The sequence below is a fragment of the Polaribacter cellanae genome (assembly GCF_017569185.1).
Taxonomy (GTDB): domain Bacteria; phylum Bacteroidota; class Bacteroidia; order Flavobacteriales; family Flavobacteriaceae; genus Polaribacter; species Polaribacter cellanae.
Genome location: NZ_CP071869.1, coordinates 403,700 through 519,042, shown reverse-complemented (window position 1 = coordinate 519,042; position 115,343 = coordinate 403,700). Strand labels below are relative to the sequence as shown.

Below are 115,343 nucleotides of genomic sequence, written 5' to 3'. Positions count from 1 at the left end.
TAAGCTACAATAAAGGTGGTGCTATTTTACACATGTTGCGAAATTATGTTGGAGACGAAGCTTTTTTCGCAAGTCTAAAAGCATATTTAACGAAGTATAAATACCAAACTGCAGAAGCACATCAATTACGTTTAATTTTTGAAGAAGTTACAGGAAAAGATTTAAACTGGTTTTTTAATCAGTGGTTTTTTGGAAAAGGACACCCGAATATCGAAATTTCTTACGATTACAATATGATAAGAAAAACCGTAACTGTAAATATTCTGCAACAACAAGCAGAAACCTTTCAATTTCCTTTTGCTATCGATATTTTCGAAGGAACCAAAAGAACCAGGCATCATGTTTTTGTGAATGGAAATGATGCTTCGTTTACATTTTCATTTAACAAGCAACCTACATTTATTCAAGTAAATGCAGATGGTGTTTTGTTATGTGAAATTAACGAAAATAAGGTATTGAATGATTATATTTTTCAATTGAAAAATGCACAGTTTTTTGCACATAGAAGAGAAGCTTTACTAGAAGTTGCAAAAAAACAAGAAGAGAAAAAAGCTTTTAATGCAATTGTAGAAGCAATGGATGACCCTGCTTACAAAATAAGAATTTTAGCGTTAGAAAACATAGACTTAATTAACAAATCTGCGAAGAGAAATGCGATTGAAAAAATTAAACAATTAGCAACTAAAGACCCAAAAACATTAGTTCGAGCAAGTGCAATAGAAACTTTAGGAAAATTAATAGATCCTGAAGTAAAACCAATTTTTATAAATGCATTGGAAAGCAAATCGTATGCAGTTTTAGGAAAAGCCTTGGTGGCTATGTATTATATAGATAAACCATTGGCGTTTAAAAAATCGAAAGAATTACCAGATGAAGTTCGTAAAATTTTAGCAACACCTTTAACACGAATATTTATTCAGTCTAATGACGATACAGAATTACCTTTTATCGCAAAAAGTGTAGTTTCTGGAATGTTTTTATTTGGAGATGATACTACAAAAGCACTATATCAAACAGCATTTAAAAAGATTTCTAAAAGTAATGATACTGAGGCAATTCAGAATTTAGTTTCGGATATGGTTGTAAAAGGAAATCAATACAAAAGTTTTAATTTCGATAAAGTTGTCATCAATTTAATGCGAACGATGGTACAAGAACAAGAGAAATCTAAAAATTCTAACAAAATAAAACACGTTGCCATTATTAAAGAAGCAATGGCTAAGTTGTTGGAATAGTAATATTTTTTTTCTTAATTTAAGGTAAGTTCGATATATTACCACCTGATTATTGGTTTCTAATTGTTTTTTCTTAAAAAAATCAATATTATTTAGATGAAGCAGGAAGAAAGATTTTATAAAGGCGCTTTCATAAAACAACGCATCCCTTGTTTTTACGAGGGATTTGTTGTATTTTGTAGCTATAATAAACCCCGAAAATGGCCAATATAGGCAAAAAACGGGGTTTTAATTTCGATAATTATGAAAGTACGAAGAATTTCTGAAATGCAACACCGCATTTCAATTTTTTCCCCTCAGCGAGAATTATGATGCTCATTATGCGCGATTTTTAGAGGGAGATTTAGGTAAAATCTACTCTGCAATTCCTTGGAATGATTTAGTTAGCTCTTTTGGTATTTCTGAACAATCAAAAGGGAGAAACTATCTTTTTAGTCCTAAAGGAAGACTAGGTTTAATGTTTTTAAAACATTATGCTAATTGTTCAGATAGAAAATTGATTGAGCAACTAAACTCGAATTTAGACTATCAATTTTTCTGTGATATAGAACTAGGTTTTGAACGCTTAACAAACTATAAAATAGTGAGCCAAATACGTTGTGAATTAGCAGAGAAACTCGATATTAATTCCATAGAAAAAATTCTATTCAACTCTTGGAAAAACGAAATTGAAAACCCCAATCAAATTGTAATGGATGCTACTTGTTATGAAAGTGAAGTTCGTTACCCTAGCATCCAAAAATTACTTTGGGAGTCGGTTCATTGGTTGTACAATCAATTACGTAAAACCTGCTCTATATTAGGGGTTAAAATGATTAGAAGTAAATATATCAAGTGGAAAAAACGTTATCAAGGATTTAGTAAAATGCGAAGAAAAACCAAGTCGAAACGTATTTCATTAACCCGAGGTTTACTCAATCTGTTAAGTAAATTTATCAACTTTGAAAAAGAGTTGTCAGAAAATCACAATATTGAGTTTATAGCTTTGTATTATAAGCGAATAAATACAATTCAAAGGATTTACAAACAACAAAAAGATCATTTTGATACAGGAGAAAAAATCAAAGATAGAATTGTAAGCATTCAAAAGGATTATATTCGTCCTATTGTTCGAGGAAAGGAAGTAAAACCTGTTGAATTTGGAGCAAAAGTTAACAAAGTTCAAATTGATGGAATTAGCTTTATCGAACATATTAACTTTAATGCATTTCATGAAGGAAATCGTTTTATTCAAACAGTCCAAAAAGCACAAGGATTAACTCGAAAAAAAGTAAAAATAGCTGGAGCAGATAAAATTTATGCCACCAATAAAAATAGAAAACACTGTAGTTCTAAGAACATAGAAACAGACTTTATCCCCAAGGGAAAAAAGCCGAAAAATCATAAAGAAAAAAAGCAACTTAGAGCTATTATCGCAAAAGAAAGAGCTACAAGATTAGAAGGTTCTTTTGGAAAGGATAAAGAATATTATCACTTACGAAAAATAAAAGCCAAAACTAAAAAGAATGAAATTCTATGGATATTCTTTGGAATACACACAGGGAATGCTCTTGAAATTGGCCGAAGAAAAATAGCTAAAACAGCACAACAAGTAGCCTAAATTTGAAGCATTGAATATAGTTTTATGGGAGAGGTATGTCTTGTTGGGAAATTTTTAAGAAACTGAACCCTTAAAACAGCTTTAAAACAAAAATTGAGGGTAGAATTTAAATAATTATGCCCGCAATTTTAGCTGCATTTTTAAAAATAACCTATTTTCTGAATGTGCCTATAAATTGTAATTATAAATTAAGAAATTTCCCCCTATCGTAGAAATACAAAAAAACATAAAATACTGGTTGTTAGTATATAAAACACAATTATACATTATTTCTTAAATAAAACTCACGTTAATTTATATAGTTTTAAATTAGGAGAATGAGTAATATAGTAAGCGAACATACTCCCTTGACAAATTTCATAAATACTTCTTACTTTTTATACTCATCAAAAGTACCATCGTTATAAAAAACCACAATTCTTTGAATCCTTTTTCCTGATACAGGATTAGTGTCGTCAAATAAAGAAGGAGATGGAGTAGTACTCGAGTTTTCTATTTTAGGATAGTTTCCTTTTCCATTTAATAACCAATGAATATCTACATCCAAAAATTCGGAAGTTACTTTTAAAATAAAATCTAGACTCGGTTTATTTCTTCCTGACAAAATGTGCGAAATACTGGAACGTTGCACACCTACTTTATCTGCAAAAGTAGAAGCAGATAATTGGTGGTATTCCATTACTTTTTTTAGTCTTTCAGTAAATTCAACATTGTTTATCATTGTAACTTATTAACGTATTACAAATGTAAAAAAAACTATATTTAATTACAATGTTAAAGTTTGTTTTCTTTATGGAAGTTATAATATATATTAATTAATAACTTTAAGTAACAATTGTAATATACTAAAAAACAATTATTTAATTTTAATAAATAGATAATATCGATTATATCAATTATGCTGATTGTGTTTTGTAACGAATGAAAATTCGTTAGTTTACAAAAGTAACAAATTGTTACAAAACTGTAATTTACATTTGTAACAATCTTGCAATTTACAATTGTAACATTTTAGTTTGATTACAATTGTGAATGCAGTACTTTTACGTTATAATTTTGTTCTTATACAATGAAGATATTAGCCAACGAATTTTTAGAATCTATTTATCAAAATGAAAAAGAAAGTACTCTTTCTGGAAAATGGATTACTTATAAAGACATCGAAAATCTTTTTAAAAAATACCAACCAACTTTCGAAGTAACACAAATTGGAACTTCTGAAGAAGAAAAACCAATTCAGCAATTAAAAATCGGAACAGGTTCTAAAAAAATTCTTTTGTGGTCGCAAATGCATGGAAACGAAAGCACAGGAACCAAAGCATTATTCGATTTATTCAATTGTTTTTTAAATAATAGAGAAGAGCTTTCGACAATTTTAAAAGCATGTACATTGGTTTTTATACCTATGTTAAACCCAGATGGAGCCCAAGTGTACACAAGAATAAATGCGAATGGTATAGACTTAAACAGAGACGCAGTAGATAAAAAAGCAAAGGAAAGTAAATTGTTGCGTAAAATTTTAGAAGAATTCAATCCACAATTTTGCTTTAATTTACACGATCAAAGAACTATTTTTAATGTCGAAGGCACTAAAAATCCTGCAACTATTTCTTTTTTAGCGCCTTCAGAAGAAGTAACCAGGTCTTTAACAAAAGGAAGAACAGAAACCATGAATGTAATTGTAGCGATGAATAAAATGCTACAAAATGTAATTCCTAATTATGTGGGTAGATATACAGACGAATTTTACCCGACAGCAACTGGAGATAATTTTCAAAAATTAGGTTTTAACACCATTTTAATTGAATCTGGGCATTTTCCAAACGATTATATAAGAGAAGAGAGTAGAAAATATACATTTTTTTCAATTTTACAAGGAATTTATCATATTGCAACTGCCATTAATTTTAATCTTTATAAAGAATACTTTTCAATACCTAATAATAATAAAATTTTCTACGACGTAATTCATAGGTATCCAAATTCTAAAGATGATGTTGCTTATCAATATCAAGACATAATTATGAACAACAAATTAGTTTCAAAATTGGTAAAAGTAGACGAAAAAGTGTTAAAGTCGAAAATAGGACACTCCGAAATCGTTTTCGAAAGCGAAAAATTTTAGATATTTCTCATTATTCTTATTGTTCAATTAAATTTTATTCATAAATTTGCACTATTAATTGAATAATACATAATATATGAAAAAGTTTATCTTAGACGAAATCGACCATCAAATTTTAGATATTTTAATTGAAAATGCAAGAACACCTTTTACAGACATCGCAAAACAGCTATTAGTTTCTGCAGGAACCATTCATGTTCGTGTTAAAAAAATGGAAGACGAAGGTATTATTCAAGGCTCTACACTAACATTAAACTACGAAAAAATGGGCTATTCTTTTATCGCTCATGTTGGTGTGTATTTAGAAAAAACATCTATGACACAGAGTGTTATCGAAAATTTAAGATCAATTCCAAACGTAACTGTAGCTTATGTAACTGCAGGAAAATATAATATTTTCTGTAAAGTAAGAGCTAAAGGAACAAACGATGCAAAAGACATTATTTATCAAATAGATGATGTTCCTGGAGTAAACAGAACAGAAACAATGATTGCTTTAGAAGAAAGTATTAATGATAAAAAGAGAATGATGCACGCTATTTTTAAAGAATTATAGTCGCATTTCAACAAATAAAACGTCGTAAAAATCTCTATCTATAAAATGATAGAGATTTTTTTATGGATTATACTTCTTTATCAGTAAGTTTGTTTTGATTATGAAATCTATATTTTATGACTGATAAAATTATCTATACTACAAATTCTATCAATAAAAAGAAGTTATTAGAATTGTATAAAAATATGCTAAAACCTCGTTTAATTGAGGAAAAAATGTTAATTCTTTTACGTCAAGGTAAAATTTCGAAATGGTTTTCTGGAATAGGGCAAGAAGCAATTTCTGTAGGAGTAACTTCTGCTTTGTATAAAGAAGAATATATTTTACCAATGCACAGAAATTTAGGCGTTTTTACCACAAGAGAAATTCCTCTACATCGTTTATTTTCTCAATGGCAAGGAAAAATGAGCGGTTTTACCAAAGGTAGAGATCGAAGTTTTCATTTTGGAACACAAGAATACAATATTGTAGGCATGATTTCGCATTTAGGACCTCAATTGGGTATTGCAGATGGAATTGCACTCGCCAACATACTAAAAAACAACAGCAAACTTTGCGCCGTTTTTTCAGGTGAAGGTGGTACAAGTGAAGGCGATTTTCACGAAGCTTTAAATGTAGCCTCAGTTTGGAATTTACCCGTTTTATTTTGTGTGGAAAATAATGGTTATGGCTTGTCTACACCAACTTCCGAGCAATTTAATTGCGAACATATTGCAGATAAAGGAATTGGTTATGGAATAGAAAGTTATATAATCGATGGTAATAATATTCTAGAAGTATTTTCGAAAGTAAGCGAAATTGCAAAAAGTGTTCGAAAGAAACCACGACCTATTTTGTTGGAATTTAAAACATTTCGAATGCGAGGTCATGAAGAAGCGAGTGGAACAAAATACGTTCCACAAGATTTGTTAGATTTATGGGCGGCAAAAGATCCATTAGAAAATTATCAAGCATTTTTAAAACAAGAAAATATTTTAACCGAAAAATTAGAAATTTCCTATAAAGAAGAAATTATTCAAGAAATAAATGAGGGTTTAAAAACAGCATATGCAGAAAAAGCTATTGTTTCAAACCAAAAAATAGAGCTGAGTGATGTTTATAAAAAATACGATTACAAAGCAATTTCTCCATCTTTAGAAAAAAAGAATGTTCGTTTTATTGATGCTGTTTCTGAAGGTTTGTATCAATCTATGGAAAAATACGACGATTTGGTAATTATGGGGCAAGACATTGCTGAATATGGGGGTGTTTTTAAAATTACAGATGGTTTTGTAGAAAAATTTGGAAAAAAACGTGTTAGAAATACACCAATTTGCGAATCTGCCATTGTTTCTGCTGCTTATGGCTTATCTGTAAATGGAATGAAAGCAGTTGTAGAAATGCAGTTTGCAGATTTTGTTTCCTCAGGTTTTAACCCGATTGTAAATTTATTGGCAAAATCTAATTATAGATGGAACGAAAATGCAGATGTTGTTGTAAGAATGCCTTGTGGAGCAGGAGTTGGAGCTGGACCATTTCATAGCCAAACCAACGAAGCTTGGTTTACAAAGACACCTGGCTTAAAAGTGGTATATCCTGCATTTCCTCAAGATGCAAAAGGATTATTAATTGAAGCGATTAACGACCCAAACCCTGTTTTGTTTTTCGAGCACAAAGCCCTGTATAGGTCTGTTTATCAAGAAGTTTCCGAAAATTATTTTACAACAGAAATTGGTAAAGCAGCGCTTTTACAAGAAGGAAATAAAATTACAATTATTAGTTATGGAGCTGGAATTCATTGGGTTCTAGAAGCTTTAGAAAAAAAACCTGATATTTCTGCGGATATTATCGATTTACGTACATTGCAACCTTTAGATGTAGATACTATTTACAAATCTGTAAAGAAAACAGGAAAAGCAATCATTGTTCAAGAAGATTCTCTTTTTGGGGGAATTTCAAGCGATATTTCTGCGCTAATTAACGAAAATTGTTTTGAGTTTTTAGATGCACCTGTAAAAAGAGTTGCAAGTTTAGAAACTCCCATTCCTTTTCAGCCAGATTTAGAAAAAGAATATTTAGGTAAGAGCCGATTGGAAAAATCTATTGAAGAATTATTAGTTTATTAAGTTCTACTTATGGAGTAGAAAATTTAGAGAAGATTTTTTTATTAGGACTTCTAAAATTTTAAAAAAATAGACAATAGGTAAATTGTGTTCTGGCAAAAAATAATATTAGTTTTAAAAGAAATAGAGTAGTGGAGCAGCAACATTTTTTTCAATGTCCTTACTGTTGGGAAGAAATTTCTATGATTTTAGATGCGAGTATTCACAGTCAAACCTATATAGAAGATTGCGAGGTTTGTTGTAACCCTATAGAAGTTTCGCCAACTTTTAAACAAGGAAAGTTAATCGATTTTCGTTTTTTGTCTATTGAGCAATAGCATTTTTTACAAATTTTTTCTCTTAAAAAATCTCTTTACTTGTTTACTGTAGTGGATTTTTCCAAGAAAACTCTTTAAATAAAGAAATCCAGTCTTTTGGAAAATTCGCCTTTAAAATTAATTTTTCGGAAGAAAACGGATGTGTAAACTCCAATTTTCCAGCATGCAAAAACATTTTTTTACAATTAAAATTTTCCTCAAACATTACATTATGGTTTTTATCGCCATATTTGGGGTCGCCAATTAATGGATAACTAATTTTATTCGCATGGACTCTTAACTGGTGCATTCTTCCTGTTTTTGGTTTTAATTCCACCAAACTATATCTTGAAGAATTGTAAGGTTTTACAGGAATATTTAAAGTTATTTTTTCTAACGTTTGTAAATAAGTTAAAGCTTCTTTATGTGTGTTGGCGTCTCCTCCTTTTACTGGAGAATCGATTGTTTTTTCATCAGGAGAAAAACCACGTACAATTCCATAATATGTTTTTTCAATTTTGTTATTGGTAAACAGTTTTTGAAACTTAGAAACAAACTCTTTTTCTTTTGCTAACAAAATAATTCCAGATGTTTTTCTATCTAATCTATGAATGGGATATACTTTCAGTCCTTTTTCGTCTTTAATTAATTGTAAAAGTGAAGTTTCTTCAGCAATATTTCTAGAATGGTGTGCATGATGTACCAACATATTATTGGGTTTACTCACGCATAAGATGTGTTCATCTTCAAAAATGATTGTTACACTCATTGGTTGTTTTTGGTTGTCAAAAATAACGTTTAATTTGTTGAAACAAAATATTAAAAAATTGAAAAAAAATATTTTAAATTTATATTTTTTTTTATGAGTTTTTAAAAGCAGATTTTGTAAATTAGAGTATTAAAAGTTTATAAATTAGAATATTATGAGAATAGCAATATTAAGTGTTTTAGTAATTTTTATGAATTGTGGAAGTACTAAAAACACAGCAACTCCACACGAAATAAACGAATTAAAAGAAACCCTAAACAATAAAGAAATTGAAATAACTTTTAATTGGGCAAGACCTTTAGGATTAAATAATAATGTAAGGGGTATAGAAAATTTATTACCTCCAGGAAGCACTGCAAGTAATATTAATCTTGTCGGAAATTCTAATTTTTTCCGAATTAAAAGAGATAGTTTGCATATAGATTTACCTTATTATGGACAACAGCAAATGGCTAGAGGATACAATTCTGAAAGTGGTATTAAATTTGAAGGAGTTCCAGACAAGAATAATAAGGTTTTTGATGTTAAGAAACGTGCCTATATTTTAAAATATTCTTTTAATGACAAAAATGATAACTACAATGCAATACTTACGTTATTTGTTAATAAAAGAAGCGATTTAAGAATAAATAGTAGTAATAGAACTGCGATTTCTTATAGTGGAAATTGGCAAGAACGTATTTTAGAAAAGAAGTAAAAAAAAGGCTGTTTTAAAAAAAAAATTAGAATTTGTAATTTCGACTGCAATGGAGAAATCTTATTTATTGAATTTAAATATTTTAGATTTTTCGACCTCGCTAAAAATAACGGTTAAATTTACTTTTAAGACAGCCTAAGATTAGTTTATTCTTTACCTATTTCAGAAATCTCAAAACCAGATTTTTCAAATTCAATATCTAAACCTCCAGATTTTTTTAATATAAAATTAAGTATCATACATCCAATCCAACCGAAAAGAAATCCTACTACAAAATATAAAACTGGACCAAGAATTACCATAAATATTCCTCCTCCTAACATCATCCCTAATCCAGTACTATCTACACCACTTCCAAATCCTATTAAACTTGTAAATAAAAAACCTAAAGATAGGATTATAAATGTTAACAATGCCATAACACTTCCTACGATAATTCCGTACTTTGTTGCATCTACTTTTTTTAATTTCAATTTTAAATTACTCATTTTTTAATTATTTAGTTAATATTAGTTGTTTTTATAAAATTAGAAAAGCCTTCTAGCCTTCAATTCTAAATACTTGTTAATAGTATCTCCTGTTAAGTTTTTTGGAGATGTTAATACAGATTGAATCCCGTATTTTTTTAGTTCGTTTACAATTCTTACTTTTTCGTACATAAACTTTTCTGCAATAATACTGTCATACACATCTTGTATATTGTTTGCCTTTGTATTTATTAAAGTCTGTAAATCAGTGTTTTTAAAGAAAACTACCAAAACTAAATGATTTTTTGCCAAAGCACGTAAATAGGTAAGCTGTCGATTTAAACCATCCATCGTTTCGAAGTTTGTATAAATAATTAGTAAACTTCTATGCGTTATTTTTCTTTTTATTACGGAATATAATGTGCTAAAATCGGATTCCGAAAAGTCTGTTTTAATATTGTGCAGCCTTTCTGAAATCAAAGACATTTGTGAGCTTCGTTTTTCTGCGACAACCCAATCTTCTAATTTTTTAGAAAACGTAAGCATACCAGCTTTGTCTTGCTTTTTTAAGATTACATTACTAATTGCCAAGGTTGCATTAATGGCATAATCTAACAAACTTAATTCGTTAAAGTGCATTTGCATTGCACGTCCTTTATCGATAATCGAATATACAGGTTGCGATTTTTCTTCTACATATTGGTTGACCATTAATTGGTTACTTTTCGCAGTTGCTTTCCAATTTAGGGTTCTAATATCGTCTCCAGAAACATATTCTTTAATTTGCTCGAATTCTAAAGAATTCCCAATTCTTCTTATTTTTTTTGTTCCGTAAGAAATAGATTGATTCGTAAAAGAAGTAATATCGAAATCTCTTAGTTTTAAGAAAGAAGGGTAGCATTTTAATACTTTTTCTTCTCCAAGAATGTATTTTTTAGTTACTAATTGTAAAGGTGAATTCACATACGCATTGATATGACCGAAATTGTAAACTCCTCTTTCTGTTGGTTTTAAATTATAATGAAGTTTTTTTTCTTCTTTTGGAGTTAAGGTCAATCGAAAAATAAAATCTCTTTTTTGAAACTGAAAAGGCAACTCTTCAATAATAGAAATGTGAGTTTTAAAAGAATAATAATTATTAGTTTTTAGTGTTATTTTATTTTCATCGCCATTAGACAATCTTTCAGGTAAAAAACGTGTGATTGTAACTCCTTTTTTGATTTTGTAAAGTAGAAATAAATCCACAAAAACTAAAAAACTAAGCACAAACAGTAATACTTTAGAAATTTCAAAAAATACAGGTATAAAAAAACCGAACACAAAGAGTACAGCAATACCTCCTAAATAATAGAAGAATTTATTGTGAAGAAATAAAGTTTTGTAAAAATACTTCAAAATATTGTGTAAATATTAATTGTTTAATTTTAAACTGGGACTGAGACTGCCAACTGCAGACTGAATACTGTCCTCTAAAAAACTAACGTGGAATCTCCACAGTTTCAATAATTTGTTCTATAATTTGTTTACTGGTTAAACCTTCCATTTCTCTTTCTGGTGTTACAATTACCCTGTGTTGTAAAACCGGAATTGTGGCTCTTTTAATATCTTCTGGTGTTACAAAATCTCTTCCTTCAATTGCTGCAAAAGCTTTTGATGCGCCTAATATAGCAATACTTGCTCTTGGTGAAGCTCCTAAATATAAAAAGGAATTAGAACGTGTGTTCACCACAATATTTGCAATGTATTTTAATAGATTTTCTTCAATGGTAATTTGATTGATCAAACCTCTAAACTCGATAATTTTCGAAGCAGAAATAACTGTTTCTATTTTACTAATTTTAGTGGTGTTTAATAAAGCTTGCTCTTTTAATATAATCTCAAATTCTTCTGCTGCATTCGGATAACCTACATTAATTTTAAACAAAAAACGATCTAATTGCGCTTCTGGCAAACGATAGGTTCCTTCTTGTTCTATTGGGTTTTGTGTCGCCAAAACTACAAAAGGTTCTTCCATTGTATAGGTTGTACCATCGATTGTTACTTGTTTTTCTTCCATTACTTCAAACAAAGCTGCTTGTGTCTTGGCTGGAGCACGATTAATTTCATCAATTAAAATCATGTTCGAGAAAATAGGCCCTTTTTTAAACTCAAACTCTGTGGTTTGTAGATTGTAAACAGAAGTTCCTAAAATATCTGATGGCATTAAATCTGGCGTAAACTGAATTCGACTAAAATCTACAGCAATGGTCTTAGAAAGTAGTTTTGCAGTAATGGTTTTAGCAACTCCTGGAACTCCTTCAATTAAAATATGGCCGTCTGAAAGTAACGCCACCAAAAGCAAGTCTAACATGTCTTTTTGCCCCACAATTACTTTTTTTAACTGTTGTTTTATTAGAAAAACATTTTCTTGTAATTCCTTTAAATCGATTCTGTTTTCAAACTCAATTTTATCGGGAGTTTGTTCGTTGTTTTGTGCTTCCATATATTATTTATTAAAGAAATTTTTTATCATTTTATGTAATCCTATTAACTCTTCTTCAGAACATTCGGCTCTTTTATTTAAAGTAATAATAGTATTGATTAAGTATTTTGTTTTCTGTAGTTCGTTTCCAGATTTTGCCGCTAATTTATGTATAAAATCTTCATTTAAATTGTTGGTGTTTATCAAATATTTAGAACGGACTTTCTCCAAGAAATAGCCAATTTTCTTATCTACTAAATTCTTATGATTGTCTTCATTCAAATACAAATTGGCAATGGTTTGAGTAAATGCTACTGTGGTATTTTTTAAGGGTTCAATCTCTGGAATTACACGCTGTTTTCTTCTCGCGTTAAAAAGCATAAATAGTAACAAACCAATTAAAGAAACCACTAAAAACCATGTAAGTGTTGGGTGTTGTAAAAAGAATTTAAAAACCGAAGGCTGACTTTTGTGATTACTAGAGTATTTGCTCGATTTTATGTGAGCATCCCATAAAACTTCCTGATTTGGTAAGTAAGAAAGTAGGTTTGCTGCATACTGTTCTTTACCATTCAACATATAATAATTTGTAAACACAATAGGGTTTGTGTGCAAATAAAAAGCGCCTTTTCCATGATAAACCTTTATAAAATTGGGTACTTTTTCTCCACCAACTACTGTGGTTCCTAAGACTTCTGTTTTAGTATCGCTATATTGAAGAAAATAATTTCTACGTATATTTCTATCAAATTTAAAGGGTTCTTTGCCAAAAGCAGGGTTTTTTAAGTAAAACTCGCCTTTTAATTCTTTTAAAGCACTAATATTCCAAACATTTTTATCTAAATTATTAGTAGTAAACTCGAGTTCTTCTTTAAACCTTTCATCAAAAAAGTTCAACGCTATAAATGCTGAATTTCCTTGTGATACAAAGTTTAACAACTCGTCTATTCCTTCTTTTGTTTGATGATAAGCACTGTGCTTTATCAATATATAATTTCTTGTTGTTGTAGAATCTTCAGGGTTATCAAATAATAAATAATCGTAAAAATTCTCCTCTAAAAAAGTAATTCTTTCTCTTGGAAATAGGTTGGTGGCTTCTTCTGAAATAATGTAGTTTCCAAACGGACTTTTTTCTTTCTCTCGAAAGTTTTCTTGCCAATTTGTTTTTTTACAGCTTGCAAATAATACAAACAAAACTAAAATGGAGCTATATTTTAGGTACGTGAATTTTATCATTTACCAACCGAGTTTTTAAATGATTTATATTTCTGCTGTACATTCTCGAAATTCGCTTTATCTATCGTAAACTCTCCATACCAAACATAGGTGTAAACATAAGATAGGTAAGAGAATTGTTCTCTTAATTCTTTGTTTACTAGCTCAAAAGTGTATTCAGTATTTGTTTTTTCTTTGTGATAATCGATTAGTTTTTTATTTGATAATACTTTTAAAACAGATAAATAATAATAACGAATGGCAAGCCTGTAATTACTATTTGCAATTGCTTTATTTAACAAAGATTCTAAATCTATGTTATGAATATCTTCATCTTGGTACACCAATTTCTCTGCAGTTTTCTTTTTTCCTTTTTTAAAGTTCCAAAAGCCAATTTCTGTTCCTAAAGCTATTTTAAGAATTACAAAGATGATAAAGCCAGCTAATAAAAAAGGAAATACTATTTTTAGAAAAGAAACAAATGCTCTTAAAAAAACTAAATTTATAGGAGGGGAGTCGTTTTTTTCTGGAGCTTCTTCTGTGTAAATAAAATCTTTATCAGCATATTTTGTCTTTAAATTCTCTGTAAATTTTCTTTTTTCTGAATAGGCAATCGATTTTATATATATTGTGGAGTCTTTTACAACAGGTTTCGAGTCTTTTATAGAATCTCGTACAACTTCTATGGAATCTTTTTCAGTTTCCTGAGAAATTGAAATTCCAGAAACCAGCAAACAAAAAAGAAGTAAAGCTATTTTTTTCATTAACGCAATTGGTGTTTTCTTGCCACTTTAAAAGGCAGTATTAAATAATAATAACCAATGGTTCCTAAGCTAAAAAAGATAATTGCAAAACAAAAAATCGTAGGCATTGTATTGGAATATCTTGTTACATAGCCTTCTAAAAATGCGGCTGCTAACGTAAATGGAATGGTACTTATAAAAATGTAAAAGGCATTTCGAACGCCTTTTTTAAAGGACTCAAAACGTTTTAAAGTTCCTGGAAATAAAATACTTGCCCCAATAATATAACCTGTTGCTGCTTCTATAATAATTCCGAATATTTCGTAGGTTCCATGAATCCAAATTCCTTTTAAACTATCGAATAAACTGTTATATTGATAGAAAAAAGCTTGAAAAACAGCCACCATAATTGCGTTTACCACAATATAATAGCCTGTTCCCAACCCTAAAAATAAGCCAGATAAAAACATATTTAAGCCAATTCGTTGATTATGGTTGTAAATTCCTATAAATGTACCCCAATTGCTACCACCTTTATAAACAGCCATGGCATCGCCACTTTCTATATTTTCGATAGTTTGGTCTACATATTCGTTTCCTAAAATTTGTCTTGCAAAACTTTCATCATTAAAAGTGGAAAGCAATCCAATAAAAAAACAGATAAAAAAGAAGGCAAAAGACAAATAAATGTACTTTCTGTATTGATAGGCGAGTAGTGGTACTTTGTCAAAAAAGAAGTATAAAAACACGTTTTGGTCTCTTCTTTTAGAATAATAAACTTTATCGAAACTACTCTTAGCTAGTTTGTTAAGGTAAGAGGTAACCTTGCTTTTTGGATAATAGGTTTGTGCATATACCAAATCGTTCATAATTTTTATATGCAGGTTGGCTATATCGTCTGGACCTTTTTTCTTTTTATTTGAAATTACTTGTTCAAATTCAAGCCATTTTTCTTTATTTTGCTTTATAAAAGCGACCTCTCTCATTAAGAGCGAATTTAACCATTGCATGAAAACACTCCAAATAAAAACTGCACAAAATGTAAACATTAAATTTACGCTTGCCAATGTTGGTTTACGCTTGTTGGCATTTGCAGTAGATAATGTATTAAAGTTTGTGTATTTGTATATTGTGTACAAAATTTTTGACTTTACAGCCATTGAAAAAATGTTTAATGGTGATAATTGGACAGTGCAAGCGATTAGTGTGTTGGTTTTAGCTCCAATTACATTTTATTCTTTGTATACCGAAATTTTGTTGGACGGACAAACCATTGGAAAAAAGTTGCTAAAAATAAAAGTAATTAACGAAGATGGATTTAAACCCAGTATTTCCGATTACATAATGCGTTGGTTTCTTAGAATTGTAGATTTTAACTTGTTTGTTTTAATTGCGATTTATATTTTTTCTGTTGGAATGCCTAACGAAGATCTTATTGTTGGTTTGCTGTTTGTATTCGGAAAATTGGTGGGCTTATTGCTAATTATCTTTACCAATAAGAATCAGCGATTTGGAGATATTATTGCAAATACAGTAGTTATTTATTTAAAAGATGAAGCGAAATTTTCTGATACCATTTTGGTTAATCTAGAAAATGAATATAAACCAACATACCCAAATGTTATTCAATTGTCTGACAATGATGTTCGTATTATAAAAGACACGTTTAAAAGCGCGAAGAAATTAAACGATTTTAAAATACAAACAAAACTTCGTTCTAAAATACAAGAAGTTACAGGAATTGTTTCTAAACATAAAAATGACACCGAGTTTATAGAAACTGTATTAAAAGATTATAATTATTATACCCAAAGAATGTAGGGATGGGGTTTTGAAATTTTCTATTTAACATAATATAAATTATAGTACAAAAATAATATTGATATTTAGGTATTGTATTTCTGGTGGTTATTGTGGTTATTGTGGATTATTGTTCTTGTATATTTATTTTTTTATGAAAATGTTTTACTGTTTAAATGTAATTGCTATTTAATTCTGTTTTACTTTATTTTATAAAGTTATTTATTTTTAAATTGTTTAAGATTTATTAGACGTGACGTTGATATGACGTTGATATGACGTTGATATGACGTTGACATGACACCAGTGTCTCTTTTACTTTTTCTTTATTTTCTTTTTTGGATATAGTTTTTTAGGTTTTTGTTACTTGCAACCATTTAAGTACAACTGTATTAACAATTCCAACTAAATTTTTACTTCCTGCAAAAAAAATGAAAAATATTTGCGTAGTTAAATAACTTCACATATGTTTGTAGTCAAATAACTTCATAATGAAATTAAGAAGAGACATTTTTCAAGCAATTTCCGACCCAACAAGACGAGCGATTTTGGTATTGCTAACATCACAAACAATGACAGCAGGAGCAATCGCCGAAAATTTTGATGCAGCACGACCTACCATTTCCAAACACATTCAGATTTTGAACGAATGTGAACTCGTAGAAGCAAACCAACAAGGTCGAGAAATCTACTACGAGTTGAAAATCGATAAGATGAAAGAAATCGATAAATGGTTGGAACAGTTTAGAAAAATTTGGGAAAACCGTTTTGGACAATTAGACAATTTATTATCAACACTTAAAAACAAAAAAGATGAAAAATGAGATTAAGGTGTCTGCAACCATAGAGGCAGACGTGAAAAAAGTTTGGGATTACTACACTAACCCAAAACACATTGTCAATTGGAATTTTGCAGACCCATCTTGGCATTGCCCAAATGCTACTAATGATTTAAAGGTTGGAGGTGAATATAAAGCAAGAATGGAAGCAATAGATGGTAGTTTTGGGTTTGACTTTGAAGCTATATATACCAAAGTTACTGAGGGTAAAGAATTTACTTATGAATTTGGTGGTAGAACTGCTAATGTAAAATTTAATAAACTGAATAACCAAACTGAAATAATAGTAGTCTTTGAGCCTGAAAGCGAAAACCCAGTTGAAATGCAAAAAGAGGGATGGCAAGCTATTCTTGATAATTTTAAGACATATACCGAAAAGACTTAAAACAAGAAGATATGGAACGTAAAACGTATTGTGCTTTTCTGCGGGGGGTAAATGTCAAGGGAACTAATATGAAAATGGCAGAAGCTTGCGCTGTATTTGAGAAGGCAGGAATGGAAAATGTATTATCGGTATTGGCTTCGGGCAATATCTTGTTCACTTCCGCCAAAGGTAAAAATGAGTTAAAAGCTTTATTGGAAAATGCAATGTCCGCTTACTTTAGTTATGAAGCCTTTTTGTTCTTAAAAAACAAAATGGAGATTGAGACAATTTTTCACAAAAACCCTTTTGAAAAGCATCCCGATTTTCACATTTACAGCTTTGTAGGCGTAAAAGAAATTGAAAATACTTTAATGGAAACATATGAAAATGTCGAAAAAATTGATGGAGAAAATGCTCTTATTATAGCAAGCAATTTTTATTGGAAAGTCCCAAAAGGAAATACATTGGGTTCTGAATTTGGAAAAATTTTGGGTCGTAAAAATTTAAAGGACAAATTCACTTCCCGCAACTTGAACACTTTTGAAAAAATTCTGAAAAAGATATAACATCTTAAAATTACAAAATGAATAATAAAGATAATTCAGGTCGACTTAATAAAACTGGAACATTAAAAAGTAAGGTGCAATCCTTTACAGTACATCGTCCATTCCAACAAACTTACTTTCATGGCACAAAAGCCGATTTAAAGTTGGGGGATTTAATTAAAGTTGGATACAATTCTAATTATGGGCAACAAAAGGAAGCAAAGTACATTTTTTTGTCTGCAACTGTAGATGCTGCTATTTGGGCAGCTGAATTAGCATTAGGTAATGGTTATGAGAGAATATATTTAGTTGAACCGACGGGTATGATTGAAAATGACCCAGATTTAACTGATAAAAAATTTGAAGGAAATCCTACAATGTCTTATCGTTCTGAAGAACCATTTTTAGTAGTAGGTGAAATTACTAAATGGCAAGGGCATCCAAAAGAACAAATACAGGCAATGAAGGAGCATTTGATTTCCTTAAAAGAAAAGGGAATAAACTCTCTTAACGATGAATAAATTAGTAATATTTTAAAAACAAGAAAAATGAAAAATAATCTGTTATTCGACTTTACTGTCGACAAAAAAACGAGTACCGTTTTTGTAAACCGAGAATTTGATGCAGACCAACCCATGGTTTGGGATGCTTTTACAAAACAGGAAATCCTTGACCAATGGTGGGCACCGCATCCTTGGAAATCAAGAACAAAGTATATGAACTTTGAAGAAGGCGGACGAAGATTTTACGCAATGGTCGGCCCAGAAGGCGAGGAACATTGGTCCATTCAAGACTTTACGTCAATTTCACCCAAGGACAATTTCCAATTCAAGGACGCTTTTGCGGATAAGGACGAAAACATTAATGAGCAAATGCCTTCTGCCAATTGGAACTTGGACTTTAGCGAAGCTGATGGTATTACAATGGTAAAGATTTCTATCAAACACGCAAAACTTGCTGACCTTGAGATGCACATACAAATGGGCTTCAAAGAAGGGTTTACAGCCACATTAAACCATTTAGCAAAACTTTTAAAATCATAAAGACAATGAAAAAAGCTAAAATCATTTTTTGGACGGCTACCATTATTATAGCACTTTGGGAAGCCGTTATGCCTATGAGTACTTGGGTTTTTGCACCAGAGTATATGACAATCGGAACAAAAGCTTTGGGCTATCCCGATTATTTCGCATACGCTTTAGCGATAGCAAAAGTCCTTGGAGTTATTGCGATTGTTTACCCAAAAACACCTGAAAAGCTTAAAGAATGGGCATATTCAGGACTTTCATTTACACTTATTTTTGCGTTCATCAGCCACGCTTGTGTAGATAAAAACATCGGTTATATGATGATGCCTTTGGCCTTCTTGGGCATACTTGCACTATCTTACTATTATAAAAACAAAATTCAAACAATAAACTAAAAATCGAAATAAAATGGCAAAACAAATTTTTATCAATTTAGCGGTAAAAGACGTGAACAAATCAATGGCGTTTTATACTGCATTGGGATTTACGAACAATCCTCAATTTTCAGACGATACCACAAAATGTATGGTATGGAGCGATACTATTTACGTAATGCTAATGGCACACGAAAAGTTTTCAACTTTTGCAACCAAACCTATTGCAGACACAAAAGCGAATATTGCCGGACTTTATTCTTTATCTGCTGATAGTATAGATGAAATGAATGAAATCTTGGAAAACGGATTAAAAGCAGGTGGCATAGAACCCAACGAATTAAGGGATTATGGGTTTATGCAACAACGAACAATCGAAGATTTAGATGGACACACTTGGGAAATGTTCTATATGGATATGTCAAAAATGCCAACGGAATAAAAACAGCCCACAATAACGCTATAAGCAATCCCTCATAGACCCTACGTTGGCTAACGTAAACTTCGTAATTTTATGCTTATTAACTTTAGCTCTTTGCAAGACCGTTTTTCAAAGTGTTGCTTTTATGTAAGCACGAGCGCAACCCTGGTTAGAATGTTTGCCATCAGTACATTGGCGATACACTTGGTGTAATCCCGTTCAGAATAATTTCTACGGCCTAAAGCACATTCTCTTAGAGCTTTTTAAATCTATAATAGTATGGAAGAACAAATTAGTTTAGATGTAGTCAATAAAAATGCCGCTGGCATTGATATCGGTAGCCGTAGTCATTGGGTAGCTGTTGGGCAAACTGATGATTTGATTCAAAAATTAGAAAACAAATTAATAAATTTGGATTGACTAATGATAATTTTCAAATAACTGTAAATCAGTGATATAATTTTACGTTAGTCAGAATACGAAAAAAACTGCTGAATGAAAAAAATTGCGTTTGAAATTGCCAAACAAGTTACCGAGCCTGAAAAACTAAAACGAATTTTACCTAAAATCCGTCAATTATGAAAATTGGTGAAAACTGAAAACTTTCTTTAAGATGAATTAGTAAGATTATCGCACGAAAAGTGTTGACAAGTTCTAAAAAACCTCACTAAATTTAGTGAGGTTTTTTTTTATTATTTTTTTGTGTAATTTTTAATAAGTAATCATTTTTTTATTCCATTTATATTCAGGAGAATTGGTGGGGCTTTTTAAATAATTATACGTACACCAACCACCTCCTTTACTGGAACTTTGATAATATTTACCCCATCCCCAGTTCATATGTATATATTGCGAGGTTGAAAAAACACGATTCACATAACTAATACCACCTTTATTTCCTCTATCAACTTTTACTTTTTCCATTTGTTTAATTATTTTATAACCATCTCCTACCCAAGCATGACCAGTATAACTCCACCCCCATCTAATTATAAAATAAACACCTTTTCTTTTATTAGAAGCACTAATATATATGGGCTTATTATTATCAATAAATTTTTTGAAAATATTATAATCATAATTATACCATCTTTGAGAATAACCTGCTTTTCCAAAATAAGATAAAGCTTTCCCAAAATCTGAAGATGATTCTGTTGTTCCATATGTCATACGAACCCCTTCTGCCACATCACGCAAAAAATTAGGTAAATCATCTGTTTTAAGTTTTCCATCTTCAGCATTTACATTTATTTTATCCCAATTATAATTTTTTAGATTGTTTTTTCTATTATAATTCATAATTTGCCCTACAGCAATAGCAACACAACCTACTTTAGTATCTTTTCCTTCAAATTTTTCAATAGTTTTACTATATGGAAGACTTTGATGCCAATAGGTAGATAATAAAGGTCCTTTTTCTATAGTTTCTGCCCATGTGTTTAGTACGGTTTCCTTGTTATAATAAGGGCTGTCTCTCGGATCACCTGAACCTCCTGTATCTCTTCCATCATCCCATGATCCATCTCCATTTCCATCTTCATTATCATCAGGAGCACGAGAATCTTTGGAATGAGTTAATATAAATTCTTGCACATACGATACCAAGGCAGGGCTAACAGACCCCTTATCAAATTTTTCTTGGGAATAAAATAAAACAGGTGGGTTTGGCACGTTTTTTAAATTACTTATTAAAGCATATCCACTTGGTTTAAAACAAATTAATTTTAGAAAAGGATTTCCGTCTTCATCATTTAATTCATGAATAATCTCTATTTTCTTGTTAGAATATTTATCTAAACTCTCTTTTTTACTGAAGCCTTTTGCTTTTGAAATAGATTGAGAAACAAAATTAGTATTCAAAAAAGAAATAGCTTCTTTTATTTTATCTTTCGTATTATCTATGTTTTTAGTATCTTTGATTTCAGAAGAAGAAGATTTCAGAAGAAGAATCTAAATCTTCTTTTTCACAAGAAAAAAATATAAATAAGTAAAAAATGGAAAAAATTAGTAGTTATTTATGTTTCATAATTTTAGCTTTTTTAATGATTAGTTGTAATAAAGGAATATCAAACTCTTACCCTCCTTATGAAATTGCAATTACAAATATATCTAAAAAAGAAAGAAATATATCTGTAAAAGTATATAAAAAAATAAATAATAATAAGGAAAGTATAATATTTTATACCATTTCAACTATATCTACAAACGGAGAACCTATAAAATTGAAAATTAATGCAAATAATAAGTTTTATATAAGATTTTCTCCCTACGAAGATAATATTGAAGACATAGGTAAAGAAAAGGTTTTTTACTATGAAATTTATGAGGATAATAAATTAATTATTAATAAAAAGATAACCATAAAATCTAGTTACTTAGACTTAGAAGAGAAAGATCCATGGGGGCTTAATGCAGACCTATTTAAAATCGAAAATAAAGATTATGTAAAAGGCATAAGTAAAACTGGTCCGTCTATAGAACTAGAATTTTAACTCTTACAAAAATGGTTTAACAATCATTAGAACTGAAAGAGAAGTTAAACTAAATTTATAATTCCACTTTTAAATCGACTTGCATATTCTGAAAATAATAAATATGACGAAATATATTTTAAGACTTATAATGGTTTTCGACCTACGATTTTAGAAACGGACTGTTTTCTTTTTTCGTCTTAATAATAATTTGTTAGATACTCAAGTTTTACTAGTTGTCGAGACAAAACGTAAAAATAGATTAGTAAAATAAGTGGAACTTGAAAAAACACAAAAACAAACTAAAAGCTATGCAATTTGGTTGAGTTGCCATTTCAGACTTGTTTTAGATGAACGAAAATTACAAGTACTCGACCTATTTCAAAATATTGCTGGAATGAATGTTCTTTTCAAGTGTAATATTCAGAATTAAAAGAATTGAGGTCAGTAGTTAAGAACATATAATTTTGTTTTGATACATTTTATCAGATTTGACCATTCTTTGAATTAAATTATCAAAGATATTTAAGTTGTTATTGTTGCATTTTCATCAATATGTTTGGTAAATATTTTCTCTAATTCTTTGGCTGAAAAATTATCTATTTTCAAGGCATACATTCTTTTTATTTTTCCTTTATCAGTTAATTCTACCGCAGTTACGACCTTTTTCTTTTTACTATTATAACTTCTTTCAGGTTTTCCTTTTTCATAAACACCACTTGGATAATGTCAAACAAAAGGATATTTTTGAAACGGTAAAAAAACTCAATAATAGACCAAGAAAAAAGTTAGGATACAGAACCCCTAAAGAGGTTTTTTATCAATTTATTAAACAAAATCAAAAACTTGCACTTGGTACTTGAATCTACACTCTTAGTTTATGATTCTTTCTATCAACAAAAAACCAATTATTCTCTATATTTGCACATGCTTAAATTTTTTACATTCTTAATTACGCTTCTACTCTCCTTCTCTACTTTGCTGGCACAAGAAAAGAAACCCAAAGTAGCATTGGTTTTAAGTGGTGGTGGTGCAAAAGGTGTTGCACACATTCCTTTATTGCAAAAATTAGATTCTCTTGGTATTGTACCAGATTTAATTGTAGGCAATAGTATGGGAAGTATTGTGGGTGGCTTGTACGCTATGGGATATTCTGGTAATGAAATTGCAGATTTGGCTAAAAACATAGAATGGAACAATCTTATTGGTGGTAGTCTCTCTTTAGATAATGTAAGTAACGAAGAAAAGAGTGAGTTTAATCAATATTTAATAAGTGCAGCAATTGTTAAGGGAAAAGTTAAAATAAATCCGTTTATCTTAAGCGACCAAAATCTAAGAAACTTTTTAACTTCTATTACTTTTCCTGTTTATCATATTTCTAATTTTGATGAGCTTCCTATTCCTTTTCGTGCAATTGCAACAGATATTGTGGATGGAAAAGAGGTGGTTTTAAGTAGTGGTTCTTTGGCTTTAGCAATGCGTTCTAGCATGTCTATTCCTGGCGTTTTTTCTGCTGTTCCTTATAAAAACACCTTGTTAATTGATGGTGGAATTCTTAATAATTTTCCAGTAGATGTTGCTAAAAGAATGGGAGCAGATTTTATTATTGGAAGCGATGTTGGTAATGGAATGTTACCTAAAGAACGTTTAGATAATTTGCAATCTTTATTGTTTCAATCGGGTATGATTGCCAGTAATATTAAAAACCCTGCAAATAGAGCATTGTGTGATATTTTGTTGAGTCATAGATCTAATATTACTTATGGAACAGCCGATTTTGGACAGACTTTAAACATTTATGAGCAGGGAAAAATCGCTTTAACAGCAAAACTTTCTCAACTGATTAAAATTTCTAAACAACTTAAAAAGTTTAAACAAAGAACAATAAGTGTACCCATCGCAAAAGACTCTATTTCTTTAGATACTATTGTGTACAATGGTATTTATAAAGACCATTTAAACTTAATTAAAGCGCGTACAAACCTTACAAAAGGTAAGAAATATTCGAAAACAGACATCGCCAAGGGTATTAATACTGCCATGGGTACTGCTTTGTTTCAGCAAATAAAATATAGGCTTTTTGATAAAGATAATAAAACAACTCTTTATTTGAATGGATTAGAAAATGCAAATCATCAAATTAAAGGTGCTATACATTATAATAATGAATTGGGTGCAGGACTAATTTTAAATTATACAGGACGAAATTTAATAGGTAAATCTTCGAGATCTTTAATTACCATAGATTTAGCGAAGAATCCGAAAATTAGATTGCAACATCAAAATATAATAGGAAAGAATAAGAATTGGTGGACGCGAACTGAATTGTATGCGAATAATTATAGACAAGGTTTGTACACAGCTGGTTTTAAAACCGAAGATTATAAATATCGATTCCAGCAAGTAAAAAGCCAATTGAACCGAAACTTGAGTTCTTTAAAAAGTTATATAGGTTTAGGTATTGAATACGAAAACACAACTTTAAGGCCTCAAGTGCCTATTGAGGTATCTTCTGTTAAAGAAAATAGTATTAGTAGGTATCGTTATCAAAATTATTTGGCAACTTTAAGGTTTAATTTTAATACCATAAATAAACAATATTTTGCAACCAAAGGTTCTTTTGTTGCCATAAATTATAAACGATCTTTAGATAATATTTTAAATGTTGATATTTTTTCGTTTGATAACCAAGAATATATTAAACTAAAAGGATCTCTTGCTAATTATCATAAATTATCTTTTTTAACATCTAACAGGTTTTCGTTTTCACCAAAATCTACACTTATTGCAGGTGTTACTGGCGGTTTTATTTTTGAAGATATTGTAAAAGAAGATAAACTTTCTTTTACAGATTATAATGTTGGTCCCTCTTATTTTTTGGGAGGAAATGCCTCGATAGCAAGAGGTGGTAGTTTTATTGTTCCTGGACTAAAAGATGGCGAAGCTTTAGCGAGCCAGTTTTTAAAAGTAGATATTTCTTTTCAATATGCGTTTCAAAAGAAATTATTTATAACTCCACATTTAGATTTGGTTCTTTTTGGAAATAATACTTTTTCTAATTATTTAAAGAACTTTACAAACATAACATCTAACTGGAATGATATAGAGCAACAAACTGGTCTTATTTTTTCAACAGGACTTACGGCTTCTTACAATTCGGTTTTAGGTCCTATAATTATAGATGCTTCTTTTGTAAACGACATTAACCAAATGCGATTTTTTGTTGGTTTGGGCTATAGTTTTGTTGCTTTTTAAAAGTATTGTACTATTTCTTCACTAAAATTATCGTAATAAAATATGCTTTTTTCTTCTTTACTTCAAAATAAAAAAATACCATAATTTAATAACATTGAGCTAAGGCTATGCTCTGTTTTTCTTTTTTGTAGATAGAACAAAATTATTTTTTTCTTTTACAGTAATTTCAAAACAAAATGGTATTAGTAATATATAATTATTTAATTTATTTCCAGCAACTTTACTTTTATCTAAAAACTTTATTTCTCTGCTAAAGCATTCAATTTTTCTTTAGCGTCTTTAAGCATTTGCTCTAAATTATTTGGTTTTTCTGTAATATTAAATTTAGCCACTAAATCGTTTAATTCTTTTAATTCTTCTTGCATTTCTTTTTGTTGAAATTCCTCTCTTAAAATTCTAATTTTCTCTGCATCTTCGATACCTTCTCGTAAAGTTTCGAAACGTATAGAACTTCTATTTCCAGGATATACTTGGTAGGTGTCTCCTGCTGGCCATGCTCTAAATCTTGAATCTAATAATGGTTTTTCTACCCAACTATTGTAAGCCCATCTTAAAAAACCATCGAAATTTGCAGCCATTGTGTACCAGCCAATAAACACACCTTCTGCTGGTGGAGAAAAGGTAAATGTATTTGGAAACCCGTCTGAACAACATACATAATGTGTGCTAACATAGTTTTTTTTACGTCTTAATATTAAATCTTCTGGATCGACAGGACTTCCAAAAGCCAAAGACATGTCTTTTAATTCGTTTGGATATAATTTATAACTCTTATGGTTGTCTGCAAAAGAGACACCAAATTCAGGTGCATATTTATTTAGTAATTTTAACATCTCTTTCATTTCTTTTGGACCTCTTTCATCCATTGCAATTCGAGTAATGTTGTTCCAGCCCTTTTTTACTAAATGTGCTTTAAATTTTGTTAAGAATGGAATCCATAAATTTTCATATTCTTTGGTTCCAGGAGCCGCTTTTATTTTAATTTCTTTGTTTTGAGTTTCATCTAAGTAATAAAACTCATTTCCCCAAGGCACCATTGAGTAACAACTAATTTGTTTTTTTACGCCTAAATCCATCATAAATTGCACCCAGTTATCAAAAACAGTAAAATCGTATTCCCAAGAACCGTTTGTTTTCTTTTTCCAAATAATCATTGTTTCAAATGGGTCGTAGGTTTGCCCTCCCCAAGGACGTTTATTTAATGAAACCGTAATTACTTTTTGGCCAGCATTGGCAAGTCTTTTCATTAAAGGTTTTAGTAAATTCCAATGCTCTTTAGACCAAGGTTTTACATTATAATACCTCGCAACTGCGTAGGGATTTTGCCATAAATCGAGGTGAAATTTCCAATCTGTTCCTTTTGGTAACGTTTTATCGATAACTTTTAAGTTAATCGTAAATGTTTGGTTTTTTTGACCTTGAATATTTAATGTAATTTTACTTTTATATGTACTTGCTTTAGCATTTTTAGGTACATCTATGGTTACCCAAATAGGTCTTGTTGCTTGTGCTTCTACAGCATAAGAGTTTATATTTTCAAAAGCATCTGCAGCTAAAGAAGATGCAAAGTCTTCTGGTTTTCTATAGCCACAACCGCCTGCAAATTCATCTGTAATTACATATTTTACGAAGTGTGTTTTTGCAATTTTAGCAGGTAATAAAGCACCTGAATTCGATTTAAAATCGGAAACATTTGTTTGTACTTTATTTAGAGAATCGTTGCTCCAAAGTACTAATTGAACAGAAATTCTTTCTCCTTTCCAAGCTGTACCACTCCAAGACGTTTTTGTTTTAACTTTTGGAATTACACTTTTTACAAAACGAATGTCTGTAGAAACAATTGAGGCATGCAGTCCTTTTTTTACAGAAGACCAATCTTCTGTTTTTACTGGAGATGGGTCTTTGGCTTCTTTATAGGTTTTACTTACAATAATTTCTTTTTTTTCTTGACAATTAATTATTCCTACTAAAAAAATAAGTATTGCTATAACGATTTTGAATTTCTTCATTTCTATATTATTCAAATTAAAACTTCTGAAGCAAATTTAACAGTATAAAATAAAATTCTTCTATAATTTTCTTTTTATTTAGCTATAATTTATAATTGAATCTATAAATCTTAAAAGTAGAAACTTCAATTTAATTGTATCTTTGCAGGAATTGTTCAAGTAAATAATCAGTTCTATTTTTATGCCTTTTAGAAAATTACATCCTCATCTTAAAGAAAAGTTAGCAACGTTCGAAATAACAGCTCCTACTCCATTTCAAAAAGCGAGTATTTCTACCATTAAAAGTGGTACGAATGTTTTTTGTACTGCATTAGAAAATAGTGGAAAAACAACTACTTTAATACTTACAACTTTAAATAAATTAAAGTGTGAAGAAGTTGGTACAGCACCAAGAGCCATTGTTTTGGTAGAAAATAATGATAAAGCGTTGGAATTATATTATGTGTTTTTAAAATACACAAGGTCTTCTTCTTTACGTGTTTATGTGGCAAATGAAAGAGAACATATCGATTTGTTAAAGTCGGAGATTTTCGAAGGTGTAGATGTTTTAATTGCTACACCAAAAATAATGCATAAATTATTGTTATTAGAAGGGGTAAATACAACACAGACTAAAATTTTTAGTATAGATGATGCGGATTTTTTAGCTCAAAAAAACTATTCTGCAGAAGTTTTATCTATTACCCAGAGTATTTCTAAATGTCAGTTTGTAATGTACTCACAGAAAATGAGTCCGGCTTTAAGACGTTTTGAAGATTATTTTATGCAGTTTGCTAAAGTTGTTTCTACCTAATTATTTTATTTTTCTTTATTTTATTCAAAAAATTATTCATGACCATTCCAAAATTACATTTTATTGTTGAAGGAAAAACTTCTAGAGAGATTTTAGAAAAAATTCAAAAAGCTTGTACTTCTGGTGCTGAATTGGTACAATTGAACTTGGAAAATGTTTTTAAAAAGCAACTTTTAGAAGTGGCAAAAGAAGCTCGCAAGATAACGGCTCATTTTCAAACGCGTTTCATTATAAAAGAACATTATAAAATAGCCAAAGAAGTAAAAGCAGATGGTGTACATTTCGAAAATACAAACTCCTACTCGACTTCTGTGAGAATTTACTTATACACTTGGCAAATTGTTGGAGGAACTGCCAATAGTTTACAAGAATGCCAAAAATTAATTAAAAACGAGTTCGATTATGTTATTTTAAGTCCTTTTAGGAATTCATCTTTAGAAAATAAACAAACCAAAGTTTTAGGTTTGGCTGGTTTTTATACAATTATTGATGTTTTAAAAACGGAAACTCCTATTCTTGGTTTTGGAGACATTGCCACAAAAGATGTGCCCGAAATTTTAGAAACGGGTATTTCTGGAGTTGCAGTTTCTAAAGCAATTGCCAATAATTTTGATAGTATTAAAGAATTTAATTTGTTATTAAAAGCTTCTGTTGTAGATGAGAAGCGACATACTTTTTAAATTTTACATATTTTTTAAGCAAACTAAAATTAGAAGTAAAAAGATTTTTCTAACGTGATATAGTTATCTATTATTTCTTAAATCGAACTCACGTTTCTAAGCTTGTTAGAAAATGGTATTAAGATGTGCCTGTCGAAGTCTTTTCCTTCACAAATTTTATAGAAAAAAAACGCCTCAAAAAACAACACAAAAAACTATCTTCGCGCGCATTATGTGGATGTATTTAGGCTTATTAGCCGCACTTTTCTTAGGATTACACAATTTGTGTAAAAAACATGCTGTGCAAGGAAATGAAGTATTTCCAGTACTTTTGGGAACTTTACTTTCTGGTTTCTTGCTATTTATTCCGTTTTTTATTGGCTCTAAATACAATTCTGAATATTTTAAAGAAATAGGGTTTTATATTACCAATCTTCCATGGCAAACGCATGGTTTTATTTTTATAAAATCGATAATAATGGCTGCTTCTTGGATTTTAGCCTATGCAGCTTTAAAACATTTGCCATTAACAATTGTCACTCCAATTCGTTCTGCTGGACCTTTTTTTACATTTATTGGTGCGATTTTAATTTATAACGAACAGCCGAATTCTTTTCAATGGATTGGTTTTTTCTTGATAATTTTTTCAGTATTACTTTACTCTAAAATCGGAAAAAAAGAAGGCATTATCTTTAAAAAAAATAAATGGATTTTAGCCATTATTGGGGCTACTTTTTTAGGAGCTTCTAGTGGTTTGTATGACAAGTTTTTAATTCAGAATTTAGTATTAAACCCACAAACTTTACAGTTTTGGTTTTGTTTTTATACGATTTTAATTCTATTGATAATTTTATTAATCACGTGGTTTCCTTATGCTGAAAAGCGAAAAGCATTTAAATTTAGGTGGACAATTATTGCTGTTGGCGTTTTATTACAAACTGCGGATTATTTCTATTTTAAGGCCTTACAAGACCCAGAAGCATTAATTATGTTATTATCTGCGATAAAGAGAAGTCAAATTTTAATCGCAGTTGTTGTTGGAGGTTTGATTTTTAAAGAACAAAATAAGCGTAAAAAATTAGTACCACTATTTGGGATTTTATTAGGTGTGTTTTTGATTTTGTATTCGTAATTAATTTTTGAAATTAGTAGATATTTGAAAATGTAAAATGTCTTTCTGAGCCTGTCGAAGAATATCATTAAGTATAATTTACCTAATATGGATTTCTGTCTTCACAGGAATGATAAAATAATTTTCTTTTAAACTAAAAAAAACAATATTAAACAATATACATTCTAACTTTCTTTTTCTTTAAACGAGAATTGTTTAATTTTTCAACCAAACCTTCTGCTAAAGTTAATGGAACTGCTACAAAAGCACAATCTTGTTTTAAATCGATTGCTCCTAATTGCTCTCTTTTTAATTTCCCTTGTTTAATAAATAAGCCAGCAATATCTCCTTTTGAAATCTTATCTTTTCTTCCACCAGAAATAAATACAGTTTCCCAATAAGGTGCTTTTCTTTCTGCTTGTTTCGAAATATCTACAATTTCTGCATCTTTAATAAATTCTGGTAGTAATTGGTCTTTCCATTTAATTACATAGGCAATACCTTCTGCTGAAACCCTTGCTGTACGCCCATTTCTGTGCGTAAACTCTTCTAAAGCTTGTGGTAATTCGTAATGAATAATGTAATTCATTTCAGGAACATCTATTCCTCTTGCTGCCAAATCTGTCGCAATTAAAATTTGGTTGGTTCCATTACTGAATTTTATTAAAGAACGTTCTCTGTCTTTTTGCTCCATTCCTCCACTAAAACAACCATGTTTAATATTTTTGTTCTCTAAAAAAATACTCACATTATTAATACTATCTTTTAAATTACAAAAGATAATTCCTTGCTGATTTCCCAAATGATTTAATAAATGTAAAAGTGTATTTAGTTTGTTTTTTGCTGGAGAAATAACCGTTTTTATTTCTAATTTAGAAACCTTTTTTCCTTTTAAATAATTAATGGTTCTTGGCTCTTTTAAACCAACAAAATCTGGTATGGTAACTCCCTGTGTTGCAGAGGTTAAAACGCGTTTACTTACAGCAGGTAAATTTCTTATAATTTGTCTCATTTCATATTCGAAACCAACTTCTAAAGACTTATCAAACTCATCTAAAACCAAGGTTTTTATACTTTCTCTTGTAAAACGTTGGTTGGCAAAATGATCGGAAATTCTTCCTGGAGTTCCAATTAAAATTGCAGGTACGTGTTTTAATTCTATTTTATCTTTAGACATGGGTCTTCCACCATAAACTGCATTTACTTTGTAACCAGAACCCATTCCACGAACCACTTGTTCTATTTGAATTGCCAATTCTCTTGAGGGAACTAAAATAAGTACTTGAATATCTGTATTTTCAGGATCTAAATTTTTAATAATTGGTAATAAAAAAGCCAATGTTTTTCCTGTTCCTGTTGGAGAAAGTAGAATGATATTATTTGTCTTTTGAATAACAGCAGTCGCTTCTATTTGCATAGGATTTAGCTGTTTTATATTCAATTTATCTAAAATATCTTGTTGATCTTTTTTATGATTTGCCATACTTATTTTTATTTTGTAGATGCTTTTACTTAATGGTAATAAGCACTTTAAAACGCTTCCAATAAATAGAAAAATAGTTTTTTAAATTAGTCAGCATTCTACTTATTATTAATTTTTTTCAATTCTATTTTTTTGAAATATTCCAAAAGTTCAGTATATTATAAAGCTATAAGGATAATTTTATTATTCAAAACTCATATTTGGAGTATGTGCCACTTCTAAAATTTGACCATCAGGGTCAAAAAAATCCACTGTATAGTATTCTTTAGAATATCCCATAAACATAGGCTTTCGAATAATTTTAGATTGTTCTTTTGATAAATATTCATAAACCAAGTCAACTTGTTCTTTTTTTACAGCTTGAAAACATAAATGCCTTATACCAAGACTTTTTGTTTTTTTTATCTTTTTCACTTCATTTAAATAGATTTCTATATTACCATTTGTAAAAGATTTTTCATTAGTCTGCTTCCAGCCAATTATTTTAAGAAATCCATTATAGAATTTTACAGATTCTTCTAGGTCAGAAACCCAAAATTCAATGTGGTTAATTCCTGGTTTAAATTTCATTTTTTCCGTTTATTAAGATTGTACGTTTTAATTACACACAACATGTAACATTATTTTGTGTAAAGATAACGACACTTTTTGTTAATATTTATTTTCTTTTTTGTTTGTACTTAAAGAAAATGTATAAAAAAAAGCTCATCAATTGATGAACTTTCTTTTTAAACTTGAAAGTATGTATGTTATTAGATAACTTTAACGTTTACTGCGTTTAAACCTTTGTTACCTTCTTGCAAATCAAATTCAACTGCATCTCCTTCACGAATCTCGTCTACTAAACCAGAAACATGTACGAAATGATCTTTTTCAACTCCTTCTTCAGTGATAAATCCAAAACCTTTAGTTTCGTTGAAAAACTTTACTGTACCTTTACTCATAATATTGTTATTATATTTATTAAGTCGCAAAGATGACTTGATATTTTTAACAAACAATACATTAATTGATTTATTTTAAAATTATTAGCTAGTTTTGTTGAATTCCATACAATTCTATTTTAACCATTTCTAACTTCTAAAAACATTGCTTAAAATAATGGTTCTCTGTAGTTCTTATAGTATGTTACTCTTTATTTAAAAAAGGTTTCAATTTTTTTAATTTTCAAATCCATAATCATTATCCTATTTTGGGTTAAAAAATGGATAATGATTATACATTAAATCGCCATTATTCGTAAGTGTAATATCTTACAAAACTTTATTCGTTGTAGTAAGAACGTTGTTATTTTTAATTTGTGACTGTATTGTATTTATTAAAATATTTTTTTCATTTAATCTATTTTCATTTTTTTATTGATAAAAAATTAAAACAAGATTACTGGTTTACCTATCGATTTTCTAGATTCATTTAATTTCTCTCTAAAACTAAAATATTTTAAAAATCTACAATTAAATTTTTTTAGAAGTTAAAGCAAAATGCATAGTTTTAATTATTTTTGTAATAAAATAAGACGATTCAAAAAAAAAATGAAAAAGATAACCACAGTAAACCCTGCCACAGAAGAAGAAATAAAAAGTTACGATAGAATTTCTTCGACAGAAGCGAAAGAAAAAATAGCCAAAGCGAATGAAACTTATAAAACTTGGAAAAAAACAAGTTTTAAAGAACGTTCGAAATTAATGAATAAATTAGCCAGTATTTTTGAAGAAAATATTGAAGAATATGCACAATTAGCAACTCAAGAAATGGGTAAAATAATTAAGCAATCTCGTGCAGAAATAGAAAAATGTGCAAAAATTTGTAGGTATTATGCAGATAATATTGAAGAATTATTAGCAGATATAACTGTAAAAACAGAAGCGAAAAAAAGTTATGTTACTTTTAAACCTTTGGGAGTTATCTTGGCTGTAATGCCTTGGAATTTTCCTTTTTATCAAGTAATACGTTTTGCTATACCAGTTGTTACGACAGGGAATACTGGGATTTTAAAACATGCTTCGAATGTGCAAGGTTGTGCTTTTGCTTTGGAAAATGCATTTAAAAAAGCAGGTTTTCCAGAAGGAGTTTTTACCAACTTAAATTTAGATTCTAAAGACATTAAAGAAATTATTGAAGATAAGAATATTGTTGCAGTAACGTTAACAGGAAGCGAACCTGCAGGACGTTCTGTTGCAAAAATTGCCGGAGAAAATTTAAAGAAAACCGTTTTAGAATTAGGTGGAAGTGATGCATACATCATTCTGGAAGATGCAGATTTAGAAAAAGCGACAGATTTAGCAACTTACGGACGTTTACAAAATAACGGGCAAACTTGTATTGCTGCAAAGCGTTTTATTGTTTTGGAAGAGATTTATGATGATTTCCTAAAGCTCTTCACACAAAAAATGAAAGATGCAAAAATGGGAGAACCTACCAATGAAGATGTTTATTATGGACCCATGGCTAGAGTAGATTTAAGAGATGAATTGCACGAACAAGTAGAAAAAACAATAAAAGAAGGAGGTAAATTGGTTTTAGGAGGTAAAATTCCTGACAGAAAGGGCGCTTATTATCCTGCAACAATTTTGGCAGACCTAAAAGCTGGAATGACAGGTTTTGATGAAGAACTTTTTGGTCCAGTGGCTTCTGTAATTAAAGTGAAAACCGAAGAAGAAGCAATAGAATTGGCAAATAATTCCACATTTGGTTTAGGTTCTGGTGTAATTACAGGCAATTCTAAAAGAGGAGAAAATGTGGCTTTACAATTAGAAGCTGGAAATAGTTTTGTAAACAAATTAGTGGTTTCTGACCCAAGATTGCCTTTTGGTGGAATTAAAAATTCGGGTTATGGAAGAGAACTTTCTGGGTATGGAATTCGTGAATTTGTAAATATAAAATCAATTTGGATTGATTAAAAAAAACTCTGTTCACCCTTTATAAACATTTGTTTTTCAAACATTTAAGACTTTAAAAACCTAACAGGTCTCTATTTGAATAAAATTATTAGAATATAAAAAAAAATCAATAGTAAAATATATGTAAGCATCTTGACTTTAGCCAATTAATAACTTAACAGACAACATTCAACTAAAGCTGGATGCAATTTATAGGATTCAATTCTAGTTAATTTCTTAAATTTTAAGTTTTGTAATTCATAAAGTTGTGAATACAACATCAATTTGGATTGATTAAAAACTAACAAATAACACATCAACATTTAAAAATAGACTTTTGTGAGTGGTTTTATAGTACTAATTTTGTTCTATGAAAAAATCCATTTCAGAAAAAGTATATTTCTTTTTTAATACTGATGATAAAAATGTTGATGAGCATTTGCCAAGAAATTACTTTTTACTTTTAATAAGTAGTATTTTTACGAAATTAGGAGACACTTTAAGCAACCCAAAAACAGTATTGGCTTGGATTATGAATTATATAAACGCACCAGTTTATATGATTAGTTTTATTGTGCCAATTAGAGAATCTGGCTCTATGTTGCCCCAAATATTTTTAGCAAGTTACATAAAAACCAAGGCAAAAAGAAAGTGGGTTTTTGTTTTTGGTTCTATTTTACAATTTGTTTCCATTTTTGCAATTGGTTTAACCGCGTATTTTTTTGAAGGTGTTCTTGCAGGAGGTTTAATCATTTTATTTCTGATAATTTTTAGCCTGTCAAGAAGTTTATGTTCTGTTAGTTCTAAAGATGTTTTAGGGAAAACAATTCCAAAAGACAAACGTGGAAAATTAAAGGGATATACAGTTTCTGTTTCAGGAGTTTTAGTTTTGTTGGCTGGGTTGTTTTTAATGTATAAATCTAAAAACGATGCTTCTCTCCTATTTTATAGCGGAATTTTGGTTTTTGCGAGTTCTATGTGGTTGATTTCAGCATTTATTTATTCAAAAATAAAAGAATGTAAAAGCGACATTGAAGAAAATAAAGATACTTGGAAAGAAGTTTTACAGAGAATTAAAATTGTAAAAAAAGATGCTCATTTTAGGAACTTTATTATTGCACGTTCTCTTTTATTATGTTCGGCTTTAACGGCTCCTTTTTATGTTTTATTGGCACAAGAAAATATTGGTAAAGAAAGTTATTTGTTAGGCTTGTTTATTATCGCAAACGGAGTTGCGTCTATTTTAAGTGCGCCAGTTTGGGGAAAAATGGCAGATATTTCAAGTAAAAATGTGATGACTTTTGCAACGGTAATAGCGTCTATTTTAGGTGTTGGAATGTTTGTGATTATTGAAGTATTTACAGACTTTTCGAAAGTTTTTTGGTTGTATCCTGTGGCTTTTTTCTTTTTAGGAATTGCACATAGTGGTATTCGATTGGGAAGAAAAACCTATGTTATAAATATGGCTGAAGGAAACAAAAGAACAGATTATGTAGCTGTTAGCAATACTATAATCGGTTTAATTTTGTTAGTTACTGGAGGAATTAGTGCTTTAGCTTCAATATTGTCTGTAGAATTGGTGTTATTAGTTTTATCCTTATTTGGACTTTTAGGTGCTTTTATGAGTTATAAATTACCAAATGTAGAAGCTGCATAATATTATATAGTTAAAATTTCTTCATCTTTGTTATTCAAAATACATATCTGCATACACTTTTGTAAAATGTGCTCCAAAAAAGAGAATTAAACTCGAATACGAAACCCACAACATAATTAAAATTACAGAACCTGCTGCTCCATAAGTAGATGCTGGCTCCATTTCACTAAAATACCAAGCCAACAAATATTTACCAATTGCAAATAAAAAGGCTGTTAAAGCTGCTCCTACTTTTACGGCTCGCCAACGTACTTTTTTACTTGGTAAATATTTAAACATTGCTGCGAATAACATATAAATAAATAAGATGGACATTAAGAAATCTACAACATAGATATATTCAAACAAATTATCTGGCACAAACTTTTCTATTCGTCTGCTAAATGCACTAATTAAAGCGGTTAAGACAAAACTAATTAGCAATAAAAAACCAATAATTAAAATGAAACCAAAGCTTTTTAGTCGATCGAAAATTATTTTTAAGAATCCGTTTGTATTTGTATTTTCTTTTACTTTCCATATTTTATCGAACGCAGCTTGTAGTTGATAAAAAACACCTGTTGCACCATAAATAAGTGTTCCAACACCAATAATTGTGGTAAAAATAGAGACAGATTCATCTCCTCTATCTAACATCATTACTCTTATAGATTCTGCTGTTTGAATTCCGACAGCACTTGTAATTTCGTCTAACAATTCTCCTTGCACAATTTCTTTTCCCCAAATGTTTCCTACTAAATTTAAAATAATTACGATTAAAGCAGGCAAAGATAAAATAGCATAATAGGCAACAATGGCACTTAATTCGAAAGGACCACTATCTATCCAATTGCTTCCTGTTTTCTTTAATAATTTAGGAAAATCTTTTAGTATTGTTTTTGCTTGCACAGTTTTATTTTAGAGTTGTAAAGTTAAAGGTTTACAGATTTAATAATTTGCGTAGATATGTTTTTGTTGAACTCATTCCAAAAATTATAATTTAAAAACCAACAACAGTAAAAAAAATTAAGTTTTAGCAGTTCCTGTTACATTTTTTACTTTTCTTTTTCTGGAGGTAATAAAATAAACACCTGTTAATAAAATTGCAGAAGCAATTATAGATTGTAGGGAGATTTTTTCATCTAAAAAATACCATCCCATAAATAAAGCAATTACAGGGTTTACATAAGCAGAAGTTGCTACTTTTTCGGTTGAAACTACTTTTAATAAATAATTAAATGCTGTAAAAGCGACAATTCCGCCCAAAATAATTAATAGTAACATCGATATTTGAACGTTAGCACTCCAGTTGAAAGGAGAAGTCCAATTTTCTTGAAAAAAAAGACTTAAAATTCCTAAAACAGCACCAGCAATTACCATTTGTATTCCTGTACTTACAAAGAAGTTTTTTGGTAAACTTGCTTTCGAAACAAAAACACCTCCATAACTCCAACCTAAAACACAGCCCAACATTACCAAGATTCCTAAAATGGTTTCTTCTGAAGTAACTAATTCTTTTTGACTTACCAATAAAATCATTCCTGTAATTCCTAAACAAACTCCAATAATCGATTTTTTTTGCATTGGTTTTCTGTCCATAAAACGCAAAATTAACAATACAAATAAAGGTTGTGTAGAGGCAATTAACGCAGCAAAGCCACTATCTACAAACTGTAAAGCCCAAACAAAAACGCTATTTCCTAAAATTAAAAAAAATAAAGATGCAATGGCTGAATTTAAGATTTGCTTTTTATTGATTTTAAAACTAAAGCCAAAGATTTTGGCAATTAACAGCATTAAAACTCCTGCTGTGGAAAAACGAATACAAGCTAAAAAAAATGGTGGTAATTCGGTTACTGCAACCTTGTTAAATAAATAGGTAGAACCCCAAATAACATAAATGGATATAAATGCTATAATAATTAAAATTTGAGATTTATTCGCTTTCATTACTTTACGTATTAGAAGTTGCGAAATTACCATTTATAATTAAGTCCTTTTCAATTTTAATTGAGAATAAAAAAACCTTCACAGATTTGTGAAGGCTTTATCGTTAACTAACCAAATAATTTATTTATTTTCTTTTTGTTCTACAATTGTTTCGTTTATTATCTCAAATTTTTTATTTTCTTTTAAATCACGATGTATGCTTGTTGGGTTATCTTGATTTTTTGTTCTTTTAAATTTCTTATTATCTTTTATAATTCCCATAATATTTATTTTTTTTCGTTCACCTCTAAATTACTAAAAATGAATGTATTGTTACGTTAAAGGGTTGTTAAGATGCGTTTTAAATTGTTAAAGGGTCATTAAAATCTTTTGAATTTTTATTTACCAAATCTTTAATTGGAGTGACAGTTATAAACACATTTTCCAAAACAGAAATATCGTCTTTAATGTAAATTAATGCATCTATTAAATTCTTTTTTGAAGTAGTTATACCAATAGAAAATAATCTCTTTTATGAAGTTTGATTGAAATCTATTATAAAAACCCAGAAATTAGTATCAGTAAAGATTTTAAAGACAAAGTAGAAACTTCTTTTAACTAGACTCGAAAAGAGAAAGAAGCTATTTTTATGATGAGTTTCTTTGCTTGGTTAAAAGCAAAAATAACCAAACAAGATATGTATTTGGTGACTTTAAATTTTATGAAAAACTAATTTCATTTTTGTCTTTTCATCAATTCTGCTTCGATATCTTTTAAGGTAAAACCTTTTGCCTGCAACAACATTAAATAATGAAACAGTAAATCTGCAGATTCGTATAAAAACAATTCGTCGTTAGTATCCATTGCTTCTATAACGGTTTCCACAGCTTCCTCTCCTACTTTTTGCGCGACTTTATTAATGCCTTTTGCAAATAAACTTGCCACATAAGATTTTTTAGTGTTTTTATTCGCAATTCTTGCTGCGATTACATTTTCTAAAGTTGAAAAAAAGCCATAATTAGCATTATTTTTTTCGTTCCAACAAGTATCTGAACCTTTATGGCACGTTGGTCCTTTTGGATTTACAGAGATTAATAAAGTATCGTTATCGCAATCTAATTTCATGTCGACTAAATGTAACACATTTCCACTTTCTTCACCTTTGGTCCAAAGTCTATCTTTAGTTCTGCTGAAAAATGTTACTATTTTGGTTTCTTGTGTTTTAGTAAAAGCTTCTTCGTTCATATACCCCAACATTAACACATTTTTTGTGGTGGCATCTTGAATGATTGCTGGTACTAATCCGTCGTTATTTTTATTGAAATCTATGTTCATAAGTTATAGTTGTTGGTTTTTGGTTGATAGTTTTTGGTTTTAACCGATAATACTAATAATCAGTAACCATTAACTAAAAACCAATATTTATATTCTTACAGGAATATTATTCTCTTTTAATTTTTGTTTTAATTCTAAAATAGGAATTTCGCCAAAATGAAAAACACTCGCTGCTAAAGCTGCGTCCGATTTTCCTTCTACAAAAGTATCTATAAAATGTTGCACAGTTCCTGCACCACCAGAAGCAATTATTGGTATATTTAATTCAGTTGATAATTTTGCCAAAGCTTCATTTGCAAAACCAGCTTTGGTTCCATCGTTATTCATAGAAGTAAATAGTATTTCTCCTGCTCCACGTTTTTCGACTTCTTTTGCCCAATCAAATAAATTAATATCTGTAGGAATGGTTCCTCCAGCCAAATGCACAAACCATTTTCCTTTAATTTGCTTCGCATCAATGGCAACCACCACACATTGGCTACCAAATTTATCTACCAATTCGTTTATTAATTCTGGTCTTTTTATTGCTGATGAGTTTATAGAGACCTTATCTGCACCACATTGTAGCAATACATCTACATCTTCTACAGTAGAAATTCCACCACCTACTGTAAATGGAATATTTACCTGTTCTGCAACTTTTAAAACCATTTCTCTCATGGTTTTTCTACCCTCTAAAGTGGCAGAAATATCGAGAAATACTAATTCATCTGCACCTAAATCAGCATATTGTTTTGCTAAAGCTACAGGATCTCCAGCATCAATTAAATTAACGAAATTTACACCTTTTACAGTTCTTCCGTTTTTAATATCTAAACAAGGTATTATTCTTTTTGTTAACATTTGCTCTTTGGTTGTTGGTTGTTGGTTGTTGGTTTGTGGTTTTGAAAGTAGAGACCATCAACTACAAACTATAAACCATCAACTATAAATTTTTCTAACTGTTTTAAGCTAATTTTATTTTCGTAAATCGCTTTTCCAATAATTACACCTTCGCAACCATTTTCTGCTAGTTTTGGGATTTCATCAAAAGTTGAAATTCCTCCAGATGCTATTAGTTTTAATGGACCTGTCTCCTTTAACGCAGTTGAAAGGTCATTATTAGTTCTCGACTGCGCTCTAACTGACAATATTTCCTTATAAATTTCAAAACTCGGACCTTGTAACATGCCGTCTTTAGAAATATCTGTACAAATTACATATTGAATTCCTTTTTTCTGATAATTTGCAATAAAAGGAATCAATGCCAAAGAACTTTCTTCTTGCCAACCATTGGTTGCTATTTTTCCACCAGAATTATCTGGATAAAAATCGGCACCTAAAATAATTTTTTCGGAGCCATATCTAGAAATCCAACTTTCGAAAATTGTAGGATTTTTTACAGCTATACTACCTCCTGTAATTTGATTTGCACCAGAATTAAAAGCAATTTCTAAATCTTTATCAGACTTTAAACCACCACCAAAATCAATTTTTAAGTTGGTTTTTGATGCAATTTGTTCTAAAACTTTATGATTGATAATCTCGCTCGCTTTTGCACCATCTAAATCTACAACATGTAAATACTCGATTCCTGAAGCTTCAAATTCTTTGGCTACTTCTAACGGATTTTCGTTATAAATCTTCTTTGTATTGTAATCGCCTTTTGTGAGTCGAACACATTTTCCTTCAATGATGTCTATTGCTGGTATTATTCTCATATTTTATATATTAAATATAAAAAGTTGAATATTAGATATTAAAAGTTAAAAAAGTAACAAACATTTAAACTTTAATATTTTAAATCTAACTTCTAATATTATTTTTCTTTTGATTTCTTTTGGCTGTATTTATAGATGCTACAATAATAGCTAATAATTCAGTACCTTCTTTTTTCAATTTTATTACTTCTTCTTCGTATTGAGGTGAAACTTCTTCGAAAATTTCTAACCAATACACACTTTCATCAGCTTCTTCTTCAACAATTTTTAATTTATTAATAAAATCTGCTGTTGATTTTGCTCTTTGCGATGCTCTATAGTTTGCACCTACTGAACTTGAACTTCTAATTAATTGATTTACAAAAGCATTGTATTCTCTTGACTTTGGAACTTTAAAACAAAACTTCCAACAATCTAGAGCAAAGTTTTTTGTTCTTAATATTATTTGATTTTTCATAGCTGAATTCTAATATTTAATATTAAACTTTTAACTTTAAGAAATTTTCAAGAATCTTACTTCCTTCTACTCCACTTTTCTCTGGATGAAACTGAACTCCGTAAAAATTATCCTTTTTTAAAGCGGATGCATATTCAATTTCATAATCTGTTGTTGCAATCGATTCTACACAGTTTTCTACATAAAAACTATGTACCAAATACATAAATTCTTTGTCTTTAATTTCTTTGAATAAATCTGACTTTAAATCATAAATAACATTCCAGCCCATTTGTGGAACTTTTACTGCATTTGAAAACCTTTTTACATCTACATTAAAAATACCCAATCCTTTTGTGTTTCCTTCTTCAGATGAATTACACATTAATTGCATTCCTAAACAAATGCCTAAAACAGGTTGTTTTAAAGTCGGAATAATTTTGTCTAATCCGCTTTTTTTTAGCATTTTCATTGCAGAACTTGCTTCTCCAACTCCTGGAAAAATTACTCTATCAGCCTTTCTAATTTCATCGATATTATTTGATAGAATAGCCTCCACTCCTAATCTTTTAAAAGCAAACTGAATGCTTTTTATATTTCCTGCTCCGTAATTTATAATTATGAGTTTCATAATTAGTTTTTAATTTTTAGTGTTTAGTTTTAAGCATAACTCACTTAAAACTAAAAATTTAGAATTCAACACTCTTTTAAAGCATTCCTTTTGTAGATGGTAAAAACATCTTATTTGAATCTCTTTTTACAGCCATTTTCATTGCTTTTGCAAAAGCTTTAAAAATTCCTTCAATTTTATGATGTTCGTTAACGCCTTCAGCTTTAATATTTAAATTACATTTTGCACCATCCGTAAACGATTTAAACAAGTGAAAAAACATTTCTGTTGGCATATCTCCTATTTTTTCTCTTTTAAATTCTGCATTCCATTCTAACCAATTTCTTCCACCAAAATCTACTGCAACTTGCGCTAAACAATCGTCCATTGGCAAACAAAAACCATATCTTTCAATTCCTAATTTATTGCCTAATGCTTTGTTAAACAATTCTCCAAAAGCAATCATGGTATCTTCGATGGTGTGGTGTTCATCTACTTCTAAATCGCCATCTACTTTAATGGTTAAATCCATAGCACCATGTCTCCCAATTTGGTCTAACATATGGTCGAAAAAGTGTAAACCTGTAGAAATATTGTTTTTTCCAGAACCATCTAAATTTAGTTTGATGTAAATTTTCGTTTCATTCGTGTTTCTGGTAATTTCTGCAACCCTATCTTCTAACTTTAAAAACTCATAAATTGCTTGCCAATCTGTACTTGTTAATGCAATACAGTTTAAAATTTCTTGTTTAGATGTTTCTATTTCATCTGCTCCTAATTCTGGATCTTCAGATAAATAAATACCTTTTGCCCCTAAATTCTTCGCCAACTCCATGTCTGTAATTCTGTCTCCTAAAACAAACGAATTTTCTAAATCATACTCTTTAGAAAAATACTTTTTTAGTAAACCTGTTCTTGGTTTTCGTGTTGGAGCATTTTCATGTGGAAAGGTTTTATCTATCAATATTTCAGAAAAAACAACGCCTTCTTTTTCGAAAGCAGTTATAATTTTATTTTGAGCAGGCCAAAAAGTATCTTCAGGAAAAGAAGCTGTTCCTAAACCATCTTGGTTGGTAACCATTACCAATTCGTAGTTTAATTCTTTGGCAATTTTTGCCATATATTGAAATACTTTGGGGTAATATTCTAACTTTTCTAAACTATCTAATTGATAATCTACTGGTGGTTCTAACACCAAAGTGCCATCTCTGTCTATAAATAATACTTTCTTCATATAACTTTGTTATATAATCCTAAACTTATTTTAAGATTATTCTATTTTACTGAATCGCCTTTAAAGCACGAATCAATTTTAAATTTTCTTCTAAAATACCAACACTAATTCTCAAACAATTTTTACACAGTGGTTGTGTGCTTCTATTACGAACAACAACTCCATATTCTAATAATTGATTGTAGCGTTTATTGGCATCATCTACCTTAATTAATAAAAAATTACCTTCAGAAGGATACACTTTTTCAATATAACTAACACAACATTCTAATTCGTATTTTAATCTTTTTCTTTCGCTAATTAGTTGTGAAATTTCATTTCTAACATCTTCATAATTATGTAAACGTTCTACTGCTTTTTGCTGCGTTAGCTCGTTTACATTGTATGGTGGTTTTATGTTATTTAGAATTTTAATAATTTCTTTTGATGCATAACAAACTCCTAATCGAATACCTGCCAAACCATAAGCTTTTGACAGTGTTTGAGTGATGATTAAATTCGGGAATTTTTTAATCTTTTTTAACCAACCTTCTTGTTCAGAAAAATCGATATACGCTTCATCTATAACCACCAAACCGTTAAATTTCTTTAGCAATTTAATTACTTTATCTTCTGAAAAACAATTTCCTGTTGGATTATTTGGTGAACATAAAAATAAAATTTTTGTATGAGTATCAATCGCACTTAGAATTTTTTCAATTTTAGGTTGAAACTCTTCATCTAATAAAATTTTTCTATTTTCTATATTGTTGATATTTGCCAAAACCGAGTACATTCCATAAGTTGGTGGCAATGTTATTACATTATCTTCTTTTGGCTCACAGAAAGCTCTAAAAATTAAGTCTAAAACTTCGTCACTTCCATTTCCTAAAAGGATGTTTTTTTCATCTATATTTTTACATTTAGAAATGTTTTTCTTTACGCTAATTTGTTGCGGATCAGGATACCTATTTACACCATTTTCAAAAGGGTTTTCATTGGCATCTAAAAAGATCATTTGATCAGTAGAAATGTCTTTATATTCATCTCTAGCTGACGAATAAGGTGTAATATTCTTAATATTTTGCCTTACTAAATTGTTTATATTAAAGGTTGATTTCATACTTAAAAGACTAGTTTTTGCGAAAAATGTTACACTAATTTTATAACTCTTTTAAACGAATTGAAACTGCATTTTTATGAGCCTGTAAACCTTCTGCTTCTGCCATTAACTCTATAGAATTTCCAATATTTAAAATTCCTTCTTTTGTTATTTTTTGAAAAGTAATACTTTTTGTAAAACTATCTAAATTTACGCCAGAATACGCTTTACTAAACCCATTTGTTGGTAATGTATGGTTGGTTCCTGATGCATAATCTCCTGCACTTTCTGGTGTATAATTTCCAATAAATACAGAACCTGCATTTTCGATATGATTTATATAAAAATTGTTATTATTTGTACAAACAATAAAGTGTTCTGGGCCATATTTATTAATCAACTCTAAAGCAATTGCATCATTTTTAACAAAAATAGATTTAGAATTTGCAATGGCTTTTGTAGCAATTGCTATTCTTGGCAAATTTAAGAGTTGTTTTTGTATCTCATTCGAAACTTTATTTATTAGCTTTTTTGAAGTAGAAACTAAAATAACCTGACTGTCTGCTCCATGTTCTGCCTGACTCAATAAATCGGAAGCCACATAACTTGCATTTGCAGTATCGTCTGCAACTACTAATAATTCACTTGGACCTGCTGGCATATCTATGGCCACTCCGTATTTTGTTGCTAATTGTTTTGCAACAGTTACAAATTGATTTCCTGGCCCGAAAATTTTATATACTTGTGGTATTGTTTCTGTTCCGAAAGTAAGTCCTGCAACAGCTTGAATTCCGCCAACTTTAATAATTTTAGTAACGCCACATAAATTAGCTGTAAATAAGATTGCTGGGTGAATTTTCCCTTCTTTATTTGGTGGAGAACATAATACAACTTCCTTACAACCAGCAATTTGAGCAGGAATCGCCAACATTAAAACTGTTGAAAAAAGCGGTGCAGTTCCTCCAGGGATATACAAACCTACTTTTTGAATGGGTCTTTTTTCTTGCCAACAAGAAACTCCATTTGTAGTTTCTACAGAAACTTTTTCGGTTTTTTGAGCTTTGTGAAAAACAGTAATATTTTTGTAGGCAACTTTAATTGCTTCTTTTAATTCATTTGAAACTTCTAAAATAGCTGTTTTAATTTCATTTTCAGAAACTATATTATTTTCTAAAGAAACATCGTCAAACTTTTGCGTGTATTTAGAAATGGCTTTGTCACCCTCTTTTTGAACTTCAATAAAAACCTCATTTACAATTCCTTCGATATCCTCGACAGTTTTTGTAGGTCTTTCTAAGATTTTACTCCAATCTTTTTTTGGTGGATTATTTATAAAATTCATTTTTTATCTTTTTCCTGCAAGGTTAACTTTGTAGGTATTTATTGTTTATTTTTAGACCTGCAAGGTTTTAAAAACCTTACAGGAAGTTTTTAAACTTGCGTGAGCGTTAGGGATTGAAACAGCATCCTTTTTTCTTTTTTGAAAAAAGATATAGTGAAAAGCCCGTTAAAACGCCCAAAAAATTGTTCAACTTTTAAAACTTTAGATGCTGAAACAAGTTCAACATATTTTAATTTTTTCTTTCGAAAAATTAAAGCACCATTTTTTCAATTGGACAAACTAAAATTCCTTCTGCTCCATTGGCTTTTAAATCTTCGATAATATCCCAAAATTTATTTTTAGTAACAACTGTATGCACAGAGCTCCAACCTTTTTCTGCCAAAGGCAAAACTGTAGGACTTCGCATACCTGGTAACAAAGACAAAATTTTATCTAATTTATTATTTGGTGCGTTTAATAATACGTATTTAGATTCTCTACCTTTTAAAACGGACTGAATTCTAAACTGAATTTTATCTAATATCGCTTTTCTTTCCTTAGAAATTTGTGGGGAAACTGCCAAAACTGCTTCCGATTTTAATAAAACCTCAATCTCTTTTAATCCATTTTTAAACAAAGTACTTCCACTGGAAACGATATCGCAAATTCCATCTGCCAAACCAATATTTGGGGCAATTTCTACAGAACCATTAATAATATGTAATTGTGCGTCTAAATTGTATTCTTTTAAATATTTCCTTACAGTTTCTGGATACGAAGTTGCAATTCTTTTTCCGTCTAAATCTTTTAAAGAATTTGCTTTCGATTCTTTTGGAACAGCGATTGAAACTTTACATTTAGAGAATCCTAAACGTTCTATAAAGGCTAAATCACTGCCTTTTTCTATTAAAATGTTTTCTCCAATAATTGCGGCATCTACTACTCCATCTCGTAAGTATTGAGGAATATCGCCATTTCTTAAATAGAAAACTTCCACAGGAAAATTTCTGGCAGCTGCTTTTAATTGATCTTTTCCATTGTCGATAGAAATTCCGATATCTTTTAAGATATTCATAGAATCTTCATTTAATCTACCAGACTTTTGTACTGCAATTCTTAAATTACTCATTATTTTTATTTTTTTTATGCCTGAGCAAATAGATTTTAAATAAAAACCCGTTTGATTTGCTCAAACGGGTTTTTAAAATATGCTGATTTTTATTCAATACATTTTTAAATCGCTTGATTGCAATTGTAAAAATGACGATGATGTGATTGAATAAAGTTCATAATTTTATTTGTTATGCAAATATCTTAATTTTATTTTTTAAAATACAAAGGATACTTGTAAAATTTAAGTTAATTTAATAAAATTTATCAATATTGATAAATATGTTTAATTTTTATAAGAAATTCTTAATTTTTAAAGGTTAAATTCACGAATACTACTTTGTATTTTAAAAAATAAAAAATTACACCAAAAAGTTTTTATTTGTGATATTTTTTTTGAATACTTAACTAATAAAAATTAGAAATTTTTGCATTTGTGACAAAAAATAGTTTTTTTAAAGTTTAAGTTTGTCTGTTACAAATATTTTAAATATATTTAATATAAATGTATTTCTTTTAATGTCTAAAATATACCCAATGGTTTTAAAAAAAATAACACTTAACACTCTTTTATTTGCATTTATCTCTTTAAATGCTTTTTCTCAAAAATCTACTGACGAGCTTTTAAACGAAGCAAAAACAACTGCTCAAAAAGAAGGAAAAGCTATTTTTATAAAATTTGAAGCTTCTTGGTGTGGTTGGTGTCATAAAATGACAAAAGACATAAAAGCGAAAGGAACTAGAGAATTCTTTAATAATAATTATGTAATTGTACCTATTGTAGTTAAAGAATCTAAAAAAAATAAACATTTAGAGAATCCTGGTTCCACAGAATTATTAAAAAAATATGGTGGAGATAAAGCTGGTTTGCCTTTTTGGGTAATTTTAGATGCTAATTTAAATTTAATTACAGATTCTTTTAATGATAAGAATCAAAATTTGGGAGGCCCAGCAAGTGTTGAGGAAGTAGCTTCTTTTATAAAAAAAATAAAAAAATCTGCCAAAAATATTTCAGAAAAAGATATACAGAATATTAAAGATCAATTTACTTTAAAAAGATAAAATTATAATTTTTGAGGGGCAATTTCTGGTAACTTGTTTTTAAAACTTGGGTAATTTTCTCGGTAAGAAACCAATTTCTTTTTAGAAACTAACACAATTAAATCTTCGTTTAAAGTGAATAGAGTTCCTGTTCTAAAAGTATTGAGTAATAATTTTTTTATTTCTGCAATTGCTTCTTCTATAAAAAAATGCTTGTATTTTTCTTCATTTTTATAACGATATTTAAACTCAAAAACTTGTTTTCCTTCAATAATTTGTAAACGCATATACACATTTAACAAACCTTCGCTCTTTCTTAAAGCCTTGCTTAAAGTTAGTTTTACAAACACATCGTTTTTTAAACTTTCTTGTAATGTTTTAAATAGGTTTTTAAAATCACTCATATTGCAAAGATAAAAAAGCTATGGTATTAAATTGTTTATAAATTAGAAAAGTAATTACACCTTAAAAATGAAAAAAATATGTATTATTCTTATGTTGGTATTCTGCTACTTTTGGGTTCATTATTCTAAATTGTGATGATAACGTTCTTCAATTTTATCGACATTTTTAATGGTCTTTTTTACCCAATTAAAATACAAAATTTCTTTTTCTTTTGTTGATAACTGCCATTTCACATTAGAATTTCGAAGTTTCGTAGTTACATCTTGTAAAATAATTGCAGCTGCTACAGAAATATTTAAACTTTCTGTAAAACCTACCATTGGTATTTTTAGAAATCCGTCTGCTTGTTCTTTCACAGTTTCGGAAACTCCCTCCTTTTCTACCCCAAATACAAAAGCCGATTTTTTTGAAATATCAAAATCCTGTAATAAACAAGAATCGTTGTGTGGCGTGGTTGCAATAATTTTATAACCCTCTTGTTTTAGTTTATGTAAACATTCTTTTGTGTTATCTCCATCTTCTCTATAGTTATACTGACTCAGCCATTTCTGAGAACCCTTTGCAACATGTCTAGAAACTTTATTTGTGTATTTATTTTCGATTGCGTGTACATCTTGCACTCCAAAAATATCGCAAGTTCTAACCACTGCACTTGCATTGTGTGCTTGATAAATATCCTCTAAAACGACTGTAAAATGTCTTGTTCTGTCTTCTAAAATTCTTTTGAAGAGTGATTTTCTTTTTTCTGTTAAAAAACCTTCGAAATAGGTTAATAATTTTTCATCTATCATAAAACAAACTTAAAACTATTATTTTTACTCTAAATACAATTTACAAAACATTTTAATTGATGAAAAAAATAGTTGTTTTAACAGGTGCAGGAATTTCTGCGGAAAGTGGCATAAATACGTTTAGAGATGCAGATGGTTTGTGGGAAGGGCATGATGTTATGGAAGTTGCAACTCCAGAAGGTTTTGCAAGAAATCCTAAATTGGTTTTAAATTTTTATAATGAACGTAGAAAGCAGTTATTAGAAGTTTCCCCTAACAAAGCGCATTTTAATTTAGTTGCATTTGAGCAAGATTTTCATGTTGAAATTATCACTCAGAATGTGGATGATTTACACGAAAGAGCTGGGAGTAAGAATGTTACGCATTTACATGGAGAATTATTAAAAGTGAGAAGTTCTAAGCACGAAAATGATATTTTAGAATGGAAAAAAGAGTTGGTTTTAGGAGATTTATGTAAAAATAAAAGTCAGTTAAGGCCACATATTGTTTGGTTTGGAGAAATGGTACCTATGTTAGACAAAGCTTTAGAAATCACCCAAACCGCAGATATTTTAGTAATTATTGGAACCTCTATGCAAGTGTATCCTGCTGCAAGTTTGGTAAATTACGTAAAACCCAATACAGCCATTTACTTTATAGACCCAAAACCTTCTGTTTCTAAAAACGATTTTAACAATTTAACGATTATTAGTGATATTGCAAGTTCTGGAACGGATAAATTGTTGAAGTTGTTGGGTTAATTTGTTATTCCTGCCTTTCGACTTCGATCAAGATAAATTCCAACAGGAATCCATATTGTATTTACTTTACAAGCATTTACCTGAAAGGAATTGACAAAAAGTTTGCAAACAAGTCTAGCCCTGATTGAGTGGTCTGTTTGAGCTCTTTTTTGCCAGTTTTCTGGCAAAAAAAGCGAGTAGCGAAAGCAGGAATAGCTCCAAAAAAAACATCAGAATTTATACCTACAAAGTCTTTAAAACCTTGCAGGAGAATTAAGAAATCAACTGATTAAAATACTCGAAAATTTCTCCTTGCGAAATAGAACTTCCTTTTTCTATTAAATCGAAAATTTCTGTATTTCTCTCGTTATTATAAGGTTTTGAGCCTTTAAATATCTCCACAGAATTATCCATAGGATTTTGCATTAGCCACTCAAATCCTTTTTGTTCCAATAAATTGATGTTCCAATTTATTTTAATAGCGATTCTGTGTATTTCCTCTTCGTCGCATTTAAAAAGGTTTGCAGAAGTTTTCGAAAAATGCTCTACATATTTAACTTTGGTTAAAACGTCGTCCCAAACAACATCAGAAAAAATATTCATTTCTTCTTCTGCCACTGCAGGTTTTTCTGCTTTAATTTGGTTCCATTCTTTTGCATCGATACTTTGTGATGCTAAAAAACGTGCAAATTCTTCGTGTAAACTTTCGAATTGTTCTTTGGTGAGTTGTCTGTATTTCATTTTAAGTTGGAAGTTGGAAGCTGGAAGTAAAAAAAAGCCCGTTATTTCTAACGAGCTTTTTTTAATAAATTTAAAGTAAATTATTCAGAAACTACTTCAAAAGTAATATCTGCTACTACTGCTCTATGTAACCTTACAGAAGCTTCGTATTTACCTAATCTTTTAACAGAACCACCAACAACTTTAATAAATTTCTTATCAATTTCTGTTCCTGCTTTTGCTAATGCTGCAGCTAAATCTATATTGTTTACAGAACCAAATAATTTATCTCCTGAACCAGTTTTAGATGTAATTTTAATTTCATATCCTTTAATTTCTTCTGCTATTTTGTTAGCATCGTCTATTAATTTAGATTCTTTATAAGCTCTTTGCTTTAAGTTCTCTGCTAAAACTTTCTTTGCAGAAGAAGTAGCTAAAACAGCTTGCCCAGTTGGGATTAAAAAGTTTCTACCATATCCGTTTTTAACGTCTACAACATCGTCTTTAAATCCTAAGTTTTCTACGTCTTGTCTTAATATCAATTCCATGTCTTACGTCTTTATTATTTTAGTAAATCTCCAACATAAGGCATTAACGCTAAATGACGACATCTTTTAATTGCCTGCGCTACTTTACGTTGATATTTTAATGATGTTCCTGTTAAACGTCTTGGTAAAATTTTACCTTGCTCGTTTACTAAATACATTAAAAAGTCTGCATCTTTATAATCGATATACTTGATACCTTTTTTCTTAAATCTACAGTATTTTGCTTCTTTTTTAGTGTCTATATCTAATGGCGTTAAATACCTAACGTCTGCAGATTTACCACCTTTTGCTTGTTGTTCTATGGATGCCATTTCTTATTTTTTAGTAGATTTAACACGTTCTCTTCTTTTTTCTGCCCAAGCTTCTGCATGTTTGTCTAGCTTTACAGTTAAATAACGCATAACGCTATCGTCTCTTCTAAACTCTAATTCAAACGCAGCAATTTCTTCTCCTGCAATTTTAAAGTCAATTAAGTGATAAAAACCACTTTTTTTCTTTTGAATTGGATACGCTAATTTCTTTAAGCCCCAATCTTCTTTAGCGACTATTTCAGCTCCTTTGGAAACTAAATAATCTTCGAACTTTTGTACTGTCTCCTTTATCTGAGTATCAGATAAAACGGGATTTAAAATGAAAACAGTTTCGTAATGATTCATAAATTAAATATTTTGTTTATTTTTAAGGGTGCAAATATAATAACTTTTTTATATTTAAAAGTATATTTTGCTCAATATAATTTATTCATTTTTGTAATTTACCAAAAAAAAATACGAATATGCAAGTACCTGAAATACCCAACTTAATTCATTATGCAATTCCTTTCTTTGTAATTACTATTGTTATTGAAGTAATTTTAACGGTAAAAGTAAAGTTAGATGATTATGAGTTTAGAGATTCTGGAACCTCTATTTTAATGGGTTTAGGAAATGTTGCTATTGGTTTATTTACAAAAGGCATTATGCTAAGCTTTTTTTATCTTATTTATAATTTTTATCATCTATTCGAAATTCCTTTTACTTGGTGGGCATGGATTCTTCTTTTATTTGCGGATGATTTCTGTTATTATTGGTTTCATAGAATTAGCCATGAAAGTAGGTTCTTTTGGGCAAGCCATGTTGTACATCATTCTTCTAAAAAATACAATTTAAGTACAGCTTTAAGGCAAACTTGGTCTGGTAGTTTTTATACTTTTATTTTTTGGGTTCCATTAATTTTAATAGGTTTTCATCCAATAATGGTTTTAGTACAAATGTCTATTAGTTTAATTTACCAATATTGGATTCATACAGAATTAATAAACAAAATGCCCAAATGGTTTGAAGCCGTTTTTAACACACCAAGTCATCATAGAGTGCATCATGCAACCAACCCACAATATTTAGACAGAAACCATGCAGGAATTTTTATTATTTGGGATCGATTATTTAAAACTTTTGAACCAGAAGTAGAAAAACCTGTTTATGGTTTGGTTGCCAATATTAATACATACAATCCTGTAAAAATTGCCTTTATAGAATGGTATGCTATGTTTAAAGATTTTTTTACTCCAAAAATATCTCTTAAAAACAGGTTTTTATATTTACTAAAACCTCCTGGCTGGAAACACGATGGCTCCAGTATATTATCTAACGACTTAAGAAAAAAATGGGAAGCCAACAAAAAAACCAACGTCTAAAATATTGGTTTTTAAAAGTAATTCGTTTAATTTAAATCTAAACGAATTCCCATAGAAATATTTCTTGTTTCTGTGTCTTTAAATAACGGATTTAAATCGTATTTCACATAAAAACTGGTAGATTTATAGCCTAAAAATGCACTTAAACCATAATTAACGGTGTTCATATTAAAATTATCGTATGCTACTTGGGTTTTTTCTACTCCACTATTATCTTTATATTCTAAATATTGTCTGGTTCCTAATTTAAAACCTACGAAACCTCCAACTCCCAAACGTACAGATCTGTTTGTTCTGTCGTGAACATAACCATCTTTATATTTTTTGTTTTTTGATAAATCCCACTCAATATGCATTGGAAAATTCATTTGAACATGTCGTAATCTACTTTCTAATAAATTTTCTGGAAAGGTTTTAATTTCGGTAACATCTCCATTTTTAATATGGTATTGATTATTTTTTAATCGTAAATTATTCCACAAAAAGGAAACTCCATATTTAAAGTATAATTGAGATGGTCTTTTCGTTAAACGTGTTTTCCAAGTAAAACCCAATTCATAAAAATGCGATTGCCAAAATTTGTATTCAGAATTATTTAAAGAAGATATTTTATTATTTGCTAACACATTATTTACTCCCATTGCAAAAACAAATTGACTAGTGGTTTTATTACTTAAACCTCTGTTTCTCTTTCTTTTTTTTCTTTTTTTCTCTCTGGTTTCATCTTCATTAACTGTAAAACGAAATACTTTGCTTCCAATGGTAAATGTATTTACTTCGTCTTCTGAAAGATCGTTTTCTGAAGCACTTACAATTTTTCCGTTTGTTTTGTCTTGCACCAATAATTGTAGTAATCTTTCTTGTTCGCCAACTTTTTGTTCTATTTGTTTGGCATGATAGCTGGCAATTTCCTTTTTTAAAGTATCTGCTGTAGACTTTGTAATTTCTCCTTTTTTTAACTTTTTATCAATTTCTATTACCTTCATTTTTAAAGAATCTTTTTGTGTCTTTGTAATCAAATCGATTCTTTTAGAAATTTTTAGAACTTCTTTCTCGAATGTTTTTGTTTGTGCTGTGGCGATTGTTGTTGTAAACAACACCATTATTATTAGTAGTATTCTTTTCATGATATTTTATGTTTTAATTTTTTTTTAATTATTTCTATTTGCAATTGCAATCGCGATATTTGCTATTTTATTCTTTAAAGTATTTAAAAAGTTATTCTGAAAAGTATCCTCGCCAATATTACGTTCTACTTCTGCTAAAATGGTTTCTGGATTTACTTTTAAATTCGATTTTTTGAGCTCACTTTTAATCGTTTTTAAAACATCTTCCTTGGTTACATTATATTTCGCATAATATCTTTTTACTTCGCTTTCGGAATGTGTGACTGCATATAACAAATCTTCGCTACTTACTTTAATGCGACTGTTTGTGGTTTTTGAATTTGTTTTTGATGAATTTGCATTTATTTCTGGAACATCAGAATTTGAAATTATATTACTATTTTCTTCAACTTTTGCAATTATTGATGAATTATTTTGAAGTTTTTTTGATGATGATTTTCTATTATCTAAAATATTTTTTTCTTTTTTATTTTCAGGTTGCTTCACATTTTTCGCAATCGCATTATCTTTAGAAATCTCTTTTTTTACTGACTCCTCCTCTATTTTATCCTTTTCAACAATTACTTTTTCTGCGGGAACTTCATTAAATAGTTCATCAATTTTATTTTTTATTGAAGTTGTATCGATACTTTCTTCTACAATAATTTGTTTTGGAGTTACCATTTCATCATCCTTAGAAAAAAGATAAATACCTATAGAAATTAATGCCAAAATGCTTGCTGCATAACCAATATAAAAAAAACTGTCTTTCTTTTTTTGCTTTGGTTGCTCATCTAATTGTGTAGATAAACGTTCCCAAGCAGAAATTGATGGTTGTATCGTTCTGTTCTCGAGCTTCTTTTTTACGTTGTTGTATAACTTATTTGTTTTCATGAATTGTTTTATTCATTATTATATAATTCTGTTGCAATAATTTACGTGCTTTAAATAATTGCGATTTCGATGTACTTTCAGAAATGCCTAATTTGGCAGCAATTTCCTGATGTTTATACCCTTCTATGGCGTATAAATTAAACACCATTTTGTAACCTTCTGGCAAGGTATCTATTAGTTTTTGAATGTCTTCTACAGAAGTGTTTTCTAAACTTTGTGTGGCTGCATCATTAAAAACATACTCTTCGTCAAATACATCGACTACATTTTTTTTACGGAGGTAAGAAATACAGGTATTTACCATTATTCTGCGAATCCAACCTTCGAAACTACCTTCGTGTTTAAACTTGTGTAAGTTGGTAAAAACCTTTAAAAAACCTTGTAATAGTAAATCTTCTGCATGATGCAAATCTTTTACATACTGCCTGCAAACTCCCAACATTTTAGGCGAATGCTGCTCAAACAATTGTTTTTGCGCTTCTCTATTGTTATTTGTCGCTTTTTTAATAAGCGACTTTTCGTTATGAAGTTTAATAATTTTCAAGCCTCTTGGTTGCGATTTTATTGCCTTACAAATATATAGACTACACAAGTTTTAAAAAGGTTGCTTAGATAAAAAAAAAATTGGTTGATGGTTGATGGTTTCTATAGTAAATGGAAAATGTTGTAAGACAATAATTTTTAATGAATAAGCCTAAATTAAGTTAATAGTTTTCAATAAAGTAAAACAATAAAGAAACTATCAACTAGAAACCAACAACAAACCTAATACGCATCCACATCCAAAATAAAACGAATAGGTCTAAAGTCTTTAACTGCCTCAAACGTATTTTTAATCTTGGTAACTTGTGCTTTTGTATTTGCTAAATTCTGTTTTGGTGGAATTTTAATCACTAAATTCTTAATATATTGATTCCGAATTCTAGCAACAGCAGGCGCAGTTGGGCCTAAAACATTTTCTCCAAAAGAATGATATAATGCTTTAAATAACCAATTGATTCCTGTATCTACTTTGTTGTAATCTCTATGTTTTAGTGTTATTTTTATCAACCTATAATAAGGTGGATATTTATATTGCCAACGTTCTTGCAACTGTTCTTTATACATTGCTGTATAATTTGTCGTAGAAACTTGTTGTAATATTTGATGATAAGGATTGTAGGTTTGTATGGCTACATTTCCTTGCTTTTTACTTCTTCCTGCTCTTCCAGAAACTTGCACCATTAATTGATACGCTCTTTCGTGTGCTCTAAAATCAGGAAAATTCAACACAGAATCTGCATTTAAAATTCCCACCAAAGTAACATTATCGAAATCTAATCCCTTAGATAACATTTGTGTGCCCACTAAAATATCTATTTCTCTAGCTTCAAAAGCACCAATTATTTTTTGATAGCCGAATTTTCCACGAGTCGTATCTAAATCCATTCTTCCAATTTTAAAATCGGGAAATAACTCTTTTAATTCTAACTCTATTTGTTCGGTTCCAAAACCTTTGGTATCTAACGTATTGCTTCCACAAGAGCCACAAGAATTTGGCATTGCACGTTGGTAATTGCAATAATGGCAACGCAATTCGTGTCGGAATTTATGAAACGTTAAAGAAACATCGCAATTTGGGCATTGAGGTGAAATTCCACATGTTTTACACTCAACAACTGGCGAAAACCCTCTTCTATTCTGAAATAAAATTATTTGTTCTTTTTCGTTTAAAGCTTCCTGAATTAATTTGAGCATTCTATCCGAAAAATGACCTTTCATTTCCTTTTTTCGATGTTTTTCTTTAACATCAATCAGTTCTATTTTTGGCAATTGCACATTTCCAAAACGTCTATTTAACTTCACAAAACCATACTTTTTTTGTTCTGCATTAAAATAGCTTTCCAAAGACGGAGTTGCAGAACCTAACAAAATTTTTGCTTTATGAATTTTCGATAAAACAATCGCAGCATCTCGTGCATTGTATCTTGGAGAAGGCTCGAATTGTTTGTAAGAAGTTTCGTGTTCTTCGTCTACCACAATTAAACCTAAATTAGAAAAAGGCAAAAATATAGAAGAACGAGCGCCTAAAATTATTTGGGCTTTCGATTTATTTTCCAACACATTATTCCATACTTCTACTCTTTCGTTCATAGAATATTTCGAGTGAAATACAGAAATTTGATTTCCAAAATAAACCTGTAAACGTGTAATTATTTGTGTGGTTAATGCAATTTCTGGTAATAAAAACAAAACTTGTTTTCCAGCGTCCAAAACCTCTTGCATTAATTTTGTATAAACTTCGGTTTTTCCAGAACTTGTAATTCCGTGAAAAAGTGTTACGTCTTTTTCTTTAAACGTCTTTTTAATTTCTTTTAAAGCAATTTGCTGAAATTCATTTAGTTGCTTTAAATCGTTGGTATCTCCTTTAAAACTAATCCTATCTGTTTGAATGTGATAAAATTCTAAGATATTTTTATCAACCAACGATTTTAAAATAGATGAAGAAACATTTGCCTTTTCTTCTAAATCTTTTGCTTTTATTGGTTTTTTAGTTGTTGAAAGTTGAAAGAAAGTCAACACTGCTTCTCGTTGCTTTTTTGCTCTTGAAAGTTCTTCTAAAAGTGTATTTAAAGAAGCGTCTGAATTATAATCTGTATGCAAACGAACATATTTTACCAATTTTGGTTTGTATTGTTCGTAAATTTCTTCTTTAATATAAATTGCCGATTTTTTAATCAGTTCATTTACAGTTGGCATTACTTTTTTCTTACCTAAAATATCTGCAACTTGATGTATGGTTAATTGCGATTGATGTTGCAATGCTTCAAAAATTAAAAATTCGTCATCTTCTAAAACAGTTTCATCTGTAAAAGCTTCGTTTTTATACACAATAGTTTCGCTTTCTAACAAAAAAGCAGAAGGTAAAGAGGCTCTATACACATCTCCCAAAGAACACATATAGTAATTGGCAATCCAGCTCCAATGTTTTAGTTGTTGCTCATTTACCAAAGGTTTTTCATCTAAAATTTGGTTAATTTCTTTCGCCTCATATAAAGTGGGTACTGTTGTGTGAACCTCGAAAACCAATGCTGTATACATTTTCGTTGTGCCAAAGGAAACAGCCACACGCATACCTTTTTGCAAGAAATTTGCTTCTTCTTCTGTTACAGAATACGTAAAGGTTTTCTGAATTGGAATTGGTAATATAACGTTTATGAAATGCTGTGTCACTTCTAATATTTTTTTCGATTAAAATTAAGAAAATTGAATTAGAGAAATCTTACCATAAAGTGTTCTCGATATAATTTCGATGAAAAATAGGAATCACTCGAATTGATATTCTTAATGATTTTCTACAGACCAAAACTACGTAAAATTCACTACATTGGCATTAGAAATTTATAAACAATATGACTTCTAATTCTTGGAAAAATAAAGGAAAAAGTATTAACGTTTTTGGAAGAAAACTTTTTGTAATTGACACTGGTCTCGTTTCGAGTTTAACCGAGAAGCCTCTAAAAGAAACTTTAGTAATTCTTCATGGCTACCCAACTTCTTCTTACGATTATTACAAGGTTTTACCTGTATTAATTAAAAAATATCGCGTAATTATTCACGATCATTTAGGTTTTGGTTTTTCTAATAAACCTTTAGATTACTCCTATTCTTTAATTGAACAAGCAGATTTTGCACTACAACTTTGGAAACAATTAAATGTTACAAAAATTACTTTATTAGCACATGATTATGGAACTAGTATTGCCACAGAAATTTTAGCAAGACACAACAAACAACAGATTGATTTACAGATAAATAAACTAATTATCTGCAATGGTTCTATACACATAGAGTTGTCTCAATTAAGAACAATACAAAAATTATTGAAAAGTAAAATTACAGGGAAATGGGTTGCTAAATTAACCAGTTATACTATTTTTAAAAAGAATTTGAGAAATGTATATTTTGATAAAACAAAAGTTACAGAAGAAGAGTTAAAAGAAATGTGGTTTCAGTTAAAACAAAATAATGGACGAAAAGTAATTCACTTATTGTCTAATTATATTAACGAACGTTATTATTTTTGGCACAGATGGATTGGTGCTTTAAAAGAAACACAAATTCCTACAAAAATTATTTGGGCAAAAAACGATCCAGTTGCAGTTGCTACAATTGCCAATTTGTTAGCTAAAGAAATATCAAATAATAAATTATTTTGGATTGAGAATTGCGGTCATTTTCCAATGTTAGAAAAACCTAATGAATGGAGTAAGCTGGTTTTGGAATAAAACTCTGAAAATAGTTTTGTTTGTTTCTAAACTTTTAAAAAAAATATAACTTCGCTAAATTATCCTAAAATGAATCAAAACTTACCATATTATTTAGTGCTAAATATTGTCGAATTATTTAAGAAAACTATTTCAAATCCTTATAAAAACAATTAAATCTTCAAGTTAGCAACAAAGTAAACAAACAAGTTTAGCAAATATCAAATATTTTATCTTCCTAAAAAACAGACTAACTTTTTATTTTTTTTAAGGCTGAATACAATTTAGTAACCATTTGTAAATAAAAGTATTACAATAAATTTAAGAAAAAAAGCAAGTAATAAAATTACTAATTTATTACTAAGAACACTATTTTTTTTCTAAACCATATTCCCCAGATATAGATTTTATTAATCTATCATTGGATCTAAATCTCATTAGTAATAATGCTAAGTCCATTACAACATCGTTATTTGTAAATTTATATATTTTTCCCTGTGCTTTTTTTGAACGTTTATAATTTGCTGAAAATCGATTTTTCCATTCAGTTTCATATTCATACAAATAATTTATATCGTTATATTTTAAAGATTTTTCAATAGCTTTACTTGCCATTATTGATGCTTCGAAAATAAATTTATATCCTTCTCCAACAATAGGGTTTACCTGCGATACACTATCTCCAACACAAACTAAATTCTTAAGAACAAAATTTTCTAAAACTGGCGTAATTGGCACACTACCACCTTCTACATTATCGTTATCTTTTAAAACTAAAGCTTTTATTAAGGGTAATTCCAAAATTTCATTTAAGCGCTTTTTTAATTGCTTAACAACTTTATCGTTATAAGTTCCAAAACCAATTATTGCTCTTCTATTTTTTAAAGGAAAAATCCACCCATAACCTCCTTGAAAATCTTTACCACTTAAGAGATACATTTTTTGTGGGTCGCCCAAATATGCTACATTATATTCTACACCAGTTGCAAGACTTCCATTCTTTTCTCTTAAACCTATTTTTTTACTAAAAACACCATTCGTACCAGAAGCGTCTATTATAATTTTTCCAAAATATTTGTTGTTATTAGTGTCTTTTACAAAAGAAAAATTACCTAATTTGTCTTTTATAATATCTTTAATATGGATACTCGTTTTTGTTGTAACATACTCCTTATCAATAGCATTTATAAGCTCTTCGTGCACTTTTTTCTTATCTAAAACATATAAGTTATCGGCTTTAAGTTCTCTTTTAATGTTTTTAGATTGAAAAACTAAGGTGTCCGTTTTTTGAGCAATTACATTTTTAGATAAATCGAAATCTTCTACTTTCATAAAACTTCCTAAAGTATTAAAGGAGAATTCTAATAAGTTATCTTTTCTATCTAAAACAAGTGTAGAGCGTTTAAATTTACCAAGTTCTCTTGCAAGCATTAAACCAGCTGTACCACCTCCAATAATAACAACATCGAAACTATTCATAGAACTAAAATATTTAAACAGTTCCAAAACTACATAATTTAAAAAAATAACGAGCTTGTTAAGTAAATAAAGTTTGCAAGCAAGCTTGTCTTTCGATTTCTTTTAAAATAGTTTTTTTGAGCTGTTTTTTCTTTTTTTAGAAAAAAACGAGTAGCGAAAACGCAAATAGTTTCAAATAAAAAAGATTTCTACACAAGGTCGAAATGAAAACGAGATTTCATTTAAAATAAAAAAATTATTCTTCCTCGTCTGTTTTACGCTCTTTAAACTTACGAGTTCCTTCGTACAATTCGTATTTTACAAATTTACAATTTAAATCGCCATTTTTAAGGGCAATTCTTTTAGATGTTCGTAAACCTACTGCTTTTAAAGCATCTGTATCTGAGGTAATTAACCAAGCTGTAGAACCTGGGTAATTGTGTTTTAAGGTATCTCCTATTTTCTTATAAAATTCTTGGGTATCGATATTTAAACGCTCGCCATAAGGTGGATTAAATATAATTGTCGTATTTCCAAAAACTTCTTTTTTAGAGTTAAAAAAATTTACATGATGTACTCCAATAAACTCATCTAAATTTGCACTCTCTACATTCGCCTGCGCTTTTTGGACTGCAGAAGGCGCTTTGTCGAAACCCATAATTTTAAAATGAGAAGAACGAATTTTTTTCAATAAAGAATCTTGAATGGTAAAATACAAATCTTCATCATAATCTTTCCAATTCTCAAAAGCAAAGAGCTTTCTGTTTATGTTTGCAGGAATATTATTGGCAATCATTGCTGCTTCTATTAAAATAGTTCCAGAACCACACATGGGGTCTATAAAGTTTTCATCTCCAGTATAACCAGATAACAAAACCATACCAGCTGCTAAAACTTCGTTAATGGGTGCAATATTTGTGGCTGTTCTATAACCTCTTTTATGTAGAGAATCTCCAGAAGAATCTAAAGAAACCGTTAACCATTCTTTGTGAATATGAATGTGAATTTTTAAATCGGGATAATCTAAATCTACATTGGGTCTTTTACTGTATTTATGACGAAAATAATCGGCAATTGCATCTTTCGATTTTAAAGAAATGTAATGCGAATTTGATGTAAAATTTTTAGAATTTACAACAGCTCCAATCGCAAAAGTACCTTGGGTTTCTAAATAATTTTCCCACTTTATTTTTTGAATTGCCTCGTATAAATCTTCTTCATCGTAAATTTTACAGGTTTTAATAGGTTTTAAAACACGAACAGCCGTTCTTAAAGCCATATTTGCTTTGTACATAAAACCTTTGTCGCCACGAAAAGTAACACTTCTAATACCTTCTTTTACGTCTTGTGCGCCTAAATCTTTTAGTTCTTTTGCTAATACACTTTCTAAACCGAAAAGTGTGGTGGCTGTCATTTTAAAATCTTTATTCATACTACAAAGGTAGGTATTTTAAAGAGTAAGAATTCATAAGAAAAGGAAATAAAATAACTAGTTTTTTAATTTACAAAAATTGCATTCGCCCTCTAAAAACACACGAATATTATTTACTTTATATTTTGGAATCTCTGGAATTGAAATTGCAACATCTAAACAGTATATTTTATTACAAATAGTACATTGCAAATGAGGGTGATTATCTGTATGTATAGATTTAGAACAACTTGTACATTTTGCATATTGCTTTACACCATCTTTTCCTAATATAGTATGTAAAACACCATCGTCTTCTAGTTTATCTAAAATGCGGTAAATTGTAGATTTATTTATTTTAGATTTAAATTTCTTTACCAATTGAACAGTAGAAATGGCAGAAGAACTTTTATGAAACTCTCCTAATAGTAAATTAAGTGAATGTGTTTTTCTTACAATACCCATAGTTACAAATTTATAACAACTAAATTGCATTAACAAATAATATATACATATATTTGCAACTTAGTCGCGTTAATTAAAAAATCAATGAATTTAATTACTAATAAATCTGATACTTTAGGTATTATTGCCAGTGTTTTATGTTTTATACACTGTTTGTTAACTCCTTTATTGTTTATAACACATATAGGTAATTTTGGTATCCATAGCAACAAACCATTTTGGTGGAGTAATTTAGATTTTCTTTTTTTAGCAATCGGTTTTTTTGCAGTATTACGTTCTAGTAAAGTTAGCACAAAGAAATTTATAAAAGTACTTTTATGGAGTTTTTGGACATTGTTATTTTTGCTTGTAGTTAATGAAAAAAACGAAATTCTTCATCTTCCTGAAATTATTATGTATCTTGTTACAATAACTTTAGTAATTTTGCACGTTTATAATTTAAAATACTGCACTTGTAAAAAAGATAGTTGTTGTGTTTAAAATCGTAAATAATTAAGATTGCTTAATTAGTTTTTGAAACTAACTTCGATCTAAACTCAAACAAAATTACATTTTGAAAACAAAAGATTGGTTTACAGATTGGTTTAATACCCCATATTATCATATTTTATATAAAAACAGAGATAATTCTGATGCTCAATTATTTATGAAAAATATTACTGAGTTTTTAGAGTTACCAAAATCGACACATATTTTAGATTTGCCCTGTGGTAAAGGGCGTCATTCTGTGTTTTTAAATACTTTAGGTTATAAAGTTACTGGTGGAGACCTGTCTAAAAATAGCATCGAATTCGCCAAAAAATTCGAAAACGAAACACTTAGTTTTAAAGCACATGATATGCGCAAAGCTTTCAACAATACATACGATGCTATTTTTAATTTGTTTACCAGTTTTGGTTATTTTGAAGATGATTCTGAAGATATTTTAATTCTTAAAAATATAAAAAACGGCTTAAATGAAAATGGTTATTTTGTCTTCGATTTTTTAAATGCGGATAAAGTAAAGGCAAATTTAGTAACGGAAGAAACTAAAATTGTAGATAATATTACCTTCAACATAAAAAGAGAAATTACAAATGGTTTTATTGTAAAAATTATTTCTTTTTTTGCTGATGGAAAAAATCATTCTTATATAGAACGTGTAAAGTTTTTAGATTTAGAGAAAATGACTTCGTATTTTGAAAAAGTTGGTTTTACAATTAAAAACGTTTTTGGAGATTATAATTTAAATAATTTCGATTCTAAAACTTCCAATCGATTAATTTTAGTAGCAAAATAAATGAGTTATATTCTTTTAATTTTATCTGTTTTATTAGGTGCTATTTTGGTTTTTATTATAAAACCAAGTACTAAAATAGTTCGTTTATTATTGGCCTTTAGTGGCTCGTATCTACTTTCTGTTACTGTTTTACACTTATTACCAGATGTTTACACGATTAACTCTGATGCTACAATAGTTGGGGTTTTTATCTTAATAGGAATTATTTTACAATCTGTTTTAGAATCGTTTTCTAAAGGAGCAGAACATGGGCATATTCATATGCACACAGATGGAAAAAAGTTTCCAACGCTACTTTTTGTAAGCTTATGTTTACATGCTTTTTCGGAAGGTTTGCCAATACATTATGCAGATGATAATTTATTATGGGCAATTATTGTTCATAAAATACCCATCGCAATTGTATTAACTACTTTTTTATTACATACCAATTATCCTAAGAAAACCATTTTTCTATTTTTAACTTTCTTTGCATTTATGAGTCCTTTAGGAATTCTTTTGGGCGATAAAATTCCATTTTTTACAATCTATACAACTGAAATTACAGCTTTAATTATTGGTGTTTTCTTACATATTTCTACCATTATACTTTTTGAAAGCACTGAAAATCATAAATTTAACTTACAGAAATTTATTGCGATTCTTTTAGGAGTACTTCTTACTATTTTTACTTTATAGTTTTTTACTTACATTTAAGGAAGGAAATATACCTAATTGTAGGTATAGACGCATTCTAAATATATTGGATATTTGGTGCAATTATAAATCAACCCAAAATAAAATAAATGAAAAAATTAGAGTACAAACTAAGAGAGTTAAAACTAAGTAACAGTGTTACAAACTTCTCCGTTAGCTTTGGTGTAAATAGACCTTATGTGAGAATTGTAAAAAATGGTGATACCAAAATTGCCAAAGTATTACTAATTTTAGATAATAATACAACCATTAATAATATAGAAACTCTTAAAGAAAATGGTGATAAAAATCCTTTCACAAATAAAGCTAACATCCATTTTATTGTAAATATAAATCTAAAATTTACAGATCATGAAAGTGCTGGTTTTAAAATTGTAGAAGTAGAAATTAAAAACGAAGATATTTTAGAAGAACATTTTAATGATATAAATTCTTTTATGATAGTTTCTTGTAGTAATAACAAAAATATATTAGGTACAATGACGATTGCTAGTTATCAAAATGGTGGTAGTTTTGATCCACCACCACTTCATTAAAATAATATGAAATTCTGTAATTATTTATATTATACTATTTTAGTAATATAAACTTAATTGCAATATATAAAATTTAAAAATAAAATAATGAAAATAAAAATTAGCGATTTAAAAATACTTAACTTTCAAAACGACAGCATGTTATTTAAAATTGAAAACGATTTACTACATAAACCTTTTGTAAGAGTTGTTAAAGAAGAAGATAAAGATTTAAAAATTTTGCGTGTCTCTTTTTTATCTAATTCTTCTTGTAGTATTTTAGAACAAGAATGCTTTATAACTAGAAATGGTAGAAATTTTTATGCAAATATAAAAATACATCAAGCTAACAAAACAAATACCGAATCTCAAATACAACTTGTACAATTTAATATTAAAGAGAGCCGTAATAAATATTTAAGTTTGTTTTTTAAAAAAATAGTATTTAGTAGAATTTTTAACGTTTCTAGATATTTAGAGATTATTATTGATGACCAAAATGTTGCAAAATCTCTTAAACGAAAAAATACAATGAAAATTTCTAACGATAGAAATGGTGGTAGTTTTGACCCACCACCACTCCACGGATATAATTAAAATAAATTATTTTATATTAGTATAAAAAAAATGATAAATAATATACTCGTATCTTTTTTTTGCTTTATATTATTTATTTCTAATTTTCAATCTAGTTATAATGTTAAGGATAATAAATTTACCTCTTTAAACACACTAATAGAAAATAATGATTTAGATAATTGTTATATACTGTTAGAAAAATTAGGGAAATTAAAATTAAGTAAACTTGAAACTAGCAAACTACAATCTTATTATGGTTATTATTATAGAAAAACACATGATTTTGATAAATCCGTAAAATATTATTTAAATGCATTAAAAGTTCTCAAAGAAAATAATATTAAATCTTATAGAGATGAATTTAATATTTTTAAAGGTTTAGCTCTTTTAAATTCTGAGATATCTGATGATAAGCAATGTTTATTTTATTTAAAGAAAAGTTTAGAAAGCGCTTTATTATTACAAGACTCATTGTGCATTTCAATAGCTCATAATAATTTAGGTGTTTTTTTTGATAAAAAAAATATTGGACAAACAAGTATTTTACATTACAAAAAATCGATAAAATATGGTTATATAGATAAGGCTTTAATCTACCAAAATATTGGATCGTCTTATATAACTTTAAATAAATTAGATTCTGCCAAATACTATTTAAATTTATCAAAAAAGATACCTAACAACAATTATTTACCATTAATTTATCTAAATTTATCTCGTGTTGAAAAGAAAAAAGAAAAATTTGATAACGAAATCTTTTTTTTACTTAAAGCAAAAAAAGAACTTCGTAATAGCCAAATATTAAACGAAAATCATTTAAAAGTTTATAATGCCTTATATATTTGGTATCAAAATAAAAAAGATTACAAAAAAGCTTTAAAATACAAAACTACATATCAAAACCTAAGAGATTCAATTACAAAAATTGAATTAAAAAAAAATATTAATCAACTTAATATTAAATATCAAACAGCAGAAAAAGACAAACAAATTTTAGAAACCGAAGCCAAAAGAATTAAAAACAGAAATTTCCTAATAGGTTCTCTACTTTTCATATTATTTGCAGGAACAATAGGAATATTATCACTTAAAAATTCCAAAAGAAAAAGAAAATTTGCAGAACAAGAAAAAGAGCTCGAAACTCAAAAAAACCTTACGCTTTTAAAAGAACAAGAACTAAATACCATAAATGCAATGGTAGATGGTCAAGAAAAAGAACGCAAAAGAATTGCAGAAGATTTGCATGACAATTTAGGGTCTGTTTTAGCCACTTTAAAATTACATTTCGAGAATCTTCAAATGAATAAGGAAAAGAAGAAAATTAACCAAGAAGAATTATTTAATAAAACAGAAAACTTAATAGATGAAGCCTATTTAAAAGTAAGAAGTATTGCACATGCAAAAAATGCAGGCGTTATTGCAAACCAAGGTTTGTTATCTGCAGTAGAAATAATGGCAGAAAAAATATCTTCTGCAGATAAAATTAATATAGATGTAATACATTTTGGGCTAAATAAACGTTTAGAAAACAGTTTAGAAATTACTGTTTTTAGAATCATTCAAGAATTAATTACAAATATTATAAAGCATGCAGAAGCTACAAATGCAACCATAAATATTAGTGCTTATGATAAAAACCTAAATATTATTGTAGAAGATAATGGAAAAGGATTTAACATAAAAAAAGTAAATTTGAAAGACGGAATGGGAATTGGATCTATTAAAACAAGAATAGAACATTTAAAAGGAACTTTCGAAATAGATAGCACTATTGGCAAAGGAAGTTCTGTTATTATAGATATTCCTATTGAATAAGAATCCTTACTTATAGGTATTTAAAACTTAAATTAAACCTTTATTTTTACGAAAACATTTCTATGATAACAATAATTATGGCAGAAGATCATCAAATGTTAATTGATGGCGTAAAATCTTTTTTTGAATATGATGATGATATCAATATTATTGGCACTGTAAATAATGGGGAAGATTTGGTAAAAATTGTTTCTCTAAAACAACCCAAAATGGTAATTACAGATATTCGAATGCCAAAAATGGATGGAATTCAGGCTACTAAAATCATTAAAAATAAATTTCCTCATATACATATTTTAGCGATGACGATGTTCGATCAGCCAGATGCAATTAAACAAATGCTAAATGCTGGTGCAACTGGCTATATTTTAAAAAATTCTGGAATAAAAATGTTATCGAAAGCTATTGTTTCTGTTTCTAATGGCGAAACTTTTTTCGACCCAAATGTAGCCTTTAATTTTATGAATAGCTATATCGACGATAATGTAACTGTTGGTAAGACAGATAAAGTTGTTTTATCAAACAGAGAAAAAGAAATTTTGCAGTTAATTGCAAATGGCAAAACGTCTAAAGAAATAGCAACAGAATTATTTTTAGCAAAAACAACCATAGACACACATCGCAAAAATATGATTCGTAAACTAAACTTATCTTCTGGAAACGAACTTATTAAGTATGCTGTTGATAAAAAATATCAATTTTAATTTCCTACTTCATTTATAAATTTAATTCGCATTAAACGCAGTTCTTCTTCATCATAATCACCATCAAACTCATCTAAAGCCTCTTGAATGCTGTCGGATTCTGCTTCCATAAAATATTCGTGAATTTCTTCTTGTTGATCTTCATCCAATAAATCGTCCAAAGCATAATCGATATTTAATTTGGTTCCAGAATATATAATTGCTTCCATTTCTTTAATCAAATCGTTCATTTCCTTTCCTTTCGACTTTGCAATGTCTTCTAAAGGTAATTTTCTATCGGTATTCTGAATGATGTAAAGTTTCATTCCTGAATTTACACCTGTACTTTTTACAATTAAATCGTCTGGTCTTAAAATATCGTTTTCGTCTACATAAGTTTCAATTAACTTAACGAATTCTTTACCAAATTTTCTTGCTTTACCTTCTCCAACTCCATGAACCTTAGATAATTCTTCTAGAGTTATTGGGTATTTTAAAGCCATATCTTCTAAAGACGGATCTTGGAAAATGGCAAAAGGTGGCACGCCTGTTTTCGAAGCTACTTTTTTTCTTAAATCTTTTAATATTTTAATTAGTTTTTCGTCTGCAGCGACTCCAGAAGATTTTGCATTGGTAATTATTGTGTTGTCATTTTCTGCAGAATAAGAGTGGTCCTCTGTCATCATAAAAGAAGTTGGGTTGTCCAAAAACTCCTCACCAGCTTTTTCTAATTTTATTACTCCATATTGTTCTATTTCCTTACGAATAAAATTCACCACCAAAATTTGACGAATTAACGCCATCCAATAAGCAGCAGATTTGTCTTTTCCAATACCGAAAAATGGTTGCAAATGTGTTTTATGAGAAGTTAATAAAGCATTTTCTTTTCCAATAATTGTATTTACAACTTCTTTGGCTTTGTATTTTTGAAGCGTATCTCTAACCACAGATAATATTTTTACAACATCGTCTTTGGCTTCGTGTTTTTTCTTTGGATTTCTAGAATTATCGTCCATATCTGCTCCTTCTCCGTTAATTTCGTCGAACTCTTCTCCAAAATAATGTAACAAATATTTACGCCTGTTCATAGAAGTTTCTGCATAACCAACAACTTCTTGTAGCAAAGCATGACCTATTTCCTGCTCTGCAACAGGTTTACTCGCCATAAATTTTTCTAATTTTTCAATATCTTTATAAGCATAAAAAGCCAAACAATATCCTTCTCCATCATCTCTTCCTGCTCTTCCTGTTTCTTGGTAGTAGCTTTCTAAACTTTTAGGAATGTCGTGATGAATTACATAACGTACATCTGGTTTGTCAATTCCCATTCCAAATGCAATGGTTGCAACTACAACATCGCAATCTTCCATTAAAAACATGTCTTGGTGTTTTACTCTTGTTTTCGCATCTAAACCTGCATGATATGGAACTGCATTAATACCATTTACTTGTAAAATTTGTGCAATTTCTTCTACTTTTTTTCTACTTAAACAATAAATAATACCAGATTTACCCATTCTTTGTTTTACAAAACGGATAATGTCTTTTTCTATATCTGATGTTTTTGGACGCACTTCATAAAACAAATTTGCTCTATTAAAAGACGCTTTAAATCTATTTGCATCTGTAATACCCAACGTTTTTAAAATATCTTCTTGTACTTTTTCTGTGGCAGTTGCAGTTAAACAAATAACAGGAACGTTGTCTATTGCTTTAATAATATGACGTAAATTTCTGTATTCTGGTCTAAAATCATGCCCCCATTCCGAAATACAATGTGCTTCGTCAATCGCAACAAAAGATATTTTTTGCGTACGCAAAAATGTAACATATTCTTCTTTTATTAACGATTCTGGTGCAACATATAGTAATTTTGTAATACCATTTGCAATATCTTCTTTTACCTGAGCAACTTCACTTTTATTTAAAGAAGAGTTTAAAACGTGCGCAACACCATTATTTTCGGAAATTCCTCTTATAGCATCTACCTGGTTTTTCATCAATGCAATTAAAGGAGAAACTACAATGGCTGTTCCCTCTTTCATTAATGCTGGTAACTGATAACATAAAGATTTACCACCACCAGTAGGCATGATAACAAATGTGTTTTGATTGTTTGCAATACTAGTTATAACTTGTTCTTGTAAACCTTTAAATTTACTAAAACCAAAAAACTTTTTTAAAGGACTATGTAAATCCATTCTATATAAAAATCAATTATTTGTTAAACATTTAAAAACAAAAATACAAATGAATATTCTATTTGATGTGACTAAATTTTATAGTAAATTTGCCTTGTTTTCTTTACCTAAAGATATAACTTTTTTTTATTCTGATAAAATACATTACACTTGAAAAATTCGAAACCTATAATTTCCATTGCCAAAGAGACTATTTTAACTGAAAGTAAAGCTATTGCTAATTTAACAAACTTATTAGATATTAATTTTGAAACTGCTGTTAATTTTATATTAAATTCAAACGGAAGAGTAATTGTAACCGGAATTGGAAAAAGCGCCAACATTGCAACTAAAATTGTGGCAACTTTCAATTCTACAGGAACACCTGCCATTTTTATGCACGCTGCAGATGCCATTCATGGAGATTTAGGAAATGTACAAGAAAACGATATAGTTATTTGTATTTCTAAAAGTGGAAATACACCAGAAATAAAAGTGTTAGTTCCGTTAATTAAAAATTATGGAAATAAAATAATCGCAATTACAGGAAATGTAGATTCCTTTTTAGGAAAAAATGCAGATTTCCCTTTAAATACCTTTGTAGAAAAAGAAGCCTGCCCCAATAATTTGGCACCAACCACAAGTACCACTGCTCAATTAGTTATGGGAGATGCTTTAGCGGTTTGTTTGCAAGAATTAAGAGGATTTTCTAGCAAAGATTTTGCAAAATATCATCCAGGTGGTGCCTTAGGAAAGCGCTTATATTTAAGAGTATCAGATTTAATTAAAAATAATGAAATTCCTAAAGTAACTATTAACGATACTGTTGTAAAAGTAATCATAGAAATTTCTGAAAAACGTTTGGGAGTAACTGCTGTTTTAAATGCTGATGAGTTAGTAGGAATTATTACAGATGGAGATATTCGAAGAATGTTAACAAAAACAACAAATTTTAGCAATTTAACCGCAAAAGATATTATGGGTTCGAACCCAAAAACAGTACACCAAGATGCAATGGCTATTGAAGCTTTAGAAAAGTTAGAAAACAATAGCATTACTCAAATTTTAGTAGTAAACGATACAAATAACTATGTAGGTGTTGTACATTTACACGATTTAATTAAAGAAGGAATTTTCTAATGGCAGAAAAACAAAAAGAGATGTCTTTTCTAGGTCATCTAGAAGAATTAAGATGGCATTTAGTAAGAAGTGCAGCTGCAATATTTATTATTGCAATCTTGTTATTTGTGTTTCAAAAACAAGTTTATGAATATTTTCTATTAGCACATAGAAAACCAGATTTTGTAACCTATCAATTTTTCTGTGATTTCTTTAATATGTTTGGGATGGACAGTACTTTTTGTAATGTAAAATTTAAAGATAATTTAATAAGTTTAAAACCTACACAGCAATTAATGAATGCCATTTGGTCCTCATTAATATTAGGTATTATTTTATCTTTTCCTTATTTATTATGGGAAATTTGGCGTTTTGTATCTCCTGGCTTAACCCAAAACGAAGTTAAAAGATCTAAAGGATTTATTTTTATAGCTTCCTTATTATTTTTTCTAGGAATCGCTTTCAGTTTTTATGTAATTGCTCCAATTTCAATCCATTTCTTATACAATTATCAAATTACAGATTTAATTCAGAATAATTTTACGATGGATTCTCATATTGGACTCGTAACCAATATGTTATTAGGAGTTGCAATTCTTTTTGAACTGCCTGTTTTAATCTACTTTTTAACAAAAATAGGTTTGGTAACTCCAGAATTTTTAAAGAAGTACAGAAAACATGCTTTGGTTGTCGTGCTTATTTTAGCGGCAATTATTACGCCTCCAGATATTGCTAGTCAAGTTATTGTAGCAATTCCAATACTTATTTTATATGAAATAAGTATTAAAGTTTCGAAAATGGTGATTAAAAAACAACAAAAAGATGCACAAAAAAGTCCAAGAGTTTAATGACTATCGCTCTAAAATGAACGATAAGATTTTAGCGAGTGATAATAAAGTTATAAAAAGAATTTTTAATTTAGATACAAACGCATTCCAAGAAGGACATTTACCAGTAAAAACCAAAGAACTTTTAGGTTTGGTAGCTTCTGCAGTTTTAAGATGTGACGATTGTGTACAATACCATTTAGAAGCAGCGAAAAAAAACGGTGTTTCTACTGAAGAAATGATGGAAACCATGTCTATAGCCAATTTAATTGGTGGTACAATTGTCATACCACATTTGCGAAAAGCTGTTGAATATTGGGAAGCACTTGAGGAGTAATTTTTTTAGTTTTCAATTGCAATCTCAGTTTTTAGTTACAACAAAATAGTTTTAGGTTTCAAGCTAAAAAGTCTTAAGACATCATGCGTCGTTTAGCGAAGCGATTATTTATCTTTTTAATTGATATAAAAAACATTTATAATAGTTTTTACAAACAACTACAATCGTTTATTAGTTGCATATTGAAATTGTTTGGGAATCTTTTAATATTTTTATATCGTAATATTAAATACATTTACACAATTAAAGAATTTCAACAGTTACACATTTTTGAAAAAATATGATTTTAAAAGCAGATAACATTCAAAAAATTTATGGAAGTAGAAAAGTGGTTAAAGGAATTTCTTTGGAAGTTCAACAAGGAGAAATTATTGGATTGTTAGGTCCAAATGGTGCTGGAAAAACAACTTCTTTTTACATGATTGTTGGAATGGTAAAGCCAAATGCGGGTCATATTTATTTGAATGATGAAGAAATAACTGAAGATGCTATGTACAAACGTGCACAAAAAGGAATTGGTTATTTGGCACAAGAAGCATCCGTTTTTAGAAAATTATCTGTAGAAGATAATATTATGTCTGTCTTACAATTTACAGGGTTGTCTAAAAAAGAACAAAAAATAAAACTCGAATCTTTAATAGAAGAGTTTAATATTGGGCATGTTCGAAAAAACAGAGGAGATTTATTATCTGGTGGAGAACGACGAAGAACAGAAATTGCTCGTTGTTTGGCTTCTGACCCGAATTTTATTTTGTTAGACGAACCTTTTGCTGGTGTAGACCCTATTGCTGTGGAAGATATACAAAGTATTGTAGCACAATTAAAAAATAAAAATATTGGTATTTTAATAACCGACCACGATGTACAAGCAACTTTGGCAATTACAGATAAAACCTATTTAATGTATAATGGAGGAATTTTAAAAGAAGGAACTCCAGAAGAATTGGCAGCAAACGAAATGGTTCGTAAAGTTTATTTAGGAAAAGATTTCGAATTGAAAAAGAGCCGTTTTTTTAATAACTAGATTAGTTACTTTTTAAATATTAAGACCTATTTTCTAATAAAAACGAATCCAAAAAAACCAACTCCTTATTTATAAAAATCTTAAAACTCCTCGAAATTTTTTGCGCCAATAAAGCTTCTAACCGATTTAAACTGTGGCTTTTTTTCCATAATTATTTATTACAGATAAAATCACGTAAAGTGTTATAATTAAAGGAATTGACAAATATTGAAGTGTAATAATCATCACTAAAGAAATCAATAAAAACAAATACTTTATTATATTATTTTTAAATGAATACTCTTTAAATTTTAATGAAAATAGAGGAATTTCAGCATTCATTAAATACGTTAATAACAATGTAATTACAATTAAAAAATAGTTGTTAGAAATTAAATTTTGAACAAAGTCAATATCAGTATTTGCTTGAATTAAAGGCAAAGAAATTACAAACAAACTCATTGCTGGTGTTGGCAAACCTATAAAAGATTCCGATTGTCTTGTATCTATATTGAATTTTGCGAGTCTGTAACAAGCTCCAAGCGTTAAAATTAATCCAATAAGCTGAATTGGAACGAACTTAAAACCAGTCCAAATTATAGTAGCAGTCTCCTCTTTATGGAATTCAAAATATTCACTTGGCGATAATAAACCAAACATTATAATTCCAGGCACAACCCCACTTGTAACCATATCTGCTAAAGAATCTAACTGTTTTCCTAATTCTCCAGAAACGTTTAATAAACGTGCAGCAAATCCATCAAAAAAATCGAAAAAAATACCAATTACAACTAATAATCCAGCCAAACCAAAATTACCTTCAACTGCAAAAATAGTTGCAAGAACTCCACAAAAAAGATTACCAAGTGTTAATAAATTAGGAATGTGTTTTTTCATCTTTAATTTTTATTGAAGAGCTAAAATAAGAAATCCTATTTTGGTAGTTTTCTAATTTTGTATTTTTTTATGTACATTTAAAAAATCAACAACAAAATTACGCTAATGCCAGTATTTAATTCGGACTTCTCTCCTACTTTACCCTTTAAAAATGGTCATTTCAACACGATGTACAGACCACTTTTTATGAAAGATGTTTGTAGCTACAAAAGAAAAAGAATTACAACTTGGGATAACGATTTTATAGACTTAGATTTCTCTATTGTGGGTTCTAAAACCTTGGTTTTATTAATTCACGGTTTAGAAGGAAGCTCTGAATCTAAATATATGGCATCGAACTCCAACTACCTAAACTCTAAAGGAATAGATACTGTTTGTTTTAATTTAAGAGGTTGTAGTGGAGAAGATAATTTGTTGTTAGCCACCTATCACAGTGGAAAAACAGAAGATGTAAAATTTGTAGTTGAATACTTGTTAGAAAGTTACAATTATAAAAATATTGTGTTAGTTGGTTTTAGTTTGGGTGGCAATTTAACGTTGAAATATTTAGGAGAAAACAATACAAATTTACCTTCAGAAATTAAGGGTGGAATCGCCACTTCTGTTCCTGTTGATATTGCTTCTGCAGAAATAGAAATGGAAAAATTAAAGAATAAATTATATATGGAAATGTTCTTTAAAACTATGAAAAACAAATTGTTAGAGAAAGCTCATAAATTTCCAGAATATCAATTAGACAAAGACAAATTGTTTAAAGCTACAAAGTTTAAACATTTAGAATATTTATATACAGTACCTGTTTTTGGTTTTAAAAATCCGCAAGATTATTGGAAAAAAGCGAGTTCAAAGCCCTATTTATCTAAAATAGATAGACCAACATTATTAATAAATGCAAAAGACGATACTTTTTTATCATTAGATTGTTACCCCAGAAAAGAAGCGTTAAAATCGGATAAATTTTATTTAGAAATTCCAAAATACGGAGGTCATGTGGGTTTTATGAGTTCTTTTAATGCTTCTGAAAACATATGGTTAGAAAAGCGAATTGGTAGATTTATAGAAGAAAACATTCATATAAAACTCTCCTAAACAATATCTTTACAAAACAACTGTTATTTTAATAGTATTTCAGATATTTGTGAAACTAAAATAGCACTTTTGAAAAATAGAATTTTACTCTTTTTCTTACTGATTACCTCGTTTTTAAATGCACAAGCATTTAGAAATTATTCCAACGAATTTTTAAATATTGGTGTAGATGCTGCTGCTTTGGGCATGAGTAAATCTGTAGTTGCAAGCACAAACAATGTAAATGCAATTTACTGGAATCCCGCTGGTTTGATTGGTATACAAGATTATCAGGGTTCTTTAATGCATGCGTCTTATTTTGCAGGAATTGCAAATTACAATCATGCTGCTTTTGCTATGCCCATTGATAAAGAAAGTACAATTGGAATTTCTTTAATTCGTTTTGGAGTAGATGATATTTTAAACACAACAGAGTTAATTGACAGTGAAGGAAATATCGATTATAACAGAATTAGCCTTTTTTCTGCTGCAGATTATGCTTTTAACATTGCCTATGCTCGAAATTTAATTTTTAAAGATGTAAAATTTGGAGTGAATGCTAAAATTGTACGAAGAATTATTGGTGAATTTGCCAGTTCTTGGGGGTTTGGTTTTGATGCTGGAATACAGTTTGAAAGAAACAATTGGCATTTTGGGGTAATGGTTAGAGATATTACAACAACTTTTAATAGTTGGGCAATTAACGAGGAAAAATACAATAAAATTAAGGATGCAATTCCTGGAGAGAACCAAGAATTACCCCAATCTACAGAAATTACAAAACCAAAATTACAAGTTGGTGTTGCTAGACAATGGAGAATTGGGCGTTTTTTTAATTTATTATCGGAAGTAGATTTGAATGTTCGTTTTGCGAAAACAAATGATATTTTTTCTTCGAAATATGCGAGTATAGATCCTGCTGCTGGTTTTCAATTAGATTACGACAAACTTGTTTATTTACGAGCAGGAGTTGGAAACTTCCAATATATTACTCAGTTTGATAATTCGAAATCTTTGTCTTTACAGCCTAATTTTGGTGTGGGTTTTAACTATCGAGGAATTCAGGTAGATTACGCACTTACAAATATTGGTAGTGTTGGAAATGCATTGTATTCAAATATTTTCTCAATTACTTTCGATTACAACTTTTTAAGACCTTAATTTTTCATGTATAAAAGACTACTACTTCTGCTTATTTTATGCTCTCTATCAACAGTTACTTATTGTCAATTAAAACTTTCAGTTTATTCGGAAGTTTCTATTGTAACAGCAGGACCTGGAAGCGAATTGTACGAAGCTTTTGGTCATTCTGCAATTCGTGTAAAAGATCCACTTTTAAAATTAGATTTAATTTATAATTATGGAATGTTCGATTTTAATGCTCCTAATTTTTATATCAATTTTGCACAGGGAAAATTATATTATAAATTACAAAGCTATGATTTTAAATATTTTCTTAGAGGTTATCAAATTGAAAAACGTTGGGTAAAACAACAAGTTTTAAATTTGAATCAAGCTGAGAAACAAGCATTTTTTATGTATTTACAAAATAATGCACGTCCTGAGAATGCTACTTATTTATACGATCCTTTTTTTAATAATTGTGCAACCATATTAAGAGATATAACCACATTAATATTAAAAAACAAAGTTAATTTTAAGGCTGTTTCTCTTGAATCTTCTGGTAAAACATTAAGAGAATTAATGAATGCTGAAATACCACACAACACCTGGGGTAATTTTGGAATTAATTTAGCTACAGGAACTATTTTAGATAAAAAGAGAGAAGTTACAGAATATATGTATTTACCTGATTATGTATTTAAAAACTTTAAAAATGCAACGATAAAAATAGCAGGAGAAATAAAGCCATTGGTAGAAAAAGAAGAAACGCTCTTAAACTTTAAAGAAATTAAAAGTAATATTTTATTTTTCAATCCGATTTTGGTGTTTATTATTTTAGCTGTTTTGGCGTTTTTTATTACCTATAAAGACATAAAAAAGAAAACGAGAACCAGAAGTTTAGATTTTATTATTTTCTTTATTACTGGTTTAATAGGAGTTATTTTAGCTTATTTATGGTTGTTTTCTTCTCATAAAATTGTGCCAAATAATTTTAATATTTTATGGGCTTTTGCTCCTAATATAATTATGGCTTTCTTTATTTTTAAGAAAATTACAAAAATTTGGCTTCAAAAGTATATCTTGATTTTAATAGGTTTTATTTTAATGATTCCTATTCTTTGGATTGCTAGAGTACAATCTTTTCCTGTTGCAGTAATTCCGTTATTGATCTTATTTTTAGGAAGATATGTATATCTCTATACATTTTTACTGACCTCTAAAAAATAGAATAGTAGTTGCTGTTTTAATAAGTATTTTAAAGTCTAAAAAGCCGTTCCTTTCTTTAATATAATACAAATCGTATCTTAGTTTTGTTTCTTGTTCTTCGATGGTATTTGCATACGGATAATTCACTTGAGCCCAACCTGTTAAACCTGGTCTTACAACGTGACGAATTGCATAAAAAGGAATTTGATTTTCTAAATCTTGCACAAATTCTGGTCTCTCTGGTCTTGGACCAATAATACTCATATCGCCTTTTAAAATATTAAAAAACTGAGGAACTTCGTCTAATCTTGTATTTCTTAAAAATTTACCAAAAGTGGTTATTCTTGTATCGTTTTTTTGTGCCCAAATTGCTTTACCAGATTCTGCATTTTTAACCATAGAACGCAGTTTGTATATTTTAAAATGCTTTCCATTTTTACCTACTCTAATTTGAGAGTAAAATAAAGGGCCTTTATTTCCAAAAAAATTACCAATAAATATAAAAGGAATAAGGAGTATAAATATTATAATCCCAGAAACCGCAACAACTACATCTGTGGCTCTCAACCCAAAAAGATATAATCTGTTTGTATTATTTTTACTAAAATTAATATGATCGTAAAAATTGGAACCTAAATATTCTCTTGGTACTCTTACTGTTACATCTTCATAAAATTTACCAAAACTTACAATGTTTACTCCTTTTTCGAATAAATAAATTAATTCTAAATTTAAATTATTAACAATATTTGCAGACAAATTTTCCTTAGAAATAATTACTTCATTTACATTCTTGTCGATATCTAAATCCTTTAAACTTGTTTTAGAAATATCATGGAAACCATCTACGCCCTTAATTTCTTTATCTGAAAAATAGGCTTTTATATAATGAAAATTATCGTTATTAACTTGTTGCAACATTTTAGAAATTTTATTTGAATGTCCAACAAAAACTACGGTTTTAAAATATTTTGGAGAAAAAATAGTTAGTATATAAATAAATCTCCAAAGTATTACAGGTACTGTAAGCACTAAGAAAAAGTAAACAATTTGAAGCCTGTTTGCGGGTAATGAAGGAGAAAAATATGGTGTAAAAATGTAAAATACTGTGGTTGTAAAAGTAGTTAACACAATACTTCTTACAACTGTGTATCTATTATTAGAAACGTTTAAATTAAATAATTGAAATATTTCTCCAAAGATTAAATAATAAATAGTTAATAGTAATAACCAGCTTACAATATAAGGCTTGTTAAAATTAATATAGGTAAATTCTAAAAACTTCGTTGAAAAATAAATACTTAGAGTTATTATAAGAACATCTATTATTCTTAAAAATAATTTTCTCTCAGAAATATTAAAATAGTTTTTTTGAGACATTAATTACATTTAATTAATATTTATATTATTTGAGGGAAATTTTAACAAAAATAAGATAAATTACTAATTTACTGATTTGGTTTAAAAAAATAAGCTTAAAGGTTGAAAAATATTTAACTGTATTAAAAAAGATTTTCATATAAAGCACTTAGATTTAGGTAACTATGGTGTTTTACTACATACTTGTAACCTTTTTCACCAAAAACCTTTCTGTTTTCTTCTTTCATTTTGTAAAGTTCTAAAATACCATTTACAATAGCTTTAGCAGATTCAGGTTCTACAATAATGCCACAATTAGATAATTCCACTTGATCTTTTATGAACTCAGAAGATTCTAAAATTGGTTTTTTTGCTAACATATAATCGAAATATTTATTATATGAAACGCCATAATGATATAGAGGTGACTTATATCTACTTAAATAGCAAACATCAAAATAACTAAGCATATTTTGTACTTTCGATTTAGAAATTTTATCAATAAAGGTAATATTTAATGTGTCTTTAACTTTATTTTTTAATTCTTCTTTTAAATATCCATCTCCAACAATTACAAAATGAACATTTTCATTTTGTAATAATTTAGAAGCTTCAACAAAAAATTCCATTGCATTTGCTAAACCAATTGTGCCTGCATAGCCAACAATAAATTTATTTTTTGGTAATAAACGAATGATTTCTTGAGGAATTTTGTCTTTTTTGATTAAATCTGAATCAATTCCATTAGGAATATAATGTACTTCCTTATCGCTTTTCGTAATAGAATTTATATATTTTTTAGTATTTGGCAATAAAGAAACAATATAATCTGATTTATTATAGGCCAATTTTTCAAAAAAACTAAGAAGTTTTATAAACGGGTGGTATTTAGAATAGCCTTTTAAATACATTGGGGTTAAAGGCCATAAATCTCTAATTTCAAAAATTAATTTTTTAACTTTAAACTTACGTTTAAAAAAAATACCATTTAAAATAGGAAATATTGGCATTGAAGAAACGATAATTATATCTGGTTTTTCTAAAAGATTGGATTTAAGAAAAAATAATTTAAAAGTATAAATAAAATTACTTATTATTTTCATAAAACCAGTTCCAGAATACTTAGGTGTTTTAACCCAACAAAAATCTACATTCTCTTCTACTTTTTCTATAGTAAACCATTTTTTAGAAACCTTTGGTTGTTTTAAAAAAAGATGATTGTAGGAACCTGAAATAATTTTTACTTTATAATCTTTCTTTACCCAATATTTACTTAAAAGAAAATGTCGCTCTCCCCAGCCAGAATTTAAGTTTCCTGCTGTTTGATTAATAATCCAGATTGTTTTTTTCTTATTCATTATATCTATAAATACGATTTTATAATCTGAGGTTTTCCTGATTTTGAAGGTAAAATACTTTTTACTTCTTTATAATCTATTTTAAAAGAATTATCTTGTATGGATTGTTGTAACTTATTTGTAATAGTTGGTAATATATTTTTATTAAAACTTTCTGCCTTAATATATTCTATAAGTATGCCATCTAAGCTTTTCTGCACCACCTTAAATTGCTTAATATCAGAAATATACTCGAATACACCTGTAAAAGAATGTACTACTAATGTTTTTCCGTTTTTTGTTTTTACAATATCCGTATCTCTTCCAACAATTTGTTGCAATAATGGATAGTTAAATTTTCTATTAATTGGATATTTTTCTTTGGGTAAAAGAATACCTAAATCACCTATTTTATATCTAATTAGTGGCATTGCAAAACCATCTAATCTAGTAACAACAATATTTCCCATAATGCCATTTGGAACAGGATTATCATTATCATCTAAGATCTCTATATAGCATTGTGGAGATAATATATACATAAATGGTAAATCAAACTCTGCTCCTATTAAAAAACCCTCTGCAGACCCATAAGTATCATAAATCTTACATTTAAATGTTTTTTCTATATTTTTTCTATAATGATTAAATAATTTATCACCCAAACTTATTACAGATTTAAATTGAATATTTAAATTATTATTTTCTGCAACATTTGCAAAAACGTTTAGTGAGGATGCATAACCAACTAGTATATAGTATTTTTTTTTTGAGATTTTTTGTAAAATAGTTAATATTTGAACTTCTGAATGTGCAAAAGCACTTACATAAATTGTTCTAAATAAATAATCTTTAGTTTTTTTTAAAAAACCTCTATTTGGAGATATTCCTGTTTGTATTATTGGATTTCCTAATTTATAACCATACCATTCCCACCAATGTATTAAACCTGCTCTAAGTGTTGATAAATCACGAGAATTCATATAGACAGAAGAACTTACACCAGAAGAACCACTACTAGATATTTTAGTTAATTTTTTTATGTTTTCTGTAATTAATTTGTCTGTTGATTCTCTTAATTTTTCTTTCGTTAAAACAGGGAATTCCTTAAGACTTTTATATGGATTTTTTTCAACTAATTCAATATGATTATAAAGTTTTGTGTTATTAACAGCATGCGTTAAAATCTTAAATAAATTATTTTTTTGGAGTACTTCTAATTCTAATGTGTTTAATTGATCTATATTTCTCCATTTAATTAAATCTTTTTTAAAAGTTGATTTATTAAGGAAATCTCCTAAAGGAATAATTATTTTTTCTAAAAAATTATTATACATAAAATTCTATTTTAAAATAGATAACCATTTGTTTTTAACATTATTCCAACCAAAATTTTCCACTTCTTCTCTCGCTTTTGTTGCTAAGATAATCTTATTTGATTTTATTATCTTTATTATTTCACGTGCCATTTGTTTCGAATTCCCTTTCTCTACTAAAATTCCGTTTTTATTATTAGTTATTAAATAAGGCATACCACCAGCATTAGTAGACACTATTACTAACCCTAAAGCCATTGCCTCCATAACGCTTATAGGTGTATTGTCAAAATTTGTAGTATTTATAAAAATGTCATAAGACTCAGAAGCTTTATGCCATTCTTTTGAAGGAAGAGTTCCTGTAAATTTTACAGAACTTTCTAAATTATACTTAGAGACCATTTTTTTTGTTTGCTCAAAAGAATCATCAATTTCAGGGCCAACCATACATAATTTTGCTAAAGGAAATTCACTTTTTAATAGAAGTAGAACTTCTATTGCTAAAGTAGGATTATACAATTCTTTAAAAGATCTAACCCACAATAAGTTTGGTTTTAAAAAGTTTCTATATGTAAAAGTATACTTTTCAATTTCAATTGTATTAGGAATATAAACCACTTTAAAGCCTCTTTTTTCAAACTCACTTTTCAGGTAATTTGAAGGCGCTATATTTTTGTCTGAATTATTAAAAAGTAATTTAGAAATTCTTTGAGATTTGTCTAATCTATAAGGCAAATTACCTCCATGTAATATAGGTAAATATTTAATTCTATAAAATCTAGATAATTGAGATACTATAAAGGCAAAATAGAAACTTGTTGTACTAAAAGTGTCTATTAGAATGTAGTCTGTATTTCTCCTATTTTTAAAAATAGTAAAAATCATGTCAAATAACCTAACAATTTTATTCTTCTTATCTGACGATAATTTTAAACTAAATTTTTCTTCCCTTAATAAAAAACTTAATGTCTCTAATGTAGTTTTATATTTTGATTGCTTACCTAAGTTATTTCCGATATATAAAATATTCTTATTCATTTTCTATACTGGTATTGTAATCGTTCTCTTTAATTTTTATTAAACTTAAAGCATAAACTAATCCTGGAAATGCAATTCTCATTGCAGAATGATTAATTGTTAAAATCCAAAATAGGTAAAAAGAAATAATAAATGCTCTTTGTAAATTATTAAAATAAAAAAAATTTAATAAAGGAATAATCATAAGACCTACGAGAATTACAACCCCTATTATACCATGTTCTTCTACCAATCTTCCAGCTTCATTATGCGATGCAGCAGTAATTTTTTTATCACTTAATTCTCTTTTAAATTTCCCATTACCTACTCCGATACCTAATGGAGAAATTAAAAAACTATTCAATTGTTCTTCTAATATATCTAATCTCCCAGAGGTAATATCTTTTTTTTCAACACCAATCGCATTTTTACCTGCATACCTATTATCTAACATACCTCCAGTAATATTTGAAGTATAGACCCAAATAGCAATAATAAATATACCGCCAATTAAAAAGTAGTTGAAAAATAACTTTAAAGAACCTTTTTTGTGTAAGAAATAAAAAAAAGAAAAAAATATCATTGCTATAAAACCAGTAATAATACCTCCTCTTGAAAATGTTAACAAACCTCTGAAAATAAAGTATGCTAGAAAAAGAATGTCTAAAAATAAAAAACCCGTTAACTTCACTTTTAAAACTATAAATACAATAATTATAAATATTCCTACTCCAATGGCAGTAGCAACTTGATTTGGACCAAAGCCTCCAGATGTTTCAAAATTTGCTCCACCTCCAAAAACAATTTCACTTATTTCTGGTGTTCTAAAATATAGAAAAGCAATCATTGAGAAAATTGGTAGAATCATAAAATACAAACTATTTAAAATTGTCTCAATTTTTATAGGCCTTTTATAAAAATACAAAGCAGCAACTCCTAAAACAACAGGTCCACTTAAATTAAAAACTATGGCATTTCTAATAGATTCTCCATCTGGAACTTGTGTAAAAACAATTCCTAAAGTAAGTAGTAACAAATAAAATATATATTGAACTCCAAATTTTTGTTTAAACTCACCCAAAAAAATTCCTAAAATGAGTAAAAGAATAACACTATATTTTCCTGTTTCATAAAATACAAAACCTTTAGTCATCCTTATAAAAACCTCTGCACCTGCAATATACATTGCTAACAAAAAAGATTCTTCATTATTATTTTTAGCTTTCACAACAAAAAAAACACAAAATCCTATTACTCCTAATCCAAATGGTTTTGGAAACCATGTAAAAGTTGCTAAATAACCAATTATTATATGGATAGCTATTAGTAATAATTTATTATCAGTAAATTTATTAATCAAAATATAAAATAGTTTTATTCGATGTTAAAAATATCTTTTTTTACTCTTTTATTATAGTAAGAATACGTGAATTTTCCTGATAATTTATAATTAAAGTTTATCCAACTTAAAAATGTTTGGTTTTCTAATTTTAAACTTTCTTTTATTGCATTCATTAAATTTAGTGAGAAAGGTTTTTCTAATAAAAAACCATTCTTATTATTTTTTATATACTGTTCTATACAAGAAATATTAGATACAATTGGAACAGCTCCATAATTCATTGCTTCACCAATAACTTTAGGAAAACCTTCGCTTTTAGATGGTAATAATATAAAATGTGTTTTCTTATAAATATTTTTTACTTGATTCTTTTCTAGAAAGCCATGAAAAACTATTTTATACTTAATATTTTTCGATTCCTTTAAATATTTTTCTCTATCCAAACTATCCCCTACAAAATGTATTTCTCCTATTTTGGTTGAATCTATTTTTTTAAAAGCGTTTATAATATCATCAACACCTTTTTTTGAGGTTAATGCACCAACGAAACAAAAATTTATTGAATATGAAAGAGATTTATTTTTTAAAACTGTTTTTCCGTAAATTCTATCATTCTCATCTAAACAAGGGTTTTCGAAAGGTATAATATTTTTTTTATTTGAAAAACTTCCATTGATAGTAATTACACTATTACTTTTCATTTTTTTTAAAACTTCTCTTTGAAATTTATAAAATAAAGGAGCATTATCAATCCAACTTCCGGCATACTTGTGCCAAAATTTTTTCTTAAGATAAAATAAAGAAATAAACATAGCAATTAATGCAGGGTTAGAAGGGGCTCTAGTATGTATAAAGGTATGTTTTTTTACTTCTTTTAATATTATATTAAACATTAAAGGATAAGATGTTAATATATTTATTTTAGATTTTAAAGATTTACCTCCAACTTCTTTAAGTAAGATAGGTTTTATCTTATTATTAGAAATGGCAATATAAGAACCATTATTTTTTTGACTTATTTTTTCAAATCCAATCCAAGTGATTTCGTCAAAAATTTCTAGTAAATGATTTAGTTCCTTAACAACAGGACCAAACGCTCTAAAACCTTTTTCATTTCTTAAAATACCAGTATCTGATATTACTAAGAGTTTTTTATTTTTTGATATATTTTTAAACATTCATTTGTATATTTTTTTTCAGAATAATGTTTAGTATACAACTCTTCTAAAGCTTCAGTTTTATTATTTATTAAGTTAATTTTTTCTTGCCATTCATTTAAAATAAAATTTTTAATAAAAAAACTCGGAATCTCTTTTTTCAAATTTTGGCTAACTTCTCCTGTTTCATAAGATAAAAAAGGTAAGTTTTGAGCTAAATATTCAATTAAAACCAAAGGTCCACTTTCGGAAATCGAAGTCATTAACCCCAATTTAAATTGGCTTAGCAATGGTTGAACATTGTTGACATCATGAATAAAATGAACTTTATTTTTATAATTAGATTTGTTAATTAAAGCTAATAATTTATTGTAATAATCATAATCTTGAATTTTTCCAACAATTGTAAGTTCTTCATTCATTAATATTACTAATTGAATTGCAAATAGCTGATTTTTTATTGGTTTTATATTTCCTACGATTACAAATCCTTTTTTATCATTTGTAATCTCTAAATGTTTTTCTTTTATTACTATGTTGGTTAGTTTATAACTATTAAAAACGTTTAACCTTTCTTTTGCCCAATCTATTAACTCTTCAGAAACCCCTATATAATATTTTGGCTTTAAAAAAGTATTTAAATATTTAGGAATTTTTTTATCTGTTGAGTTTTTACCATAATGATCTTGTAAAACAAGTTTCGTTTTAATGTTAAAAATTAAACATATAAATTTAACATACTTAAAAACATGTATCATATGCACATGTAAAATGTCGTAGTTTCTTAAAATTTTTGAGAGTTTATAAGCCGTAAATAAATTAAACTTATTTTTTCGCTTAAAATCTATTTTATTAATTTGGGGATTTAAATATTTATACAAACCTCCTCTATTATCGAATGTTAATATCGATACTTCTACTTTTTTTGATTTATAAAGTAAATTCGTTAAGTCTATAAATACACGCTCTGCACCTCCAACTTCTAAACGATCTATTATTTGGAGAATTTTCATAATAATAATTTTGCTGGAACTCCTGTTAAATTACCTTTTTCTTTATCAAACAAAAGAACTATGTATGTAGGGACTCCTATCTTAATTCTATTACTAAGCTTTATAAAAATAAAAATACCAGCAAAAAACCGATTTTGCCAAGTGTAGACTAACTTTAAATATCTTACTGCAAATATTCTTTTAACATCTTTAATAAAATAATTAAATTGATTCATTTTTTTTATTTAAGATTTTTATTGCAGATTTCGTGTTTTTATTTGTCTTATAGATAGTATGTGGCAATAATAAAAAACCTATTAAAGTTTTCAACATTTTTTTTACAAAATTACCTCTTACAATAAAAGTACCTCTAATATTTAATAATTTATATTTTCGAACTTGTGTTTTCGAAAAATGCTTTAAACTTAAATAAATTTCTGAATAATGTAAAAAACGTCTCTGAAACAAACTATTTCTAGATGAAGAAAATGTTGTTTTTCGTACATTATGGCTTCTTAAACCTCCTCTACTTGCTCTTAGGTGAACAATTCTTAACTGATTATTTTTAACATTTAATGCGCCATTTTTTATACAACGTAAACCCAATTCTTCGTCTTCGCTTTGTAGTTGATTCATTTTTTCGTCAAAGCCACCAACTTCAATTAATAAATCTCTTTTAACTAAAACATCGTTTGTTGGAAATCCGTTTGATAATTCTATTTTTGGGATGTTTCTATTGATATAATTTGTACCAATCTCATCTGGGATTCCACAAGAAATATCTGCATTTAAATTATAAATTGTTTCTAAGTGCTTTTGTAGATAATTAACAGGAATTTCTTCCATATCGTCATCTAAAAACCAAACAAACTTATTCGTAGCTGTTTTTATGCCCAAATTTCTTGCAGAACATTGCCCTATTTTGTCTGTCTTTAAGTAAATAATTGGTAAATTTGAAAACTCTTCTAAAAAAGTAGTCTCTCTCTTTTCTTTTGGAGTTTGATCTACAATAATAATTTCATTTGGAGCAGGATTTAATTCCTGCAATTCCTTTAATTCATTTTTTAAAACTTCGTAACGTTCTAAAGTTGCAATAACTATTGAAGTAGAAATGTCTTTATTTACTAAAATATCTTCTTCTTTAGAATGTTGGAAAACTTTTAGTACTCCCTTTTCTTTTTTTGAAAATGTTTTGTAAAGCGAAATCGGCGAAATTTTAAATAAATTTGTAATGTATGTCCATAAAAAGGCTTTTGTATCAAAATTATTTCTGATAAACAATAGCTCTTCTTTTAATTTTAATGATGTTTTTTTAATTTCTATATTTTCTGATAAAATTGCTGAATATCTTGTGATTACTCCAGATTTCATTGCTTTATAACCAAAATCTAAACCTATAATATCTAAAGAATTTGAATATTTGGATGCATTTATAAAATCGAAAACACGCTTTTCAAGCAAACAACCTTTAAAGGTATTTTTCCAAGAACTGTGGTTTATTTTGTGATTGATAGATAAATGCAACATACTTGTAGGCTGAATAGCATCTAACAAAAATGGTTTCTCTTTTAAACCAACTTTAGATCCAATATGCCATAAATTACCCTTAGAATTAATCGATTTTTCTAATTGATTTTTGGCGGGCAAATTCCCAATAGATAAATCCCAAAATAAAATATGTGTCGCTTCTAATTTTAAAATGCTTTCTCTTGCATTCCATAAAGATTTCGTTGTATAAGAAATGGCTATTTTATGGCCAAATTCCCACTTAACATTATTTATATCATTAAAGACAACTAAAGTAATTTGCAAACTTCTATTTATTTTAAAAGTGAATTAAATATACGAACAAATGTATGTTTTTTATCCTTTTTTAGCTCATTTCCAAAAAATGAGTTTACTAAATCTTTTCTCTCTTTTTCTTTGTAAGAAGTATTCTTTAAATAAGTTATAATTTGTTCTTTTAACTTACCTGTACTTTTTACTAAACTTATCGCTCCACTTTTTACGATTGGTTTGTAATGATCGAATTCGTAAATCTTCTCATAATCGTTCGGATAAATGTTTTCATTTGGCGGATTAAAAGCAATATTTATAACTGGCTTGTTTAAAACTGCCAAATCTAAAGAAACTGTAGATGCTACATTAACACCCATAGAACAATGGTTCAATAAACTATTAAACAGTGTAATATCTTTTAAAGTTGGGGTTAAATGATTGAGTTCCCAAAAGTGATCTGGAATGCAAATATTAGGATTCGAATCTCTTAATTTATAATAGGCTGTATTATCGTCTTTTGCGTAAATTCTTACTACTAATTGAAGATTATCGTCTATTTTTCTTAATACTTTTTCTATTTCTTCAACAATTATATGCTCTTTAGGAGTGTAATAAGCCATGCCTGTGGAATACAAAATGATTTTCTTTTCTAAAGGAATCTTCAAAAAACGATATAGTTCTTCTTTAGAATCTATAAATTTTTCATTAAAATGAAAATCGAATTGTGGTGTTCCTGTCACAAACACGTTTTCTTCTTTTATAGTTGGATAAATTTTTAGTAAATCTCTCTTAATCTTATCATTCCATGTAAAATAAACGTTGTAAGTAGGAATAATTCTTCCTTGTGAAGTTAAATTATCCCAAGAAAAAAGAAAAGTTGCTGTTTTTATTTTTAGCTTTTTAACAGCATACATTAAATTTAAAGAAATTGAATTATGAATATGAGACGTGTTAAATACCAAATCTGGTTTTATCTTTAATAAAACATTTTCTAACTCTAAAACTTTGGGATTTTTAAAATTTGCACGTTCAAACCTTTCTGTTAATTTTACTAAAGCACTTTCAGATGTATAAAAAGAGGCAATTAATTTCCTAAATTTCCGAACAAGAGTAGATTTTATTGACTTTTTACTTAACAAATCGTCTTTTACGATTTTTAAATTCCCAGTTACAGAGTTCAGTTTATTCAAATGTGCAATTTGAAGAATTTTTAGCAACTCATTTGCATATTTATTTTGCTGAAGCTCTTCTTCTAATTCATAAAATTCATCACATTTAGCAACTAAATATTTTTTAATTTCTTTATTGGGAACCACAGAGAAAAAAAAGACTTTATATTCTTCTCTTAATGCATCTGTAATGCCAGAATACACAAAGTTTTTTATAGATTCTCCTCTTGGGAATATGATGATGATTTTTTTCATTAATTGGTATTCTCGTTTAAAATTAATGCTAAACTTAACCATTGCCAAATATGAAAACTAGAATCGTTATCTCCCTCTATATAGTTTTGCCATTCTTGTTCTAATTTATCAAAATCAAACCAATTAGAAAAACTACTTTCTTTAATTTTTTGTAATTTTATAGAAACAAAATCTTTTAAATCATTTCCTAACCATTCTCTTTGTGGTGTTTGTAAAGGTCTTTTTGGTGCGTATGTAATTGAATCGCTTAAAAATTCTGAAACAATATCTCTTAATACTTTTTTCTGAATTTCATTTTTAATTTTATATTCCAAAGGTTGTGCAAACGCAAATTCAACCAAATTATAATCTAAAAAAGGTTCTCTTAATTCTGTGCTACTTGCCATAGAAACCCTATCGTTAAAACGCAAAGCCCTTGGTATTTTTGTATAAAATAAATCTCTGTATTGTTTATTTAACAAATTGTCTTTAAATGGTTTGGGGTAGGTTGGTTTTTCTGCCAAAGCCAAAAATTCTTTTGATAGAACGTCTTTTTTAAAAGGCGATTTATTTACTCCTTGAATAATGTTTGTATCTTTTTTTTTAAGATAATAATCGTAACCTGCCCATTGCTCATCCATTCCTTGTCCATCTAACAAAACCAAAATATTTTCTTTTCTAGCTTGCTCAAAAATTTTAGCGTATGCTAAAGTTGGTATTCCTCCAAAAGGCTCATCTTGATAATGTGTTATTTTTTTGCTTAATTCTTCAACTTCATCTGATTTTAGAAGTATTTTAACCAATGGATTTTTTGTAATTCCAATCATTTCTTCTACCCAGGCAAGTTCGTCATACCTTTTATCATCCGTATAAAAAGTAAATGCTTTTATATTTTCGCTATTTTCTTGCTGATTTACAAATGCTAATAATGCAGAACTATCTAAACCTCCACTTAAATTAAAGCCTACAGCAACGTCTGATCTAAAACGCCATCGAATACTTTGTTTTAAAAGATTAGAATATTTAGATTTTACTTCTTCATATGTATATTTTTCTTGATATTTTTCAACTTCTTTTTCAAAGAAATACCATTTTTCAATTTTTGAATTCTTGTTTGAATATTCTAAATAGTGTCCTCCAGATAATTGAGAAATATCTTCCCAAAAAGTTTCGTTTGGCAATCCATAACTACCAAATGCAAAATAATTTGCCCAGACTTTTCTATTAGGAGTTTTTTGAAGTCCAAAAGCGTGAATTGCCTTTATTTCTGATGAAAAAATTAATTTATTGTCAATTTGTGTGTAAAAAAAAGGTTTTACTCCAAAACGATCTCTGGCAGCGAATAATTTTTCTTCTTTAACATCCCAAATCGCGAACGAGAACATTCCATTTAATTTATGCAAACAATCTTTGCCCCATTCTAAATAAGCAGCTAATAAAACTTCTGTATCGGAATTTGTTTTAAAGTTATAATTTAGTTCATTTCTTAACTCTAAATAATTGTAAATTTCTCCATTAAAAACTAAGTGATATCTGTTTGAATTATCTGTAAAAGGTTGGTTTGATGTTGCTCTTAAATCGATAATTGCCAATCTATTATGTCCTAAAACTACATTTTCTTCTTCCCAAATACCTGTATCATCTGGTCCACGATGTGTTTGAGAAAGTAGCATTTTATAAATACTTTCTTTCTGTATATTTTCTCCAACAACACCAGCAATTCCACACATTTTACAACTTATTTTTAAGTGTTTCTATTAATTTTTTTGTTCTTATTTTTCTTCCTTCTCCATTCAAATGATAACTACTGTCATAAAACAAATCTGCACCATATAAATAATCTGTTGGGTCGCCAACAAATATAAGGTTGGTTTCCTTTCTTAACTCGTTTATATCTTGTAAAAAATGATTATCAAATTGAGATTTTTCTAAAGGTGGAAAAGTTATAATTAATTGAACGTCTTTCTCCTTACAAATAAGATTCATTTTTTGTAAAAAAGTCACAAATTTCCTACTAATTTCTTTACTTTTTAATTTTTGATATCTATTAATTTTTTCAGCTTTTATTTTTGAATCATTTACAGAGACCAAACTAATATTATCTCCTAAATAATTATAAGATTCTCTTTTATATTGTGTTGGAGTTGCTTCTTTTTTCTTTAATAAACTTATATAAAATTTTGTTGACAATCGAATTGCTTTCTTAAAAAAAGATTTCTTTTGAAATTGTGTAAAATCTTTAAAAATAGCTGGGGCATAAAAAAGCGTAGTATATAAAAAATCGTCTCCATTTTCTTTTCCATAATAATATTCATATTCAGGAATATAAAGAATAACATCTCCTTTTGTTAGATATTTTTTTGTTAAGTTTAAATGATATCTACTTCCTAAACTCATTGCCAAACTTGTGTTTATTACTGGCTTTAAAAACGTTTTCCCTAAAAGTTTACTATTTATGCTATAAGAAGAACTTGACCCACCAGCAATAATAATTTTAGAAGTATCTTTTAAAGAGTCTAATCTTTTATACTTATCTATAATTGCTGCAGGATAATCTATTTTATGATTATAATTGGCAAAGAATGTTTCTCCAACATACACAGTAATAAGTAGTAACAAAACACTTATTATAATAGCAATATGTTTCAAGAATTTATTCATTAAAAAATAAATTATTTATGTCGTTTGCTAATTTTTTAGAAAATATTTTTCCAGATGCTTTGTATAAATGGTTTCCGTCTACAAAAGTGTAATTATTTGAATCTTCTTTATAATTTAAATACAATAAATTATTAAATCTAGTGTTAATAATTGAATCGAAATTTTCACATAATTCATTTTCAATTGCCAAAATTTCTTTATTAACTGGTATACGAACTAAAATTACTCGACCATGTTTTTTTAATAAACGTATAGTTTTATCTAACCAAAATATTCTTTTATCTGAAATTTTATATTTTTTCCCATTTTCTTTATATACTTCTATCTTAGATAATGTTCGTTTTCTTAACTCGTCTTTCTCCATATTTATATTTACTTCTAACCAGCCATTTTTATGAAGCAGTAAAGTCGAATCTCTATTAAACTTATTAATTAATAGGTTAAACATAGAGTTTTTATAAGAATTTATTAAATAATCATAATTAGGATTCATATTAAAAAAAGTAAGCTTAGAAAGTTCTTTTTTACTTTCGATATCGTAATTTAAATTTGTTTTTTGGGAAATTGACCAAGGATCTACAGATAAAATAAACAGCCCATTAAAACTATTCTCACCTAATTTAGATTTTATGGTTTTATAATATGTTTCACCATATGGACTATGAAGAATTGTAAATGCAAAATTATAAATCGAATGGTTTAATATCTTTTTATCTATTACTGAATCTAAAATTTCCGGCCTTACCCCTTGAGCTGCTCTTGAAGTTCCTAGAATTAGGGATTTTTGTTTTGGGCTCGTAAATCTTAAATAAAAAGGGTCGGTTGTTCCATCTGCTAAAAAACCTAGCAAAATATAAGTTGTAGTTATGGCAATTATGAGAAATGATATTTTAATTATAAATCGCTTCATTTATTAAAATTGAAAATAGATAAATGAAGATTTTTCGTCTACAGAAGCATAATATAAAATCATAAAAGCAAACAACATATAAAATACTATTCTGTATTTTTTGTCTAAAACTATTGCATATTCTTGCCTTCTTGAAAACCATTCCATAATTACAAATAGCACTAAAAATGGAATTATTTTTTTATGTCGAATTACATCTGGAATAAAGTTATTAAAATTAAATATATTTTGAATGTACTCAACAGCTTGCGTTAATGAAGTTGCTCTAAAAAATATCCACGCAAAAGTGGTAATTGTAAAAGTTCCTAAAATTTGAAGAATTTCTTTAAAACTCGGTAAAATAGAAGTTGCAGCTACTTCATTTAAATTTTTTCTATTCTTACCTCCTATTAATAATGGCAAGAAAAATAATGCGTTTAAACCTCCCCAAATAATAAATGTCCAATTGGCTCCATGCCAAAAACCACTAACTAAAAAGATAACAAATACATTTCTTATTTTAATTTTTAAACTTCCTCTAGAACCTCCTAATGGAATGTATAAATAATCTCTAAACCACGTGCTTAAAGAAATATGCCATCTTCTCCAAAACTCTGCAATGTCTCTAGAAAAATAAGGATAATTAAAGTTTCGCATTAATTTAAAACCAAATAATCGCGATGTTCCAATTGCAATATCTGAGTATCCAGAAAAATCGCAATAAATTTGAAAAGCAAAATAAATGGCTCCCATACAAAGTGCTAAACCAGATTCATCTTGGTGGTTTTCGAAAATTCTGTTGACTAAAACTGCACAGGAATCTGCAATCACGACTTTTTTTACCAATCCCCATAAAATTAGTTTCATTCCAGAAACAGCAAAATCGTAATTGAATTCTCTTTTTTTATAAAATTGAGGTAATAAATTAGTTGCTCTTTCAATGGGTCCTGCCACTAATTGAGGAAAAAATGCTACGAAAGAAGCAAATGCGATGAAGTTTTTAGTAGGTTCTAATTTTTCTCTATATACATCTATCGTATAACTTAAAGTTTGAAACGTATAAAATGAGATTCCAACAGGCAAAATAATATTTAACGAGCTTGCATGCATGGTTACTCCGATAGCTTCCCAAGCTTCAATCCAATTATCTATAAAAAAATTATAATATTTAAAAAAACCTAATAAGCCTAAATTAAAAACAAGACTAATAATTAGTAATCGTTTTCTTTGCTTCTTTTCAGTTGTCTTTTTTAGCTGTAAACCTAAAATATAATCTACAACTGTACTTAAAATAATTAGCGATAAAAAACGCCAATCCCACCAACCATAGAAAACATAACTTGCAATTAAAATTAAAACATTTTGTATGCTTAACTTCTTAAAAACAAACCAATACAATAAAAATACTATGGGTAGGAAAATTAAAAATTCTATGGAATTGAACAACATTACTTTTTAATTATATTATTAACCGCGTTATTTATTAAAGTTGCATATTTGATAGCTCCTACTTTATTCAAATGATTAGCATCCGACAAATGATAAACATTAGTATTTTCGTCTAAAAAATTTAAATACTTATAATGCTTATTAGGTTTAGTTAAATTTTCTAAATAATTAAAATAAAAAGGGTTAATTTTCTTTTTATAATTAGAATGAACTGGCATTGAAACTATTGTTAAATTCGCATTGTTTTCTTTACATATTTGAATAATTTTTTTGAAATATTTCTCTTGAAAAAAAGTATTTGCTATCTTATTTTTATTTGTAAAATGCACTTTAGAAGTTAAATCCATAATTGAATTATCAGGATTTTTATTTAAACTTTCATAGTAACCTCCCATATCTGGATCTCTCAATAATCCGTCAATAAAATAAGAGAAGTTTTTCACCAATTGGATAGAATTTATAAAATCATTATCAAATAAATTAAAATACATCATAAACCTTCTCAATCCAAATTTACCTTCAATTCTTTTAATATCAAATGATTTTTCATACATGTGGCCAAAATTATGAATAGAAACACCTAAAATTATTTTTTTTATTTTGTTTTTTTTAAAAGAAAGAATATACTTTAATTTTGAGTAAGTAAAAAAATAGTGCTCTGCTTTACTAGCAAAATTATAAGTTTTTTTTTCAAATGAACTTGGTGGTAATCTTTGCATTTCAGAATCCCCCATAATAAGGATTGAATTATTAATTGCAATTTTTTGTAATTTACATTTTACTTTATAACGTTTATAATTATATACTGTAATTATAAGTAGTAATGTTATTATTACTGTTAAAATAAAGTATTTTAATGTTTTTAAAACAAAAAAAAATTCCCTTTTCATGAAAACACTTATTTAATTCGATTTCTTAAGTAATAAAATTATTTTTAATTATTTTTTCCGCTTTTTCCCAATCGTTTAAGGTGTCAATATTTACATACCATTCTTTTGGAGATTCTATGTAAGAAATGCTATTGCCAAATAAAGATTTTTGCTCTAATAAAACATTTGTTTTAGTAACATAAATGCTTCCATCTCTATGAAATGCTTTGGGTAAATCTTGTCTTCGAGTAATAATTTTCTTTTCGCCAGTCGCAATTTGTAAAGTTTTATCTCCTTTTTCTTCAAAAACCCAATGAGGATTGTATTCATGAGGAACTTGTTGTACAGAAAATAAAGAATCCGTGTCTTTTTCTATAAAAGTTTGTACTGCTTTATCTAAAAACATAACAGTTCTAAAAGGACTTGTGGTTTGCAATAAACAAACAGCATCGAAATATATATTTTGATTTTTATAAAACTCTAAAGCATGCAAAATAACTGGCAAAGTTGGTGAAGCGTCTAATGCTAAATTTGTTGGTCTTTTAAAAGGGACTTCAATATTTAAAGATTTGGCTACCTCTATTATTTCTTCGTTTTCCGAGCTTAAAATTAAGGTATCTATAAATTTACTTTTTAAAGCAACTTCAGCTGTGTATGCTATTAATGGCTTCCCTCCTAATAATTTAATATTTTTACGTGGAACTCCTTTAGAGCCTCCTCTTGCAGGTATAATTCCTAATATTTTCATTAATACATAATTGTTTTATGAAAACTTAATTCAGTATTTGCCAAAATATCTGCAATTCTATCTCCAGATTTTCCATCTCCATAAATGTTTTCTGAAGTAATATTTTTTACTGATATTCTGTTTTCTATCGCTTTTATAATTTCATTTTTATCGTAACTAGAGTTTAGTACGTTATTTCCTCTTTGCCTTCTATTTTGACGACTTCCTATATTTACAACTGGAACTCCTAAATAAGAACATTCGCGAATACCAGCACTAGAATTACCAATTAAACATTTACTATTTATTAATAATTTTAAAAAATCTTGCGGTTCCATATTTTTAAAGAAATGTATATTTTCTGGCTTTTTAATTTCTCTAAAAGTTCTAATTCCATTTGAAGTTCCATCTGAACCAGCATCTACATTTGGCCAAAACCAAAAAGTAGGAATATTTAATTCGTAAACTGCCTGTAAAGTTTGTTCAACATCTTTTCTGGCAGATGCATATTCTGTAGTTACAGGATGTTGCATTACTACAATGTAACCTTCATCTTTCCATTTTGTTTCGGCTCCAACACCACCATATTTTTCTATAGGATCAAAATCTAGTTTAGGATTATTTTTAATTTCAGAAGCTAAATCTATAGACGGACAACCTGTATTAAAAATCATTTTAGGATTTTCTCCCATTTTTAAAATCCGTTCTTTTGCATCTTCAGAAGCTACCAAATGTAAATCGGCTAATTTTGTGTTTGCGTGCCGTACTTTTTCATCAATATTTCCTGTAACTTCTCCTCCTTGAATGTGTATTAACGGAATATTTTGATAGGAAGCAGCAATACTTGTTGCAATTGTTTCAAAACGATCGGCAATTGTAATAACAGCGTCTGGTTGCAATCGGTAAAAAACATTTGCCAATTCCATTACGCCCAAACCTGTTGTTTTTGCCATTGAAGTTGGGTTTTCTCCTTCTAAAACCATAAAAACTTTTTCATCAATTTTAAAACCATCATTTTCAATAAAATCGACAGCATTTCCATATCTACCTAATAAAGCAGCACCTGCAATTACCAATTGTAACTCTAATTCTGGGTGATTTTTTATGGCTGTTAAAGCTGTTTTTATCCTACTGTAAGACGGTCTTGCAGTTACAACTACACATATTTTTTTTATCGACATTTTATTCTGTTATATCTTCATAATTCAAAAAATCCCATTGGTTTACATCTTTATTTAATTTCTTACCAATTACATTTTCGTATTCACTTGCCAAGATACCAAATCCTTTAGGTTTTTTAGTTTCTAAATCCGAAAAAGTAATTACACTTCCTCTTTTTAAATTTTTATTAACTGCTAACGATTTTTCAAAAATTGATTTTAATTCCGTAAAATTTGAATTATCTGATTTATCAATCGGATTTTGCAAGGCAGTTTCAATATTTTTTACGGCGGAAACTAATTTTTTGGCTTCTTTCATTGTTAATGATGTTTTTGCATCGGGTCCAAACATTTCTTTATCAAATACGACATGAAATTCTAAAATTTCTGCCCCTAAAGTTGTGGCTACAATACAAGCTTCTATGGAAGAAGAATGGTCTGAAAAACCAACTGAAACATTATATCTCTCTTTTAATTCTTGAAGTACATTTAAACCAAATTGTGTTGGTTTTGTTGGGTAAGCAGTTGTACATTGTAATATAGAATACTCTACATTTCTCGATTTTAAAAAGGCAACTGTTTTGTCTAATTCTTCAAAAGAACTCATTCCAGAGGATATAATTACGGGCTTTTTTGTTTGTGCTATTTTTTCTAATAACACAAAGTTATTTACTTCTCCTGAACCTATTTTGTATCGTTTTACCCCAACTTCCTCTAATAAATCAACTGCAGCATTACTAAATGGCGAACTCATAAATTCCAAACCAACATCATCACAATGGTTTTTTAATCCTTTCCATTGTTCTAAAGTGAATTCCATTCGTTTCCAATAGTCCATTCTTGTGGCATCTTGTTTGGAAAACTTTACACGAAAAGGTTCGTGAATACTGCTTTCTGCTTCAGCAATATGTGTTTGAAATTTAATAGCATTACAACCTGTTTTCGCAACAGCATTTATATATGCATGTGCCATTCCTAAACTTCCATCATGTGCTTGTGCAATTTCTGCAATTATAAATGTCATACTAAATTATGTATAAAAGTTTTTAGTTTTTGGAATTGATTATCGGCTGTAAAAGTTTCTAAAAAGATCTCTTTTCCTTTGCTACTTAACAAATGTAGTCTTTCTTTGTTAGAATACAAATTCACAATTTCTTCTGTCATTTCTTCTAAATTACTACACAAAACACTATTTTCCTGTGTAATTTCTTTGTAACAACTCACAGATGGTTTGGTTGCCACTAAAACTTGTTCGTAATTTAAAATTACTGGAATTCTCGTTCTTGTACCTGTGTTGTATTCCCAAGGAACAATGTGTATGTCTTTTGGAATCATTACTTTATTTAAATCCTTTACAAATCCGAAACATGTAATTTGTGGGTCTTCTAATTTTTTTAATAAAGTGGGTGTTGCTTGTTTTAAACTTCCAATAACTTTTAGTTTTACGTTTGGAATTTTTCGTTTTAAATCTTCCCAACAAACGTCTAAAAAACGTTCTAAACCCAATCTGTTTGCAGTTGTATTCATTCCACCAAGGTGCATTATTGAAGGTGCTTTTTCTAAATTATTTTCCTTTAAAATAATTTCTTTATAAGTTGTTGGTAAATACAAAGCTTTTTTTGAAGCTATTTTTTCTATTTCTTCCTTTTCTGTAATTGAACCAGAAATACAGGCAGTCGCTTTTTTTACAATATCCATTTCCACTCGTTTCTTTTGAAAAGTATGGAACTTCTGCAAAAAATTTCTTCTCTTCCTAAGTTTTGCTAATTTGTATTCCCAATCGTGATGTGCATAAATTACTGGAATTTTTAAAGCTGAATTTGTTGCTAAAATGGCACTCCACCTCCACTCACACCAAACTAAATCGATATTATTATTTTGAATTTTATTTTTTAAAAAATCGAAATTTTCTTTATTTATAAAATTATATTCAAATTTTGAAGGATTTGTTATTGCTTCTACAATTCTGTTTAATCCTTTGTTATGTTTTTTTGAAATAACTTTATAATTACTAATTTCTGATACAAATTTTGAAACTTCTTTATAATCTTCTTCAATATAAATTTGCTGATTCTCCCATTCTAAAACGACCATTTCTACATGGAAACCAGCTTTAAACAACAATTCTAAATGACTGTAATAAACAGATGCTCCACCATTTTCATTTGAAGTTATTTTACCTGCGTTTACTAAGAATAAGATTTTTTTCATTAAATATCCTTTTCAATTTTTTTATACGCTTCTAAAACTTCTTTTTTAATTTTAGAATACTCCAATTTTTCTGAAATCTCTTTATTTATGTTGAAGGCTTTTTCTAATAAAGCATTATTATTTAATGCTTTTTTAATTTTTGAAGCAATTTCCTTAACGTCTTCTGGATTTTCAATTAAAAAACCATTTTCGCCATTATTTATATATTCTTCAGTTACACCTCCAGGATTGGATTGGATTGGAAATGCGCCACAAATTATAGCTTCTAATAAAGTATTGGCTATTCCATCTGAAATATTATTTCCAATGGCAATTTTAGCTTTTCCGAATTTCTCTAATAATTCGTTGTGCGAAATTTGATTGTATCTCGAAGAATATTCAATATTAACAGCATATTTTTTATTGATTTCTTTAATTTTATCAATCACTTTATTATGAGCAGAATATACATATATATCGAAGTTTCGAATATCTTCAACAATTATTTCTAGCGCGTTTAAAACGAATAATGCTTTGCCAGCCCAATGATCGTAACCTTTTACCAAAATTAATTTTCTCTCTTCTACTGATAAAGAAAATTTTTGATATTCTTCTATTTTATAACCTCCTCCTCCAGGAAAAATTGGCATTTCACTTCCTCTAAAGTCCAGTTCTTTTGCAAGGTTAACATCTCTTTTATTATCTGTAAATAAATAGTTTACGTCTTTTAAAACATTTTTTATTTTATATTGATGCTCTTTTTTATGCTGATATAAATACAAATCGCTTCCCCAAGAAAAATATGCCCAATTGAATGTAATTTTCTTTCGAACTTTTAATAGCGGATATGTTTCCGATTGCATTTCTAAAGAATGCACTAAATCTGGTTTTATTTTTTTTATTAATTCTTCTAATTTTTCTGAAGCAGTCACCTGTAAATATGGAGCTATTTTTTCATGAAATTTAGGTGTTTTCTTTTTTAAAAAATACTCTCCTTTAAATTTTGCGAATTTTCTTTTACTCCAATTTGTGGTGTAATTCGTCCACAATAAATCTTTATGTATTGGTGCGTCTAAGCAATCGAAAAGGTAGATTTCGTGACCAGAATCTTTCAATTGATTGATCCATCTTGCTGCATGGATATATTGCTGACAAACAAAAAGAATTTTCATAAATTATGATAATTAATTGTTTTTAATTAAAACATCTAACAGCTTCTTAAAATATTTTTCTTTAGAATATTTATTTATTTCATTTACATTAAAATCACCAACTTCTTTTCTATAATCAGTATCTTTAATTAACTTTTCAAGTATAATTTGTAATTCTTCAATATTATTATTAATCAATAAATCTTCATTAATTAATAACCTTTTACAACCTATATGATTTGTACTTACTACAGGTAAGCCATATAGCATATACTCTAAAATCGCATTAGGAGTACCTTCGAAAGTAGATAATAAAACACCTATATCTAATATATTTAATATTTTTTCTACAGGTACATTAGTTAATAGACTTATTTTATTATTCAAATTTAAGCGTTTTACTTTTTTTTTCAAAGCTAGAAATTTTCTCTCTGATTCTTTACTATTCGAATGATCTCCTAAGAGTACTAAATGTATATTATATTTAAGGTAAATATTAGAAAAAACTTCCAATAAAATGTGTTGTAATTTTTCTAATCTATAATGAGAAATCATACCGATAACAATATCTTTTTTATCGATTTTAAATTCTTCTTTAATACTATTCTTATTTAAGTTTTCTCTTTTAATGGAAACATACTGTGGCAAGCATATTAGTTTTTTTTGGGGTATTACATATTTTTCTAAAATAGAATCTAAACCACTTTCAGCATTTGCTATGAAAAGAGGTGTTTTTTTAATTGCAATTTGTTCTAAATAATCACCTGTCAAATAATCTAATCCCAATTGATGCCAAAAAGTATATTTTGCTCCAGTAAATTTATAAATTAATACTGCTAGTTTAGAGGGGGGATTTAAAAAAGGAATTATTAAATAAGGTCTTATTTTCCTAATTTTAAAAACCATTTTTATTAAATATAAAAAGGTTTTAATACCATTTTTTAGATTATTGATTGACCATGTTTTATTAAATTTTAAACAAGGTTTACCATAATAATCTACACGAAATTCACCTATTTTATTTAAAAAAGATTCGAACTCTACAGACATCTTTTGAGAATGAGTTGCTATAAAAGTTACTTTACAATTAAAATTATTTTTAGCGTAATCAGCAAAACCAATAGCTTGTCTTTCGGCACCTCCTAAGACAGGACTTTTAATAATTAATACAATATTTTTATTGTAAATGTTCATTGAAGTTTAATTGAATATATTATTAATTGAACTGCTGAATGATTTCTCTACAGATAGTTTGTAAGTTTTCTTTGAATATTGATTCTGTAAAAAAATGGTTATACAAAGAAAGAATTGCTTTTTTATTTTCAATTTTGTATTTTTTATTAATTAGATTTTTACTTAATAAAACATCTACTAAATTTTTATTTGTTACATCAATAATACCTCTTGTATTTTTAAAGAAATTATGACCTTCTGTAGTTGTCATAATTAATGGAGTACCTAAACAAATAGTTTCTATAACATTTAAATCAAAATAACTTTTTTCATTTAATGAAAAAACAAAATCTACGCTATTTATCCAGTTATAAGGTGTAGTTATTAAACCTAAATCGTATATATTTTTTCCATTAATTAATGCACCACTACCTGCTATAAACAAGCATAAATCGTCTCTTGTAGCAGTTACTTCTTTAAATGTTTTTATTAAAAAATTAAATCCTTTAATATCGTTTCTTCTGCCTATATATAATAGATTTATTTTGTTTTTTTTAATTGGATAAAAAACACTTGATTCTATTTTTTTTATACCTGTTAATAAATATTTAATAGTATGTTTTTTCAATATTAATGATTTGTAGGTAATTACACATTCTTTATTGGGAAAAACAAGTACATTTGCCCTTTCAAAGGCTAATTTTTCAATTAATTTACTATGAATCAATTCTTTTTGATTTTTACTAAAGTCAAATTTTTCTTCGGATGGCAATTGTGGTGAATGACTTTGTAAAATTATAATTTGTTCTTTTTTTATTAGATGAAGCACATTATAAAGAGTAAAAACATCGTGAAAATATATGAATTTATAATTAAGACTATTTGAATAGATAAATTTAGATGTATTTTTATTGGTTAATTTTTTACTAAAAAAACCCAAAAGTTTAAATAATTTATGCCTTAATTTAACTTTAAATTTTATTTTATTAATTTTAAGTGCATCATCTAATAAAACAATTTCTTTAGGATGATTGTCTAAAACACATTTGTATAAATATCCAGGTGGTCCACCAGAATTTTCATGAATTATATAATCACTATAAACTAAAATCTTATCTTTTATCATTAAATTTTGTTTGAAAAAATAGCTCCTTTGAAAATTGTGTTCTCTTTTTTATTTTCTAAAAAATAAGTTGCATAATCTAATGCTTCTTTAATTACTTTTTCCATATCTAAATATCTGTAAGTTGCTAATCTTCCTACAAAAGATACATTTTCTTCTAAACTCTCTGCATAAGTTACATAACTATTTAATTTAGCAATATCTGGTTTTAATCTTTTCGGGTAATAAGGTTCATCTTTATCTACTGTTTCTTTACTAAATTCAGTTAGAACAATAGTTTTTTCATGATTTTCCCAAGGTGCAAAATGTTTGTGTTCGTGAACTCTTGTAAATGGAATATCTTCCTCACAATAATTTATAACTGCATTTCCTTGAAAGTCACCATCATGAATTTCTTCTTTAAAAAAAACAGTTCTGTAACCCAATCTTCCAAATTTATAATCTAAATAAGAATCTATTGCTCCTGTATAAAATACATGTTCGTAAGATTTATTATCACTTTTATTATAAACTATACCAAGTTCAATTGTAATATTTTTATGCTTCAAAATATTTTCAATTATTTCTGTATATCCATTTTCTGGAATACCTTGGTATTTAGAGTTGTAATAATTATCATCATAATTAAATCTTATGGGTAATCTTTTTAAGATTGAAGCTGGTAACTCTTTAGGTTCACAGCCCCATTGTTTTTTTGTATAACCATAAAAGAAATTATAATATAATTCTTCTCCCAAAAAAGCCAAAGCTTGTTCTTCGAAATCTTTTGGATTTTCTTTTTTTTTTTGTTTTTGTTTTAAAAAACTTTCTACTTCAGATGGTTTTAATTTTGTTTTAAAAAACTGATTTATAGTTAATAAATTCATTGGCATAGAAAAAACACCTTTTTCTGTATTTGCAATTACTTTATTTTTAAAAGGCTTCAATTTACCATATGAATTTACATATTCCCAAACTTCTTTATTATTAGTATTAAAAATATGTGGACCATATTTATGAACCATTACATTTGTGTTTGCATCTCTTTTTGTATAACAATTTCCTGCTATATGACTACGTTTATCGATTACTAAAACGTTTTTACCATTTTCAGCCAACTTTCTTGCAATTACAGCTCCACTAAAACCAGCTCCAACAACTAAATACTTCTTTCTATCCATTTCTCGTTATTTAGAACATATCCTTTAATACTTTCCCCTGTTTTCTCTAGTTTTGAAGTTCCAATTATTTCTACAACTATATATTCTTCAGAATTATCAAAAACTTCACCAGAATTCCATAAGGCGGCTTCTATAAAATATTCTCCTCCTTTTAAAATTGATGTTGGTAATTTTATTTTTAAATGATGTTTTCCCTTTTTTGTAAACTGATTCTCATAAGGAAAAGAAATAATGGGTTCATTCATTATTGAAATTAATGTAGTTCCAAATTTTAAACCTTTTGGGTCTTTAATATTTAATTCAAAATTTAAATAATACTCTTGTGTTTTATCTATTGAATTTACAACTACCTTATTTTGAATATCTGAGACATATACTTTAGAAATATAATTTTCTTTATCTGTAGCTTCTATATTATACTTTTTGGTGCTTTTAGCATTTTTTAAATAGAAATCTACAGCAGCATCCACATCTCCTAAAAAAATAGATTTTCCTTTTTCTAAAACTACACCTCTTTTACACAAACTTTTTACAGCTGCCATATTATGGCTCACAAACAAAACCGTCCGTCCATCACTCTTAGAAATATCTTGCATTTTACCAATTGCTTTCTTTTGAAACTCAATATCTCCAACAGCCAAAACTTCATCTACCACCAAAATATCTGGTTCTAAATGAGCTGCAACTGCAAAAGCTAAACGAACCTTCATCCCACTAGAATACCTTTTTACAGGTGTATCTATATAGCGTTCACAACCAGAAAAAGAAATTATTTCATCTAATTTAGATTCTATTTCTTTTTTGGTCATTCCAAGAATAGCACCATTCAAAAAAATATTTTCTTTCCCTGTCATTTCTGGGTGAAAACCAGTACCTACTTCTAATAAAGAAGCGATTCTTCCTTTCGATTTTATAGAGCCTTCTGTAGGTCCTGTTACTTTAGAAAGTATTTTTAATAAGGTCGATTTTCCAGCACCATTTTTACCAATAATCCCTAAAACCTCTCCTCTTTTTACTTCAAAATTAATATCTTTTAATGCCCAAACATATTCTGAGTTTCCTTTGGAAGCTCTATTATTAGACTCTCCTATTTTTAAATAAGGGTCTTCTTTTCCTCTAATTCTCGCTAAAAAACGATTAAAATCGTGACTAATAGTTCCTGTACCAATAGTTCCTAAACGATATTGTTTCGATAGATTTTCGACCTTTAAAATAATATCTTCTTTCATATCTAAATCGTATCTATAAAAGTTTTTTCGGTTTTATTAAAAATCAACAATCCTAAGAAAAATATTGCAATCGTAAATATAGCTGTATACATTATTCCAAAAACGGAATAATTTCCATCATTTAAAAGCATGTATCTACCAAATTCTATAAGATGAGCTATTGGATTAAAATCTACCACCCAAGAATAATCTGTACCTTTTTCTACACTTATTAACTTTTCTCGCATTAAATCTAAAGGATACATTACTGCAGATAAATACATTAACAGTTGCACTCCAAAAGCAACTAAAAAAGTTAAATCTCTATATTTTGTAACCATGGAAGAAATGATCATTCCCAATCCTAAGCCCATCATTCCCATTGCAATAATTAGTAATGGAAAAAATAATAAATACATATTTGGCATAATTTCATAACCAGTTAATGCATAATAAATGTAAAAGCAAATAAATATAAAAATTTGAATTCCAAATTTTAACAAATTAGAAATTACGATAGACATGGGCATGATTACCCTGGGAAAATAAACTTTACCGAAAATGGCTTCGTTTTTTTTAAAAGTATCGGATGTTGCTGTTAAGCACTCTTTAAAATAATTCCAAATGGTAACTCCTGCTAAATTGAATAAAAAAGGGGGAACATCTCCTGTGGAAATTCCTGCAATATTATTAAAAACTAAAGTAAATATTACTGATGTAAATAAAGGCTGAATTAAATACCACAAAGGCCCCAAAATGGTTTGTTTGTACAAAGTAACTACATCTCTTTTTACAAAAAGAATTAGTAAATCTCTATATTGCCAAACTTCTTTTAAATTTAAGTCGAATAAATTGTTTTTGGGGGAAATTTCAAAAAGCCATTTATCTCGCTCCATTAATTAGTTTAAAATTTTAACAAATATAGTTCATTTTATCAATTTTAGAAAAAAAGATGCATTGTAAACGTGCAGATATTAAAATGGTTTTATATTTATAAAAAACTCTGTATTGCTAAATTATAACCTTTTAAACCAAACCCAAAAATTACTCCTTTTGCATTTGGAGCAATAAAGCTCTTGTGTCTAAAATCTTCGCGAGCGTGGATATTAGAAATATGAACTTCCACAACAGGAGTAATAATGCCTTTTACAGCATCTCCAATACCAACAGAAGTATGTGTGTAAGCAGCTGCATTTAAAATAATTCCATCATAATCGAAACCAACTTCGTGTAATTTGTCTATTATTTCTCCTTCTACATTCGATTGAAAATAAGACAGCTCTGCAGTTTTATATTTTAGCTGTAAATCTCTAAAATAATCTTCAAAAGAAGCAGAACCATAAATTTCTGGCTCTCTTTTTCCTAATAGGTTTAAATTTGGGCCATTTATAATTATAATTTTCATTTTGCTAAAATACTTTATAAAATAAAAAGAGGCTGTCTTAAAAGTATTAAAATTTGTCATTTAGACTGTAATGAAGAAATCTTATTTATTAAATTTTGATATTTTACGACTTCGCTAAAAATGACAGCTAAATTTACTTTTAAGACAGCCTCTTGTAATTAATTTGTAACTTAATTATTAAAATCTGTATCCAAGACCTATTTGAAAAATATCAAATTTTATGGTTCGACCAACTGGAGCATCTTTTAATCGATTACTTAAACCAAATGTATATCTAGAACTCGCAAATAATTTATCTGTTATATCATAAGCCAAACCAAAACCAGCACCAAATCCAAAAACATTTGCACCTTCTGTTTTGTCTAAAATTAAATCGAAAGTTGCTCCTGCTTGAAGGCTAAGTTTACTATCTACATAATACTTAACAAACATCGGAAAAATTAATTCATTACTACTTTTACCATCCTTATAAGTTTGGGCAAAATGAACTTCTGGTTGAAAACTAAACTTTTCTGATAGTTGATATTCCAAAAAGAAACCAGCATACAAGCCACTTACTCCAGTAGAAACTTTATTACTTTTGTTGTTTTCGGAAACTTTTACTTTACCTATTAAATTGTGATATCCAGCAACTGCACCATAAGAAATTTTATTTTGTGCATGAATCTCTCCAAGTCCTAGAAGAGAAATAACTGTAATAAAAAATAATGCTTTCATATTTTGTTTAATTAAATTTAATGCAAATATATTTTATTGAAAAATAAAAAACTAAATAATTAACATGTTATACCATTTCTGCATTAAAATTACCATAATAAAATACGCTTTCTTCCTCTTTACTTCAAAATAAAAATAAAAAAAAACGGAAGCAAAAATTGCTTCCGTTTTTTATAATATATTTTTTCTATTATATTCCAAACATTATACCTACACTAACGTTTGATATAGACCCACCATCTCTACTAACTCCTGAGTAAGAAACATTTAACTGTGTATTATCTGCAATTTTATACCCTAACATAGGTCTGTAGTAAAAACCTCCATCATTATTTTTTGGGTTAATACCAATTGCATATCCTAAATCTACACCAGCAACAAAATCTTCAGCAACATTGTACCTTGCAGCACCAGCTACTGGTAAAAAAGAAACGTTAGGCACTTTAGTTCCTGCAACTTTTTTTCCGAAAAAATTAGAATACGAAACTGAAGGTCCAGCAGTAAACCCATCTGCGACTGTAAACATATAATTAACTTCTGCACCTAGTGTAAAACTTGAAGCATCACTTGCATCTCCTGTTGGTAAACCAACGTTTACACCTGCGTTTAACACACCATTTTGTGCATTCATTTTTCCTAAACTTGCAATTGCTAAAATTGCAATAAATACTACTTTTTTCATAATTTTATATTTATAAATTTTAAGTTTGTAAAATTAAAGATATAAAGTTTTATAAGCGATTTACAAAAAGTTAATTTTCTGTTAATTGGCAAGGTTATTATTAATAACAATATTATGTTAAAAGTTTTAAAAAAAAACTAACTTTAATAAGTACATTTATTTATGAAATGGCAACACGCAATTAAAGATTATCAGTTATTTTTAAAAATCGAACGTGGACTTTCTAAAAACACCATAGAAAGTTATTCTCGGGATTTAGAAAAACTAGCTTTATTTCTCGATACTAACGAAATTAAAGTTTCTCCTACAAATATTGATGCATCTGTAGTAAAGCAGTTCGTATATGAGATTGCCAAAAGCATAAATCCTCGAAGTCAAGCAAGAATAATATCGGGTTTGCGCAGCTTTTTCGATTATATGGTTTTTGAAGATTACAGAAAAACGAATCCAACAGATTTAATAGAAACACCTAAAACTGGAAGAAAATTACCAGATACGCTTTCAGAAGCGCAAATAAACCAATTAATTTTGGCAGTCGATTTAAGTCATCCTCAAGGAGAAAGAAACAGAACTATTTTAGAAACAATGTACAGTTGTGGTTTACGTGTTGGAGAGTTAATAACCTTAAAAATTTCTGATTTATTTTTTGAAGAAGGTTTTATTCGTGTTTTAGGAAAAGGCAACAAACAAAGATATATTCCTGTTCACAACACTGCTAAAAAGTATATTACTATTTATATGAATCAAATTAGAAATCACATAAAACCAAAAAAAGGATTCGAAGACACACTATTTCTAAACAGAAGAGGAAGTGGATTGTCTCGACAAATGGTTTTTATGATAATTAAAGATTTAGCAATTAAAATCGATTTGAAGAAAAAAATTAGTCCACATACTTTACGTCATTCTTTTGCAACCCATTTATTAAAAAGAGGTGCAGATTTAAGGTCGATTCAACAAATGTTAGGGCACCAAAGCATTACTACAACAGAAGTGTATGTTCATGTAGATAAAACTTACTTGCAAGAAGTTTTGGAAAAATATCATCCAAGAAAATAAAAAAAATCTGCAAGAAGCAGATTTTTTTTTATTTGCGTTTATTAATAAGTTTACAATTACTATCTCGCAACATTCACAGCCCTCGTTTCTCGAATAACTGTAACTTTTACTTGTCCAGGATAGGTCATATCATTTTGTATTTTCTGAGAAATGTTAAATGATAATTCAGATGCTTTGGTGTCGTTTACTTTTGTGCTTTCTACCATAACTCGTAATTCACGACCTGCTTGTATAGCATAAGCTTTTTGTACGCCTGTAAAACCAAATGCAATATCTTCTAAATCTTTTAAACGTTGAATGTAAGAATCTAAAACTTGACGTCTTGCTCCTGGTCTTGCTCCAGAAATAGCATCACAAACTTGCACGATTGGAGAGATTAAACTCTTCATTTCAATTTCGTCATGGTGTGCTCCAATTGCATTACAAACGTCTGGCTTTTCGCCATATTTCTCTGCCCATTGCATTCCTAGTAATGCGTGTGGTAGTTCGCTTTCTTCATTTGGTACTTTACCAATATCATGCAATAAACCTGCACGTTTTGCTACTTTAGAGTTTAAGCCCATTTCTGCAGCCATAATTCCACATAGGTTTGCAACTTCACGTGAATGCTGTAGTAAATTTTGTCCATAAGAAGATCTGTACTTCATTCTACCCACAGCTTTTACCAATTCAGGATGTAAACCATGAATTCCTAAATCGATAACCGTTCTTTTACCAACTTCTATAATTTCTTGGGTAATTTGCTTTTCTGTTTTTCCAACAACTTCTTCGATTCTCGCTGGATGAATTCTACCATCTGTAACTAATTTATGTAAAGATAAACGAGCTATTTCTCTACGAATTGGATCAAAACAAGAAAGTATAATGGCATCTGGAGTATCATCTACAATAATTTCTACACCAGTTGCAGCTTCAATGGCTCTAATATTTCTACCTTCTCTACCAATAATTCTTCCTTTAACATCGTCTGACTCTAAGTTAAAAACAGAAACACAATTTTCTACAGCTTGCTCTACTCCTACTCTTTGTATGGTTCCTAAAACAACTTTTCTTGCTTCTTGTTCTGCTGTTAATTTTGCTTCTTCGATAGACGTTTGTATAAAAGCCATAGCTTCTGTTTTGGCTTCATCTTTTAAAGAAGAAACCAATTCTTTTTTAGCTTCATCTGCAGATAATCCAGAAATTTGCTCCAACATATCTATATGTCGTTTGTGCATTTTACTTAAATCTTCTTCTTTTTTCTCTAAAAAGTCTAGTTTAAAATCGTAATCTTTTACTTTTTGTTCTAAAGAGCGATTTAGTTTTTTATTTTTATCGACTTCAGAGGCTACTTGCGATTCTCTATCTCTAATTCGCTTTTCTACATCAGAAATTTTCTTTTCTCTTGATAATATTACCTTTTCGTGCTCGGATTTAAGTTCAATAAATTTTTCTTTCGCCTGTAAAATCTTTTCTTTTTTTATCGATTCTGCATCTACTTTGGCTTCTTTAAGAATAGAGTTTGCTTCTTTTCTAGTTGCATTTAATAACTTTTTGCCTTTAGATTTCTCTATTGATTTTGCAACGATAAAACCTATTGCAATTCCTATGATTCCCACAATAATGGGAAGTAACATTCCGTCCATATTTTAAGTTTAGTATATAAAAAAAGCCTACATTAGTTGGGTTTTTTAAACTCCATTATGGTATGTATAGGACTAACTAACTGATCAAGAATCCACCTGAGAACTGAAACAAGTTCAGCAATAGTGGCGTGCTTTTACAGTTAAGACTCATCCTTCATAATTGAATCGTGTTGAGTTTAATAAACAATTTACTAACGTAGGCAGTGTGTTGTTAATGTATTTTAAAGAACTTATTTTAAATGAGTATCCACTAATTGTGTTAACTCTTTTATTTTATGTATTGTTTCAGCATTACTTTGTTCTTTATTTAAGGAAGAAATTTCTAATTTAGAAGCAAATTGTAATGCACACATTGCTAAAACGTCTTGTTTATCGCTAACTGCATAATTTTGCTCGTATTTAGAAATTAAACTATTAATTGCATTGGCTGCTTTACGCATACCTTCTTCCTCTTTGGTGTTGTTTACACTTAAAGGATATGTTCTACCTGCAATAACAATGTTAATTCTTAATTTTCCCACAATTTAAAGAACTTTATTCTTGTAACTGAATAATGCATTTATCAATCTCTCTAATTAATGCATTTATTTTGAGTTTTGTATCTCTTGTATCTTCACTACTGCCATCTATAGTTTTTGCAATTTTTAACAAATCGTATTGTTTTTTTTGACTTGCCAATTCTTGTTGTTTTTCTAACAATTCTTGTTGCAATTTTGTAGTACTTTGAAGCAATATTTCGTTTTCTTTTTTTAAAAACTCATAATTAGAAAGTAAGCTTTGTAACTTATCTTCCAGTAAATGAATTGCTTCTAAGGTATTACTCATACAAATTATTAGAATAAAACTATACTTACAAAGTTAGCAATCTGTTTTAAATTTTCCAACATTTAATTGACATATTAATAATCGATTGATATTTAGCGGTTTAATTAGAGTCAAATTTTTACTATTTTTACACAAAAAATTAGTCTTTTGAAGCAATTTCTTATCATATTTCTATTTACGACTACGATTACCTGTTTTTCTCAAAAAAAATACCCAAAAAATTACTTTAGAAATCCTTTAGAAATCCCTACAGTTCTCGCAGGTACTTTTGGTGAACTTCGTAGCAATCACTTTCACTCTGGAGTAGATATTAAAACACAAGGAAAAGAAGGTTTAAAAGTTTTTGCTGCTGCAGATGGTTATATTTCTCGAATAAAGGTAGCGCAGTTCGGGTTTGGAAAAGCACTCTATATTACGCACCCAAATGGTTATACAACTGTGTATGCACATTTAAGTAAATATGCTAATAAAATTGAAGAATACGTAAAATCCATTCAATATAAAAAACAGAATTACCAAACAGGAAATATTTTTTTAAAAAAAGGTAAATTTTCAGTTAAAAAGGGAGAACTGGTTGCTTTTTCTGGAGATACTGGTGGTTCTGGTGGTCCACACTTGCATTTTGAAATTCGGGATACAAAAACCGAAAACATTATAAACCCGATGTTTTTTGGTATTACTTCTGCAGACACAAAACCGCCAACAATTCAATCTCTTTTAGTATATCCTTTAAGTTTTGATGCTCGAATAAACCAACAATACAATCGTTATAAAGTTTCCGTTAAAAATGTTGGAAAAGGAAAATATGTAGGGAGTAGAATCTTCGCAAGTGGAACTATTGGTTTTGGAATTAATGTTTTTGATCGATTGAATAAAGCAAACAACAAAAACGGAATTTATAGTTTAGAAATGTTGGTAAATGGCAAACGATTCTATTATCATGATGTGGAAACATTTTCTTTTGCAGAAAGTAAATACATTAACTTATTAATTGATTATGAATATTATAAGAACTACAAAAGTAGAGTTCAAAAAACGTATAGAGTTAAGGAAAATAAATTAACTATTTACAAAGATTTGCAAAATAATGGTAAAATTAAAATCGAAAAAGGGCTAAATTATACCATCGAAATTATCGCAAGAGATTTTAATGGAAATAAAAGTTCTGTAAAAATACCTGTGGTTGGAAAAGAAAACAACACCATATTTAAAAAACAAAAAGACACAACTGCTTATAAAATTGTGGCGAAGAAATTTCAAAAATTTACACAAGATTATGTTACTATCGCTTTTCCCAAAAACACTTTTTACAAGGATGTTTATTTAGATTTTAAGGTTGATAAGGGCATTGCAAATATACATAACCCAACAATTCCTTTAAATAAAAACTTTACATTAACTTTTAACGTTTCTAAATATTCAGAAGAAGAAAAAAAGCATTTATACATTGCAAATGTGCAGTATGCGAAATACCCAAGATACCAGTATACCAGAAAAAAGGATAGCACTTTTTACACCACTACAAAAACTTTAGGAAAATATAAGTTACTTTCCGATACTAAAAAACCTACCATTCGTTTACTGTATTTTAAAGACAAACAATGGATTTCTAGTCATAAAACATTAAAAGTAAAAATTGCTGATGCTGGTTCTGGAATTAAAAATTTTAGAGCAACTATCGATGGACAATGGGTATTAATGGAATACAACCATAAAAAAGGGATTTTAACCTATAATTTTAATGATAAAAAATTGGTTGGTAGCAAACATATCTTTAAAATTGTAGTCTCGGACAATGTTGGAAATACCAAAGAGCTTTCTGCGACGTTCTTTAAAAAACAAGTAAACTAATTTTACGTGAAAAAACTCCTTATACTATTTCTTTTTCTTTGTATCCCTTATTTTGCGTTTGCACAAAAAACAACCATTTTAAAAGGAACTATAAAAAACAAGGAAAAACAGCCCATTGAAAATGTTTCTGTAAAATTTGGAAATACAGGAACAACTACAGACGAAAATGGAAATTACAGCATTCGAATTCCGTTTAAAAAAGAAATTACCATAATTTTTAGACACGTTTCTTATAAAACTTTCAACAAAAAAATTAAAGCTACTAGCAGAAATGCAATTCGCTTCTCTCCTATTTTATCATTAAAAACAGAAGAGTTAAAAGAGGTTGTAGTAAAAGATCGAAGAAAAGAAGCTCAAGGAATTACAAAGATAAATGTTAATAAAGCGAAGCATATCGTTGGTCCAAATGCTGGCGTAGAAAATGTTTTAATGACTTTGCCTGGTGTAAATAACAACAACGAGTTAAGTACACAATACAATGTTCGTGGTGGAAATTTCGATGAAAACCTAGTGTATGTAAATGGAATTGAAGTGTACAGACCTTTTTTAATTCGTTCTGGGCAACAAGAAGGTTTAAGTTTTATAAACTCGAATATGGTACAAAACATTAATTTTTCTGCTGGTGGATTTCAAGCAAAATATGGAGATAAGCTATCTTCTGTATTAGATATTACTTACAGAAAACCAAATGAAATTACGACCACTGTAAATGCAAGTTTATTAGGTGCAAGTGCCACTTTCGAAGGTGTTTTTTTAGATAATAAATTAAGTATACTTACTGGAGTTAGATATAGAGATAACAGCCTTTTTGTAAATAGCAAACAAATTGAAACCAATTTTAGACCACGTTTTACAGATTTGCAGTCCTATATTTCTTATGATTTTTCAGATAAATTTACACTAAGTTATTTGAGTAATTTTTCATTGAATAATTACAATTATCAACCCATTTCCAGAAGAACTCGTTTTGGAACCGTTGCAAATCCTTTAGAATTAATTGTTTTTTATAAAGGTAAAGAAGAAAATAATTATTTTACCTTATTTAATGCCTTGTCTGCAGATTATAAAATAAATGATAACTTATCTTTTAGAACAACAGTTTCTAGTTACAACACCCAAGAAGAAGAATATTACGATGTTTTAGCTTCCTATAATTTGGGAGAAGTAAATGCCAATATTGGTTCAGAGGATTTTGGAGAAGTCGATTTTGCTAAAGGAATTGGTTCTCAATTAAACCATGCAAGAAACGATTTAGATGCACTAATTAACAATGTGCAAATAAGAGGAACTTATAAAAAAGAGAGAACTCAATGGAATTTTGGTGTAAAATATCAAAATGAAGATGTTCGTGAACGCATTAGAGAATGGGAAATAATCGATTCTTTAGGTTTTTCTGTGCGTCCTCCAAACCATGCTGGAAACAACCAACCTTACGAACCTTTTGAAGGTCCAATAATTCCTTTTCAGAATATTAGAGAAGATAATAAAGTACAAATTAATCGTATTTCAGGGTTTGTTCAATTTAACGAACGTCGTTTTTGGAACGACAACGAAGTTTGGTACAATTTCGGGATTAGAGCACAAAATTGGACGGTTTCTTCAAACGGAAACACCTCTAAAAGTCAGCTTATTATTAGTCCAAGAGCACAATTTGCAATAAAACCAAATTGGGCTAGAGATATGTTGTTTCATTTTTCTGGTGGCTGGTATTCGCAACCACCTTCTTACAGAGAATTAAAAAAATTTAATGGAAAGATTAATGTAAATGTTAAAGCTCAAAAATCGATACATTTAGTAGCAGGAATGGATTATAGTTTCGATTTATGGGAAAGACCTTTTAAACTTACAACAGAATTGTACTTTAAAGATTTAACAGATGTAAATGCATACTCTGTAGATAATGTTAGAATTCGTTATAGAGCAGACAATGTTACAACTGCTTATGCACATGGTTTAGATGTTCGTTTAAATGGCGAATTTGTTCCAGGAAACGAAAGTTGGGTAAGTTTAGGGTATTTAAAAACCGAAGAAAATATAGATAACAGAGGAGATATTTCTAGACCTTCTGACCAACGTATAAAATTCGGAATTTTGTTCCAAGATTATGTGCCAAACCTACCGAATTTAAAAGCATATTTAAACTTGGTTTACAATACAGGAGTTCCTGGTGGAGCACCTGCTTATTCCGATGTTTATCAATTTCAAGAACGTTTGCGAGA

At 28.6% G+C, this 115,343-nt stretch carries 114 protein-coding genes, 1 other RNA gene and 2 pseudogenes (2 of these 117 running past the window's edge); 45 read left to right on the top strand and 72 right to left on the bottom strand.

Annotated elements, in window-relative coordinates:
* Positions 1-1,235: the 3' portion of a M1 family metallopeptidase gene (locus J3359_RS02360; RefSeq protein ID WP_208079151.1), read on the top strand. The gene continues 1,210 nt to the left of window position 1, outside the view; only the last 1,235 of its 2,445 coding nucleotides appear in the window; its start codon lies off the left edge, out of view; its stop codon occupies positions 1,233-1,235.
* A 262-nt stretch (positions 1,236-1,497) separates the two neighbouring features.
* Complete coding sequence (locus J3359_RS02355; protein ID WP_367890392.1) at positions 1,498-2,835, top strand: transposase; 1,338 nt, start codon at positions 1,498-1,500, stop codon at positions 2,833-2,835.
* A gap of 370 nt (positions 2,836-3,205) precedes the next feature.
* On the opposite strand, the gene J3359_RS02350 is transcribed toward J3359_RS02355, so the two are convergent.
* A complete protein-coding gene (locus tag J3359_RS02350) occupies positions 3,206-3,556 on the bottom strand; it encodes a helix-turn-helix domain-containing protein (RefSeq protein ID WP_208079150.1) in 351 nt (116 codons plus the stop codon).
* Positions 3,557-3,904: 348 nt separating this feature from the next.
* On the opposite strand from J3359_RS02350, the gene J3359_RS02345 reads away from it, so the two are divergent.
* From J3359_RS02345 to J3359_RS02330, 4 genes are all read left to right on the top strand, one after another.
* Complete coding sequence (locus J3359_RS02345) at positions 3,905-4,960, top strand: M14 family zinc carboxypeptidase (RefSeq protein ID WP_208079149.1); 1,056 nt, start codon at positions 3,905-3,907, stop codon at positions 4,958-4,960.
* A 76-nt stretch (positions 4,961-5,036) separates the two neighbouring features.
* Positions 5,037-5,516 (top strand): Lrp/AsnC family transcriptional regulator, encoded by a 480-nt coding sequence (locus J3359_RS02340; RefSeq protein ID WP_208079148.1) that lies wholly within the window; start codon positions 5,037-5,039, stop codon positions 5,514-5,516.
* 116 nt (positions 5,517-5,632) lie between these two features.
* A complete protein-coding gene (locus J3359_RS02335) occupies positions 5,633-7,621 on the top strand; it encodes an alpha-ketoacid dehydrogenase subunit alpha/beta (RefSeq protein WP_208079147.1) in 1,989 nt (662 codons plus the stop codon).
* A gap of 128 nt (positions 7,622-7,749) precedes the next feature.
* On the top strand, positions 7,750-7,935 hold the full coding sequence (locus J3359_RS02330; RefSeq protein WP_208079146.1) for a CPXCG motif-containing cysteine-rich protein: 186 nt from the start codon (positions 7,750-7,752) through the stop codon (positions 7,933-7,935).
* A 43-nt stretch (positions 7,936-7,978) separates the two neighbouring features.
* On the opposite strand, the gene J3359_RS02325 is transcribed toward J3359_RS02330, so the two are convergent.
* Positions 7,979-8,683: a pseudouridine synthase gene (locus J3359_RS02325; protein ID WP_208079145.1), complete on the bottom strand. Its 705-nt coding sequence runs from the start codon at positions 8,681-8,683 to the stop codon at positions 7,979-7,981.
* Positions 8,684-8,837: 154 nt separating this feature from the next.
* Between J3359_RS02325 and J3359_RS02320 the strand changes: the two genes are divergently transcribed.
* The gene (locus J3359_RS02320; RefSeq protein WP_208079144.1) at positions 8,838-9,380 is read left to right on the top strand and encodes a DUF4251 domain-containing protein; all 543 of its coding nucleotides are present in this window, start codon (positions 8,838-8,840) and stop codon (positions 9,378-9,380) included.
* 146 nt (positions 9,381-9,526) lie between these two features.
* Here the strand turns inward: J3359_RS02320 and J3359_RS02315 are convergent, their stop codons facing one another.
* From J3359_RS02315 to J3359_RS02290, 6 genes are all read right to left on the bottom strand, one after another.
* Positions 9,527-9,868 carry a hypothetical protein gene (locus J3359_RS02315; protein ID WP_208079143.1) on the bottom strand — a complete coding sequence of 114 codons (342 nt, stop codon included), beginning with the start codon at positions 9,866-9,868 and terminating at the stop codon, positions 9,527-9,529.
* 39 nt (positions 9,869-9,907) lie between these two features.
* Positions 9,908-11,113 carry a DUF58 domain-containing protein gene (locus J3359_RS02310; protein ID WP_243765972.1) on the bottom strand — a complete coding sequence of 402 codons (1,206 nt, stop codon included), beginning with the start codon at positions 11,111-11,113 and terminating at the stop codon, positions 9,908-9,910.
* Positions 11,114-11,324: 211 nt separating this feature from the next.
* Positions 11,325-12,329, bottom strand: coding sequence for an AAA family ATPase (locus J3359_RS02305; protein WP_208079142.1), 1,005 nt, complete (start codon positions 12,327-12,329; stop codon positions 11,325-11,327).
* Positions 12,330-12,332: 3 nt separating this feature from the next.
* Positions 12,333-13,544: a DUF4350 family protein gene (locus tag J3359_RS02300; protein WP_208079141.1), complete on the bottom strand. Its 1,212-nt coding sequence runs from the start codon at positions 13,542-13,544 to the stop codon at positions 12,333-12,335.
* On the bottom strand, positions 13,541-14,287 hold the full coding sequence (locus tag J3359_RS02295) for a hypothetical protein (protein WP_208079140.1): 747 nt from the start codon (positions 14,285-14,287) through the stop codon (positions 13,541-13,543). The genes J3359_RS02300 and J3359_RS02295 overlap by 4 nt, the downstream gene beginning before the upstream one ends.
* Positions 14,287-15,252, bottom strand: a complete 966-nt coding sequence (locus J3359_RS02290; protein ID WP_208079139.1) for a stage II sporulation protein M — start codon at positions 15,250-15,252, stop codon at positions 14,287-14,289. Before J3359_RS02290 ends, J3359_RS02295 begins: the two co-directional genes overlap by 1 nt.
* Before the next feature lie 22 nt (positions 15,253-15,274).
* Between J3359_RS02290 and J3359_RS02285 the strand changes: the two genes are divergently transcribed.
* The 9 genes from J3359_RS02285 to J3359_RS02245 all read left to right on the top strand — a co-directional run bounded on the left by J3359_RS02285 (position 15,275) and on the right by J3359_RS02245 (position 20,057).
* The gene (locus J3359_RS02285) at positions 15,275-16,087 is read left to right on the top strand and encodes an RDD family protein (RefSeq protein WP_208079138.1); all 813 of its coding nucleotides are present in this window, start codon (positions 15,275-15,277) and stop codon (positions 16,085-16,087) included.
* 470 nt (positions 16,088-16,557) lie between these two features.
* A complete protein-coding gene (locus J3359_RS02280) occupies positions 16,558-16,890 on the top strand; it encodes a metalloregulator ArsR/SmtB family transcription factor (protein WP_208079137.1) in 333 nt (110 codons plus the stop codon).
* Positions 16,880-17,290, top strand: a complete 411-nt coding sequence (locus J3359_RS02275; RefSeq protein ID WP_208079136.1) for an SRPBCC domain-containing protein — start codon at positions 16,880-16,882, stop codon at positions 17,288-17,290. Before J3359_RS02280 ends, J3359_RS02275 begins: the two co-directional genes overlap by 11 nt.
* A gap of 11 nt (positions 17,291-17,301) precedes the next feature.
* Complete coding sequence (locus tag J3359_RS02270) at positions 17,302-17,835, top strand: DUF1697 domain-containing protein (protein WP_208079135.1); 534 nt, start codon at positions 17,302-17,304, stop codon at positions 17,833-17,835.
* Positions 17,836-17,852: 17 nt separating this feature from the next.
* Entirely contained in the window at positions 17,853-18,335 is a 483-nt protein-coding gene (gene arr, locus J3359_RS02265) for an NAD(+)--rifampin ADP-ribosyltransferase (protein ID WP_208079134.1), read from the top strand.
* A 27-nt stretch (positions 18,336-18,362) separates the two neighbouring features.
* On the top strand, positions 18,363-18,857 hold the full coding sequence (locus J3359_RS02260) for an SRPBCC family protein (RefSeq protein WP_208079133.1): 495 nt from the start codon (positions 18,363-18,365) through the stop codon (positions 18,855-18,857).
* Positions 18,858-18,862: 5 nt separating this feature from the next.
* Complete coding sequence (locus J3359_RS02255) at positions 18,863-19,237, top strand: DoxX family protein (RefSeq protein ID WP_208079132.1); 375 nt, start codon at positions 18,863-18,865, stop codon at positions 19,235-19,237.
* Positions 19,238-19,250: 13 nt separating this feature from the next.
* Positions 19,251-19,658, top strand: a complete 408-nt coding sequence (locus tag J3359_RS02250; protein WP_208079131.1) for a VOC family protein — start codon at positions 19,251-19,253, stop codon at positions 19,656-19,658.
* A gap of 258 nt (positions 19,659-19,916) precedes the next feature.
* Positions 19,917-20,057, top strand: a complete 141-nt coding sequence (locus J3359_RS02245) for a hypothetical protein (RefSeq protein WP_208079130.1) — start codon at positions 19,917-19,919, stop codon at positions 20,055-20,057.
* Positions 20,058-20,348: 291 nt separating this feature from the next.
* Here J3359_RS02245 and J3359_RS02240 read toward each other — a convergent pair whose 3' ends face one another.
* Positions 20,349-21,497 carry a C10 family peptidase gene (locus J3359_RS02240; RefSeq protein ID WP_208079129.1) on the bottom strand — a complete coding sequence of 383 codons (1,149 nt, stop codon included), beginning with the start codon at positions 21,495-21,497 and terminating at the stop codon, positions 20,349-20,351.
* Between the two features lie 134 nt (positions 21,498-21,631).
* Between J3359_RS02240 and J3359_RS02235 the strand changes: the two genes are divergently transcribed.
* The gene (locus tag J3359_RS02235) at positions 21,632-22,129 is read left to right on the top strand and encodes a hypothetical protein (RefSeq protein WP_208079128.1); all 498 of its coding nucleotides are present in this window, start codon (positions 21,632-21,634) and stop codon (positions 22,127-22,129) included.
* 507 nt (positions 22,130-22,636) lie between these two features.
* On the opposite strand, the pseudogene J3359_RS18255 reads toward J3359_RS02235, so the two are convergent.
* Positions 22,637-22,825, bottom strand: a pseudogene (locus J3359_RS18255) (IS1595 family transposase); the annotation flags it as partial.
* 44 nt (positions 22,826-22,869) lie between these two features.
* Between J3359_RS18255 and J3359_RS18570 the strand changes: the two are divergent.
* Positions 22,870-22,971, top strand: a pseudogene (locus tag J3359_RS18570) (IS30 family transposase); the annotation flags it as partial.
* 64 nt (positions 22,972-23,035) lie between these two features.
* On the top strand, positions 23,036-25,363 hold the full coding sequence (locus J3359_RS02230) for a patatin-like phospholipase family protein (RefSeq protein ID WP_208079127.1): 2,328 nt from the start codon (positions 23,036-23,038) through the stop codon (positions 25,361-25,363).
* Between the two features lie 239 nt (positions 25,364-25,602).
* On the opposite strand, the gene J3359_RS02225 is transcribed toward J3359_RS02230, so the two are convergent.
* Complete coding sequence (locus J3359_RS02225; RefSeq protein WP_208079126.1) at positions 25,603-27,372, bottom strand: DUF4091 domain-containing protein; 1,770 nt, start codon at positions 27,370-27,372, stop codon at positions 25,603-25,605.
* A gap of 181 nt (positions 27,373-27,553) precedes the next feature.
* On the opposite strand from J3359_RS02225, the gene J3359_RS02220 reads away from it, so the two are divergent.
* From J3359_RS02220 to J3359_RS02210, 3 genes are all read left to right on the top strand, one after another.
* Positions 27,554-28,165 carry a DEAD/DEAH box helicase gene (locus J3359_RS02220; RefSeq protein WP_208079125.1) on the top strand — a complete coding sequence of 204 codons (612 nt, stop codon included), beginning with the start codon at positions 27,554-27,556 and terminating at the stop codon, positions 28,163-28,165.
* Positions 28,166-28,203: 38 nt separating this feature from the next.
* Positions 28,204-28,845 (top strand): thiamine phosphate synthase, encoded by a 642-nt coding sequence (locus tag J3359_RS02215; protein ID WP_208079124.1) that lies wholly within the window; start codon positions 28,204-28,206, stop codon positions 28,843-28,845.
* Positions 28,846-29,056: 211 nt separating this feature from the next.
* Entirely contained in the window at positions 29,057-29,956 is a 900-nt protein-coding gene (locus J3359_RS02210; RefSeq protein WP_208080393.1) for a DMT family transporter, read from the top strand.
* A gap of 148 nt (positions 29,957-30,104) precedes the next feature.
* Here the strand turns inward: J3359_RS02210 and J3359_RS02205 are convergent, their stop codons facing one another.
* The 3 genes from J3359_RS02205 to J3359_RS02195 all read right to left on the bottom strand — a co-directional run bounded on the left by J3359_RS02205 (position 30,105) and on the right by J3359_RS02195 (position 32,362).
* Positions 30,105-31,418: a DEAD/DEAH box helicase gene (locus J3359_RS02205; protein WP_208079123.1), complete on the bottom strand. Its 1,314-nt coding sequence runs from the start codon at positions 31,416-31,418 to the stop codon at positions 30,105-30,107.
* A 183-nt stretch (positions 31,419-31,601) separates the two neighbouring features.
* Positions 31,602-31,988 (bottom strand): VOC family protein, encoded by a 387-nt coding sequence (locus tag J3359_RS02200; protein ID WP_208079122.1) that lies wholly within the window; start codon positions 31,986-31,988, stop codon positions 31,602-31,604.
* Between the two features lie 182 nt (positions 31,989-32,170).
* Complete coding sequence (locus J3359_RS02195) at positions 32,171-32,362, bottom strand: cold-shock protein (RefSeq protein WP_187483242.1); 192 nt, start codon at positions 32,360-32,362, stop codon at positions 32,171-32,173.
* A gap of 588 nt (positions 32,363-32,950) precedes the next feature.
* On the opposite strand from J3359_RS02195, the gene J3359_RS02190 reads away from it, so the two are divergent.
* Together J3359_RS02190 and J3359_RS02185 are read left to right on the top strand one after the other, a co-directional pair.
* Complete coding sequence (locus J3359_RS02190) at positions 32,951-34,318, top strand: NAD-dependent succinate-semialdehyde dehydrogenase (RefSeq protein WP_208079121.1); 1,368 nt, start codon at positions 32,951-32,953, stop codon at positions 34,316-34,318.
* Between the two features lie 349 nt (positions 34,319-34,667).
* Positions 34,668-35,954, top strand: coding sequence for an MFS transporter (locus J3359_RS02185; protein WP_208079120.1), 1,287 nt, complete (start codon positions 34,668-34,670; stop codon positions 35,952-35,954).
* 30 nt (positions 35,955-35,984) lie between these two features.
* Here the strand turns inward: J3359_RS02185 and J3359_RS02180 are convergent, their stop codons facing one another.
* The 12 genes from J3359_RS02180 to hisG all read right to left on the bottom strand — a co-directional run bounded on the left by J3359_RS02180 (position 35,985) and on the right by hisG (position 46,708).
* Entirely contained in the window at positions 35,985-36,842 is an 858-nt protein-coding gene (locus tag J3359_RS02180) for a YihY/virulence factor BrkB family protein (RefSeq protein ID WP_208079119.1), read from the bottom strand.
* Between the two features lie 117 nt (positions 36,843-36,959).
* Entirely contained in the window at positions 36,960-37,883 is a 924-nt protein-coding gene (locus tag J3359_RS02175) for a DMT family transporter (RefSeq protein WP_208079118.1), read from the bottom strand.
* Positions 37,884-38,003: 120 nt separating this feature from the next.
* The gene (locus J3359_RS02170; RefSeq protein WP_208079117.1) at positions 38,004-38,144 is read right to left on the bottom strand and encodes a hypothetical protein; all 141 of its coding nucleotides are present in this window, start codon (positions 38,142-38,144) and stop codon (positions 38,004-38,006) included.
* A 453-nt stretch (positions 38,145-38,597) separates the two neighbouring features.
* Positions 38,598-39,197: a bifunctional phosphoribosyl-AMP cyclohydrolase/phosphoribosyl-ATP diphosphatase HisIE gene (gene hisIE, locus J3359_RS02165; protein ID WP_208079116.1), complete on the bottom strand. Its 600-nt coding sequence runs from the start codon at positions 39,195-39,197 to the stop codon at positions 38,598-38,600.
* Between the two features lie 87 nt (positions 39,198-39,284).
* Positions 39,285-40,040: an imidazole glycerol phosphate synthase subunit HisF gene (gene hisF, locus J3359_RS02160; RefSeq protein WP_208079115.1), complete on the bottom strand. Its 756-nt coding sequence runs from the start codon at positions 40,038-40,040 to the stop codon at positions 39,285-39,287.
* Positions 40,041-40,108: 68 nt separating this feature from the next.
* Positions 40,109-40,897, bottom strand: coding sequence for a 1-(5-phosphoribosyl)-5-[(5-phosphoribosylamino)methylideneamino]imidazole-4-carboxamide isomerase (gene hisA, locus J3359_RS02155; RefSeq protein WP_208079114.1), 789 nt, complete (start codon positions 40,895-40,897; stop codon positions 40,109-40,111).
* 85 nt (positions 40,898-40,982) lie between these two features.
* Positions 40,983-41,354: a four helix bundle protein gene (locus J3359_RS02150; protein WP_208079113.1), complete on the bottom strand. Its 372-nt coding sequence runs from the start codon at positions 41,352-41,354 to the stop codon at positions 40,983-40,985.
* Between the two features lie 22 nt (positions 41,355-41,376).
* Positions 41,377-41,964, bottom strand: coding sequence for an imidazole glycerol phosphate synthase subunit HisH (gene hisH, locus J3359_RS02145; protein WP_208079112.1), 588 nt, complete (start codon positions 41,962-41,964; stop codon positions 41,377-41,379).
* A gap of 76 nt (positions 41,965-42,040) precedes the next feature.
* Positions 42,041-43,177: a bifunctional histidinol-phosphatase/imidazoleglycerol-phosphate dehydratase HisB gene (hisB, locus tag J3359_RS02140; RefSeq protein WP_208079111.1), complete on the bottom strand. Its 1,137-nt coding sequence runs from the start codon at positions 43,175-43,177 to the stop codon at positions 42,041-42,043.
* Positions 43,178-43,223: 46 nt separating this feature from the next.
* Complete coding sequence (gene hisC, locus J3359_RS02135; protein WP_208079110.1) at positions 43,224-44,279, bottom strand: histidinol-phosphate transaminase; 1,056 nt, start codon at positions 44,277-44,279, stop codon at positions 43,224-43,226.
* Positions 44,280-44,319: 40 nt separating this feature from the next.
* Positions 44,320-45,600 (bottom strand): histidinol dehydrogenase, encoded by a 1,281-nt coding sequence (gene hisD / locus J3359_RS02130; protein ID WP_208079109.1) that lies wholly within the window; start codon positions 45,598-45,600, stop codon positions 44,320-44,322.
* 250 nt (positions 45,601-45,850) lie between these two features.
* A complete protein-coding gene (hisG, locus tag J3359_RS02125; RefSeq protein WP_208079108.1) occupies positions 45,851-46,708 on the bottom strand; it encodes an ATP phosphoribosyltransferase in 858 nt (285 codons plus the stop codon).
* A 518-nt stretch (positions 46,709-47,226) separates the two neighbouring features.
* Between hisG and J3359_RS02120 the strand changes: the two genes are divergently transcribed.
* Positions 47,227-47,751 carry a thioredoxin family protein gene (locus J3359_RS02120; RefSeq protein WP_208079107.1) on the top strand — a complete coding sequence of 175 codons (525 nt, stop codon included), beginning with the start codon at positions 47,227-47,229 and terminating at the stop codon, positions 47,749-47,751.
* A gap of 2 nt (positions 47,752-47,753) precedes the next feature.
* Here the strand turns inward: J3359_RS02120 and J3359_RS02115 are convergent, their stop codons facing one another.
* Together J3359_RS02115 and J3359_RS02110 are read right to left on the bottom strand one after the other, a co-directional pair.
* Positions 47,754-48,134 (bottom strand): hypothetical protein, encoded by a 381-nt coding sequence (locus J3359_RS02115; protein ID WP_208079106.1) that lies wholly within the window; start codon positions 48,132-48,134, stop codon positions 47,754-47,756.
* Positions 48,135-48,254: 120 nt separating this feature from the next.
* Positions 48,255-48,926, bottom strand: a complete 672-nt coding sequence (locus J3359_RS02110) for a TrmH family RNA methyltransferase (protein ID WP_208079105.1) — start codon at positions 48,924-48,926, stop codon at positions 48,255-48,257.
* Between the two features lie 59 nt (positions 48,927-48,985).
* Here J3359_RS02110 and J3359_RS02105 point away from each other — a divergent pair, with 59 nt between their 5' ends.
* Positions 48,986-49,666, top strand: a complete 681-nt coding sequence (locus J3359_RS02105; protein ID WP_208079104.1) for an SIR2 family NAD-dependent protein deacylase — start codon at positions 48,986-48,988, stop codon at positions 49,664-49,666.
* A 252-nt stretch (positions 49,667-49,918) separates the two neighbouring features.
* On the opposite strand, the gene J3359_RS02100 is transcribed toward J3359_RS02105, so the two are convergent.
* The 4 genes from J3359_RS02100 to rpsF form a co-directional block, all read right to left on the bottom strand.
* Positions 49,919-50,386 carry a DUF6495 family protein gene (locus J3359_RS02100; protein WP_208079103.1) on the bottom strand — a complete coding sequence of 156 codons (468 nt, stop codon included), beginning with the start codon at positions 50,384-50,386 and terminating at the stop codon, positions 49,919-49,921.
* 80 nt (positions 50,387-50,466) lie between these two features.
* Positions 50,467-50,913 (bottom strand): 50S ribosomal protein L9, encoded by a 447-nt coding sequence (gene rplI, locus J3359_RS02095; RefSeq protein WP_208079102.1) that lies wholly within the window; start codon positions 50,911-50,913, stop codon positions 50,467-50,469.
* A 14-nt stretch (positions 50,914-50,927) separates the two neighbouring features.
* Entirely contained in the window at positions 50,928-51,224 is a 297-nt protein-coding gene (rpsR, locus tag J3359_RS02090; protein WP_100945395.1) for a 30S ribosomal protein S18, read from the bottom strand.
* A gap of 3 nt (positions 51,225-51,227) precedes the next feature.
* Positions 51,228-51,569: a 30S ribosomal protein S6 gene (gene rpsF, locus J3359_RS02085; RefSeq protein ID WP_208079101.1), complete on the bottom strand. Its 342-nt coding sequence runs from the start codon at positions 51,567-51,569 to the stop codon at positions 51,228-51,230.
* 119 nt (positions 51,570-51,688) lie between these two features.
* On the opposite strand from rpsF, the gene J3359_RS02080 reads away from it, so the two are divergent.
* On the top strand, positions 51,689-52,588 hold the full coding sequence (locus tag J3359_RS02080; RefSeq protein WP_208079100.1) for a sterol desaturase family protein: 900 nt from the start codon (positions 51,689-51,691) through the stop codon (positions 52,586-52,588).
* Between the two features lie 26 nt (positions 52,589-52,614).
* Here the strand turns inward: J3359_RS02080 and J3359_RS02075 are convergent, their stop codons facing one another.
* The 4 genes from J3359_RS02075 to priA form a co-directional block, all read right to left on the bottom strand.
* Positions 52,615-53,715, bottom strand: a complete 1,101-nt coding sequence (locus J3359_RS02075) for a hypothetical protein (protein ID WP_208079099.1) — start codon at positions 53,713-53,715, stop codon at positions 52,615-52,617.
* A 24-nt stretch (positions 53,716-53,739) separates the two neighbouring features.
* The gene (locus tag J3359_RS02070; protein WP_208079098.1) at positions 53,740-54,588 is read right to left on the bottom strand and encodes a hypothetical protein; all 849 of its coding nucleotides are present in this window, start codon (positions 54,586-54,588) and stop codon (positions 53,740-53,742) included.
* Positions 54,575-55,132, bottom strand: a complete 558-nt coding sequence (locus J3359_RS02065) for an RNA polymerase sigma factor (RefSeq protein ID WP_208079097.1) — start codon at positions 55,130-55,132, stop codon at positions 54,575-54,577. Before J3359_RS02065 ends, J3359_RS02070 begins: the two co-directional genes overlap by 14 nt.
* A gap of 221 nt (positions 55,133-55,353) precedes the next feature.
* Positions 55,354-57,801, bottom strand: coding sequence for a replication restart helicase PriA (gene priA, locus J3359_RS02060; protein WP_208079096.1), 2,448 nt, complete (start codon positions 57,799-57,801; stop codon positions 55,354-55,356).
* 179 nt (positions 57,802-57,980) lie between these two features.
* Here priA and J3359_RS02055 point away from each other — a divergent pair, with 179 nt between their 5' ends.
* Positions 57,981-58,856 carry an alpha/beta fold hydrolase gene (locus J3359_RS02055; RefSeq protein WP_208079095.1) on the top strand — a complete coding sequence of 292 codons (876 nt, stop codon included), beginning with the start codon at positions 57,981-57,983 and terminating at the stop codon, positions 58,854-58,856.
* A gap of 348 nt (positions 58,857-59,204) precedes the next feature.
* Here J3359_RS02055 and J3359_RS02050 read toward each other — a convergent pair whose 3' ends face one another.
* The 3 genes from J3359_RS02050 to J3359_RS02040 form a co-directional block, all read right to left on the bottom strand.
* Positions 59,205-60,341, bottom strand: coding sequence for a lycopene cyclase family protein (locus J3359_RS02050; RefSeq protein WP_243765971.1), 1,137 nt, complete (start codon positions 60,339-60,341; stop codon positions 59,205-59,207).
* Between the two features lie 208 nt (positions 60,342-60,549).
* The gene (locus tag J3359_RS02045; RefSeq protein WP_208079094.1) at positions 60,550-61,725 is read right to left on the bottom strand and encodes a THUMP domain-containing class I SAM-dependent RNA methyltransferase; all 1,176 of its coding nucleotides are present in this window, start codon (positions 61,723-61,725) and stop codon (positions 60,550-60,552) included.
* A 57-nt stretch (positions 61,726-61,782) separates the two neighbouring features.
* Entirely contained in the window at positions 61,783-62,169 is a 387-nt protein-coding gene (locus J3359_RS02040) for a Fur family transcriptional regulator (RefSeq protein WP_208079093.1), read from the bottom strand.
* 84 nt (positions 62,170-62,253) lie between these two features.
* On the opposite strand from J3359_RS02040, the gene J3359_RS02035 reads away from it, so the two are divergent.
* The 7 genes from J3359_RS02035 (at position 62,254) to J3359_RS02005 (ending at position 67,757) form a co-directional block, all read left to right on the top strand.
* The gene (locus tag J3359_RS02035; RefSeq protein ID WP_208079092.1) at positions 62,254-62,649 is read left to right on the top strand and encodes a MerC domain-containing protein; all 396 of its coding nucleotides are present in this window, start codon (positions 62,254-62,256) and stop codon (positions 62,647-62,649) included.
* Between the two features lie 73 nt (positions 62,650-62,722).
* Positions 62,723-63,448, top strand: coding sequence for a class I SAM-dependent DNA methyltransferase (locus J3359_RS02030; protein ID WP_208079091.1), 726 nt, complete (start codon positions 62,723-62,725; stop codon positions 63,446-63,448).
* Positions 63,449-64,126, top strand: coding sequence for a ZIP family metal transporter (locus tag J3359_RS02025; RefSeq protein WP_208079090.1), 678 nt, complete (start codon positions 63,449-63,451; stop codon positions 64,124-64,126).
* 107 nt (positions 64,127-64,233) lie between these two features.
* Positions 64,234-64,680, top strand: a complete 447-nt coding sequence (locus tag J3359_RS02020; protein ID WP_208079089.1) for a hypothetical protein — start codon at positions 64,234-64,236, stop codon at positions 64,678-64,680.
* 87 nt (positions 64,681-64,767) lie between these two features.
* The gene (locus J3359_RS02015; protein WP_208079088.1) at positions 64,768-65,256 is read left to right on the top strand and encodes a hypothetical protein; all 489 of its coding nucleotides are present in this window, start codon (positions 64,768-64,770) and stop codon (positions 65,254-65,256) included.
* A gap of 30 nt (positions 65,257-65,286) precedes the next feature.
* Positions 65,287-67,053, top strand: coding sequence for a tetratricopeptide repeat-containing sensor histidine kinase (locus J3359_RS02010; protein WP_208079087.1), 1,767 nt, complete (start codon positions 65,287-65,289; stop codon positions 67,051-67,053).
* 62 nt (positions 67,054-67,115) lie between these two features.
* Positions 67,116-67,757 (top strand): response regulator, encoded by a 642-nt coding sequence (locus J3359_RS02005; RefSeq protein WP_208079086.1) that lies wholly within the window; start codon positions 67,116-67,118, stop codon positions 67,755-67,757.
* Here J3359_RS02005 and J3359_RS02000 read toward each other — a convergent pair.
* A complete protein-coding gene (locus J3359_RS02000; protein ID WP_208079085.1) occupies positions 67,754-69,937 on the bottom strand; it encodes an ATP-dependent DNA helicase RecQ in 2,184 nt (727 codons plus the stop codon). The two genes, J3359_RS02005 and J3359_RS02000, sit on opposite strands and share 4 nt — an antisense overlap.
* A gap of 150 nt (positions 69,938-70,087) precedes the next feature.
* Here J3359_RS02000 and J3359_RS01995 point away from each other — a divergent pair, with 150 nt between their 5' ends.
* From J3359_RS01995 to lptB, 4 genes are all read left to right on the top strand, one after another.
* Positions 70,088-71,056 (top strand): KpsF/GutQ family sugar-phosphate isomerase, encoded by a 969-nt coding sequence (locus J3359_RS01995; protein WP_208079084.1) that lies wholly within the window; start codon positions 70,088-70,090, stop codon positions 71,054-71,056.
* Positions 71,056-71,883 (top strand): twin-arginine translocase subunit TatC, encoded by an 828-nt coding sequence (gene tatC, locus J3359_RS01990; protein ID WP_208079083.1) that lies wholly within the window; start codon positions 71,056-71,058, stop codon positions 71,881-71,883. Before J3359_RS01995 ends, tatC begins: the two co-directional genes overlap by 1 nt.
* On the top strand, positions 71,858-72,199 hold the full coding sequence (locus tag J3359_RS01985) for a carboxymuconolactone decarboxylase family protein (RefSeq protein WP_208079082.1): 342 nt from the start codon (positions 71,858-71,860) through the stop codon (positions 72,197-72,199). Before tatC ends, J3359_RS01985 begins: the two co-directional genes overlap by 26 nt.
* Before the next feature lie 280 nt (positions 72,200-72,479).
* The gene (gene lptB / locus J3359_RS01980) at positions 72,480-73,223 is read left to right on the top strand and encodes an LPS export ABC transporter ATP-binding protein (RefSeq protein WP_208079081.1); all 744 of its coding nucleotides are present in this window, start codon (positions 72,480-72,482) and stop codon (positions 73,221-73,223) included.
* 126 nt (positions 73,224-73,349) lie between these two features.
* On the opposite strand, the gene J3359_RS01975 is transcribed toward lptB, so the two are convergent.
* Positions 73,350-74,099 (bottom strand): CDP-alcohol phosphatidyltransferase family protein, encoded by a 750-nt coding sequence (locus tag J3359_RS01975; RefSeq protein ID WP_208079080.1) that lies wholly within the window; start codon positions 74,097-74,099, stop codon positions 73,350-73,352.
* 105 nt (positions 74,100-74,204) lie between these two features.
* Between J3359_RS01975 and J3359_RS01970 the strand changes: the two genes are divergently transcribed.
* The 3 genes from J3359_RS01970 to J3359_RS01960 all read left to right on the top strand — a co-directional run bounded on the left by J3359_RS01970 (position 74,205) and on the right by J3359_RS01960 (position 77,519).
* Positions 74,205-75,188 (top strand): YheT family hydrolase, encoded by a 984-nt coding sequence (locus J3359_RS01970; protein ID WP_208079079.1) that lies wholly within the window; start codon positions 74,205-74,207, stop codon positions 75,186-75,188.
* A 69-nt stretch (positions 75,189-75,257) separates the two neighbouring features.
* On the top strand, positions 75,258-76,328 hold the full coding sequence (locus tag J3359_RS01965) for a putative type IX sorting system protein PorV2 (RefSeq protein WP_208079078.1): 1,071 nt from the start codon (positions 75,258-75,260) through the stop codon (positions 76,326-76,328).
* A 6-nt stretch (positions 76,329-76,334) separates the two neighbouring features.
* Positions 76,335-77,519 (top strand): lipoprotein N-acyltransferase Lnb domain-containing protein, encoded by a 1,185-nt coding sequence (locus J3359_RS01960; protein WP_208079077.1) that lies wholly within the window; start codon positions 76,335-76,337, stop codon positions 77,517-77,519.
* On the opposite strand, the gene J3359_RS01955 is transcribed toward J3359_RS01960, so the two are convergent.
* The 27 genes from J3359_RS01955 to J3359_RS01825 form a co-directional block, all read right to left on the bottom strand.
* Positions 77,499-78,878: an exopolysaccharide biosynthesis polyprenyl glycosylphosphotransferase gene (locus J3359_RS01955; protein WP_208079076.1), complete on the bottom strand. Its 1,380-nt coding sequence runs from the start codon at positions 78,876-78,878 to the stop codon at positions 77,499-77,501. The two genes, J3359_RS01960 and J3359_RS01955, sit on opposite strands and share 21 nt — an antisense overlap.
* A 122-nt stretch (positions 78,879-79,000) precedes the next feature.
* A complete protein-coding gene (locus J3359_RS01950) occupies positions 79,001-80,215 on the bottom strand; it encodes a glycosyltransferase family 4 protein (protein ID WP_208079075.1) in 1,215 nt (404 codons plus the stop codon).
* A gap of 5 nt (positions 80,216-80,220) precedes the next feature.
* Positions 80,221-81,531: a phenylacetate--CoA ligase family protein gene (locus J3359_RS01945; protein ID WP_208079074.1), complete on the bottom strand. Its 1,311-nt coding sequence runs from the start codon at positions 81,529-81,531 to the stop codon at positions 80,221-80,223.
* Positions 81,532-81,537: 6 nt separating this feature from the next.
* Positions 81,538-82,548 carry a glycosyltransferase family 4 protein gene (locus J3359_RS01940; RefSeq protein ID WP_208079073.1) on the bottom strand — a complete coding sequence of 337 codons (1,011 nt, stop codon included), beginning with the start codon at positions 82,546-82,548 and terminating at the stop codon, positions 81,538-81,540.
* Positions 82,541-83,887 (bottom strand): O-antigen ligase family protein, encoded by a 1,347-nt coding sequence (locus J3359_RS01935; protein ID WP_208079072.1) that lies wholly within the window; start codon positions 83,885-83,887, stop codon positions 82,541-82,543. Before J3359_RS01935 ends, J3359_RS01940 begins: the two co-directional genes overlap by 8 nt.
* A 14-nt stretch (positions 83,888-83,901) precedes the next feature.
* Entirely contained in the window at positions 83,902-85,047 is a 1,146-nt protein-coding gene (locus J3359_RS01930) for a glycosyltransferase (RefSeq protein ID WP_208079071.1), read from the bottom strand.
* Entirely contained in the window at positions 85,011-86,039 is a 1,029-nt protein-coding gene (locus J3359_RS01925) for a glycosyltransferase (RefSeq protein WP_208079070.1), read from the bottom strand. Before J3359_RS01925 ends, J3359_RS01930 begins: the two co-directional genes overlap by 37 nt.
* A gap of 201 nt (positions 86,040-86,240) precedes the next feature.
* On the bottom strand, positions 86,241-87,830 hold the full coding sequence (locus J3359_RS01920) for a glycosyltransferase family 2 protein (protein ID WP_208079069.1): 1,590 nt from the start codon (positions 87,828-87,830) through the stop codon (positions 86,241-86,243).
* Between the two features lie 8 nt (positions 87,831-87,838).
* Positions 87,839-89,221, bottom strand: coding sequence for a hypothetical protein (locus tag J3359_RS01915; protein WP_208079068.1), 1,383 nt, complete (start codon positions 89,219-89,221; stop codon positions 87,839-87,841).
* Positions 89,221-90,930, bottom strand: coding sequence for an asparagine synthase (glutamine-hydrolyzing) (gene asnB, locus J3359_RS01910; RefSeq protein WP_208079067.1), 1,710 nt, complete (start codon positions 90,928-90,930; stop codon positions 89,221-89,223). The genes J3359_RS01915 and asnB overlap by 1 nt, the downstream gene beginning before the upstream one ends.
* A gap of 1 nt (position 90,931) precedes the next feature.
* Positions 90,932-91,861 carry a hypothetical protein gene (locus J3359_RS01905; RefSeq protein WP_208079066.1) on the bottom strand — a complete coding sequence of 310 codons (930 nt, stop codon included), beginning with the start codon at positions 91,859-91,861 and terminating at the stop codon, positions 90,932-90,934.
* Complete coding sequence (locus tag J3359_RS01900; RefSeq protein WP_208079065.1) at positions 91,854-92,771, bottom strand: hypothetical protein; 918 nt, start codon at positions 92,769-92,771, stop codon at positions 91,854-91,856. The genes J3359_RS01905 and J3359_RS01900 overlap by 8 nt, the downstream gene beginning before the upstream one ends.
* A 3-nt stretch (positions 92,772-92,774) precedes the next feature.
* Positions 92,775-94,199, bottom strand: a complete 1,425-nt coding sequence (locus tag J3359_RS01895) for an MBOAT family O-acyltransferase (RefSeq protein ID WP_208079064.1) — start codon at positions 94,197-94,199, stop codon at positions 92,775-92,777.
* A complete protein-coding gene (locus tag J3359_RS01890; RefSeq protein WP_208079063.1) occupies positions 94,199-94,753 on the bottom strand; it encodes a hypothetical protein in 555 nt (184 codons plus the stop codon). The genes J3359_RS01895 and J3359_RS01890 overlap by 1 nt, the downstream gene beginning before the upstream one ends.
* Positions 94,754-95,114: 361 nt before the next feature.
* A complete protein-coding gene (locus J3359_RS01885; RefSeq protein ID WP_208079062.1) occupies positions 95,115-95,816 on the bottom strand; it encodes an acylneuraminate cytidylyltransferase family protein in 702 nt (233 codons plus the stop codon).
* Positions 95,816-96,976: a UDP-N-acetylglucosamine 2-epimerase gene (gene neuC / locus J3359_RS01880; protein WP_208079061.1), complete on the bottom strand. Its 1,161-nt coding sequence runs from the start codon at positions 96,974-96,976 to the stop codon at positions 95,816-95,818. Before neuC ends, J3359_RS01885 begins: the two co-directional genes overlap by 1 nt.
* A 1-nt stretch (position 96,977) precedes the next feature.
* A complete protein-coding gene (locus J3359_RS01875; protein ID WP_208079060.1) occupies positions 96,978-97,979 on the bottom strand; it encodes an N-acetylneuraminate synthase family protein in 1,002 nt (333 codons plus the stop codon).
* Positions 97,976-99,166 carry a glycosyltransferase gene (locus J3359_RS01870; protein WP_208079059.1) on the bottom strand — a complete coding sequence of 397 codons (1,191 nt, stop codon included), beginning with the start codon at positions 99,164-99,166 and terminating at the stop codon, positions 97,976-97,978. Before J3359_RS01870 ends, J3359_RS01875 begins: the two co-directional genes overlap by 4 nt.
* Positions 99,166-100,317 (bottom strand): glycosyltransferase, encoded by a 1,152-nt coding sequence (locus J3359_RS01865; protein ID WP_208079058.1) that lies wholly within the window; start codon positions 100,315-100,317, stop codon positions 99,166-99,168. Before J3359_RS01865 ends, J3359_RS01870 begins: the two co-directional genes overlap by 1 nt.
* 12 nt (positions 100,318-100,329) lie before the next feature.
* Entirely contained in the window at positions 100,330-101,490 is a 1,161-nt protein-coding gene (locus tag J3359_RS01860; protein ID WP_208079057.1) for a glycosyltransferase, read from the bottom strand.
* 22 nt (positions 101,491-101,512) lie between these two features.
* Positions 101,513-102,595: a glycosyltransferase gene (locus J3359_RS01855; protein ID WP_208079056.1), complete on the bottom strand. Its 1,083-nt coding sequence runs from the start codon at positions 102,593-102,595 to the stop codon at positions 101,513-101,515.
* Positions 102,595-103,752, bottom strand: a complete 1,158-nt coding sequence (glf, locus tag J3359_RS01850) for a UDP-galactopyranose mutase (protein WP_208079055.1) — start codon at positions 103,750-103,752, stop codon at positions 102,595-102,597. Before glf ends, J3359_RS01855 begins: the two co-directional genes overlap by 1 nt.
* Positions 103,731-104,981 (bottom strand): ABC transporter ATP-binding protein, encoded by a 1,251-nt coding sequence (locus J3359_RS01845; protein WP_208079054.1) that lies wholly within the window; start codon positions 104,979-104,981, stop codon positions 103,731-103,733. Before J3359_RS01845 ends, glf begins: the two co-directional genes overlap by 22 nt.
* 2 nt (positions 104,982-104,983) lie before the next feature.
* Positions 104,984-105,856, bottom strand: a complete 873-nt coding sequence (locus tag J3359_RS01840) for an ABC transporter permease (RefSeq protein ID WP_208079053.1) — start codon at positions 105,854-105,856, stop codon at positions 104,984-104,986.
* A gap of 95 nt (positions 105,857-105,951) precedes the next feature.
* Positions 105,952-106,365 (bottom strand): type II 3-dehydroquinate dehydratase, encoded by a 414-nt coding sequence (gene aroQ, locus J3359_RS01835; RefSeq protein ID WP_208079052.1) that lies wholly within the window; start codon positions 106,363-106,365, stop codon positions 105,952-105,954.
* 177 nt (positions 106,366-106,542) lie between these two features.
* Positions 106,543-107,082 carry an outer membrane beta-barrel protein gene (locus J3359_RS01830; RefSeq protein ID WP_208079051.1) on the bottom strand — a complete coding sequence of 180 codons (540 nt, stop codon included), beginning with the start codon at positions 107,080-107,082 and terminating at the stop codon, positions 106,543-106,545.
* A gap of 190 nt (positions 107,083-107,272) precedes the next feature.
* Entirely contained in the window at positions 107,273-107,764 is a 492-nt protein-coding gene (locus J3359_RS01825) for a transporter (protein ID WP_208079050.1), read from the bottom strand.
* Positions 107,765-107,926: 162 nt separating this feature from the next.
* On the opposite strand from J3359_RS01825, the gene xerD reads away from it, so the two are divergent.
* Positions 107,927-108,823: a site-specific tyrosine recombinase XerD gene (gene xerD / locus J3359_RS01820; protein WP_208079049.1), complete on the top strand. Its 897-nt coding sequence runs from the start codon at positions 107,927-107,929 to the stop codon at positions 108,821-108,823.
* Positions 108,824-108,882: 59 nt separating this feature from the next.
* On the opposite strand, the gene rny is transcribed toward xerD, so the two are convergent.
* The 4 genes from rny to J3359_RS01800 all read right to left on the bottom strand — a co-directional run bounded on the left by rny (position 108,883) and on the right by J3359_RS01800 (position 111,273).
* Positions 108,883-110,448 carry a ribonuclease Y gene (gene rny, locus J3359_RS01815; protein WP_208079048.1) on the bottom strand — a complete coding sequence of 522 codons (1,566 nt, stop codon included), beginning with the start codon at positions 110,446-110,448 and terminating at the stop codon, positions 108,883-108,885.
* Between the two features lie 47 nt (positions 110,449-110,495).
* Positions 110,496-110,624: non-coding RNA, 6S RNA (gene ssrS, locus J3359_RS01810), on the bottom strand.
* Positions 110,625-110,678: 54 nt separating this feature from the next.
* Entirely contained in the window at positions 110,679-110,972 is a 294-nt protein-coding gene (locus tag J3359_RS01805) for a cell division protein ZapA (RefSeq protein ID WP_208080391.1), read from the bottom strand.
* Positions 110,973-110,982: 10 nt separating this feature from the next.
* On the bottom strand, positions 110,983-111,273 hold the full coding sequence (locus J3359_RS01800; protein WP_208079047.1) for a coiled-coil domain-containing protein: 291 nt from the start codon (positions 111,271-111,273) through the stop codon (positions 110,983-110,985).
* A gap of 147 nt (positions 111,274-111,420) precedes the next feature.
* On the opposite strand from J3359_RS01800, the gene J3359_RS01795 reads away from it, so the two are divergent.
* Complete coding sequence (locus tag J3359_RS01795; RefSeq protein WP_208079046.1) at positions 111,421-113,124, top strand: M23 family metallopeptidase; 1,704 nt, start codon at positions 111,421-111,423, stop codon at positions 113,122-113,124.
* Between the two features lie 6 nt (positions 113,125-113,130).
* Positions 113,131-115,343, top strand: partial view of a TonB-dependent receptor gene (locus J3359_RS01790; RefSeq protein ID WP_208079045.1) — the 5' portion only. 241 nt of this gene lie beyond the right edge of the window; 2,213 of the gene's 2,454 nt are visible here — the first part of the coding sequence; the start codon lies at positions 113,131-113,133; the stop codon falls past the right edge of the window.

Bases quoted from the DNA above. Each gene is read 5' to 3' on its own strand.
- hisF (WP_208079115.1), bottom strand. From the start codon at position 40,040: ATGTTAACAAAAAGAATAATACCTTGTTTAGATATTAAAAACGGAAGA.
- J3359_RS01985 (WP_208079082.1), top strand. From the start codon at position 71,858: ATGCACAAAAAAGTCCAAGAGTTTAATGACTATCGCTCTAAAATGAAC.
- hisH (WP_208079112.1), bottom strand. From the start codon at position 41,964: ATGAAACTCATAATTATAAATTACGGAGCAGGAAATATAAAAAGCATT.
- glf (WP_208079055.1), bottom strand. From the start codon at position 103,752: ATGGATAGAAAGAAGTATTTAGTTGTTGGAGCTGGTTTTAGTGGAGCT.
- J3359_RS02010 (WP_208079087.1), top strand. From the start codon at position 65,287: ATGATAAATAATATACTCGTATCTTTTTTTTGCTTTATATTATTTATT.
- J3359_RS02250 (WP_208079131.1), top strand. From the start codon at position 19,251: ATGGCAAAACAAATTTTTATCAATTTAGCGGTAAAAGACGTGAACAAA.
- hisB (WP_208079111.1), bottom strand. From the start codon at position 43,177: ATGAAGAAAGTATTATTTATAGACAGAGATGGCACTTTGGTGTTAGAA.
- J3359_RS02305 (WP_208079142.1), bottom strand. From the start codon at position 12,329: ATGGAAGCACAAAACAACGAACAAACTCCCGATAAAATTGAGTTTGAA.
- J3359_RS02345 (WP_208079149.1), top strand. From the start codon at position 3,905: ATGAAGATATTAGCCAACGAATTTTTAGAATCTATTTATCAAAATGAA.
- J3359_RS01940 (WP_208079073.1), bottom strand. From the start codon at position 82,548: ATGAATAAGAATATTTTATATATCGGAAATAACTTAGGTAAGCAATCA.
- J3359_RS02335 (WP_208079147.1), top strand. From the start codon at position 5,633: ATGACTGATAAAATTATCTATACTACAAATTCTATCAATAAAAAGAAG.
- hisG (WP_208079108.1), bottom strand. From the start codon at position 46,708: ATGAGTAATTTAAGAATTGCAGTACAAAAGTCTGGTAGATTAAATGAA.
- J3359_RS02295 (WP_208079140.1), bottom strand. From the start codon at position 14,287: ATGAAAAAAATAGCTTTACTTCTTTTTTGTTTGCTGGTTTCTGGAATT.
- arr (WP_208079134.1), top strand. From the start codon at position 17,853: ATGAATAATAAAGATAATTCAGGTCGACTTAATAAAACTGGAACATTA.
- J3359_RS02325 (WP_208079145.1), bottom strand. From the start codon at position 8,683: ATGAGTGTAACAATCATTTTTGAAGATGAACACATCTTATGCGTGAGT.
- J3359_RS02215 (WP_208079124.1), top strand. From the start codon at position 28,204: ATGACCATTCCAAAATTACATTTTATTGTTGAAGGAAAAACTTCTAGA.
- J3359_RS01970 (WP_208079079.1), top strand. From the start codon at position 74,205: ATGCCAGTATTTAATTCGGACTTCTCTCCTACTTTACCCTTTAAAAAT.
- J3359_RS02075 (WP_208079099.1), bottom strand. From the start codon at position 53,715: ATGAAAAGAATACTACTAATAATAATGGTGTTGTTTACAACAACAATC.
- J3359_RS02350 (WP_208079150.1), bottom strand. From the start codon at position 3,556: ATGATAAACAATGTTGAATTTACTGAAAGACTAAAAAAAGTAATGGAA.
- rplI (WP_208079102.1), bottom strand. From the start codon at position 50,913: ATGGAATTGATATTAAGACAAGACGTAGAAAACTTAGGATTTAAAGAC.
- J3359_RS02040 (WP_208079093.1), bottom strand. From the start codon at position 62,169: ATGGGTATTGTAAGAAAAACACATTCACTTAATTTACTATTAGGAGAG.
- J3359_RS02260 (WP_208079133.1), top strand. From the start codon at position 18,363: ATGAAAAATAATCTGTTATTCGACTTTACTGTCGACAAAAAAACGAGT.
- J3359_RS02100 (WP_208079103.1), bottom strand. From the start codon at position 50,386: ATGAAATACAGACAACTCACCAAAGAACAATTCGAAAGTTTACACGAA.
- J3359_RS01975 (WP_208079080.1), bottom strand. From the start codon at position 74,099: ATGAAAAAACACATTCCTAATTTATTAACACTTGGTAATCTTTTTTGT.
- J3359_RS02300 (WP_208079141.1), bottom strand. From the start codon at position 13,544: ATGATAAAATTCACGTACCTAAAATATAGCTCCATTTTAGTTTTGTTT.
- J3359_RS02205 (WP_208079123.1), bottom strand. From the start codon at position 31,418: ATGGCAAATCATAAAAAAGATCAACAAGATATTTTAGATAAATTGAAT.
- J3359_RS02255 (WP_208079132.1), top strand. From the start codon at position 18,863: ATGAAAAAAGCTAAAATCATTTTTTGGACGGCTACCATTATTATAGCA.
- hisC (WP_208079110.1), bottom strand. From the start codon at position 44,279: ATGAAATCAACCTTTAATATAAACAATTTAGTAAGGCAAAATATTAAG.
- J3359_RS01885 (WP_208079062.1), bottom strand. From the start codon at position 95,816: ATGAAAATATTAGGAATTATACCTGCAAGAGGAGGCTCTAAAGGAGTT.
- J3359_RS02285 (WP_208079138.1), top strand. From the start codon at position 15,275: ATGAAAACACTCCAAATAAAAACTGCACAAAATGTAAACATTAAATTT.
- tatC (WP_208079083.1), top strand. From the start codon at position 71,056: ATGGCAGAAAAACAAAAAGAGATGTCTTTTCTAGGTCATCTAGAAGAA.
- J3359_RS01800 (WP_208079047.1), bottom strand. From the start codon at position 111,273: ATGAGTAATACCTTAGAAGCAATTCATTTACTGGAAGATAAGTTACAA.
- J3359_RS01930 (WP_208079071.1), bottom strand. From the start codon at position 85,047: ATGTTTAAAAATATATCAAAAAATAAAAAACTCTTAGTAATATCAGAT.
- J3359_RS02015 (WP_208079088.1), top strand. From the start codon at position 64,768: ATGAAAATAAAAATTAGCGATTTAAAAATACTTAACTTTCAAAACGAC.
- J3359_RS01945 (WP_208079074.1), bottom strand. From the start codon at position 81,531: ATGTATAATAATTTTTTAGAAAAAATAATTATTCCTTTAGGAGATTTC.
- J3359_RS01890 (WP_208079063.1), bottom strand. From the start codon at position 94,753: ATGTATGAAAAATCATTTGATATTAAAAGAATTGAAGGTAAATTTGGA.
- J3359_RS02280 (WP_208079137.1), top strand. From the start codon at position 16,558: ATGAAATTAAGAAGAGACATTTTTCAAGCAATTTCCGACCCAACAAGA.
- J3359_RS02080 (WP_208079100.1), top strand. From the start codon at position 51,689: ATGCAAGTACCTGAAATACCCAACTTAATTCATTATGCAATTCCTTTC.
- hisA (WP_208079114.1), bottom strand. From the start codon at position 40,897: ATGAGAATAATACCAGCAATAGACATCATTGAAGGAAAATGTGTTCGA.
- J3359_RS02020 (WP_208079089.1), top strand. From the start codon at position 64,234: ATGAAAAAATTAGAGTACAAACTAAGAGAGTTAAAACTAAGTAACAGT.
- J3359_RS02230 (WP_208079127.1), top strand. From the start codon at position 23,036: ATGCTTAAATTTTTTACATTCTTAATTACGCTTCTACTCTCCTTCTCT.
- J3359_RS01845 (WP_208079054.1), bottom strand. From the start codon at position 104,981: ATGAAAGAAGATATTATTTTAAAGGTCGAAAATCTATCGAAACAATAT.
- J3359_RS02245 (WP_208079130.1), top strand. From the start codon at position 19,917: ATGGAAGAACAAATTAGTTTAGATGTAGTCAATAAAAATGCCGCTGGC.
- J3359_RS01955 (WP_208079076.1), bottom strand. From the start codon at position 78,878: ATGTCTCAAAAAAACTATTTTAATATTTCTGAGAGAAAATTATTTTTA.
- J3359_RS02115 (WP_208079106.1), bottom strand. From the start codon at position 48,134: ATGAGTGATTTTAAAAACCTATTTAAAACATTACAAGAAAGTTTAAAA.
- J3359_RS01865 (WP_208079058.1), bottom strand. From the start codon at position 100,317: ATGAAAATTCTTTTTGTTTGTCAGCAATATATCCATGCAGCAAGATGG.
- J3359_RS02000 (WP_208079085.1), bottom strand. From the start codon at position 69,937: ATGGATTTACATAGTCCTTTAAAAAAGTTTTTTGGTTTTAGTAAATTT.
- xerD (WP_208079049.1), top strand. From the start codon at position 107,927: ATGAAATGGCAACACGCAATTAAAGATTATCAGTTATTTTTAAAAATC.
- J3359_RS01900 (WP_208079065.1), bottom strand. From the start codon at position 92,771: ATGAAGCGATTTATAATTAAAATATCATTTCTCATAATTGCCATAACT.
- J3359_RS02005 (WP_208079086.1), top strand. From the start codon at position 67,116: ATGATAACAATAATTATGGCAGAAGATCATCAAATGTTAATTGATGGC.
- rny (WP_208079048.1), bottom strand. From the start codon at position 110,448: ATGGACGGAATGTTACTTCCCATTATTGTGGGAATCATAGGAATTGCA.
- J3359_RS02070 (WP_208079098.1), bottom strand. From the start codon at position 54,588: ATGAAAACAAATAAGTTATACAACAACGTAAAAAAGAAGCTCGAGAAC.
- J3359_RS01960 (WP_208079077.1), top strand. From the start codon at position 76,335: ATGTATAAAAGACTACTACTTCTGCTTATTTTATGCTCTCTATCAACA.
- J3359_RS02320 (WP_208079144.1), top strand. From the start codon at position 8,838: ATGAGAATAGCAATATTAAGTGTTTTAGTAATTTTTATGAATTGTGGA.
- J3359_RS02210 (WP_208080393.1), top strand. From the start codon at position 29,057: ATGTGGATGTATTTAGGCTTATTAGCCGCACTTTTCTTAGGATTACAC.
- asnB (WP_208079067.1), bottom strand. From the start codon at position 90,930: ATGTGTGGAATTGCTGGTGTTGTTGGAGAAAATATACAGAAAGAAAGT.
- neuC (WP_208079061.1), bottom strand. From the start codon at position 96,976: ATGTCGATAAAAAAAATATGTGTAGTTGTAACTGCAAGACCGTCTTAC.
- J3359_RS02170 (WP_208079117.1), bottom strand. From the start codon at position 38,144: ATGGGAATTATAAAAGATAATAAGAAATTTAAAAGAACAAAAAATCAA.
- J3359_RS01915 (WP_208079068.1), bottom strand. From the start codon at position 89,221: ATGAAAAAAATCATCATCATATTCCCAAGAGGAGAATCTATAAAAAAC.
- hisIE (WP_208079116.1), bottom strand. From the start codon at position 39,197: ATGAACATAGATTTCAATAAAAATAACGACGGATTAGTACCAGCAATC.
- rpsF (WP_208079101.1), bottom strand. From the start codon at position 51,569: ATGAATCATTACGAAACTGTTTTCATTTTAAATCCCGTTTTATCTGAT.
- J3359_RS02105 (WP_208079104.1), top strand. From the start codon at position 48,986: ATGAAAAAAATAGTTGTTTTAACAGGTGCAGGAATTTCTGCGGAAAGT.
- J3359_RS02200 (WP_208079122.1), bottom strand. From the start codon at position 31,988: ATGAAATTTAAACCAGGAATTAACCACATTGAATTTTGGGTTTCTGAC.
- J3359_RS01825 (WP_208079050.1), bottom strand. From the start codon at position 107,764: ATGAAAAAAGTAGTATTTATTGCAATTTTAGCAATTGCAAGTTTAGGA.
- J3359_RS02025 (WP_208079090.1), top strand. From the start codon at position 63,449: ATGAGTTATATTCTTTTAATTTTATCTGTTTTATTAGGTGCTATTTTG.
- J3359_RS02175 (WP_208079118.1), bottom strand. From the start codon at position 37,883: ATGAAAGCGAATAAATCTCAAATTTTAATTATTATAGCATTTATATCC.
- J3359_RS01870 (WP_208079059.1), bottom strand. From the start codon at position 99,166: ATGAAAAAAATCTTATTCTTAGTAAACGCAGGTAAAATAACTTCAAAT.
- J3359_RS02035 (WP_208079092.1), top strand. From the start codon at position 62,254: ATGAATTTAATTACTAATAAATCTGATACTTTAGGTATTATTGCCAGT.
- J3359_RS02270 (WP_208079135.1), top strand. From the start codon at position 17,302: ATGGAACGTAAAACGTATTGTGCTTTTCTGCGGGGGGTAAATGTCAAG.
- J3359_RS02220 (WP_208079125.1), top strand. From the start codon at position 27,554: ATGCCTTTTAGAAAATTACATCCTCATCTTAAAGAAAAGTTAGCAACG.
- J3359_RS02340 (WP_208079148.1), top strand. From the start codon at position 5,037: ATGAAAAAGTTTATCTTAGACGAAATCGACCATCAAATTTTAGATATT.
- J3359_RS02110 (WP_208079105.1), bottom strand. From the start codon at position 48,926: ATGATAGATGAAAAATTATTAACCTATTTCGAAGGTTTTTTAACAGAA.
- J3359_RS02120 (WP_208079107.1), top strand. From the start codon at position 47,227: ATGGTTTTAAAAAAAATAACACTTAACACTCTTTTATTTGCATTTATC.
- J3359_RS02225 (WP_208079126.1), bottom strand. From the start codon at position 27,372: ATGAAGAAATTCAAAATCGTTATAGCAATACTTATTTTTTTAGTAGGA.
- aroQ (WP_208079052.1), bottom strand. From the start codon at position 106,365: ATGAAAATTATAATTATAAATGGCCCAAATTTAAACCTATTAGGAAAA.
- J3359_RS02275 (WP_208079136.1), top strand. From the start codon at position 16,880: ATGAAAAATGAGATTAAGGTGTCTGCAACCATAGAGGCAGACGTGAAA.
- J3359_RS02055 (WP_208079095.1), top strand. From the start codon at position 57,981: ATGACTTCTAATTCTTGGAAAAATAAAGGAAAAAGTATTAACGTTTTT.
- J3359_RS01950 (WP_208079075.1), bottom strand. From the start codon at position 80,215: ATGAATAAGAAAAAAACAATCTGGATTATTAATCAAACAGCAGGAAAC.
- J3359_RS01905 (WP_208079066.1), bottom strand. From the start codon at position 91,861: ATGAATAAATTCTTGAAACATATTGCTATTATAATAAGTGTTTTGTTA.
- J3359_RS01840 (WP_208079053.1), bottom strand. From the start codon at position 105,856: ATGGAGCGAGATAAATGGCTTTTTGAAATTTCCCCCAAAAACAATTTA.
- lptB (WP_208079081.1), top strand. From the start codon at position 72,480: ATGATTTTAAAAGCAGATAACATTCAAAAAATTTATGGAAGTAGAAAA.
- J3359_RS02315 (WP_208079143.1), bottom strand. From the start codon at position 9,868: ATGAGTAATTTAAAATTGAAATTAAAAAAAGTAGATGCAACAAAGTAC.
- hisD (WP_208079109.1), bottom strand. From the start codon at position 45,600: ATGAATTTTATAAATAATCCACCAAAAAAAGATTGGAGTAAAATCTTA.
- J3359_RS02195 (WP_187483242.1), bottom strand. From the start codon at position 32,362: ATGAGTAAAGGTACAGTAAAGTTTTTCAACGAAACTAAAGGTTTTGGA.
- J3359_RS02045 (WP_208079094.1), bottom strand. From the start codon at position 61,725: ATGAATAAAGATTTTAAAATGACAGCCACCACACTTTTCGGTTTAGAA.
- J3359_RS01895 (WP_208079064.1), bottom strand. From the start codon at position 94,199: ATGTTGTTCAATTCCATAGAATTTTTAATTTTCCTACCCATAGTATTT.
- J3359_RS01830 (WP_208079051.1), bottom strand. From the start codon at position 107,082: ATGAAAGCATTATTTTTTATTACAGTTATTTCTCTTCTAGGACTTGGA.
- J3359_RS02190 (WP_208079121.1), top strand. From the start codon at position 32,951: ATGAAAAAGATAACCACAGTAAACCCTGCCACAGAAGAAGAAATAAAA.
- J3359_RS01860 (WP_208079057.1), bottom strand. From the start codon at position 101,490: ATGAACATTTACAATAAAAATATTGTATTAATTATTAAAAGTCCTGTC.
- J3359_RS02150 (WP_208079113.1), bottom strand. From the start codon at position 41,354: ATGAAAAATCAAATAATATTAAGAACAAAAAACTTTGCTCTAGATTGT.
- J3359_RS01875 (WP_208079060.1), bottom strand. From the start codon at position 97,979: ATGACATTTATAATTGCAGAAATTGCACAAGCACATGATGGAAGTTTA.
- J3359_RS02290 (WP_208079139.1), bottom strand. From the start codon at position 15,252: ATGAGAGAGGTCGCTTTTATAAAGCAAAATAAAGAAAAATGGCTTGAA.
- rpsR (WP_100945395.1), bottom strand. From the start codon at position 51,224: ATGGCATCCATAGAACAACAAGCAAAAGGTGGTAAATCTGCAGACGTT.
- J3359_RS01855 (WP_208079056.1), bottom strand. From the start codon at position 102,595: ATGATAAAAGATAAGATTTTAGTTTATAGTGATTATATAATTCATGAA.
- J3359_RS02235 (WP_208079128.1), top strand. From the start codon at position 21,632: ATGGAAAAAATTAGTAGTTATTTATGTTTCATAATTTTAGCTTTTTTA.
- J3359_RS02185 (WP_208079120.1), top strand. From the start codon at position 34,668: ATGAAAAAATCCATTTCAGAAAAAGTATATTTCTTTTTTAATACTGAT.
- J3359_RS01925 (WP_208079070.1), bottom strand. From the start codon at position 86,039: ATGAAAATTCTCCAAATAATAGATCGTTTAGAAGTTGGAGGTGCAGAG.